Source organism: Photobacterium sp. 270122K (assembly GCF_059941365.1).
This window is the reverse complement of record NZ_JBPOEN010000015.1, coordinates 1-115,343: the sequence shown is the minus strand read 5'-3', so window position 1 is coordinate 115,343 and position 115,343 is coordinate 1. Positions and strand designations below refer to the sequence as shown.

Below are 115,343 nucleotides of genomic sequence, written 5' to 3'. Positions count from 1 at the left end.
TGTGAAAATGACGGTATTCGTGAAAGATCTTAACGATTTCGCGACCGTTAACGAGGTATATGGCGCGTTCTTTGATGAGCACAACGCCCCTTACCCTGCACGTTCTTGCGTAGAAGTGTCTCGCCTACCAAAAGACGTGAAAATCGAAATCGAAGCAATCGCGGTGCGTAAATAATCACGCGTGTTCGATCACCGCAAAGCCGCGTTTTTACACTTGGCTTCTGCATAAAAAAAGCTGCCAAGGCAGCTTTTTTTATGTCTCACATACAGAAAAAGCGTTAAGCCACAGCCATCGCCAATACTTGTGGGAACCACGCCGTAAACTGTGCAGGTTGTGCCTGCACCGCCTGTTGCAACTCGGCCTGTGGCCACCAGCGATACGCCATCACTTCTTCCGGATTCGGTACCACCGAGGCCGCCGACGCTTCTGCGATCAACACATGATCCAGCTCATGCTCCACCAAGTCATTATCCAGCTCTGCCCGATAAATAAAGTGGCCAATGTCGGTCAATGCCGTGACTCCCGCGATCCCCATTTCTTCGTCTAAGCGACGGATCCCCGCCTGCACCAGCGTTTCATTCTGACGCGGGTGCGAGCAGCACGTGTTGGTCCACAACCCGCCGCTATGGTATTTCCCCATCGCGCGCTGTTGCAGTAAATATTCCCGTCCTGCGCCGCTCTCACGGTACAGCAACACAGAAAAGGCCAGGTGCAACGCCCCATCACGGTGGGCCTGCATTTTTTCCTGCGTGCCCACGGCATGGCCGTGCGCATCCACTAAAATTACGTGTTCTTCACTCATGCCTTCTACCACTACCCAATAAAAAAAGGACATGCCATGACATGTCCTTATGGTACTTCACTCAGGCAACATCCTGGGCGGAGCGACTCAGTTTGCTGAACGGCTAGCCGCTTCGGCATTCAATGCCGCCAGCTTTTGCTCCATGATGTCGCGGCTGCGATTCGCCAGCTCACGCACATCTTCTTTGGTCATGCCGTCCGTCGAGATCGGCGGTAATACTTCCACGATCACCACACCGTTATCCCAACGATTCAGTTTAACACCTTCGGTGCTGCTGCACACGATAGGAACAACCGGCACATTTGCGCCAATGGCCGCGTGGAACGCACCGGTTTTGAACGGCAACAAACCACGGCCGCGCGAGCGGGTGCCTTCAGGGAACATCCACACTGACACATTACGTGATTTGATCTTGTCCACGACCTGACCAATGGTGCCCACCGCTTTAGTACGGTTTGCACGGTCAATCAGAATGTTACCGGTCAGCCAGTACAACTGGCCAAACAACGGCAACCACACCAAGCTTTTCTTACCGACCGTCACAGTACGCGGCATCACCGCCCCTGACACGGTAAACAAGTCAAAGTTGTTCTGGTGGTTAGCGATGTACACACTCGGCCCGACTTGATCGGCACCCGGTGCGTAACGAAATTCCAGCGTGATCCCAAAAATACGGGACATTTTGCTGAACAGACGACCAAACGTATGAACGTGTTTGGGATTACGTGGACTCAGCAGGCAATAGCCACAGCCGAACACGAACATTAAAACGGCAAAAATCGCGACAGCGATCATGCGCAAAATAAAAATCATTGACTACTCCTCGGCGTACAAGCGTTCGCTAGTATACGCACGCAGCGGGAAAATACACCCTTTATGTCGACAAATAAGACCACCTTGCTCACGCCTGTGAACATCGGTGTCATCGTCCTTCACCACCTGCATTCTTGCCCCTTGCAAGAAAGACAAAAGCCCTCTAAAACAGAGGGCTTTAACAGGGTCGAAGAAAGGCGTTATTCCACGACAGGCTCAGACGCTGAATCTAATTCCAAGCGGGTAACGCGCTGCAAACCACGCGGCAACAAGGCCCCGCGTCGGCCGCGTTCACCACGGAAGTTCTCCAAGTCTGACGGCTTGAGACCCAACTTACGCTTACCGGCATGCAGCGTAATATGGCTGCCTTGTGGCAGAACCACCAAGTAAGACAGGAACTCTTCACGAGATTTCGAACGTGCTGCCGGGATGTTGATGATCTTGTTCCCTTTCCCTTTGCCGAGCTGCGGCAAGTCTTTGATCGGGAACAGCAACATACGGCCTTCGTTGGTGATGGCAAGAATGTCATCATTATCCAAGTCGACAATGTGTTGCGGTGACATCACCGTGGCATTTTCCGGCACGGTCAGCAAAGCTTTACCGTTCTTGTTCTTGGACACCATGTCGGTGCCTTTACAGATAAAGCCGTAACCGGCATCAGAGCCCATCAACCACAACTGATCATCTTCTGACATCATCACCTGACGCATGCTGGTACCCGGCGTCAAATTCAAACGGCCAGTGATCGGCTCACCTTGGCTACGTGCCGATGGCAAACTGTGTGATTCCAGCGCATAACTGCGACCGTCCGATCCCAAGAAGATCGCCGGCTGATTACTCTTACCGCGTGCGTGGGCCAAATAATTGTCCCCCGACTTATAGCTCAAGGTCGACGGATCAACCTCGTGGCCTTTAGCATGACGGATCCAACCTTTTTCTGACAATACCACGGTGATCGCTTCAGACGGGATCAACTCGCGCTCTGTCAGGGCTTTCGCTTCTTCACGCTCCACCAATGGCGAACGGCGATCATCGCCATACTTCTCGGCATCGGCCAAAATTTCTTTCTTGATCAGGGTATTCAAGCGACGCTCTGAACCCAGTAGCTTCTCTAGCTGCTCACGCTCTTTCGCCAGTTCGTCTTGCTCACTGCGAATTTTGAACTCTTCCAGCTTCGCCAACTGACGCAGCTTGATTTCCAAAATGGCGTCAGCCTGAATCGCGCTCAGATCAAAACGTGACATCAACTCGGCTTTCGGATCGTCCTCACTGCGGATGATCTCAATCACTTCATCAATGTTCAGGTAAGCGGCCAGCAAACCTTCCAAGATGTGCAGGCGCGCCGTTACTTTATCCAAACGGTACTGCAAACGGCGGCGCACGGTGTCACGACGGAACACCAACCACTCGCTCAAGATCTCCACCAAACCCTTCACTTCCGGACGCCCATCCAGGCCCAGCATGTTCAGGTTCACGCGGAAGCTCTTTTCCAGATCCGTCGAGGCAAACAGGTGATTCATCAACTGTTCGCTATCAATGCGGTTAGAGCGTGGCACGATCACGATACGGGTCGGGTTTTCATGATCCGACTCATCACGTAAGTCTTCAACCATTGGTAGCTTTTTCGCGCGCATTTGCGCGGCAATTTGCTCCAACAATTTCGAGCCCGACACTTGATGCGGCAAGGCCGTGATCACGATGTCGCCGTTTTCTTTGTGCCATACCGCACGCATGCGGATGCTGCCACGGCCTGAACGGTACACCTTCTTAAGGTCCGATTTCGGCGTGATAATTTCCGCTTCTGTCGGGTAGTCCGGCCCTTGTACAAAACCCATCACCTCATCCAGATCCGCCTTCGGATTATCGATAAGATGCACCGCGGCATTCGCGACTTCACGGGCATTGTGTGGCGGAATATCGGTGGCCATACCCACGGCAATACCGGTCACACCATTGAGCAAAATGTGCGGCAAACGTGCCGGCATCATTTTTGGTTCTTTCATGGTGCCATCAAAGTTTTGGCCCCAATCCACGGTGCCTTGACCCAATTCGTTCAGCAACACTTCTGAAAAACGGGACAAACGCGATTCGGTATAACGCATCGCCGCGAACGATTTCGGATCATCCGGCGCACCCCAGTTACCCTGACCATCCACCAGCGGATAGCGGTAAGAGAACGGCTGCGCCATCAGTACCATGGCTTCATAACACGCCGAGTCGCCGTGTGGGTGGTATTTACCCAGCACGTCACCCACGGTACGGGCGGATTTTTTATATTTGGCTGTCGCAGACAGGCCCAGTTCCGACATGGCGTAAATAATACGGCGCTGTACGGGCTTTAAACCATCACCGATAAACGGCAAGGCACGATCCATGATCACGTACATGGAATAATTCAGATAAGCGTCTTCGGTAAACTTCCGTAGCGGAAGCTGCTCTACGCCATCCATTGAGACATCAGTCATCGTTGGGTATTCCGTTTCATCTTGCTCGGTGCAGGCCGGCTTACTGTGCCCACCTGCCCATGATTTTGATTGCGATAGACGCACATATCAGGCGGTCACGCGAGAGAGTGTAAATGCGCTCACGTGACACCCATACGGTTACATGTCCGCTTTGTCGCCTTTGCTCTGCAACCAATGACGGCGATCTTCTGCGCGTTTTTTGCCCAGTAGCATGTCCATCATTTCATTGGTCTGGCTATCGTCATCGATCGTCAACTGCACCAAACGGCGCGTGTTCGGATCCATGGTGGTTTCACGCAGCTGCAGCGGGTTCATTTCACCCAGCCCTTTGAATCGCTGTACGTTCACTTTGCCACGTTTGCCACTCAAGCGCTCCAATACCCCTTCTTTCTCGGCGTCATCCAAGGCGTAATACACCTCTTTACCCAAGTCGATACGGTACAGCGGTGGCATCGCGATATACACGTGACCCGCACGCACCAAGGCTTCAAAGTGCTTCATGAACAAGGCACACAACAAGGTCGCAATGTGCAGACCATCGGAGTCCGCATCGGCAAGGACACAGATTTTACCGTAGCGCAGGCCGCTCAAATCGTCGCTGTCAGGATCAATCCCCAACGCCACGGAAATGTCGTGCACTTCTTGTGAGGCCAGTACCTGATCGGCTGAAACTTCCCATGTGTTCAAGATCTTACCGCGCAACGGCATGATAGCTTGGAACATACGGTCACGGGCCTGCTTGGCCGAGCCGCCTGCCGAGTCCCCTTCCACCAAGAAGAGTTCGGTGCGGTTCAAATCTTGCTGCGAACAGTCCGCCAATTTACCCGGCAGTGCAGGGCCTGAGGCGATTTTCTTACGCACCACTTTTTTGCTGGCACGCAAACGGCGGTGGGCGTTAGCAATACACACTTCGGCCAACTGCTCAGCCAATTGCGGACGCTCGTTCAGCCACAAGCTGAAGGCGTCTTTCACCACACCAGACACAAACGCCGCACACTGGCGCGACGATAAACGTTCTTTGGTCTGACCGGCAAACTGCGGATCCTGCATTTTCACCGACAGCACGTACGCACACCGTTCCCAGATGTCATCGGCGGTCAATTTCACGCCGCGTGGCAACAGGTTACGGAATTCACAAAATTCACGCATCGCATCAAGCAAGCCCTGACGCAGACCGTTAACATGGGTACCGCCCTGCGCGGTCGGGATCAAGTTAACGTAACTCTCCCCCACCAACTCTCCCCCTTCTGGCAGCCACAACAGCGCCCAATCGGCCGCTTCTGTCTGACCATTGAATACACCGGTGAACGGCTCTTCCGGCAACAAGGTGTAACCTCTGACGCCTTCTAACAGGTAGTCTTTCAGGCCATCGTCGTAACACCAGGTCAGGGTTTCATTGCTGTTTTTGTCAGTAAAGACAATTTCCAGTCCCGGACACAGTACCGCTTTGGCTTTCAGGTTGCTCTTTAGGCGAGAAACGGAGAATTTCGGGCTGTCAAAGTACTTAGGATCCGGCCAAAAATGCACACTGGTGCCTTTTGCACGGCGACCACAAGTGCCAATCACTTCCAACTCGGAGACTTTATCGCCGTGTTCAAAGGCGATTTGGTAGATTTGGCCATCACGTTTTACCGTGACTTCAACACGGGTCGACAGGGCGTTCACGACCGAGATCCCTACCCCGTGCAAACCACCCGAAAACTGGTAGTTCTTGCCCGAGAATTTACCCCCGGCATGCAGTTTACACAGGATCAATTCGACCCCGGACACGCCTTCTTCTGGGTGGATATCAACCGGCATACCCCGGCCATCATCAATCACTTCAAGGGATTGGTCCGTATGGAGAATGACTTCAACTTTACGGGCATGACCAGCCAAGGCTTCATCGACACTGTTATCGATGACTTCTTGGCCAAGGTGGTTTGGCCGAACCGTGTCGGTATACATACCCGGACGGCGGCGGACTGGCTCAAGGCCATTTAGAACCTCAATGGCTCCAGCGTTATAGCTTTGCTCTGTCATAATTACGGAAAGTACGGAATGTTTTTGTCACAATAGTCAGTAACCCCCACTTGGTTGTCAAGCGAGGGTCGAGAATGCGGCTCACAGTTGTGAGTCGAGCTAGATCAAAAAAGGGCGTTAAAGCCCTAAAAAATCGATGATTTGTGCTGGATAACGGTCGAAACCGATAAAACTATGATCGCCATCAGGCTCAATATTTGACCGGCACGTCGCGTACTTCTGCACCGCTTGACGATAGTCTAAGACTTCATCCCCTTCCTGCTGTAACAGCCAGAGCTGATCAGGATTCGCGATGTGGGTCACATCAAGTTGGCGCAAAGCATCCATGTGGTGCGGGGCTAACCAGTAGCGCTCACCGGTGTATGGGTTTTCCTGCTCACCCAGGTAATCTTGCAGTAATTCATACGGCTTCACAGCCGGATTCACTAATACGGCTGGCAACTGGTAACGCGCATTCAGCCAGGTGGATAAGTATCCGCCAAGCGAACTGCCGACCAAGCCAATGCGGTATTCGCCCGCCAGTGACGTCACTAACTCATCCAGAAACGCAGCGGCATCAGCGGGATAACACGGGATCTGCGGGGCTTCAACCCGAATATCTGGTCGTGCACGTTGGCAGTAGTCGGCCATCAACGTGGCTTTCAGCGACTTCGGTGAACTGTTAAACCCATGGATATAGAGTAGCAACGGTTTCATTTAATATCCTGCAGCATCAAAATGCGGAGTGAAAGCGTGTCCTTCTAAGCGCTGCACGTGCGTCTCCAATTCCCCATTCGCCTTGAGGGTCAGTAATCGCCAACCGGGGTTTTTCTGATCCAAGGCAAAGTCATGGGAGTCGGGCTGGAACTGAATACACGTTGACGGCGTGGCTAACACGCGGACACCTTGATGGTAACGATCCAATTCTTGGTGAATGTGGCCACATAACACCGCGCGCGTCTGCGGGTGGCGCGCCACGATCTGCCAGAATGCGTCGGCATTGTGCAACTGATGCTGATCAAGCCACGTACTGCCCGCAGGCAACGGATGGTGATGGAGCAACACCACAGCATGGCGCTCAGGATAGCGAGTCAGTGCCTCATCCAGCATCGCCAGTTGACTGTCACTCAGCTCACCGTGTGGCACACCAATCACTTGGCTGTCGAGTAAGATGACCTGCCAATGGTCTCCGGCCAATACGTGATGGCACGGTTTGATTTGCGGTGACGGCAACATGGCCTGCATGCTGGGTTGGTAATCATGGTTACCCGGCAACCAGAAACACGGTTGCGACCAGCGTGCGATCCCCTCGCTAAAGCGCTGATAGGAGGCCTCGGTGTGATCTTGCGAGATGTCGCCCGTGGCAACGATAGCGTCAAACGGGCATGCACTGGCCGCGATCCCATCCAGTACGGCATGGAAACTGTCTTTTGTCGCGACGCCCAGTAAGCTACCGCCATCATTGGCAAATAAGTGGGTGTCGGTAATTTGAAGTAGCACCACGCTAGCGGGGTCCGCCTGTGGCAGCGTGTAGTTCTGCAAAACGTCAAAAACCTTGTTTATCTAAATTAACATACCGACTGTCTGCTGATCCCGTTCTTAAGACAATAGGCTAACCAATCACCCAGAAAACGATTCACTTGATGTTTTTCGTCTTTCTGATGCATACGTAAATTAGGGTAATCATACCGCGCCTTCAAGCGGGAAGTCTGCTGAGCGGAACACACTTCTGCGACCCTTGCATCATGGTACAAGCGAATCGTCATTTTTGGGATCAGGTAATCAGGAACGATCTCACCCGTCTCGCTCGTGACCAAATCCAGTGTGATCACCGTGGTATAGCGGGTCGATTCCGTCACGGTCAGGTGGTATTCCTGCTCCAAGACACAGTAAACGCAACGATCCCCCACCTGATCGCTCTTTGGCAACAAGGGGAGTAATTTCGCATAATTGGTTTCGTAGAGTCGCATGATACCAGCAAAATCAACAGAATATCGCTTATTCAATCGTTTTCCTTTGGGGTTGTCTAGGCAGGATTGGCTCCTGCTTGCAAACGTGCATAATTCAATTGCAACCATTGTAGCGCAATGATGGATGCCGCATTTTCAATTTTACCCGATTCTACCCACTGGTAGGCTTGCTCGCGAGACAGGACATGTACACGAATGTCTTCCCCTTCTTCCGCTAACCCATGAATGCCTTTGGCCGTCGTGCTATCGACCCGGCCGACAAAAATATCCAAGGTTTCTGAGCAGCCACCTGAGCTGGACAAATAACGGGTGATTTTATGCAGCTCACTGACGGTGACACCGGCTTCTTCCACCGCTTCACGGCGCACCACCTCTTCCGAGATTTCATCGGTTTCAATGATGCCCGCCACAATTTCCATCTGCCACGGTGAACACTCGGCCGCTAAGGCGCCCACACGAAATTGTTCAACCATCACCACATTGTCGGTGATCGGATCATACGGCAGCAACGCCGCAGCATGACCGCGCTCAAACAACTCGCGCGTCATCGGCTCACTCCAGCCCCCAGCAAACAAACGATGGCGAAAACGGTACTGTGCCATGGTGAAAAAGCCTTGGTACAACGGCGCTATCGACAAAACATCGACATCGTCACGGGTAAACTCTGGATGGGATACGTCTGTGTTCGCCATGATTTTCTTCTCACTCCCTGCGATATACGGGCTTCCATGCTGGAAGGACGGGTTATTTTTTCATCCCTCTTGCCAAGCAGCAATGATTTAATTCAACATTAGTGACAATTATTATGATTTTATTTAAGTCAATTTCAATGGCCGATCGAGTAGAATTCAATTAGCCGCATTAAAAAGATGTAAATTAAAGTAAAATCGTAAATTGATCAGTTTCTGGCAAGGAAACATACGTTAAACTGATTCCTTGCTCTTAATTTTTATCAGGACCAGGAAAGGCATACATGAAAAAATTGCTTCCGCTTATTGTTAGCGTTGCGCTTGGTGGCTTCAGTCACATGGCACTGGCTGATGATCTCGCCGACATCTATCAACAAGCCAAACAAAATGACCCTCAACTGTTGCGTGCCGCAGCAGATAAAGATGCGGCTTTTGAAGCCATCAATTCAAGCCGAAGTGCCTTGTTGCCACAGATCAATCTGACTGCCGGTTATAACACCTTTTTCCTTGACGGTGATAATGCACCGGATGGATTCAACGGTGGCGTTAACCTGAGCCAAACGCTCTACAACCGCACCAGTTGGATCAATCTTGATATCAGCGAAAAAAGAGCACGTCAAAGTGACGCCTCTTACGCCGCGTCTCAGCAAGGCTTGATCCTACAAGTCGCAGATGCGTACTTTGCTGTTCTGCGAGCGACCGATGATTTGGCGTTTGTACGTTCAGAAAAAGCCGCGGTAGGCCGTCAACTAGAACAAACCAAACAACGTTTTGAAGTCGGCTTGTCAGCGATCACTGACGTGCATGACGCTCAAGCCCAGTATGACAGTGTTTTGGCCGATGAAATTTTGGCAGAAAATGCGCTGACCAACAGCTACGAAGGGCTGCGTGAAATCACCGGTCAAGAGCATCGCGACCTGAGCATTCTCGACACCAACCGTTTTGCCGCGAGTGCGCCGCAAACACAAGTTGTCGATTTGATCAAAAGTGCTGAACAACAAAACCTCACCTTGCTAACGTCACGCATTTCACAAGACATTGCGCGCGATAACATCTCCGTTGCTCAGTCGGGTCACCTGCCAACCTTGTCGTTCAATGCGGGCTACAACTACGACGAAAAGCAAAATGCGGATGACGGTACCATCAATGCGGGCATCCAGTTAGACCTACCTGTCTACACCGGTGGCCGTACGACGTCAGAAGTGAAGCAAGCACAATACGCCTATGTCTCTGCAAGTGAAGGCTTGGAAGGCGAATACCGTACTGTGGTGAAAGACGTACGTGCTTTCTACAACAACATCAACGCTTCAATTGGTGCGCTACGCGCTTACCAACAATCGGTTGTCTCTGCAAAATCGGCACTGGAAGCAACAGAAGCCGGTTTTGATGTGGGCACCCGTACGATCGTTGACGTACTGGACTCGACCCGTCGTTTGTATGATGCCAACCGTCAGCTTGCCAACGCACGCTACGACTACATCATCAGTCAGCTTCAGCTAAAACAAGCGGTCGGCTCACTGAACGAGCAAGACATTCTGGATGTGAATGCCGGTTTGAAAACAACCAAAAAATAAGCATTCCGCGATGCCGAGCCCCACGCTGTGAGCCTCGGCAGCACAAACAAAAACGCCCTCATCTGTGATGAGGGCGTTTTTTTATTGGCTTTTTACATGCGCAGCACGCGGTGATTAACCGCGGCCACCACGGATCGCTTCAATGATTTCTGTCGTTGAGCAACCGTCTTCAAAATTCAGTACCAAGACCTGACCGCCTGCCGCAATCACTTCCTGACCACCGGCGATCTCTTCCGGCTTGTAGTCACCGCCTTTCACGAGAATGCTTGGTAACACTTCACTGATCAAACGCTGTGGGGTGTCTTCACCAAACGGCACCACCCAATCTACCGCGCCTAACCCCGCCAAAACCGCCATACGGCGATCTTCTGGGTTCACCGGACGGCCAGGGCCTTTCAAGGCTTGTACCGAGCGATCGGTGTTAACGGCAACAATCAGGCGATCGCCCAACTTTGCCGCTTCATTCAAGTACGCCACATGGCCAGCATGCAAAATGTCAAAGCAGCCATTGGTCATCACCACTTTTTCACCACGCGCACGGGCTGCACGCACCGCATGTTTAAGCTGGGTTTCGTTGATCACACCAAAACCGCTGTCTTGGCTACCGTGGATCGCTTCGGTCAGTTCAATGGTCGACAAGGTCGACGTCCCCAGCTTACCGACAACAACGCCTGCTGCGGCATTGGCCAGTTTACACGCATCCGACAATGACTTACCCGCCGCCAGCGAGGCCGCCAGTACTGAAATCACCGTATCACCGGCACCGGTTACGTCATACACTTCTTTGGCTTGCGTCGGCATGTGCAACGGCGTGCGATTACCTTTTTGCAGTAAAGTCATGCCTTGCTCACTGCGGGTAACCAGCAGGGCTTCAAAATCAAATTGGTCGATCAAGGCCAAGCCTTTTTCCACCAACTCGTCATCGCTGCGCACTTTACCGACCACGGCTTCAAACTCCGACAAGTTCGGTGTCAGCAGCGTGGCGCCACGGTAACGGGCAAAGTCTGCCCCTTTCGGGTCGACCATCACCGGCAAACCGTGTTCACGGGCCAACTGGATCATGGCTTGTACGTGCTCAAGTGCCCCTTTGGCGTAATCAGACAGTACCACCACCGAGGCTGACGTTAACGCCTGCGCCATGCGCGGCAAAATCGTCTCTGCCGGTACATCGTGAAAACCTTCTTCAAAGTCCAGACGGATCATCTGCTGGCCACGGCTCATCACGCGTAGCTTGGTGATCGTTGGGTAGGCCGCCAAGGTCACGAAATCACACTGCACATCCAGTGAGCTGAGTTTTTCAGTCAGCGCTTTGGCGGGCTCATCAATCCCGGTCAATCCAACAAGGCGCGCATGGCCGCCCAACGCAGCAATGTTCATCGCCACGTTTGCGGCGCCACCCGGACGTTCTTCAACCTGATCAACCTTGACCACGGGCACAGGGGCTTCGGGAGAGATACGGCCTGTTGGCCCATACCAGTAACGATCCAGCATGACGTCACCCACAACCAGCACACCGGCTTGATCGTAATCAGGAAGAGTCAGTTTCATTTTTTTCTCCGGGAATAGAATAACCTTGAAATATTAACACAAAGCCAATTTAGCATGCATCACAGCCGCGATAATTCCTTCTCCCTGCGTAACGTTACAGCTCCCTGTGGCGGCGCGGACAGTATCCGTGGCGCATAATCACGCATTAGCGGAACGAATGCTCGCTATCGGTCTTCTATGATTCGACCGATGCGTCAGCGTCGTCCACCAGCAACTGCTGCTGCCAAATCGTCTGCACGGCAGCCCGCTCTTCCACAAAGGTCTCGCTGTTCACGTAAGCAGGCAGCCCCAGCAAACTCAAGCGGTGGATTTCATCGCGCATGACACAGTAAGCCTGTTTCAATTGCATGGCTTCCTGCGGCGCCAAGATGGCGTATTCCGCCATGGTTTCAAACAACCGCATATTGTCAGACCAACGGGTCAATGCACGTTCGTTAGCGGCATGGCACAACACCAAATATTGTGCGAGAAACTCAATGTCGGTGATCCCACCTTGGTCTTGCTTCAAGCCAAACATGCGCGCCTGTTTGCCCCCTAAGTGCTCACGCATTTTATGGCGCATCGTCACCACATCATGGCGTAACCGTACCGCGTCACGGGATTGCATTAAGATCTGCTCACGCACAGCGGCAAAGCCTTGTTGCAACGCATGATCACCATAAATCATCCGTGCGCGTACCAAGGCCTGATGCTCCCACGTCCACGCTTCGGTTTCCTGATACTCCGCAAATGCCTCCATGGTGCTGACCAACAAGCCGGAAGCGCCAGATGGACGCAAGCGCACATCCACTTCATACAACACCCCAGATGCCGTGCGGGTGGAAAACAGGTGAACGATCCGCTGCGCGAGACGCAAATAGAACTGACGCCCATCGATCTCTTTCGGGCCGGTGGTGTAAACGTTATCCGGACAGTCGTGCAGGAACACCAAATCCAAATCGGATCCGTAGCCTAACTCCCACCCGCCGACCTTGCCGTAACCCAAGACGCCAAAGCCGCGCCCATCGCGCTCCAGTACATGGCTCGGCTCACCGAATTTCGCCACCATCTGCAACCACGCTTGATGCACCACGGCTTCGACAATGGCTTCCGCTAAATAGGTTAAGTGATCACTCACTTTCATCAACGGCAATACATCGGCAATGTCTGCCGCCGCAATCCGCAGCAGCTGCGTTTGCTTAAACTGACGGATCGCCTCCATCTGTTGTTCCATGTCTTCTTCGGGGATACGCGCTAAATACTCGCGCAACTCATCGCCGTAATTGGTCAACGGCGTTGGGCTGTACAGGTGCTGCGGATCCAGCAATTCATCGAGCAAAATCGGGTATTGCGACAACTGTGCGGCCACCATCGGGCTGGCCGCACACAGGCGCACCAACTGCTCTAAAGCAGACGGGTGTTCACTCAGCAACTCCAAGTAGGTGGTTCGGGTGGCAATGCGCACAATCAGTTTACTGACGCGCTCTAACACGGCCGCCGCATCTTCCCGATTCACGATCAACGCCAACACCGTCGGCATTAAACGCGCCAATACTTCACGGCCACGCGGGCCTAACGTGCGCTTAGAGAGCTCGGCTTTCATGTTCCCGAGCAACGTGACTTGCGCTTTCGCATCCGAGGCTTGCAGTTCCGTCAAAATGCTCAGCACCACGTCGGGATCTTTCACCATGTTCCACATTTCATGGTATTGCGCTGCCGCCTCGCAGTGCCCTTCGTCTTCATCGGCACCGATAATGTCGTCAAAGACCGCATGAATGGCCTGCATGTGCTGGTCGGTCGCGGCCGTCAGTGACGCCCAATCGTCGAACCCCATCGCCAACGCCAAGCGGCATTGATCCAGTGGTTTATCCGGCAGGGTTTGGGTTTGTTTGTCATCAATAGCTTGCAGCAGATTTTCGAGGCGGCGTAAAAACGCGTAGCCTTGTGCCAGTTCATCGACTTGCGCACACGGCAACAAGCTTTGCTCGCGGATCGCAGCCAAGGTTTCCAATAAGCCGCGCCCCCGAAGATCGGGGCTGCGCCCGCCACGGATCAGCTGAAACGACTGCGCAATAAACTCCACTTCACGAATGCCGCCAGCACCCAGTTTGATGTTGTTGTGTAACCCTCGGCGACGCACTTCGCTGCTGATCATGGATTTCATGCGACGCAGTGACTGAATCGCACTGAAATCAATGTAGCGACGGAACACAAACGGGCGCAGCATCTGGCGCAACTCTTGGTATTGGGTAAAGCTTTCACGCCCCATGACACGCGCTTTGATCATGGCGTAACGTTCCCAGTCCCGCCCCTGCTCTTGGTAGTAATCCTCCAGCGCGGCGTAACTCATCACTAACGGGCCACTGTCGCCGAACGGACGCAAGCGCATGTCGACTCGATAACAGAAACCGTCATAGGTTTGCTGATCCAACGCTTTGATCAGGCGTTGTCCTAACCGGGTGAAGAATTGGGCATTGGCCAAACTGCGGCGTCCCCCTTGGGTTTCACCGTTTTCAGGATAGGTAAAGATCAGGTCGATGTCGGAAGAAAAATTCAATTCACCGCCGCCCAGTTTTCCCATACCGAGGATCAGCATCGGCTGGGCTTCCCCCGCGGCATTGGTGGGCGTGCCCCACTCCTGACAACTTTGCGCATACAGCCAGTTATAGGCTTCCATGATCATGGCTTCCGCCAATTGTGACAGGTGCGCCAAGCTGGCGGTCAGCGTCGCGTGCCCGGTGAAGTCATGCCATGCAATCCACACCATTTCTCGACGGCGGAATTGGCGCAAAGCGCGGTGCAAGCCGTTTTCATCGGTCACCTCGGCCAATAGCTGTGCCAACGTCTCTCGGTACCCCGCCTGACGATCGGTGTCATCCAAATGGGCATCCAGCCAAGGCAGCAACGTGGCATCGCGGGCGATCGAAGCGGTAATAAAATCGCTGTAGCCCAGCACTTGTCGCAATGCCGTCACGCGATGGGACGGCCATTGGCGCAAATTGTCGGGCTGCGCGTCGCTTACCTTCTCCCAAGCCTTTTCCATCGCGGCACTGATCAGATCTTGCGGGGTCATAGTGTTTCCTTTTCTATCGATACAACTGTCGAGACAACAGCGGGACGTTATCGTCCCAACATAGCATATTGATTACCAAGGCGTGCGTGGAATCGCATAGCATGATGCACTGCCAGCAAGACAAAATGCAAAAGCGCGATCACTTACGCGAAAATTTGCACTTTCCCTTCCTCTGAGGGTGTAGGATAACGGTTACATTCTCCGGCTTAACCGATCGCACCTCATGATACCAACGCCTCCTGATCCTGACATTCAAGATCCCCAGACGCCCAACGATGACGCCACCCGTTACGAACTCAACCCCATGAGCCTGATGGCCTTGGTGCTGTCTTTCTTGTCGCTGGCGGTCGTCTCGACCATGATTTTTCTGCCTAAAGGGAGCGATGCCTACCTGCTGCTGTTTGGGATCGACTCCTTCATCTGCCTGCTTTTTTGGTGCCAGCTGCTGACTGACTGGGGACGCAGTCCTGCCAAAATGCAGTACCTAAAAACCCACTGGATTGATTTCATTGCGAGTATTCCGGTCATTGAGCCGTTCCGGTTTGCCCGCTTACTGCAAATTTTCCGCGTGATCCGCCTGCTGCGTTCCAGCCGCCATGTTTTGCAACAGATCCGCCAAAACCGCCGAGAAGCAACACTGGCCAGTATCTTCCTGTTATTAACGGTGCTGGTATCCGTGGGCTCGGCGATGATCCTGTTGATTGAAGGAGGAGCGGAAGGCAGCAACATTCACAGTGCCGGGGATGCGCTGTGGTGGGTGTTTGTTACTATCTCGACTGTCGGATACGGGGATCACTACCCCGTCACGGTGCTGGGTAAAGTGCTGGCGGCAGGGATTATTATTTGTGGGGTCGGGTTGTTCGGTATGGTGGCGGGGCTCGTCACCACGTTCATTTCCGATCCCGAGCAACAAAAAGAACAACTGGCTAAACAGCATGAGCAAGAATGGCAACACCTGTTGTTACGGCAAGAGCAATTACTGGCACGCTTGGAAGCCATTGAACAACGACTCGCTGACAAAGACACTGGCACTGGCACTGGCACTGGCACTGGCACTGGCAAACCGGCTGTAGACAATCAGGAACAGAAAACGTAAACCACAGGCACAAAAAAGCCCGAACGCTGAAAGCATCGGGCTTTTTACTGGCTATCTCGCGTACGCGCTAGCACACGGGATAACGAAATGGCATCACGGCCAGTACGGCGACAAATCAATCCCCATCTGGCGGGTTTGATCCATTGCGTGGATCAAGGATTCTTCTTTACGCTGCAACCATTTTTCCATCTGACGACGATCTTCATCGTCCTCTTGAAGCGGGATCAATGCACGTATCGGCTCTAACTGACGCAAGTCATCAATCCCCTGCAGGAGATCCAGCCACGGCATTCTGAATGCCTGACGCTTATCGGCGTCATACAGTTCAGCAAAGCTCAGGCCACTCATCAGATTACGCAATAGACGCGGATGCTGGTCGAGATAGTCTATACGGTTTAGCTGACGCTCGGTCGGAAACACATCTTGCAGTTCCTGCCATGAACGCGCCAACATGGTATCGGCAAACCCTTTCACCGGCTCTGCCAGACGGTGGCGGGCTTTGTCATCAAGGAACGGCTGCCAACCACGACTCAAGATCCAACGACTCAGATCCAGCAGCAAGCCACAGTAACGCGCGGACTCAATCAGCAGCAAGGTATCTTCCGGCGCAGGCAAATCGTCACGGTGCGCTTCGATCTGCTTGATGAGCGCTTTACGGCAATCGAGCTTGCGCAAGGCGTAGCCTTTTTCTGCCAGCAAATCCCCTAATCCTGCCGATTCCGCCAGCCAATCCAACTCGCCTTCCAGCCATTGCAACTCTTGACGTAACAGAGCACTGGCACGGCGCGGGATCATCCCACCGAAGGTTACAAAGGTTTGGCGCAACAAGCCAAGGGCTTGCTGGATTTGCTCCAGAGCAGCTTGTTCTTGGCGTTCAGCAAAAATTTGCTCGTGGTAATGCCAATGGCCCAACGCATGCTCAAGGGTTTTGACGAACACCGTTTCCACGCTGTCCTGATCGCCCAATGGCACGCTGCTCAACGGCTTCACCTCGTCCCCGGCGTAGTCCGCCGCCAAACGATAGCCACGTGCGGCTTTGCTCAGGTTACCCAGGCGCATCCCGCCTTCGGTACACAATTCACGCGCCAGCGTAAATAAGGCGTCCGTTTGTCCGGATTTCAGCTCCAGTTCGACTTCACAGATCGGGAAGGTCTTGCCATTGGCATTGACATCCCCCTGATCGAAAGCCAGTTCCACTTGCGAACCATCCGGCATCGCAACCAACCATTGCTGACGAACAAAATCAGTGGAGAACAGCGGATTAAGCTGCTGCTGAACCTGTGCAATATCGAATCCTTCTGGCCACGCATCGGCGGGATGAAGCATCAGATCCGGCGTGGTGCCGGTGGTTTCAGCATTGTATTCTGGGCGCTGGTGTAAGCCAGCCACCACTCGCCCTGCGGTTTTCAATGTTTGAACAAACACATCGTCGAAACGACGAATACGCAGGCCGATATCGTGCTGGCGAAGAATTTGGTCTGGGGTGTCAAAGTAGACGTTACCAAGGGCACGACGACTTTGTTGCAGAATTTTGAGTGCGGCGATCTTGCGCAATAATTGACTCGAAAATTCTGGCGAGACGAAAAACTTCAGTTCTATCTCGGTTTCCATAGTTATACCTATAAACAGTGGCAAACCAAGGATATTGGCAATTTCATTCGGGGGCAAGCACGAAATTTAAACAAATCGTTGATCGAAATTAGTTCCCCTATACTTACTTATGCGTTACCATTCGCGCCTTAATGACCATCGCTCAAGAATTCGCCAATCCGGCTCTTTCTAGGTTATTCGGCTATGCCTGTAAATACAATTATGGGGCTCTTTGCTAAATCCCCAATCAAACCGCTGCAACGCCACGTTACTCGCGTAAATGAGTGTTGCGAACTGCTTGTCCCTTTCTTCGCTGCCTGTGAGGCGGGAGATTGGAATAAGGCGTCCATTTTACGCGAACAAATCTCGCAGATTGAAAAAGATGCGGATGTACTAAAGCGTGAGATCCGTCTGAAACTTCCTCGTGGTCTGTTTATGCCAGTCGACCGCACTGACATGCTCGACCTCCTTACCCAACAAGACAAATTGGCGAACCTCGCCAAAGACATCGCCGGCCGCGTTCTGGGCCGACAGTTACAAGTCCCTTCCTCTATGTACCCTGACTTTGTGGCATACGTACAACGTTGTCTCGACGCGGCTAATCAAGCCAGTCGTGTCATCAACGAATTGGACGAGCTGCTAGAGACAGGTTTCAAAGGTCGTGAAGTCACGCTAGTGGCGGAAATGATCAACCAACTAGATGTTATCGAAGATGATACTGACAGTATGCAAATCATCCTTCGTCAACAACTAATGGCCATCGAAGACCAGCACAGTCCGGTGGATATCATGTTCCTCTACAAGATCCTCGAGTGGGTTGGCGGAATTGCCGACCAAGCGCAACGCGTGGGCTCGCGTCTTGAAATCATGCTATCGCGTTCGTAGCGAGAGAATGTAACTAAAACAAGGTTTTACAATGGAAATCCTGACTAACTATGGCACCATGATTATTTTGGTGGCGGCTTTCTTTGGTCTTTTGATGGCGATTGGTATTGGTGCGAATGACGTTGCCAATGCGATGGGTACCTCTGTCGGCTCTAAAGCGCTGACAGTTAAGCAAGCAATTATCATTGCGATGATTTTTGAATTTGCCGGTGCTTACCTTGCCGGTGGTGAAGTGACTGACACCATCCGTAAAGGCGTGATCGACATGTCTTACTTCAATGCCCAGCCTGAAGTGCTGGTGTACGGTATGATGTCTGCCCTGCTTGCAGCAGGTACATGGCTTCTTTTGGCGTCTTACATGGGCTGGCCGGTTTCGACCACACACTCCATTATTGGTGCCATTATTGGTTTCGCATGTATCTCTGTCGGCCCTGAAGCAGTGTCGTGGGGTTCAGTAAAAGGCATCGTAGGTAGCTGGTTGATCACACCGTTGATCTCTGGTCTGTTTGCTTACGGTATCTTTATCAGTGCTCAGCGTCTGATCTTCGACACGGATAACCCATTGGTTAACGCTAAGCGTTTCGTGCCTGTCTACATGTTCATTACTGCGATGGTTATCGCGTTAGTGACCATCAAGAAAGGCCTGAAGCACGTTGGTCTACACCTTTCTAACGGTGAAGCATGGGCAGCCTCTGTGGTTGTTTCTGCGATTGTGATGGCCTTTGGTTACATCTATATCAGCCGTAAGTACAAAGATGACGATGGCTCGTCAATGGACAGCAACGGCTATGCCGGTGTTGAACGAGTATTCAGCTTGTTAATGGTTGTGACAGCGTGTGCGATGGCGTTTGCTCACGGCTCTAATGACGTAGCGAATGCGATCGGTCCACTGTCTGCTGTTGTATCAACCGTACAAAACGCAGGTCAGCTTGCTGCTGAATCAGCGATTGCATGGTGGATCCTACCACTGGGTGGTATTGGTATTGTGATCGGTCTTGCGACCATGGGTCACAAAGTAATGGCCACTGTCGGTACAGGTATTACTGAACTGACACCAAGTCGTGGCTTTGCCGCGCAGCTAGCGACCGCGTCAACCGTGGTACTGGCATCAGGTACTGGCTTGCCAATTTCAACCACACAAACCCTTGTTGGTGGCGTGATCGGCGTGGCGTTTGCCCGTGGTATCGCTGCATTGAACTTGGGTGTGGTACGCAACATCGTGGCTTCTTGGGTGGTTACCCTCCCAGCAGGCGCACTACTTGCGGTCATCTTCTTCTATGCAATGCAAGCAATGTTTGGTTAATCCTCGTCAAATCTGGCTTGGGTTCAAAAGAGGGAGGCTTTGCCTCCCTCTTTTCTTGCACCTGTGCCGCAAAGTTTTTAGACTTTGTCCTCTCGAGAAAATAGGCTCTCCCAAGGAATCAAATTGTGAAGCACTTAATCCGCTTACTTATTCTGGCATGCGCTGTTGCTGCCCTGCCAGTCAACGCTGAACAAAGTCGGTATATCTCCGATGATCTGTTCACCTATATGCACAAAGGTCCAAGCACACAGTTCCGCATCATTGGCAGCGTTGACGCTGGCACGAAGGTGGTATTGTTGGAAACCAACCGTGAAACGGGCTACAGCAAAGTTCGTGATAGCCGTGGCCGTATCGGTTGGGTTAACGCGGATTACCTGTCTACGCAGATGGGCCTGAAAGAGCGTGTTCCGGCACTGGAAAAAGAACTGATGGAAGTCAAAGCCTCACTGGCTGACGCACTGCAGTCTGGCGACACCAAAACCGCCAGCCTTCAGGAGACCGTGAAGAAACGCACTGAGCAAATCACTGACTTGGAAACCAAGAACAGCGATCTGAATACGCAGCTGATGGCTTCCCAAGCCGAGATCCGCGAACTCCGCGCCAAGATCGACACACAGAAGAATGACCTGCTGATGCGCTGGTTCACTTACGGTGGCATGGTTGCCGGCGGTGGCTTGCTGTTTGGTTTGGTCTTGCCGCACCTGATCCCACGTCGTCGCAAGCGTAACAACGGCTGGGCATAAGCCTGACCACACGCATACCCTTGCAACAGACGTAAAAAAGGCAGCCTTTCTGGCTGCCTTTTTTCTATTTATATCCCGTGCTCTCTTACCAAGACGATAGCGCGGGCATTGAGATCAAAAACTTCTCAAAGGTAAATGCCACGTTACGCGGTGAGATTTTTTTCAATACCACGCCCGGAGCAATCTCATCCCCTTCATACGCTTCTTCCCCGTTCACTTTTACCCAACGGCTGTCCGGGGATGACGAGTAAATGTGGGTTTGGAAATCCAACTTAGGGATGCGGTTTTTCATCGCCATCGGCATGTCGGCCAAATCAATGGCTTGATAATCGACCTTCCCCCCGATCGGAATACCCGCCCGCTCATTTTCCAGCAACTCAGGCATGGGCTCACTGCCCTCCTCCGTGGCGGCGATCGCTGAACGCAATTGTGCGGCCAACTCTGGAGAGATGTCGGTGTAATCTAACGCTTCCAGATCCCACGTTTGAGAGGCTGGCTTGGTCGGCGGCACAAATTGCGTCGTCTCACTCGACCCAAGGCTGTCACCCCCTAACGGCTGATGTGTCGCGGCAATCACGTCAGGATCAGCTGGATGACGCGGCAGCGGTTCGGTATACAAATCCGGATAGCTCAGGCGCTCAATTCCGGCGGGGAAATACGGTTCGTCCTGAATCACTTCCACCACGGGTGTGGCGCTCGCTTCTTTGTACACTGGCGGCGTGTCGTCAGACATTGCGGCCACCGACGCAGACACCGTAGACGCAGCCGTCTCAGAAGACGCGCCACTGTACATGCTATACCCGACTAACCCAACCACAGGCAACATCACTAACAACGCCGTACGGTAGCGCTGAGCCCCCCGCTTCGCCGCGGCACGCGGGTCAGTCATCAATTCCGTCAACAGCGAAGAGGAAGCACCCGTTGCGCCGCTATTTTGCGATTCCGATTGCGCAATCGCAGATAACAATTTAGACATTAGCTTCTCTCCGCCTGCAAGGTCGGCCCAGGTAAATTCAGCGCAGAATCAATCATCATAAGGGTACGTGGGCCAGCAATGCCGTCCACAGACAAGTTCTGCTCCTGCTGGAAACGACGCAGCTTATCCAGCAGGCTTTGACCAAAGGTTTCTTGGCTTTCTGGCAGCGCGCCTAACAAGGTGCTCAGCTGGTGATCCAGCCAAATTACGCGCGGGCCCGCTTGCCCATAGCGAATGGCCGCACTGTCACCCAATGGCGGACGCCAGAGCAAGGTGTAGCGACCGTCCCAACGGGCATCAAACCACGCCGATGACACCGCAATACGTTCCCCGCTGAGTAACAGCTCCACCTCATCATCGCGCGTGGCATACACGGTCGCGTAATACTGTGCGCCGTCAGGCTCACGCAACGCCACCACCGCTGGGCGGTTGACCTGACTGAGCTGCGCCAACGTGCCTTTGCCATCGTAACAACGCAAGGCAATACGCTCACTGGAGTCACAAGTGGCCAAATTCAACGCCGGATCGTAACCCCATAACCGGTAAAGAGTCTGCATCGCATTGGCTTCAGACTGTGCTTGCAGCACGGTATAACGCCAGTTCTGCACAGGATCAAGCGGCGCTTGCACCACAATGGTCGGCTCAATGGCTGGCGTCTCAGTAACCGGATCGGGCGACAACACCGGCGTCAATGGGGACGCCTCCGTGGCAGGGGTTACGGGACGGACACTGACCGCCGTTGACGGCGTAGCCGTTGCAACCTTGTCACTCGGGCGGGTCGGCAAATCAATCCAGCCCTGCCACCAACCCACACCCAACGCGATCACGACACCCGCCGCTAAGGCCGATATCGGAAAAGCACCACGGCGTGATGCATGGGTTTTCTGCGTCGGGGCTTTGCGTGGCAGTTGCCAGCTCAGCACTTCATCACAGGCACGGGTCACAATGTGCTTGTCCAACTGGTGACGCATCGACTGGAAGCCATACAACATGGCTTTGTCACACACCAAGTTGATCAAACGCGGGATCCCCCCCGTCGCACGGGCGATCTGAAGATTCAACGCAGGGGTAAACACTTGGTGTAAACAATCCACCGCCCGTAAGCGGTAATTCACGTATTCACTGACTTCTTCTTCGTTCAGTGGCAACAGGTGATAACGCGAGGTGATCCGCTGCGCTAACTGGCGCAGGTTCTCTTGCTGCAACAGTTGCTGCAGTTCCGGCTGCCCCACCAACACCACTTTTAGCAGTTTGGTGCTGTCCGTTTCCAAATTTGTCAGCAGGCGCAATTGCTCAAGGGCGTCAGGCATCAAATGCTGCGCTTCATCCACCAACAACAGGGTTTGTTTGCCGGCTTTATGGTTGGCCAGTAAATGCTGGTAGATACCGTCGGTTAACTGCTTAATGCTGCTTTGCTCGGTATAACTGATACCCAGCTCATCACTTAAACCGGCCAGCAACTCATGCGTTGACAATGACGGGTTCAGGATCACGGCGACCTGCGTTTCTTGTGGCAATCGCGCCACAAGGCCGCGTAATACCGTGGTTTTACCGGTACCGACTTCACCGGTCAGTAACCCGAAACCACCGCCGCCACCCAGGCTCGCCAGCATATGCGTCAACGCTTCACGGTGACGCTCGCTTAAATAAAGAAAGCGCGCGCTAGGGACAATCGAAAACGGCGATTCCGAGATCCCAAAAAAATCCTTGTACATGCTGTAATTCTCGCAATGAGTCGAAGGAGATAAAAAGTAACGTTACCTTTACCGCCGCTGAATGTATAGGGGGAAGGCGGTTGCGATCACGACAATTCATATCAGGTCGCGGGATGTTAGTGATAATTGTGCAGTTTGATATAATTCTTACACAAAACTATGGCACTCCCTCAGAAAAGGTGACACGCGTGGAGAAATATTTAGTCGGCGGAGCGGTGCGGGATGCACTGCTTGGCCTACCCGTAAAAGATCAGGATTGGGTCGTGGTCGGCGCCACACCGGCAGAGATGCTGGATCAAGGGTACACCCAAGTCGGCAGTGATTTCCCCGTCTTCCTGCACCCGAAAACCAAGCAAGAATATGCCTTGGCCCGTACCGAGCGAAAATCCGGCGCAGGCTATACCGGCTTTGTTTGCTATTCCGCCCCCGACGTGACGCTAGAGCAAGACTTGCTGCGCCGGGATCTGACCATCAATGCCATCGCGCAAGCGGATGACGGCACCCTGATTGATCCGTATCACGGACAGCAGGATCTCGACCAACGTGTCTTACGCCATGTCTCTGACGCGTTTGTGGAAGATCCGCTGCGCGTCTTGCGCATTGCCCGCTTTGCCGCACGCTTCGCCCATTTGGGCTTTACCATTGCCCCCGAAACGCTGGCGTTAATGCAGGACATGGTGGTGGCCGGTGAACTGGCGGCCTTAACGCCCGAGCGCGTCTGGCAAGAATGGGAACGCTCACTGCACACGGAGAACCCGGAGATCTTCCTGACCGTGCTACGCCAATGCGGGGCGCTGGCGGTGATCATGCCGGAAATCCATGCCCTGTTTGGTGTGCCGCAACCGGAAAAATGGCACCCAGAAATTGACTGTGGGATCCACACGCTATTGGTGGCTGCGCAAGCCGCACAGCTGAGCCCGTCCCCCGTCATTCGTTTTACCGCACAGGTGCATGATCTGGGCAAAGCCCTGACCCCTGAAGCGGAATGGCCAAGCCATAAAATGCACTGCCAAACTGGGTTAGGCGCGATCCGTGAACTGTGCCAACGCTTGCGCGTGCCCAATGAATACCGCGATACGGCGTTGATGGTGTGCGCCCAGCACACCAAAATTCACACCGCCGCCGAACTGCGACCGTCAACGTTTATCAAAATTTTTGATCAGATAGATGCATGGCGTAAACCTGAGCGCGTCGAACAACTGGCGCTGTGCTGTCGGGCCGATGTCCGTGGCCGTACTGGCTTTGAAGACGCGGAATACCCGCAAGCTGACATACTGCAAGCCGCGTTTCTTGCGGCGCAAAGCGTGGCAGTCAAGCCCGTCATTGATGATGGCTTTACCGGCCCCGCAATCAAAGAAGAGCTCGGCAAGCGCCGCGCGATCGCCGTACAAGTCGCACTGGGACGTACCCGCGTGTAGTACTGGTGAGTGAGACCCGTAACAACAAAAAAGCCCAGCGATAAACGCTGTAATGCTGATCAGTTAACGAAAAAATGATCAGTTGAACGATCCTTACAGCATGTCAAAATCCGAGTGTATTCACTGCACTCGGATTTTTTTATGTTCCTCAGACAAGCACTTCATGAAGTCCACTCATTTTCAGCAACAGAACTATCAGGGTTATCAGATCTCCTGTCTCCAGACATCATTGAACAGTGCTTAAACGATACCGGCGTTGCCACAATTCGAAAACGACGCCTACCAATGGAGCTAATGGTGTGGAGTGTCGTTGGGATGTCGTTGTATCGGCATCTTTCTATGGAAAAAGTTGTTTCTCAACTCGATATTCTCTTGCCGGGTAAGAAGCCATTTGTCGCACCGAGTGCTGTCATTCAAGCTCGAAAACGGCTGGGTCATGAACCGGTTGAAGCCGTATTTAACAAGACACAACAACTTTGGCATGAGAAAACACCGCATCCAGACTGGCACGGCTTAACATTACATGCTGTAGATGGCGTAGTGTGGCGAACACCGGACACGGCTGGTAATGACGCGCATTTTGGTCGAACAGGTAACAAGACGACCATTTCGGATTACCCCCAAGTTCGTATGGTTTGCCATATGGAACTCACGAGTCACCTTCTCAATAGTGCTGCTTTTGACTCCGTATCAGTGAGTGAAGTTGACCTGACTGCTCAACTTGTTGACCAATCTCCATCCCACAGCCTTACCGTATTTGACCGAGGTTTTTATGCATTAGGATTACTTCACCGTTGGCAAAGTAGTGGTGAAGAAAAGCATTGGTTAATCCCGTTACGCAAAGGTGCACAATACACAACGATAGGCAAGCTAGGTAAAGGCCAGGAACTTGTGGAGTTGAGACTTTCCCCTCAAGCGAGAAAGAAATGGGCGGATGCACCTGAGACACTGCAAGCTCGTTTAATAACAAAAACAATTAAAGGAAAAGAGGTAAAACTGTTGACCTCAATGACTGATCCGATGCGGTATCCGGGGGCTGATATCGCTGAGCTATACAGTCACCGTTGGGAAATAGAGTTGGGTTATCGGGAAATGAAGCAATATATGCTGCAAAACAACCTAACACTGAGAAGCAAGACTCCAGAGTTAGTGACCCAAGAGCTATGGGGAATGTTATTAGCTTACAACCTATTACGGTTCATGATGTGCCAAATGGCCTACTCACTGAAATCAGTAATGCCGTACCAAATAGGTTTTAAACAAGCATCAATCTTCTTACTCAGCCAACTTCAACTCCTGCCCGCAGTAGCACCGGGTCGTATACCAGAAGTGATGAATTACATACTGGATATGGCGGAAAGCTTTGTTTTGCCCGATAGAAAAGAGCGGAGTTATCCGAGAGCAGTAAAGAAAAGGCCGAGTCGCTATGCGACTCGGCCTCTGAAGAAACGTAAGTTATCTTAACTTACATGCATTACAGCGATAAACGCTGGGCTTTTTATTTTGAACGCGTCGCTTCGCCAAGCGAAGTTATTACTGGCTGATCAAGAACGCAATCAAACCGGCGCCCAGTAGTAAGCGGTAAATCACAAACGGCAACATACCCAGGCGCGTCACCAGCTTCAGGAATACGTGAATACACGCGTATGCGCTGACAAACGACACCGAGATACCGATCGCCAACACATTCAGTTGGATCGGTGTATCACTGTTCACCAAGCCAAGACTCAGGTAGCCACCAGCCAACAAAATGATCGGAATGGACATCAGGAACGAGAAACGGGCTGCCGCTTCACGGGTAAAGCCTAAGTACAGCGCCGCTGTCATGGTCGCGCCAGAACGGGAAGTCCCCGGGATCATCGCCGCCGCCTGTGACAAGCCAATGAACACCGCACGTTTCCAATCCGCTTGGTATTCGTCATCTTTTTGCGTCGCGCGGGCATCGACCCACCACAACAACAAACCAAACACGATGGTCGTAATAGCAATCACCCACGCCGAACGCAGGTACAGCTCAATGATGTCTTTCATGAACAGGCCGAAAATACAGGCCGGAATGGTCGCGATCACGATCATCCATGCCAATTTAGATTCGGCATTGTGTTGTTTCTTGAAGATCGATCCAATCCACGCTGACAACAGTGATACCACTTCTTTACGGAAGTAGCCGATCACAGCCAACAGGGTACCGACATGCACCGCGACATCAAACACCAAGCCCTGATCGGCCCAGCCGAAAATCGCAGAGGGTAAAATTAAATGGGCAGAACTGGAAATCGGCAAAAATTCGGTCAGCCCCTGGATCAGGGCCAGGATAAAGGCTTCAAAATGACTCATACGGTTTAACTGTCCTTAAATAACAAAATCGTCCACTGGCCACAGGGCCTGTTCACGATGAAATGCCTGCCACACTTGACGCACTGTACGACCATCTTGCGGGATCACCCGCTCTGGACACAGCTCCATCAAGGGGCGCAGCACAAACGCGAATTTAAATATATCGGCACGGGGCAACTGCGGCGCAACGTCACTGACGCACTCCCCATAGAGCAGAATATCAAGATCCAAGGTGCGGCTTTGATTCTTCTGCGCAGTCGGGGAACGGCCATACTGCAACTCCAGCTGCTTGAGCGTGTGCTGCAGGTCGACCAGCGACAATGACGTGGTAATGGCCACCACCGCATTGTAGAAATTGGGGCCGTCAAAGCCGACCGGCTCAGCCTCATAGATCGTCGACACCGTGCATGCCGTCCCTAGCTGCTTGAGTTCAGCAATCGCGACGTGAACGTGGTAGTCCCGCTCGATGTTCGACCCCACGCTGATATAGGCGGTGATCACCGGTTGCCTCGTTCAATCTGCACACCCACGCCACGCGCGGCGGGAACAGCACCCGGTTTGGTCACACGAACACGGATCCAAGGCACGCCAAACTGTGTCATCACCAGCTGGGCGATCTCTTCTGCTACGCGTTCCACCAACAAAAAGCGACCACCTTCAATGTGCTGAATAATCGCGCCACTGACCGCGGCATAATCCAACGCCAAGGTCACATCATCGTGCGTTGCCGCAGGACGGTTGTCATGTGCCATTTCAACATCAAGCACGAGTTTTTGCTTGATCGTTTGTTCCCAGTCATACGCCCCAATGGTGGTGATAACTTCGAGATGTTCGATAAATACTGAATCCATGTTCAATCGCTAATTATGTTAGAGGTCGGATACCTAATTTGAGCCAAAACGCGTATTATCAGGTCGTAAACGTCGATATAGTATGACGTTGATTTAAAAGCTCATCAGGTTGCCTATGAGCCCAAGGGTTTGCACTATACCATATGCCCACAAAAGCAACATAATAGACCAAGGATAATTCGGCGATACTCTCGCCCGTAACGGGAATCCTGCATGACACCATTCGTCCTGTTAATCATCATCAGCGCCTATTTGCTGGGATCCATCTCCAGCGCCGTGCTGATCAGTCGCCTTTATGGCCTGCCTGATCCGCGCGAGTCCGGCTCCGGTAATCCCGGTGCCACCAACGTGCTACGCATTGGCGGGCGCGGCGCAGCCGCAGCGGTGCTGTTCTGTGACATTCTTAAAGGCATGTTACCGGTATGGCTGAGCTATTTGATTGGCGTGAACCCTTTCATGCTGGGCATCATCGGCATCGCGGCCTGTCTGGGCCACATCTATCCCATTTTCTTTCATTTTCGCGGTGGCAAAGGGGTCGCGACCGCACTCGGTGCCTTAGCCCCGATCGGGTGGGATCTCAGCGGCATGCTGATCGGCGCGTGGCTGCTCACTGTGCTGGTATCGGGTTATTCATCTGTCGGAGCGATCACCACCGCCTTGTTTGCCCCGCTGTTCACATGGTGGGTGAAACCGGAATACACCATGCCGGTCGCCATGCTGTCGTGCCTGCTGGTCTTTCGTCACCATGACAATTTACGTCGCCTGCTGGCTGGCGAAGAACCCAAGATCTGGCAAAAATTCGCCCGAAAAAGCGCGGCTAACGCAAACGCCCCTCACCAAAACAAAACAACCCCGCCACAGGAGTGATCCTGCGCGGGGTTGCTCATTCTGACTCACCGTACACCGAGGGCGTGGTGCGGGCAGGCATTATTCGGTGTCGTGGATAGGCTTAAGCTGATCAATCGGCCAACGTGGATGCGCTTTTACGCTCAAGTCCATGCTTTCCTGATTTTTCAAACGCTGCATACCCGCATACGCGATCATCGCCCCGTTATCCGTACAGAACTCTGTACGTGGGTAGAAGACTTCGCCTTTCAGGTTCGTCATCAGCACTTCAAGCTGCTCACGCAAGTAGGTGTTCGCACTCACGCCGCCCGCAATGACTAAGCGCTTGTAGCCCGTTTGCTTCAATGCACGCTTACATTTGATAGCCAGCGTATCCACTACTGCTTCTTGGAAAGCAAAAGCAATGTCAGCACGTGTCTGATCATCATCGCCATTCGCGCGCACTGTGTTCGCAGTAAAGGTTTTCAAGCCTGAAAAACTGAAATCTAGCCCTGGACGATCAGTCATTGGACGCGGGAACTTAAAGCGTCCCTTCGTGCCCTTTTCTGCCAATTTCGCCAAGCGAGGACCACCCGGGTAGTCAAGACCCATGAGCTTGGCCGTTTTATCAAACGCTTCGCCAGCCGCATCATCGACCGACTCACCTAAGATGGCGTACTCACCGATCCCTTTCACGTCAACCATCATGGTATGGCCGCCCGACACCAACAGCGCCACAAACGGGAACGCCGGTGGATTGTCTTCCAACATCGGGGCCAACAGGTGGCCTTCCATGTGGTGAACCGCAACAGCAGGCAGGTTCCATGCATAGGCCAGGCTACGACCAATCGTTGCGCCGACAAGCAGTGCACCGACCAATCCAGGCCCCGCCGTGTAAGCCACACCATCCAAATCCGCAGGGGTCAACCCAGCGTCTTTCAGTGCCGCTTTGATCAACGGAATCGTCTTCTTCACATGATCGCGAGAAGCCAGCTCCGGCACCACGCCACCGTAGTCGGCATGCAGCTTTACTTGACTGTAAAGTTCATGTGCCAAAAGGCCTTTCTCATCATCGAAAATAGCCACGCCTGTTTCGTCACAGGAGGTTTCGATGCCCAGTATACGCATAACAACCTCTATACTTATGGTAATTGGGGGCAATACTACCGCCCTTGACAGAAATTAACCAGTTCGGGGTTGCAGAATGCTTTACAAATGCCCCCAGATCAGATTAGAATTTCGCACCATTTTTAATCAGCTGACATTTCTATGATCGTCAGCGTTAATGAATCACTCTGAGGTGAGTATTACATGCCAGTAATCAAAGTACGTGAAAACGAACCGTTTGACGTAGCACTACGTCGTTTCAAGCGCTCTTGCGAAAAAGCAGGTATCCTTTCTGAAGTTCGTCGTCGTGAGCACTTCGAAAAGCCTACTACTGTACGTAAGCGTGCTAAAGCAGCGGCAGTTAAGCGTCACCTGAAAAAATTGGCTCGCGAAAACGCGCGTCGCGTTCGTCTGTACTAATCTAACGATTAACAGAAGGATTGCGTTATGACTCTGATCGAACGTCTTAAAGACGAACAAAAGGCAGCAATGAAGGCGAAGGATAAACCTCGTCTTGGTGCTATCCGTTTGGTTTTAGCCGCCATTAAACAGCGCGAAGTGGACGAAAAGATCACTCTTTCCGAAGACGACGTGCTGGCTGTTTTGACCAAAATGGTTAAGCAACGCCGCGATTCGATTGCTCAATATGAAGCAGCGAACCGCCAAGATCTGGCCGATGTTGAACATGCTGAAATCTGCGTATTAGAAGAATTCATGCCACAACCACTGAGTGACGACGAAGTCGTTGCCCTGTTGGATGCGGCCATTGCTTCTACTGGCGCAACCAACATGCAAGACATGGGCAAACTGATGGCTGAGCTTAAGCCTCACATTCAGGGTCGTGCCGATATGGGTAAAGTTAGCCAGCTCGTGAAAGCGAAACTCGGTTAATCCCTTACTCAGTTTCTGCAACAAGCCGTGCTCTCCGATTTCGGGATGCGCGGCTTGTTTGTATTCTCCTCTCCGCATTTTGACACTACTATCAAATCAAAGCGTTATTCCCTAAATAACCTTTTGCTTTGATGCATCTTCTCTCACCACTTTCAGGTAACACGCGCACTATGGCAGGTAAAATCCCACGTACTTTCATCGATGATCTGATTGCCAGACATGACATCGTAGATATCGTGGATGCCCGCGTGAAACTCAAAAAGAAAGGCAAGAACTTCGGTGCTTGCTGTCCGTTTCACAACGAGAAAACCCCCTCTTTTTCCGTCAGCCAAGAAAAACAGTTCTACCATTGCTTCGGCTGTGGTGCGCACGGTAACGTCCTTGATTTCGTGATGGAATTCGACCGCCTTGAATTTGTTGAGGCAATTGAAGAGCTGGCATCTCAAGTGGGGCTAGACGTCCCGAGAGAAGACGGCGGCGGCGGTGGACAACCTGTCGCTCGCAGCAAAGAAAAACTCGGCATGTACGAGATGATGGGACAGATCAGCCAATTCTACCAATCCCAACTGCGCACCCAAGAAGGCAGCGTCGCGATTGATTACCTCAAAGGCCGTGGCCTGTCCGGGGAAATCGTGCAGAAGTTCGGGATTGGCTTTGTGCCGGATCAGTGGGATCTCGTTCGCACCCGCTTTGGCCGCAACAACGAAGCGCAAGACACCCTCGTAACCGCCGGCATGTTGATCGAAAACGACAACGGCCGCCGTTACGACCGCTTCCGTGGCCGTGTCATGTTCCCTATCCACGACCGCCGTGGCCGTGTGATCGGCTTTGGTGGCCGCGTACTGGGTGATGGCACACCCAAGTACCTCAACTCACCAGAAACCCCCATCTTCCATAAAGGGCGTGAACTGTACGGCCTGTATGAAGTGCTGCAAGCCTATCGGGAACCCGAGAAGCTTCTGGTGGTCGAAGGGTATATGGATGTCGTGGCATTGGCGCAATTTGGCGTCGATTATGCAGTGGCCTCACTGGGTACCGCGACCACCAGTGATCATATCCAAACCTTGTTCCGTCAAACCGGCACCGTGGTGTGCTGTTACGACGGTGACCGCGCCGGACGTGATGCGGCATGGCGTGCTATGGAGCAGGCCCTGCCATACCTCAACGATGGCCATCAGCTCAAATTCATGTTCTTGCCCGATGGGGAAGATCCGGATACCTATATCCGCCAGTATGGCAAAGACGGCTTTGAGCAGCAGATCAACGAAGCGATGACGCTGTCGGAGTTCATGTTCAACTCGCTCGTCGCCCAAGTCGACATGAGCAGCAAAGAAGGCAAAGCGAAGCTGAAGACGCTCGCCAAGCCCCTGCTTGAGAAAGTCGCCGGTGACACGTTGCGTGAATACCTCCTCAACACACTGGGCTATAATTTAGGGCTACCGCCGGATCAAATTCGCATTGAGCTGAAGCGGGATGAAACGCAACGCCATCGAGCACCGCAGCAAGAAATTAAACGCACCCCGATGCGTGAGGTGATCGCACTGCTCATCCAGCATCCCGATTTTGTGAACAGCCTTGAATTTGACATGGCCGCATTTGAAGGGATCGAGGTTGCCGGACTAAATTTATTGATATCAATAGTTGAAAAGTGCCGCGCGAACCCCAATATCACTACAGGCCAGTTGCTAGAGAACTGGCGAGGAAGCAAGAACGAAGGCATGTTGGCCCGCTTGGCCGCCTGGGAGCTTCCCCTCAGCAAAGATGAGGACAACACTCTAGATGTATTTTTAGACGCAATGGATAAAGTGCTAGACCAGTGCGTTAAACAACAAATCGAAAAGTTGCAGGCTAAATCGAATACCGTCGGCTTATCAGTCGAAGAGAAGCGGGAATTGCAGTTACTCATACTCAACCGTCCCGGCTAGTACGTAGTCATCAATTAAGAAATTTGTTATAATTAATGGTTTGCATCTCTGCATACTACTCTCTCAATCAGACCCTAAGTTGGATATCGTCTATGGAGCAAAATCCGCAGTCACAGCTAAAGTTACTTGTCGCAAAAGGCAAGGAACAAGGCTATCTGACCTACGCCGAAGTAAATGACCACCTACCGGAAGACATCGTCGATTCCGATCAGGTGGAAGACATCATTCAGATGATCAATGACATGGGTATTAAGGTGGTAGAAACTGCCCCTGATGCCGATGATCTGATGATGACAGAAGACAATGCGGACGAAGACGCGATTGAAGCCGCGGCGCAAGCCCTTTCGAGTGTAGAAAGCGAAATTGGTCGTACTACCGATCCAGTACGCATGTACATGCGTGAAATGGGTACCGTAGAACTCCTGACCCGTGAAGGCGAAATTGATATCGCAAAACGCATTGAAGATGGTATTAACCAGGTTCAGTGTTCAGTTGCCGAATATCCAACCGCTATCGCATACCTGCTTGAGCAATTCGATAAGGTTGAAGCCGAAGAACTGCGTCTGACGGATATCATTTCAGGCTTTGTTGATCCAAACGAAGAAGAAAGCACGGCGCCAACAGCCACGCACATCGGCTCAGAGCTAAGCGAATCTGATCTTGAAGATGAAGATAAAGATCTTGAAGACGATGAAGATGAAGACGCGGAAGAAGAAGAAGATTCAGGTATCGACCCTGAACTTGCACGTGAAAAATTCACGGAACTGCGTCTAGCGTATGAAAAAATGGCACTGGCCATTGAGACTAACGGTCGTCAGAACCCAACCACTGAAGTGGCGATTGAAGAGCTTTCTGATATCTTCAAACAGTTCCGTTTGATCCCTAAGCAGTTCGATAAACTGGTTAGCTCACTGCGCGAATCAATGGACAAGGTGCGTACTAACGAACGTCTGATCATGCGCATGTGTGTCGACAACAGTAAGATGCCGAAGAAAACCTTCGTCAACCTGTTTGCGGGCAACGAATCATCAAGCGAGTGGATCGACGAAGCACTGAATTCAGGCAAGCCCTACGCAGAGCGTTTGAAAACGTACGAAGAAGATCTTCGTCGTGCTTCACTGAAACTGCGTATTCTAGAACAAGAAACCGGTCTGTCTATTGAGCGCATCAAAGACATCAGCCGTCGTATGTCTATCGGTGAAGCGAAAGCCCGCCGTGCGAAGAAAGAGATGGTAGAAGCAAACTTGCGTCTGGTTATCTCTATCGCGAAGAAATACACCAACCGTGGTCTACAGTTCTTGGATCTTATCCAGGAAGGTAACATCGGTCTGATGAAAGCGGTTGATAAGTTTGAATACCGTCGTGGTTACAAGTTCTCGACGTACGCAACATGGTGGATCCGTCAGGCTATCACGCGTTCTATCGCGGATCAGGCACGTACCATCCGTATTCCAGTACACATGATCGAAACCATCAACAAACTGAACCGTATCTCTCGTCAGATGCTTCAGGAGATGGGTCGTGAGCCACTGCCAGAAGAATTGGCAGAGCGCATGCAAATGCCGGAAGACAAGATCCGTAAAGTCCTGAAGATTGCGAAAGAGCCAATCTCAATGGAAACCCCTATCGGTGATGATGAAGATTCACACCTAGGTGACTTCATTGAAGATACCACGCTTCAGCTACCGATGGATGCCGCGACAGCAACCAACCTACGCATGGCAACCAACGACGTACTGGCTGGCCTAACGCCACGTGAAGCCAAAGTACTGCGTATGCGTTTCGGTATCGACATGAACACTGACCACACCCTAGAGGAAGTGGGTAAGCAGTTCGACGTAACGCGTGAGCGTATTCGTCAGATCGAAGCCAAAGCCCTACGTAAACTGCGTCACCCAAGCCGTTCAGACGTGCTACGCAGCTTCCTTGACGAGTAATCGCCTCGGATAAAAAAACACAAAAACGGGCCTTGCGCCCGTTTTTTTATATCCCGCCTCCATCCACCATTTTCTCCGTTATCACGTATGTCTTTTCAATGTGTTAGCCGACATGCGATCCACACCTAACTGCGGCACAACCGCCTAAAAAGCAAACGAAACAATCACTTTATTCGCTAGACAACCCGCAATCCATCCCATATAATTTCCCGCACACTGGCCCCTTAGCTCAGTGGTTAGAGCAGGCGACTCATAATCGCTTGGTCGACAGTTCAAGTCTGTCAGGGGCCACCAAATTCTTGATAAGGCGCATGGAGAAATCCACGCGCCTTTGTCATATCTGGAGGTTAGCCAGTTAACCGCCTGTCCATATCCGGTCCACGTTACCTTCCGGTAAGCTCTGGTCCATCTACTTAGCTAAAATCTTCCACGTAGTCACCACAGAAGCACATTGATGATCACTGCACCATATCGGCCAACAGAACCCATCTTCGTCTGTCTGAGCCAGTTCATTCCGCTTAACACCACTGTCGGACCACAGAAAAACTCGCCGCCTGAACCAACAAAAATATAACCAACATTCCGTTCCCTTAGGTTCAGGTTATTAATATTAAATTAATCAGATACCTATTTTACTGACGGTATGACCACCCATGATCCCAAAGCTAATGAAGCTGACAGTTCAGGGGGAAACAACATTCTTAATGACCAATTGCCATCTTAGGGCAATTGGTCTGTTTTATCGTAAAGCCGTTTAGCTAGGACCATCTCAGACTCACTCACAGGGCCAGAACCAGCGGGTGATCACTAGGAAGGTATTCATACTGCAATCGGTAATAACTCTGCCCTGACGGACTACACCGGGTCTCTGCTATGTACGTAGGGGCTGAGTCGGCTGTCTGGTATCAGATGAAATTGCACTGAAAAATGCAGGTAGAGTTAGCTAACCGGAACCGTCGACGCCGTCGGGAAATCCACTAAAAATCAGCTCAAAGACCGGAGGAGGACCGGACGAGAGAAATTGGTGCTGTGATGAAGAGAAAGTTATGTCTTGGAAGTCAGGCAGCACAAGGGCTGAGAGGTGGTTACCGGGCCAGTCTAGTGTGACCGACCCAGCGACTTAGGATTTTAAGTTGGTGGGTGGACAGGTAGATACTAGCCAATTTTATCGCTGTAGAATATGCTACTGGACTATTACTACTTCCGTGGGTTCACATATGTCTAAGCTTATAAAATTCTTTTTTGGTGGAATTCCTTACTTAATTTACGATCACATGAAATCAAGTGAGGAGAGCGATGAGGTTTCAACGAGCTCTATCATGGAAGAGGAAGCAGAGCGTATTAATGCATTAATCAATAATGCAAAGAATCAAGGGCTTAAAGAGGTTAAAATTGATATTTCTCGAAATCTACACGATGAATTATCGTTAGGGGGCACTATTCCAAATCCTTCAGGATTAGATATACAGATGAATTTAAAATCTGACAGTTCTGGGGGTGGAAAATGTCAACTTCATATTATATTTCCAGAAGTAGATGAACACATTGATAAGCTCGTAAAGCTGAAAGAGTTACATCAATGTGGCGCGTTAACTGACGAAGAATATAGCTCTGCCAAGGCTAGAGTAATAGAGCGCCTTTAATATAGTGATGATTTGCTTGTAACTACATACCTACTGAAACATCATAAAGAACAAACTCATATTAACTCTATGATATTGATAAACAAGGAGTTAATCATGTTTAAACTAACTAATCTTCAACAAATCACATCTCTACCAATCACCACGATCTTACAAGAACAACTCCTATCCATACTCACCGAACCATTCCACGATGAAGCCGAAACCCAACAGGTATGGGACGAACTGCAATGTGAACTTTGGTTCCTGACCTCACTTTACGACCTATCTGCTGACGGCGTCGACGGTACCGGGAACGACCTGCTGAAACGAGCACTTACCTATACCGAATTTGAAGACGACTTAGACTATGGATCAGTACTTACTCTGAGTATCGTGGAGGATTCAGGCAAAGGAATCTACCTTCTGATGCCTAAAACCTTGCTGGCCGAATTACGTCAACATTTCTCAATCGACAGCGAGTAAGGAGTTAGTGATGCAATCGAAAAAATTCAAGTTCAACAAACGTCAACTTGACTCACTACCGCCGACGATGACCGTAATTGGAGTCTAGCGGTTTTATGGTGATAAAAAGCAGCAAGCTAAAGTTTGCTGCTTTTTCAAAATCAAATAGTTTGTTGTAGTCAAAACCTTAAAATATTTTAGCTACATAGCCATCAATTACTCGCCCGTCGATTTTATTCCCTTTACTTTGATTACATGGCGCACAAGCAATTACTAAATTATAAGAGGCATTCGAGCCATTTTTACTTTTTGGCCAAACATGATCAACGTGAGATTCACTAAAGCGGATAGACTTGTTGCAGTAAGTGCATTTATACCAACCGCCTGCGTTTGCTTTATTATTGATTTTGTAGGTATTTCTGTAACTTTTTTTTACACCAAAGAGAGAGTCGAACATCAGCATTCCTTAATGACATTACAAGACATTGATATTAAAACAAAAGATAGTGTTTTATAATGTGATGAACTCGCTATTTGCTTAATCATCCTCCTTCGTGAAATTCAAAGTCGCTGGATCGGTCACACTAGACTGACCTCGCTATAATCCCTCAACCCTTGCACTACCTGACCACTGCAAGCATAGTTTTCCTCGAATCACAGCACCAATTTCTCCCGTCCGGTCCTCCTCCGGTCTTTGGGGTGATTTCTAGTGGTTTTCCTATAGCATCAGTCATAACATTTTGCTCGCAAAGATTGAGAGAGAAAGTCCTATCTATATAAAGGAGGGGGTGTGGCAGGATCTTCGTTCGTAAGAACAGAAAAGGCCGAAACGGTGAATAACCGTTTCGGCCTTTTTGTATGTCTATTTTCATCTCGAGAAAGCGACCTGCCACACTGCAAGCCGCTCATGCTGTCATGGCAGGATTACATTTCCTTCATGGCAGAAACCACCGAGGGATCATTAATCAGATTAAACAACAGGCTCTTGGCTGATGAGCGCTGAGCGTCAGATAAAACTTTCTGTGGGTTCTCTCGAGATTGGGTCAGAATGTTTTTGATGAATTTGCTGTTCGTACCGGAGATTTCATACACAAACCGAAGCGTGTCGAGCAACTCCCCTTGAGGCAAGCTATAAACAGCCATCTCACAACTTAAGCCATCCATGGAAAGGAAGTTATTCACGACCTCCTTGCGCTCTGCATTGAACTTCTCTTTCGCCTCATGGGCGTCAATCAACGCCTGCACTCTGTCGGCGATCGCCACTGGCACTTCCATTATTTTTGTTTGATGATTCATTACAGATTCTCCTGATCTCGCAGAGGGTTAATCACTGGGTCATTGCAGACTGCCGATACGCATTGGCGACGTTTACCCATTGTTTTCACCTCCTTATTATAGCGGTATGGTGAACGAGGTCACCAGAATAGCCCTGTTATGATACACCGCATCGCTAAGCGGGTGACACAATAACACGCCGTCGCCGCAAAACATTCTGCACGGCCCATGTACTGACTGTTCTATCAGCATTTTCCTCTACCACACATCCCTCCATGATCAGGCAGATAGCACCTCTTTAAGCTCCCCGCCCCCATTTCACGTCAAAATGTCCCCCTTTCGCCCACCTCATGCAGCAAATGGTCAACGACCGATCATGATGCTTTACTTAATTAACACAAACAAAACATTAAAGACCATTTGAGCAGGATAATTCACTACCTTAGATCAAAAAAGCCAGTTGATTATTTTTATCATGAATTTAGTTTTGGCATTTAATTTGTGATACCAACCGCAACACCCGTGGTTCGTATCGCGTATATTTAAAAACACAGAGAGAAGAGAAGGGAAACAGCATTTGGTATAAATAAAAACGTCATCAACCGTCATCAATATACATTCTTGAAATATCACTGCGTCCCTATTCAACCGATAAATAAATATCGGTGCGTATTGCTATTTTCATTTTTTCAACGCTTATTTATTTAGATAAGAAAAGTTTCTTATCTAAATAAATAGGTTAACGATGCTCTACCCTACATAAAATAGTTAACCATAATAAAAAGAGGAAAAAATGGATATTACCCTGACCAGAGCAATTACGCTCAATGATATTAAATTAGCCAAACAACGGTTAACCGGAAAAGTGTATAAAACCGGTATGCCTAAATCAAACTATTTAAGTGAACATTGCCACGGTGATGTGTATTTAAAGTTTGAAAATATGCAGCGTACTGGCTCATTTAAAATCCGGGGCGCCTTTAATAAATTAAGCGCATTAAGTGACGAAGACCGGAAAAAAGGTGTTGTCGCGTGTTCCGCCGGGAACCATGCACAAGGAGTATCTCTCTCCTGTGCCATGCTGGGTATTGATGGCAAAGTGGTGATGCCAACTTGCGCCCCGAAAGCAAAAATTGCTGCCACGGAAGGGTATTCCGCTGACGTGATCTTACATGGTGAATCATTCAATGAAACCATTGCGAAAGCCAAAGAGATCGTTGAAACAGAAGGCCGTATTTTCATCCCACCATTTGATGATGCGGAAGTCATTGCCGGCCAAGGCACCATTGGTCTTGAGATCCTTGAAGACCTGTATGATGTCGACAATGTGATAGTGCCTATCGGTGGCGGCGGCTTGATTGCCGGTATTGCTACCGCGATTAAATCCATCAATTCAAAAATCAAAATCATCGGCGTACAGTCCGAAAATGTACACGGCATGACCGCGTCTTACCGTGCCGGTGAAATCGTGAATCACCGTACACAAGGGACATTGGCGGATGGTTGCGATGTCGCGCGTCCTGGTGAATTAACGTTTGAAATAGTCAAAGACTTAGTTGACGACATTGTCTTGGTCAATGAAGACGAGCTATTAAATAGCATGGCACTTTTAATTCAACGAAATAAAGTCATTGCCGAAGGAGCCGGTGCATTATCCATTGCGGCTTTATTAAGTGGCAAATTAGATAAATACATTCAAAACAAAAAAACCGTCGCCATTATTTCAGGCGGTAATATTGATTTGTCTCGCGTTTCTCAAATCACCGGATTGGTTAGCATGTAAAAGGATGAACGACAATGAGTGTAATGGACAACGTTATTGTTAACCAGTCAGAAAAATCAGACTGGAGAAAATCAGATACAACGTGGACTTTAGGTTTATTTGGCACCGCGATTGGCGCGGGCGTTCTCTTCTTTCCTATTCGAGCGGGCTACGGTGGCCTATTCCCAATATTGATCATGGCCATGCTGGCCTTTCCTATCGCCTATTATTGTCACCGCGCATTAGCCCGATTATGTCTGTCTGGCTCCAATATTTCAGGCAATATCACTGAAACCGTTGAAGAGCATTTTGGTAAAACCGGGGGGATCGTGATCACCTTCCTCTACTTCTTTGCCATCTGCCCACTGTTGTGGATTTACGGCGTGACCATCACGAACACCTTTATGGCGTTCTGGGAGCACCAGTTACAGTTGCCAGTCCTTAACCGCGGCATCGTGGCTTTCGGCCTGCTGCTCGCCATGGGTCTGATCATCTGGCTGGGTAAAGAGCTCATGGTCAAAGTCATGAGTTGGCTGGTCTTCCCATTCATTGCGAGTTTAGTGCTGATTTCACTCTCGCTGATCCCGTACTGGAACGCCTCTGTCATTGAGCAAGCCAGTTTCAGTGATATTTCATTGATGGGCAGCGATGGGTTACTGGTCACGGTGTGGCTGGGGATTTCCATCATGGTGTTCTCTTTTAACTTCTCGCCGATTGTCTCTTCGTTCGTTGTTTCCAAACGTGAAGAGTATGAACCGACGCAAGGTAATGCATACACCGAGCAGAAATGTTCAAAAATCATTGGTCGCGCCAGCTTCCTGATGGTTGCTGTAGTGATGTTCTTTGCCTTTAGCTGCCTGTTCACGCTGTCACCTGAAAACATGGCCGAAGCCAAAGCGCAGAACCTGCCGGTCTTGTCTTACTTAGCAAACCACTTCTCTTCATTGTCCGGTTCACAGTCAAGCTTTGCGACCGTCCTTGAGTACAGTGCCTCAATCATCGCATTGGTGGCGATTTTCAAATCCTTCTTTGGCCACTACCTCGGCACCTTAGAAGGGATGAACGGGTTAATCCTGAAGTTCCGTTACCAAGGCGACGCCACCAAAGTGTCAACGGGCAAACTCAATGCCATCAGCATGGGTTTCATCATGGGGTCAACGTGGTTTGTGTCTTACTTAAATCCCAACATCCTTGATCTGATTGAAGCCATGGGTGCACCGATTATTGCGTCTTTGCTGTGTCTGTTGCCGATCTATGCCATTCGTAAAACCCCGTCTTTAGCCAAGTACCGCGGTATCGATAATATTTTTGTTGTCGTGATTGGTTTAATGACCATCTTAAACATTGTTTACAAACTGTTTTAATAAAAAAGATTAGAGATAAGCGGAGTATATAGATGATTGAATATCCGATTGTATTGGTGATTAACTGCGGTTCATCGTCCGTCAAATTTTCAGCCTTCGATGTCGAAAATTGTGATGAACTACTGTCTGGTATCGTTGATTGTGTCAACACAGACAAGGCGTGCATTTCCGTCAATGGAAGCCCTTCTGCCTTGCTGACACGTCAGGATTATGAAGGCGCACTTACCGCCATTGCATTGGAATTGAAACAACGCGATCTCATCAATAGCGTGGCCTTAATCGGCCATCGCATTGCACACGGTGGCAATGTCTTTAAACATTCCACCGTGATCACCGATGCCGTGATTGAACAGATCCGCGCTGTGTCAGCGTTAGCACCGTTACATAACTTCGCCAATTTAACGGGCGTTGAAGTGTCACAAAAGCTGTTCCCAAGCGCACAGCAAGTCGCGGTTTTTGATACCAGTTTCCACCAAACCCTCGCCCCCGAAGCCTATTTGTATGCCTTACCTTGGCACTACTATGAAGAGCACAATGTGCGTCGTTATGGCTTCCATGGTACGTCACACCGCTATGTCGCACAGGAAGCCTATACGCTGCTTAACCTGCCGCAAGCTGACAGTGGCGTAGTGATTGCTCACTTAGGCAATGGATCCTCCATCTGCGCGGTGCATAACGGGTGCAGTGTGGATACCTCCATGGGCATGACACCGCTTGAAGGGCTCATGATGGGCACCCGCTGTGGGGATGTGGATTTTGGCGCCTTGGTGTGGATAGCCAAGCAAACGAATCAATCACTCGATGATCTTGCCCGCGTGGTTAACACCGAATCCGGCTTGCTGGGCCTGTCGGGTCTTTCCTCTGACTTGCGCGAACTCGAAAAAGCCTGGCACACCGGTCATGAACGCGCGGTATTGGCCATCAATACCTTTGTTCATCGTATCGCACGCCATATCGCGGGCCATGCGGCTTCCTTATCTCGTCTTGATGGTGTGATTTTTACCGGAGGCATCGGGGAAAACTCGCAGTTGATCCGCCGTCTCGTGATCAAACACTTGCAAGTGTTTGGTATCACGCTGGATGACGAAAAAAATGCCCTGCCCGGACGTGCAGGCCAACGCATTATCTCCACCGCGAAATCGCGCGTGGCGTGTGCGGTGATCCCGACCAATGAAGAAAAAATGATTGCGCTGGATGCTATCCATCTGGGTGAGATGGCACGCGCGACAATTGACGCTTACTAAGAGAATGATTTACATGGAATTAACACACGATCTTAACGCTGCACCGTATTGCGATGCATGGGCAGGTTTTCAAGGTACTGACTGGAAACGCACTATCGATGTGCGCGCCTTTATTCAGCAGAACTACACCCCCTATGAAGGCGATGAAGCCTTTTTGGCTGATGCGACTCCGGCAACTCAGGCCTTGTGGGAAAAAGTCATGGTGGGCATTCGCCAAGAGAACGCCACCCACGCCCCTGTCGACTTTGATACCAATGTGGCCACAACCATCACTGCGCATGCGCCGGGCTACATCGACAAAACGTTAGAAACCATTGTGGGCTTACAAACAGATAAGCCACTCAAACGCGCACTGCACCCGTACGGTGGGGTCAACATGATCCGCAGTTCGTTTGACGCGTATGGGCGTGAGATGGATCCGCAGTTTGAGTATATCTTCACGGATCTGCGCAAGACCCATAACCAAGGTGTATTCGATGTGTATTCACCGGAAATCCTGCGCTGCCGAAAATCCGGCGTCCTGACAGGCTTGCCGGATGGCTATGGTCGCGGGCGTATTATCGGTGACTATCGCCGCGTCGCGCTGTACGGCATCAGCCACTTGGTGAAAGAACGTGAGGCACAGTTTGCGTCACTACAACCGGATCTGGAAGCCGGTCGCGATATTGAAGCGGTGATCCGTTTACGTGAAGAATTATCCGAACAAAAACGCGCTTTGCTGCACATTCAGGAAATGGCCGCCAATTATGGGTTTGATATTTCTCGCCCGGCCATGAACGCGCAAGAAGCGGTGCAATGGCTGTACTTTGCCTACCTCGCGGCGGTGAAATCACAAAATGGCGGCGCGATGTCACTGGGTCGGACAGCAACGTTCCTTGATATCTATATTGAGCGCGACATTCAGGCGGGCCGTTTAGATGAAACCCACGCGCAAGAGCTGATTGATCACTTCATCATGAAGATCCGTATGGTGCGTTTCTTACGTACCCCAGAGTTCGATACGCTGTTCTCGGGCGATCCAATTTGGGCGACCGAAGTGATTGGGGGAATGGGGCTGGACGGACGTACGCTGGTCACCAAAAACGCCTTCCGTTACCTGCATACGCTACACACCATGGGTCCGGCTCCAGAGCCAAACTTGACGATCTTGTGGTCAGAACATTTGCCGGTGGACTTCAAAAAATACGCTGCGCAAGTGTCGATCGTGACCTCCTCGCTGCAGTATGAAAATGATGATCTCATGCGCGTTGATTTCGACAGTGATGATTACGGCATCGCCTGTTGTGTCAGCCCAATGGTGATCGGTAAGCAGATGCAGTTCTTTGGCGCACGTGCCAACATTGCCAAAACGCTCCTGTACGCCATCAATGGCGGTGTCGACGAGAAGCTAAAAATTCAAGTCGGCCCGAAAACCGCGCCATTGATGGACGAGGTGTTAGACTACGATACGGTCATGGCAAGCCTTGATCATTTTATGGATTGGCTTGCGGTGCAATACATCAGCGCCCTGAACCTGATCCATTACATGCACGATAAATACAGTTACGAAGCCTCACTGATGGCGCTGCATGACCGCGATGTATACCGCACGATGGCCTGTGGCTTGGCCGGTTTATCCGTCGCAGCAGACTCCCTTGCGGCCATTAAGTACGCCAAAGTGAGCCCGATCCGTGATGAATCCGGCTTGGCTGTCGACTTTACTATTGACGGCGACTACCCGCAGTTTGGTAACAATGATGACCGAGTCGATACCATTGCGTGTGATCTGGTTGAGCGCTTTATGAAGAAAATTCAGGCGTTGCCAACCTACCGTAATGCGGTACCGACGCAGTCCATTTTGACCATCACCTCGAACGTAGTGTACGGACAAAAAACCGGGAATACGCCCGATGGCCGTCGTGCAGGCACCCCGTTTGCACCGGGAGCAAACCCGATGCATGGACGAGATCAAAAAGGCGCAGCAGCGTCATTAACCTCTGTCGCTAAACTGCCGTTCGCGTATGCCAAAGACGGGATTTCGTATACCTTCTCTATCGTGCCGCAGGCACTGGGTAAAGAAGAGGGCGTCCGTAAGGCGAACTTAGTGGGATTATTGGATGGGTATTTCCATCATGATGAGGCCATTGAGGGCGGCCAGCACCTGAACGTGAACGTGCTTAACCGTGACATGCTCATGGACGCCATCGAACACCCTGAAAACTACCCGAATCTGACCATTCGTGTGTCCGGTTATGCGGTGCGGTTTAATGCCTTAACGCCTGAGCAAAAACAAGATGTGGTGTCACGGACGTTCACGAACACGCTGTAAGCGCAGCTAATCGGAAAGGCAGCACCATAAAGAGAAAGGGATGAGTGAGTGATCGCTCATCCCTTTTATATTCAACGGGAAAAGACGACTTTTCCCGTTTTTTTTTCTGACGTTTTCTCACTCAGTGCTGTTATTCACAGACGACAGCCTGCCCTTTTCCCCGGCGCTTCGCGTCATACAAGGCTTCATCGGCCTTGCCAATCAGCGCATCCACGGTCCGTATCTGTGGGGTGATCGACGCCACACCAATACTGACCGTAAATTGGAGGGGCTGACCCTCAAACATCACCACCATTTCCGCAATCGCGCGACACAATCGCTCGGCGATGGGCTGCGCTTGCAACAACGGGGTATTCGGTAACACCAACACAAATTCTTCCCCACCCCAACGGCCAATCAGATCCTGCTGGCGGGTCTCACGCTGACAGCACAACGCAAACTGCTGCAACACCTTATCCCCAGCCTGATGCCCGTATTCATCATTGATCGCCTTGAAGTTATCAATATCAATCAACAAACCACTTAAAGGGGCACCTTGAGTGCATGCGGCCGTCACCTGCTGATCAAGGTGTTCCGCCAATGCTCGGCGGTTCAGCAGATTGGTTAAGCCATCAAAATTGGCCCGATATTCCAGCAATTCACGTAGCTGGTGCTGCTCGGTGATATCCATCGCTGTCACTTGCACTGCACACTCGCCATTCCAATCGACAGGGCGTGACAACAAGCTTAACCACAAGGCACTGGTATCCGCCCGGAGTCCTTTCGCTTCTGTTTTTACCACCGGCACCGTACCATTGAGCAGTGCTTGATTATCCCGCCAAGCTTGCAAATGATATTGAGTACTGATGAAAGGTAAAATAGAAGGCTGCGCCAAAAGCGCCGCTGAATCCTTAAAACCATACATATGCGCATAGGCTTGATTGCAAAACAACGGTTGAAAATCTTTATGCACCAACATGCCTTGAATCGATCCATCGACCAATTCACGATAACGTTGCTCACTGGCTAACAACTGCTGCTGAATGGCAATTTGTCGGCTTAAATCCACCACGATGATTTGCATCGCAGGCTCACCCTGCCAATCCACCACGCTGTCAACCGTTAACACGGTTAAGTGCTGACCGGCGAGATTGATGTTGTCAAAGGTGCGCACCCCCGGTTGATCTACGCCCGTCATCACCCGCTGATAGGCCTCTTTTGCGGCCTCTTGTTCTTCAGGGGCAATCAACGGCAGTAACGATGGCATCGCTAAAATGGCTTGCGCAGAGGCATACCCAAAACAGTGGGCGTAGGCATCGTTGGCATACAGGGGGGTAAAATGACGGTGGATCACGACCCCGTAGTGAGTATCGATCGCCAAACGGGCATGGGCCAAACAGTCATGAGGCATGAGGTTGAGAGACACGGTGTGACATTTTCCTATAACACGGCGACAAGCGTGCTGACTTCCCCTTTAACCGTTAGCCTAATATCCAGCAGTAAAAAGAGACATTTTGGACGCATTCGCACATTCCTTCTGGCAATATAATGCCAACATGGTCATACCACCAAGCATTATCCGCGTCCCCCGTCGATCCCTTCCACTTTGCCTTCTGATTTATTTCGGAGCTAAAAATTAATCATCCATTGATAATAAACAAAAAAAATCTGTGAAATATGTAGATAATCTCACTTTATCTTTGAGCATCCGTTAAAAATTTGCACACTCTCACAAGGTGATCAAAGACTTGAACTATGCTAGTATGCGTCGCTTGTTTGGCAGGCACATTTATGTAAGCCGAACATATTTTCGTCATCACCTTGCGATACGCTAAGTGGTGACGGCGTTCTACCAACACAATCTAGTCATAACAAGAGTCACCTTACCAAAGCAATGTCGTGCTTTGGTAAGGCACTATTTTTGTTATTTTTTGTATTATCACCGCGTTCTGTAAGGTGAAAAGATAATGGTGTGAACAGCATCACATTTGGTGGTGCCAATTGACACTATTGCCTCTGCATTTTCAGGTATAACACAGTGATTCCATTTTCCCTTGGGTAAAAGTTCGTCTGGAGAGACTTCTCAATGAAAAAGACTAAGATCGTATGTACGATTGGACCTAAAACAGAATCAGTAGAAATGCTTACTAAACTGGCTAATGCTGGTATGAACGTAATGCGTCTAAACTTCTCACACGGTGACTTCGCTGAGCACGGCCAGCGTATCAACAACGTACGTGAAGTAATGGCTAACACTGGTAAGCAACTTGCGATTCTTCTAGACACTAAAGGTCCTGAAATTCGTACAATCAAGCTTGAAGGCGGTCAAGATTTTTCTCTTGTTGCAGGTCAGGAATTCACATTCACCACTGACACATCAGTGATCGGCAACCAAGACCGCGTAGCGGTAACTTACCCTGGTTTCGCAAAAGACCTAGCAAAAGGCAACATCATCCTTGTTGATGACGGCCTGATTGAAATGGAAGTTATCGACACCACTGATGCTGAAGTGAAGTGTAAAGTACTGAACAACGGTGACCTTGGCGAGAACAAAGGTGTTAACCTTCCTGGCGTTTCTGTGAAGCTACCTGCACTGTCTGAAAAAGACAAAGCAGACCTTAAGTTCGGTTGTGAGCAAGGCGTTGACTTCGTTGCGGCTTCTTTCATTCGTAAAGCAGAAGACGTAAAAGAAATCCGTGCGCTATTAAACGCGAACGGCGGCGAAAGCATTCAGATCATCTCTAAGATTGAGAACCAGGAAGGCGTTGATAACTTCGATGCTATCCTTGAAGCGTCTGACGGCATCATGGTTGCTCGTGGTGACCTAGGTGTTGAAATCCCAGTTGAAGAAGTTATCTTCGCGCAGAAGATGATGATCGAGAAGTGTAACCGTGCACGTAAAGTGGTTATCACTGCAACACAAATGCTTGATTCTATGATCAAGAACCCACGTCCAACACGCGCAGAAGCGGGTGACGTGGCGAACGCCATCATGGATGGTACTGACGCAGTAATGCTGTCTGGTGAATCAGCGAAGGGTAAATACCCAATCGAAGCTGTGACTATCATGGCGCAAATCTGTCAGCGTACTGACACTGCACTTAAAGCTGAGCTAGGTTCTCGTCTAGACAGCCCACGTCTACGCATCACTGAAGCAGTATGTAAAGGCGCAGTAGACACCTCTGAGAAACTAAACGCACCGCTAATCGTTGTTGCTACTGAAGCTGGTAAGTCTGCGCGTTCTGTACGTAAATACTTCCCAACGGCGAACATCCTAGCGGTAACTACTAACGCTAAGACCGCAGCACAACTTGCGCTATCTAAGGGTATTACACCGGTTGTTGTTGATTCTATCGACAACACAGATTCTTTCTACGTACGCGGCAAAGAGCTAGCACTAGAAACAGGTCTGGGCGCGAAAGGCGACATCGTGGTAATGGTTTCTGGTGCTCTAGTACCATCAGGCACAACAAACACAGCATCTGTACACGTACTATAAGTCTTCGGATTCATAGAGCGTACACACGCATCACAAACGGGAGCCTTCGGCTCCCGTTTTTTTTATCTTGCTGCACCAGAACACTGCACGGCAACGTCTCTCATTCCCTTCTCTGCATAACCCCTTTTACCGCCATCACTCGCTTTTCCAGCACCATGCTCCGTCTCGCTTTCGGTATCATTCCGGCTCTCGCGCCTCCCCTGTCGGCACGGCAATAGAGGCACTTTTTTCCTAGCATAAGCAACTAGATACACAAAAAGCGTAGGGACTCACACTTCTGCATGTTGGCATTCGCCGTACTTTTTGTTCGTGGGTATACTCGCTCCCAGAATCATCCCCTAGAAGGATGATTACGAGCGCCGAACATTGACAGCAAGGAAAAGTGAATTGTGTCCAGCCCAACCCTTAGTGAGAAAGTGACGGAGATGATCCGTCAGGACATTCTCTCTGGCATTTTGAAGCCCGGTCAAAAACTGGTCGTGGCTGAATTAACCAAGCAATATCATGTAGGCGCATCCCCCATTCGAGAAGCCTTGGTGCAACTCTCATGGCGCAAGTATGTGCAGTTCGCCCCGCAAAAAGGCTGCTGGGTATCCCCGGTCTCCGTGACAGAACTCGAGGATCTTTACCAGACTAACTTAGCCCTATCGCGCCTCTTGCTCTCGCAGGCCATGCAAGCTGGCAATGAGGAGTGGGAACTCAATATTGTCACAGCCTACCACCGGTTAAACCGCCTACAGCCCGCCGATGTCGCCACCGAGTTTACTCTGTGGGAAAAATATCACCGCGACTTCCACCTTGCCTTACTGGTGGGCTGCCAATCGTCCGTGATGCTATCGCTCTATCACCAAGTGTATGAGCAAATCGGCCGCTACCGGCACATTTGGCTGAGCCACCATCGCAGCAATGACGAGCGTTATCATGATCACGGCGAGCATGAGGCCATTATGAAAGCCGTTCTCCAGCGTGACAGTGAGTTAGCGTTGGCGTTACTGGGACGGCATTCACAGCGCGCCCTTGATCATATCAAACGCTATCTATAGCACCGCTATTATCGGTTTCAACACCGCGAATAACGACACAGATGGCCTTACCAGAAGATCTCTTTGTGATGGGTATTAAGCAGCAACACGGCTAACAGGAAGTACAAGGCACTGACGTAAAAGCCAAGGCAAAACAGGCTTAATACCGTCAGCCTTGCCATCCATTTGGCATGCATTTTCGTTAACATCCCCCTTCCCCCCTCTGTGATCACGACTGCGGACATTATTAGACTTTAGTCTAAGAAAAGGCGTTTTTCCGGCAACCCACCTATTCCTAAGCGGAAGTCTCATCCATAAAAAAAGGACGCCGAAGCGTCCTTTTTTCATTATGTCGATACCAATGACTTCAGCAATTAGCGGTAACTATACTGCCCAAAACCGCTCGAGAACGTCCAGTGCTTACCGTTTGACCACGTCACCATCGGTGCCTGAGTACATTGGCCACTGTCACTCACAAACCCAGCACCATACCACTCTCCGCCTTTCGTTAAGCTACACAGTGCCGCCTGATTGTTCTCGGTTGCTGTTACTCGTTCACCAACTTGAGCGCGATTGTTCAGCGACAACCACTCAAACTGGTTCACAGCAGACAACATTGGACGCTCATCCTGTGCCTCTTTCACGGTGATATCATCACCGCCCGTACATTGGAAATCACCGTTACCCAGCACGTCTACATAGCCATGCAGCGTCTGCTCAGCACCGTTAATAATCATTGGGAAGCGGCACACATTCGGGTATTCCGTTCCCACACGCATGGTCGCTAAATGGGTACGATCCTGTGCAGATAAGGCAGTAGGATCAAACGCGTCAGTATGTGCAAACCAACCAGATGGCACCTCAGTAGCAATGGCTTGGTAACCGTACTCTTGACCAATGATCACCGGTGCTTTCAGATCTGCAACCGCTGGATTACGCGGCGTTTCTAGCACATCGAGCACACTTTCAGTGCCTTCTGTTGTCGCACAACTCACGCTGATACGCGCAGGATGATTATCGGCAGGCAAGTTAATGTGGAACTTGTTGCTCTCATTGGTATTGTAACGCGCACCGCTTAATGCAATACGATCTACCGACCCATTTTCCCCTTCAACAACTAACTCACACTGTTTTTGTGATGCCAAGTTGTATTGTTCGATCCCGCCTTGGTGTGCCGAGTATAACCAGCGTGAACCATTTTTCTGCTTAACATCTGGAATTTGGATACACTGGCGGTTAACCATAAACCCAGCGCCCTGATGCGATGTACCTGGCTTGTCAAGTGTACACAATTCCTGCTCGCCTAACTCTGGGGTTGGTGCATACGTCACGTAGCCAGACAATTCGCCTTTGATTGACAATAGTTGGTAATCATTTGGCATAGAAACCGGCACTTCACGCTCACCGTTCACCGCCCAATGCATCCCTGTCGCTATACGACATGTCCCCTCAGAGCGATCTTCATAACCGACAAAGTTAGCCGTTTGGTCATTACCATTTGTGTAACTAAATTGGCAAAGAGGTACCCACTCACCTTCTATTTTCATGGTCTGCCAAGCCGTATTGGCACGATCAGCATCACTCATATCAGCGACGGATTGCCAACCTTCTAGCTGCGGTGCAACCACGCTTGGTGCTGGCAAATCAAACAAGTTACCGTAATTGGTGTACGTCAACGGGTAGATCTGGCTCGGATTCGTTTCCGTTGGATCGTAAATACCCAGTACAGTGATCACCGGCACGCCTTGTTGTGCCGGCACAAGCGACGTTGGAGCTGACTCAACATAACGCTGCGCATCTTGATCCCATTGCACATAACCCGTAGAACTGGTGAGATCCAAGTTGTGCCCTCGGTTAAACCAATCTTGCGTGACACGCGCCGCCATCGGATGCTCAAGGGTATAGTTGCTAATCAGGCCGGTACGTGCTCCTTCACCTCCCCCCATGGCTTCACGCATGAAACGAAATTCGTTCGCAAACGGCGGCACACTTTCACCACTGTTTGCATTTTCCACGGTGATCGCAGCAGCTGACCAATGTAGGTTACCAATGAAACGCTGGTAACGCGCATCCCAACCCCAGCCCGATTCCATATCGTGAATCGACGCATCTTTAGGATGGTGACCTCGGCCATAATTGTGACCCAGTTCGTGTGACCACTCATTACCGCGGGTTGCATCCAAGGTCACAATACCGCCACCACCACTGCCGCCGTGTACCACAACTTTTGAGGTCACCACACCGGTTTCATCATCTTTTGCCAGGTAACGGCCTCGGCTGTTGTGTGCGGTAATGTGGCTAAACGGACGCGACCATTTTGCATCTCCGCCTGCGGTATCGACGATACCAAAGTTGGCATTGTTGATACCGATAGACACCAAACGCTTACCAATGTATTCACGCATATCGCCACCGTGCCAGCCTGGTTTTTCAAACTCGCTCGCCTTGGTGTAGACGGTCCCATTTGGCAACGTGACCTTCTTCAGATGCAGCGGGGTATAGTCCGCCATCACCATTTTAGAAACAGGGATTTTTTGGAAGTAATCCGTGGATAGCTGATGCATATCATTGATCATATCGTAGCGATCACGCGGCTCAACCAACATACCAATATCAATGTTCTGCATGATCAACTCAGGCGCACCACCAAAGACCAGCAGATCGTCACTCAAGGTCCCTTCACGGCCAGTATTGTCGCTAATACGCAACGATAACCCCGGCTTCATCCACTCCCAGTTCAGTGGCAAGGTCCAGGCATAATGCGAGAACATCACCTTACTGCGCCCATTGTCTGGCTGATCAGTGTCCGGCAGACCACTCGGCGGGGTCAATGGGAAGCGACCCATATTGACGCCTTCCACCTCAACCTCAACCCACATTTGGTTAATATTCAATGCCCGTGGTGTCACTAGCAATAGAGCTTCACGATCCACCACCAAGTTCGGGTGTTTGATCTCATCATTACCGTACGGTGCCACGCTAGTATGGGTCTGAGCAAACGCCAAGTTCGCGCGCAGATCCCCCGCAAGGTGGTTCTCTGCATGGCGGCTATTGTTGTAGCTCAAGCGGGCTTTTTCAGTGGTAAAGCGCGCTGACTGGGTATCACAACCCAAATCATTGCAGGCGGTCAACGTAGCGTCATATGCCGTTTCTGCTTCTAGCCCACCCACATAAAAACCTGAACTTGTGGCTTCATATATCCGTGAAATTGGCGATTCACCCGGTACTTGAGAGACCACTTCCAACGTATAACGACTTGCCGCATCTTGGTTATCCCAAACCAGCTCAGCCCCGATATCTGACACGGAACGCGTCTTAAATGCAGACAGTGCAGGCATGACTAAATCGCCACAATCCGAGGTAATCGCACGCTGGATTTTATCGCTTTCCCAGATGTAGCTGCCGTCATCATGCTGTGAACCACGCGCAGCAGGAATGTACTCCACAAAACAGCCGGTTTCGTCAGGGTTCATCACTCCGTATTCACGGTGCAGTAAATAGAAACCACCGTTGTAAGCCACGTATTCCCACTCATCCCCAATAAATGGAAAGGCTGCACTGTACATGCCTTCAGCGTCACTTAATGGAAAAAGGGGATCGTTTTCATGGTTTAAACGGTACGATTTCCCTTGGTACTGCAAGTATTTTTCGCCGTCACGCTCAATCACATTTTCAGGTTGTTGAGCCAACGCCTGCATGCGTTGTAATGTCGAAAAGGTGTTATCAGCGATGGCTGAAAAAGAGGAGACATCACCGTTTGCGGTCGCGGTAGCACTGATCAGCGCAGAGCCGATCAGCAAAGACAATAAGTTAACTTTCATGCAAAATTCTCATGCTGTGAAGCGCGGTGTCTTGGCTATTTCCTGACGGTACCGTCGGCCAATAACAAAGACTATGCCTATTAATCTCGCAAAATAGGGCCGTTACAAAGGTCTAGGCAATGAAAAGCACACGATAAAGCACAAATTTGTTACCACCGTTCCAACTTTGACCTCTCCATTAATAAACTAGATAAGCAAGCTTCATGCTTTTTAGTTATTTTCGGTATTTCTCTTTTTGCTAATTTTGCTACTTAACGCACAAAAAAATAGCCCGCGGCAAGGCCGCTGGCTATTGTATTGAATGATGCCTTAAGGGGCGATATTAATCAGTCAATGCTTACCGTCATCGAATAAGCGCATCAGAAAGAATCATTAGACTTTAAGGGCGCGCTCTCCACGCGCGACGCCAACCACTCCACTGCGCGCCACTTCAATGATCTCTGTGGCTTCGCTGACCGCCGCAATGAACGCGTCCAGTTTGTCACTCGCACCGGCCAGCTGAATGGTGTAAATCTGGCTAGTGACATCGACAATCTGACCACGGAAAATGTCAGCCGTGCGCTTCACTTCGGCACGGGCAAAACCACTGGCTTTCACTTTCACCAGCATCAATTCACGCTCAACATGCTCACCTTCCGTGACATTGCTGACCTTAAGAATATCAATCAACTTGTGCAGCTGCTTTTCGATCTGCTCGAGAGCGGCGTTATCTTCCACGTGGGTGGTGATATTCAATCGTGATAACGTCGGATCTTCCGTCGGTGCCACCGTGAGTGATTCAATGTTGTAGCCGCGCTGAGAAAACAAACCAACAACGCGTGACAATGCCCCGGGTTCATTCTCCAATAATACCGATACTATCCTGCGCATTATGTTCTCTCCGTTTTACTTAGCCACATTTCACTCATTGCACCGCCTCGGATCAGCATCGGGTACACGTGTTCCGTTTCATCTACACTGATGTCGATAAAGACCAAACGGTCTTTCAATGCGAGGGCTTTTTCAAGCTCCCCTTCCAACGCATTAGGATCAGAAATACGAACACCCACGTGGCCATACGCTTCAGCAATGGCTGCAAAATCGGGCACCGAATCCATGTAAGAATGCGAATGGCGGCCTTGATAAATCATGTCCTGCCACTGCTTTACCATGCCGAGGAAACGGTTATTAAGGTTGATAATTTTCACCGGAATGTCGTATTGCAACGCGGTGGACAGCTCCTGGATATTCATCTGAATACTGCCATCACCGGTCACACACACTACCTCGGCATCCGGCAGGGCAAACTTCACCCCCATCGCCGCGGGCAGGCCAAAGCCCATGGTGCCAAGGCCACCTGAGTTGATCCAACGGCGCGGCTTATCGAACGGGTAATACAACGCCGCAAACATCTGGTGCTGACCCACATCAGACGTCACATAGGCCTCACCATCGGTCAAGCGATGCAGCACTTCAATTACCTGCTGTGGCTTAATGCGTTCACTGGTGGTGTCGTAGTTCAGGCACTGGCGGGCACGCCACGTGGCAATCTCACTCCACCAGCTATCCAATGCCGTATTATCGTGTTCAGCACTTTGATCATCGAGTAACTTCAGCATGCAATTGAGCACGGTATCTGCCGAGCCGACAATCGGAATATCTACCGCAATGGTTTTGGAAATGGATGATGGGTCGACATCAATGTGCATGATGGTCGCGTTCGGGCAGTATTTCTCGACGTTGTTGGTGGTACGGTCATCAAAGCGCACCCCAATACCGAAGATTAAATCGGAATTATGCATCGCCATGTTAGCTTCATACGTACCGTGCATCCCCAACATACCGAGGTTATGGGAGTGAGTCCCCGGGAATGCCCCCAGACCCATCAAAGTGTTCACCACCGGAATGTTAAGTGTCTCAGCCAACTTGAGTAACTGCGGACTACAGTCGGCCATGATAGCCCCACCACCGACATACAACACCGGCTTTTTCGCCGCCAATAGCGCTTTCAAACCGCGTTTGATCTGGCCTTTGTGGCCGTTCGTCGTGGGGTTGTAAGAACGCATCGCGATCTGCTCTGGGTACTGATACGCATAGCTTTCAGCAGGGTTTAGCATGTCTTTGGGGATATCAATCACCACCGGACCCGGACGGCCACTGGCGGCAATATAGAAGGCTTTTTTGATGATTTCAGGAATGTCTTCGGGCTTTTTCACCAAGAAGCTGTGCTTTACCACCGGACGGGAGATCCCGACCATGTCACACTCTTGGAAGGCATCATTCCCGATCAGGTTACTCATCACCTGCCCGGAAAAAACGACCATTGGAATAGAGTCCATGTACGCGGTCGCGATCCCTGTGATGGCATTGGTCGCCCCAGGGCCTGACGTGACCAGCACGACACCGACCTCACCGGTCGCGCGGGCATAGCCATCAGCCATGTGCACGGCGGCTTGTTCATGCCGGACGAGGACATGCTCAATGTCACTCTTTTCATGCAGCGCGTCGTAAATATCCAGCACGGAACCACCAGGGTATCCGAAGATGTGCTTCACGCCTTGATCGATCATTGAACGTACGATCATCTCAGCGCCGGACAACATTTCCATATTTCTGCCTCCAGGTCGCGACTACCACCCTGCATAGCTAATTCATTCCACGACCAACGTTGACTCGCCGATAGCATGCCAACCTGACTGGAGAACCGGGTTGACGCTACCCAGCACAGGATAGATCAAGGCCTTCGTGGAAATACAGCAAAGCCATACTGATGCTTCACTTTCAATTAGCTATACAGGCTAATAGTACATAGTTAGGGCTTATTTTTAGCCTAATGAATGAAAACTTCTCTCGTAATCATGCTATGTGTCTACCACATGCCATAACACACCATGGCAGACTGCAACAACTGTAACGCTTTTTTATCAATCCCGTCTATCGCTCACGGGCAGTTAACACGATTCCTCTGAAATGGGTCATTGCTCACCGTATTTGTGGCTTTATCACCACTTCATCCACCATCATTCGCTACGTGTAAAGGCAAAACCAGAGGATCACACTGGTCTGATCGGATAAAAAACACCCAAGATCCTATCCCAGTCAACCCGCACGGCGGGAAAAACCCTGGGAAACAGGCATAAAAAAAGAGAGTGCCAAAGCACTCTCTTATCCGTTCAACGCGATGATTTGTTCTGGCTCAACACAAATGCTCAGCCGCGAACCTCACAGGCGCTTATCGCGCTTTCTTGTGGCTCTCTTCGTACATGCGTTCAATTTCTTGATGGTAGCGATCCTGAATCACTTTACGGCGCAATTTCTGCGTCGGAGTCAGCTCACCTTTGTCCATCGAGAACGCGCTTGGCAACAAGGTGAATTTCTTCACTTGTTCAAAACGCGCCAAATCTTTTTGCAGCTCAATCACACGCTTTTCAATCAGCTCAACGATCTGGCTGTGCTTCACCAGCTCCAAGCGGTCGTGATACTTGATGTTCAGTTCACGTGCATGCTCTTCCAGCGTGTCGAAACACGGCACGATCAACGCAGACACAAACTTACGGGTATCCGCGATCACGGCGATCTGTTCGATGAAGTGATCTTTACCGATCGCCCCTTCGATCACCTGTGGTGCGATGTATTTACCGCCCGAGGTTTTCATCAGCTCTTTGATTCGATCGGTAATGAACAAGTTGCCATTATCGTCGATATAACCGGCATCACCGGTTTTCAAAAAACCATCAGCGGTGAAGTTCTTCGCGGTTTCTTCCGGCATATTGTAATAGCCGCGCATCACCATCGGACCACGCACGAGGATCTCGTTATCGTCGCCAATTTTCACTTCTGCGCCCGGCATCGACATACCGATAGAATCCGGATTAAAGCACTTGTCATCCCAGCACGACACGGTCGCGGTGGTTTCCGTCATGCCGTAACCCAACTTCACATTAATGCCGATAGCATGGAAGAAACGGCCAATGGTCGCGTCCAGTTTCGCGCCACCACATGGCATGAATTTAATTCGTCCGCCTAATAGGGCACGCAGCTTCGACAGCACCAGCTTGTCTGCCAATGCGTAGCTCTTTTTCAGCATGAACGACGGCTCACGGCACTCTTGACGTGCCAGCGCCATACGGGCGCCCATGTTCACCGCCCACGTGAAGATCATCTTGCGATGCACCGGGGCACGGGACACTTTATCGTGTACCGCAGAATACAGCTTCTCGTACACACGCGGTACGGCAGCCATCACGTTCGGCTTCACTTCCACCAAGGCTTCTTTTAGCAGGTTGGTGTCTGACAGGTAGCAGTTGATCCCGCCACGGTGAAGCACGTAGAAAGTCCATGCGCGTTCAAACACGTGCGACAACGGCAAGAAACACAACGACACATCGCCTTCTTCCAGCGCCAGATTCTGATCATGGCCTTCTAGCTGTGACGCAATGTTGCTGTAATCCAGCATTACCCCTTTCGGTGTGCCGGTGGTGCCCGAGGTGTAGATCAGGGTCAGCAGATCGTCCATGGCAAACTGCTCAAGACGCTGTGCCAACTCCGCTTCCGCTTCCGCACTGCTCAGTGCCGCAAAGTCATTAAAGCTGATCACTAAAGGATGTTCGGTCAGGGTCACCGCATCGCTCATCACAACAATGTGTTGTAGCTGCGGACACTCTGGTGCAATCGCAATGGCGGCATCCAGTTGCGCTTGCTCACCCACAAACAGAATGCGGATCCCAGCATCATTGATGATATAGGCGGCTTGTTGTGGGGTATTGGTTGGGTAAATTGGCACGGTTACGGCTCGGTTGTAGAGCGTCGCAAAATCTGCCACGGTCCAACGCGCCATGTTGTTGGAGAAAATCCCCACCTTGTCCTGAATGTTCAGGCCATGCCCAAGCATTGCCACGGCCAGTTGGTGGATCTGCTGACCAAACTCGGTCCAGCTAATATCTTGCCACTTTCCTTCAACCTGATGACGCAATGCGACCTGTCCCCCGAGACGTTCGATCTGCGAACGAAGACGGTTGACGATATGAAATTCACGTTTAGCCATAACTACTCTGCCAATCTAGCTTACACCTGTAAGCCTATTCCGCAGGGAGTCTACCTTTGATGGAAAAAAAGGCAACTCCGGAATCTCACAATTTTATCATTATGCTGGTAAGACCAGAATTGAAACCCAGACGCCATACCGAGTGGCGTACCACGGACAATCCCTCAGTCAAATGTAAGCAAATACGACAGTGTCATTGTCGGTAATGTGAGGGCGTTTCTTTGAGTATAGCGACCTGCGTTTGCATCGGTGGCAGGACTGGCGTTCAGCGGTTTGGAGACATGCCTATCCCCTCGCTCTCGCCATCCGATGACGGCCTTTACAAGGTCATGATCGCCGAGCGGCGCGACGGTGTGGTGCTATGAATAAAATCGGCCAGCGCTTCCTGTGTCACATCGGGAAATTCCACCCGCTGCCACAAGTGACGCCACAATGTGTCATGATCATCCCATTCTCCGGCTTGTATCCATTGGGCTATCGCCATCGCGACATCGGGATAGCGTACCGGCCCCACCGATTCACTGCTCAGCCAGCGCATAAGGGCAGCCGAGTCGAGATAACTCATCGATTGGGCAAGCCCCATCATTTCCAGCGTCATTACATTGCTCTGCTGTTCGTACTGGCCTTGTAACGGCTTGAGTAACAACTTTTTCCCCAAGCTGATCGCTTCTGACGGCAGTTCAAAGCCCCCGTTCGCAATCACCCCGCCACAGTGATACATCGCCCTATGAAACCCTTGGCGATCCAACCGGCGTAAACGCACGTTGCCTTCCACGCGATCGGCAGCAACCATTGGGTGGTAACAATCAAAGAGCACCGAAGAAAACCGTGATAACCACGTCAGCACCGACGCGAGATCTTCAAACGGCAGATACACCAACATCGCGGGGGCCTCTCCCCTTACCGACAATGACGATGACGATGGCAAAGGAGGCACAATCGGCGGCAGAATTTTTTGATTAAAGTGAAACCAATGCAGCCCAAGAGCATGTTGGATTGGGGCGAAGTGGCGCGTGATCTGGGTATCGAGCCAAGACTGCCCGAGCGTGGGGACATCGTATAAGAAGGCATTTTGATGGCTCACACCAATGCTCGGTACCCGCTGGCGCTGCGCGGCCCATGCGCTGATCGGCTCAAAGTCATTGAGTACCACATCATAACCCGACACATCCAACTGACTGACATCGTGCAGAAAGTGTATCGGTCGATTGTGACGACAGGTTTTCCACGGTTTAAGTTGCCCGTGCTCAGTCACAAAGGTGAGCCCTTCCCACGCACGGTAGTCACCAAAACAGGCCATATCAAAGTACTGGCTAGGTGGGCGACCGGAAAACAGATAATCCACCGTCATCCCCTGCGCCGTAAACGCCCGTGCCATTTCTCTGGCCCGCGAAATATGCCCATTCCCCGTGCCTTGCACGCCATACAAAATCTTCATTCTGGCTCCTTAGCCTACACACTATCCCACCGCTTCAGCCCTTATCCGCTCACCAGTGCAAAACACGCCAGCCCTAACGCCGCGCCCGCCACAATGTCGGTGATGTAATGCACGCCCAGTAACACGCGGGAAAACCCGATCGCGATGGCCCACGGCCAAATGAACCACGCCGTCTCGGGATAGAACGCGGTCAGTAGCGATGCCATGACAAACGCTGCGGCCGTATGACCCGAAGGCAGGCTGTATTGATCGGACGGTTGAATAAAGCTGGGTAAGGCAGAAGGACGGGCGCGTTTCACGCTGTTTTTGAGCAGCAGGTACACGGGCAGTTCCAGTGCGAACGCCCACAGGCCAGTGGTCAGCACGGCAGGCCCGTTATCGGGATCGAGCCAGCCGATTAAGACCGCAAACACCACATACAAGTGCCCGTCACCGGTATGGGACACCGCACGGCTGATCTGGGCCACTTGCTGATTAAAACGGTGGCAGAGGCACCGCTCGGAAAAGGCATCATCCAACCGCTGGATGGGCGTCAGTAACGTCATCATCTCCCTCCTCGTTCACATCCTGTATCACTTGCCTGCCGACAGTGTTGACATGCCTCAGTCATGACGACTAAGGCAATGACATCAGCCTACGAGAAGGAGATGACACGCCAGTGACGCTTTCAGGGAGGGATCGTGACAATCACGCTCACTGGCAAGTCGCGCTCACAAACACCTCGCGATCACAAATACAACGCGCTAAACGGACAACAATTTTTCATGACGATGCACTAATTTAAAGTCTGCCAAAATCACATAAGCCGCGGGGATCATGAACAACACCAACAAGGTCGAGGTAAAGATGCCAAACACAATGGAAATCACCAACGGCTTGATCACCTGTGCTTGCAAGCTGGTTTCCAGCATCAACGGCAACAAGCCGGCAGCCGTGGTCAACGAGGTCAAAAAGACCGCGCGGAAACGCTCCCGACTGGCCATGACCACCGCTTGTTTGATGTCTTCGCCGTCATCCAAATGATGACGGATATACTGCACCAGCAGGATCGAATCATTCACCACCACCCCCGCCAGCGATACAAAGCCCATCATACTCGGCATACTCAGCGGGTGCCCCAGCAACCAATGCCCCCAGAACACCCCGATCAAGGCGAGCGGAATGGCCAGCAGCACCACGAACGGCTCTAAGTAACTGCGGAACTGAAAACTGAGGATCACAAACACGCCGAAAATTCCCAGCAAGAAACCGGTCATCATCGACTGGCCGGTTTCTGCGGTATCTTTTGCTGCACCTTCAAAATCAAACCGTAACCCCGGGTAGGTCTTGATCAACTGCGGCATCAGTACCGTACGGAACTGGCGCAATACCTCGTTGGCACTGACCACGCTCTCTTGCAAGTCCCCAAAGACACTGAGGGTCCGCAACCCGTTCACGCGCTGGATCCGAACAAAATTGCGCTGATCCGCCAACACGGCCACCGATGCCAGTGGAATTTGGCTGCCATCGGCCAAAATGATCGGAAAGCTGGCCAAGGTTTGCAGATCCGCCGCCTGTGTTTTATTGAACATCACTTCAATGTCGATGTTCTCCGGCCCAATCTGAATTTCATCCGCGGTCTGGCCAAAATACGCCGCCCGTAACTGCGAGGCGATCATCTGGCCATCCACGCCAAAGGCTTCGGCCCCGGGGCGCAAACGGATCAACACTTCGGGCTTGCCCATGCGCATGTCATCCAACACACCGGACACCCCGGCGAACGAATTAAAGAACGTCTGCGTTTCTATCGACGCGGCTTTGAGCATCTGCAAATCGTCATGCTGCATCCGCACTTCAATCGCCCGTCCACCGGGTCCCATCATCGGTTGCTTAAACACCAAGGCCACCGGCACGGCCAATACGCCCACGTCCTGCTCCCACGCCACAAGAAAGTCATCAATCAAACTTTCGCGCCGTTCGGCAGTGAGCAAATCCAACCGCACGGTCGCTACATGGGGCCCGTTTTCATCGGCATCCGCATTAAAATTGAATTGTTCGGTGATGTTTTTCACCAGCGGCACGCCCCCTTCATTGCGATCCCCCCAACTGACACTCAACCGCTCAGCGGCAGCGACCACGGTGCGCACCACCACTTCGGTTTGTTCCAACGTCGAGCCGGGTGGCAGAATGATCCGCGCTTCGGCAATATCACCGTCCAATTCCGGAAAGCCGACAAACTTCAGCCCGCCGCCAGCCAATAACGCAAAGGAGGCAAACAACAACCCAATCACGCCCCCGACAAACGCATAACGCCATGTCACGGCCCACTCGACACCGCGCACTAAACGTCCATGCCGAAAATGCTCAAAACGGGCCAGAAAACGCTGCTTCCAACGGGGCAGCGACGTGGCCTTTTTCTCTTTTTGCAGCGAGTGCGCTAAGTGATTAGGCAGGATCAAAAAGGCTTCCACCAAGCTCAGCGTCAGCACCAAAATCAACACTTGTGGCACCACCCGCAGCACCGCCCCCATCTCCCCTTGCAAAAAGATCAGGCTGCCGAAAATACAAATAGTCGTTAGATAAGACGAGACGACACCGGGCAACACCTTCTTCACCCCGTTATACACCGCGTCTTCCACCTTTTGCCCACGGTCGAGGTGTGAGGCGATGGACTCCGAGATCACAATGGCATCATCCATCATGATCCCGATCGCCATCAGCAAGCCGACCAAGGTCATGATATTGATCGACAGTGAAAACGCCGCCATCAAATACAAGCTACCGAGAAACGCGACCGGCAACCCTGCGGCGATCCAAAACGAGTAGCGGAAAGAAAAAAACAGCCACATCACCGCAAACACCAGGATCACCCCTTGCCAGCCATTTTTGACCATCATGGTCAGGCGATCCCACAGCAAAGAGGAGAGATCATTGGTCAGTGTTAGCGTCACACCGGTCGGCGCCCGTGCATTTTCCGCGTCGACAAACGCAGCCACGCGCGCTTTGATCCGCAGCGCATCATCGGCTTTGTTTTTGCTGATCTTCAACAGCGCGGACGGCGTGCCGTCAAACAGCACTTTCTGCTCATCCAACGCAAAGCGATCGGTGATCGTGGCTACCTCGCCCAAGCGGATCACCGCGCCCATGCTGTCTGCGCCAATCACCGTCTGCGCCAGGGTGTCCGGCGTGATTTTCTGCTCATCAAAGCGCAGCAAGACATTGCGGTCACGGGTTTCGATACTGCCACTGGGCAACTTGATATTCTGTCGGCTGATAATAGAAGCGATGTCATTGACGCTCAGCCCCAATTGGCGCAGCGCAATTTCATCGAGTTCAACCCGCAGTTGGTGAGCGGAAAAGCCACTGACGGTGACCAATGACACGCCGTAATCCAACTTCAAGGTACGCTTGAGTTGCTCTGCATAGGCTTTCAGGTGCGGCAGACTGGTGTCCGCTTTGATTGCCACATCGACCACGGGCTCGTTCCAATCCAACTCGCGTACTACGGGGGATTCAATCTCGGAAGGGAAATCATTGATCGCGTTGATCTGGGTCTGCACATCCACCAGCATGCGCGACACCACCTCACTGCTGGTGAGTTTTAAAATCAATGAGGCCGAACCTTCGACGGCCTCACAGCGGGTTTCGACAATATTGGCCAGCCCGTCTACGGCATCTTCCATCCGCATGCACAGGCTTTCTTCCACCTCTTGCGGCGAGGCGCCGGGGTACACCACCGAAGCGGTAATATAAGGCGGAGCAAATTCAGGAAAGGTTTCCCGTTTGATTTTGGGCAGCGACACTAAGCCAAACAACAACAGGCTCAGCATCAGCAAATTGGCGGCCGTCGGATGACGAGAGAAGTAACGGATCATGGCTGCGACTCCTGCTTCTCTTCAGCAGGCGTCTTCTCAACCAGCGCCTTATTAACAGCCGTCTTATTAACAGCCGCCTTCGCCGACGGAGGCACAGGCTGTCCATTGCGCGTAACCGCCTTCAGTGCCATGCCAGCCACCGCAGGCAGCAGATCGTTAAGCACCACCGCTTGACCATCATGCAGATCCCCCGTGATGGCGACCTGCCCTGCGCGGCGGAACAGCACCGTCACCGGCACAATGGCCAACTGCTGCTCGGCCGACATCAGGTACACCGTGTTAGCGTGCAAAGCTCGTTCTGGGATCACCCAATGGGTATTCGTTTGCCCCGTCAGGTGGGCTTCCACAAACATCCCGTTGACCAGTGGCGGTGCCGATTCCGGCGACAACTGGCGGTAATCCTGTTGCACTTCCAAGATCACCCCGACCGTGGCCTGATTCGCATTCACGGTGTCACTGATACGGGTCACACGTGCAGGCCAACGCTGCATGAAGTCACCACTGGAAAGCGCAATCGAGGCGGCAATATCGAGCTGATCCGCCCGGGGACGCCCGTCACTGTGGGCGGTGTATTGGGTTAAGCTCGACGCCAACACCTGCATATCATGCAACGCGATTTGGGCATCGATTTCGACCGCGGCAATGCCGTGTGCCAGCACCATAGTCTGTTGGTTATTGACGACCTGATCTTGTTCAATATGCACGCTGGAGATGCGCGCATCGATCGGCAAGGTGATCACCGTTTTCGCCAAGGCCCGCTTGGCTTCATCCACACGGGATTGGTTCACATCCAACTGGGCCTGCGTGACGTTTTTCTCGTTCGGCAGCACAATCAATTGGTTCTCAATATTTTGTAAGGTCTGCTGATTGGCCAACATGGTCTGCTGCTCCAAATCAACCGCCGACTGCGACGTTAGCCCTTTGCGTTTCAGCTCTTGCTTACGGGCGAGCTCTTTTTGACTGATCGCCAAGCGGCGTTTTTCAATCTTACGGGTCGACAGCAGGTTTTTCTCTTCCTGCGCCCATTGCGCAAGTTGGGCACGGCTGGCACTGACATCCGCTTGGGCCTGGGCGAGACGCAATTCATAGTCGAGCGGATCAATTTTCAACAACACGGTGCCGGCATCCATCACTCGCCCTTTTTCTAAATCAGGATGGCGATACACCACTTTTCCGGTGACTTCGGCAATGGCTTGCCATTCCACTTTCGGGGCTACCCGTCCAAAACCGGTGGCTTGCGGCGCCAAGGGCTGTTGCTGCAGGGTGATCACATCCACCGCTCGACTGCGTTCAATGGCCGCTTTACTGGCAGGGGAAGGGCGTAACACCACAGCCAGCACAAGGATCAAGACACCCAGCAGGATGGCCGGTACAACTAAGCGTTTTCGTGGTGTGAGCATGGTTATCCCTCTTCCTTGGGTTTAAGCAAACCGTGAGTCAGCAGTTTGACATTGTGTTCGGCTAATTCGGCTAAATAGGTCTCATCCATTTCAATGCCCTGCAAGTGCAACATGGCAGGCGGGATCAAAAAGGGAAAAATCATCAGGCTAATAAAACTCATCCGCGCCTTATCAGGGCAGACGCCGGGGTGTAACTGACCTTGTGCCTGTAACTGAATAAAGATGCGCTCAATCGCGGGACGCGCCGTTTCGGCAAACATTTTCTCCATGGTCTGCCGTTGCAGATCCGTCGGCTCCATCATCATGGCCCGCGCCACGAGTTTGGGCATGTCCGGATTGGGAGCCATGATCCGGTAATAGGTGCGCATCAGATCCGCAACCGACGCAAAATCCCCGTTCATCATCATGGCCTGCAACTGTTGCTGAATGGGCGCCATCGTCTCACGCAGCATGGTCTCGTACAGCCCGCCTTTATGGCCAAAGTAATAGCGGATCAACGCCACATTCACCCCTGCACGTGTCGCGATCATACGGGTCGATACCTTGCTGTAAGGCAAGCTGACAAAGAGTCGCCGAGCTTCGGTGACCAACCGTTCCCGTGCATCCGACGCCCCTGTCGGTCGCCCTGCTTTTCTCGCCATGCATTCTCCTTCGTACCGACCTTGCGCGTTGTCTTACGTGGGGCTGCGGCAATTAATTAATCATTTGTTTAATTTTAACCCTGTGCGCGAGACAAAGAACCGGATTAATTACGCACTTTTTAATCAAGTGATTAATTTCACTGTACACCACCTCCGCCCCTTCTGCTGCCGTACTATCGGCCACTGTCTCCGCGATCCGGCCTCAAAGAACTGGTCTGAGCAGCGATGAATGTTATTAACAATCAGACGAATAACCATGAAAACAAAATAAACATGCAATTAACAGTTGACGATATAGCGTTCGATTTGATATTCATTTGTTAACCAACCAGTGGTTTTTTTCAACGACACTCTTCTACAAACGTATTGACGGAAGCACACAACGATGAAAACACGTTTCTCTCTTCTCTTAAGCCTCCTCCTTATCGTGACCTAAATCGCGCGGGTAGCTTATGAGTGGGAAACACCACTAAGACTTCAAAAAAACCCGCGCAAGCTGCGCGGGTTTTTTCATATTACAAAGCCGGCGCAAGCGGATGCGGACCACGCCATGATTGGCAGGCTAACGAAAGGATGTAGCAATGAAAGATCAGGTCATAATTTTCGATACCACGCTACGCGATGGGGAGCAGGCACTGTCAGCCAGCCTGACGGTAAAAGAAAAACTGCAGATTGCTTACGCCCTTGAGCGCCTCGGGGTTGACGTGATTGAAGCCGGTTTCCCGGTGTCTTCGCCAGGGGATTTCGAATCGGTACAAACCATTGCTAAGCACATTAAAGACAGCCGCGTGTGCGCCCTGTCCCGTGCCGTTGCCAAAGACATTGATGTCGCCGCTGAATCACTGAAAGTGGCAGATGCCTTCCGTATCCATACCTTTATTTCCACCTCGACCATTCACGTGCAAGACAAGCTGCGCCGCAGCTACGACGACGTGATCGAGATGGGTGTTGCCGCCGTCAAACGCGCCCGTAACTACACTGACGATGTCGAGTTCTCGTGTGAAGATGCGGGCCGTACCCCGATCGACAACCTGTGCCGCATGGTGGAAGCTGCGATCAAGGCCGGTGCCCGCACCATTAATATTCCCGACACCGTGGGCTACACCCTGCCCAATGAATTTGGCGGCATCATCGCCCAGCTGTTTAACCGCGTACCGAATATCGACCAAGCCATTATTTCGGTCCATTGCCATGACGATCTGGGCATGTCGGTGGCCAACTCCATGGCTGCCGTTCAAGCCGGCGCCCGTCAGGTCGAAGGCACGATCAATGGTATCGGTGAGCGCGCAGGCAACTGTTCGCTGGAAGAGATCGCCATGATCATCAAAACCCGCGCCGAATTTCTTGGGGTACACACTAACCTCAAGCATGATGAAATTCACCGTACCAGCAAGATGGTCAGCCAGCTGTGCAATATGCCGATTCAGGCCAACAAAGCCATTGTCGGTGCCAATGCGTTCAGCCACTCGTCCGGCATTCATCAAGACGGCATGCTGAAGAACAAAAACACCTACGAAATCATGACACCGGCCTCTATTGGCCTGAAAAATCAGGTGCTGAACCTGACGTCACGCTCTGGCCGTGCCGCCGTGAAAAGCCACATGGACAGCCTGGGCTACACCGATAAAGAGTACGATCTGGACACCCTGTACAGCGACTTCCTGAAACTGGCGGATCGCAAAGGCCAGGTGTTTGATTACGATCTCGAAGCGCTGATGCACTTTGCCAATCTGCGTGAAGAAGACGACTTCTTTAAGCTGAATTACCTGAGCGTACAGTCCGGTACCGTCATGGCAACCACCACCATCAAGCTACAGTGTGGTGACGAAGAGAAATGTGAAGCCGCTGTCGGCAACGGCCCAGTCGATGCACTGTACCAGTGTATTTACCGCCTGACTGGCTACGACATTGTGCTGGATAAGTTCGATCTCACCGCCAAAGGCGAAGGGGAAGATGGCCTCGGTCAGGCCGACATCATTGCCAACTATAAAGGCCGCAAGTACCACGGTACCGGTCTGGCTACCGACATTGTCGAAGCCTCTGGCCAAGCCCTGCTTCACGTGATCAACAGTATTCATCGCGCCGATCAAATCGCAGAAATTAAACAGAAATCCCAAATGGAGACAGTATAACCATGGCAGGTACATATAACATCGCCGTTCTACCGGGGGACGGTATCGGTCCCGAAGTGATGCAGCAAGCCCACAAAGTGCTCGACGCGGTACAAGAAAAGTTTGGCTTTACGCTGGCGTGTCACGAGTTTGATGTCGGCGGTATTGCAATCGACAACCATGGCTGCCCGCTCCCTGCGGCGACCATGGCGGGCTGTGAAGCCTCGGATGCGATTTTGTTTGGCTCTGTCGGTGGCCCGAAGTGGGAACACCTGCCACCGAACGATCAACCGGAACGTGGGGCGCTACTGCCTTTGCGTAAGCACTTCCAACTGTTCTGTAACCTGCGTCCGGCACAGATCCACAGCGGCCTTGAAGCCTTCTCTCCGCTGCGTGCAGACATTTCTGAACGTGGCTTTGACATCGTGGTTGTGCGTGAACTGACGGGCGGCATTTACTTTGGCTTGCCAAAAGGCCGTGAAGGAGAAGGCGCCCAAGAGAAAGCCTTCGACACCGAGGTGTATCACCGTTTTGAGATCGAACGCATCGCCCGTATCGCCTTTGAATCGGCCATGCTGCGCAAGAAAAACGTCTACTCGATCGATAAAGCCAACGTCCTACAAAGCTCTATCCTGTGGCGTGAAGTGGTCGAAGCGGTCGCCAAAGACTACCCAGAAGTGACGCTAAACCACATGTACATCGACAACGCGACCATGCAGCTGATCAAAGATCCATCGCAGTTCGACGTGATGCTGTGCTCCAACATTTTCGGCGACATTATCTCTGATGAGTGCGCCATGATCACCGGATCCATGGGCATGTTGCCGTCAGCCAGTCTGAACCAAGACAAATTCGGTATGTACGAGCCAGCCGGTGGGTCTGCACCGGATATCGCGGGTAAAAACATCGCCAACCCGGTGGCACAAATTCTGTCGGCGGCACTGATGCTACGTTATAGCTTGGGTGAAGAGCCGGCGGCACGCGCCATTGAGCAGGCCGTATCACAAGCGTTGGAAGCCGGTGAGCTGACCGCGGATCTGGCCGGTGGCCATCCCGCCCTGACCACCAGCGAAATGGGTGACAAAATCGCCCAGTACGTCCGCCAAGCCTAACCGCCGCAAGGAGCAATGAGCCATGTCGAATAATAAAGCGCCCAAGACGCTGTATGAAAAAGTCTACGATGCCCATGTGGCGGTGGCAGCCGAAGGGGAAACCCCGATCCTGTACATCGACCGTCACTTGGTGCATGAAGTCACCTCACCGCAAGCCTTTGACGGGCTGCGTGAAAAAGGCCGTCCGGTCCGTCAGGTGAGCAAAACCTTTGCCACCATGGATCACAACGTCTCAACCCTGACCAAAGACATTAATGCGTCGGGCGAAATGGCACGGATCCAGATGGAAACGCTGGCCAAAAACTGTGAAGAGTTTGGCGTCACCCTGTACGATCTTAACCACCCGTATCAGGGCATTGTGCACGTGATGGGCCCTGAACTGGGGATCACCCTGCCGGGCATGACGATTGTGTGTGGGGATTCTCACACCGCCACGCACGGCGCCTTTGGCTCGCTAGCCTTTGGTATCGGCACCTCGGAAGTCGAACACGTACTGGCGACCCAAACCCTGAAACAAGCCCGCGCCAAGACCATGAAAATCGAAGTGAAAGGCAAAGTGGCTGAAGGCATTACCGCCAAAGACATCGTGCTGGCGATCATCGGTAAAACCACCGCGGCCGGCGGGACCGGTTATGTGGTGGAGTTCTGCGGTGAAGCCATCACCGATCTGTCGATGGAAGGCCGCATGACGGTGTGTAACATGGCCATTGAACTGGGTGCCAAAGCCGGACTTATCGCGCCGGATCAAACCACCTACGACTACATCCAAGGGCGCAAATTCTCCCCACAAGGCGCCGATTTTGACGCCGCCGTGGCGTACTGGAGCACCCTAAAAACTGACGAGGATGCGCAGTTTGATCATGTGGTGACACTGGATGCCAAAGACATCAAACCGCAGGTCACCTGGGGCACGAATCCGGGGCAAGTGATTGCGGTGGATCAGCCTATCCCCGCGCCAAGCGACTTCAGCGATCCGGTTGAGCAAGCCTCTGCCGTGAAAGCACTGGCTTACATGGGGCTGGAAGCAGGCAAAACCCTGGCCGATTTCCGCATTGATAAAGTGTTTATCGGTTCGTGCACCAACTCACGCATCGAAGACATGCGTGCTGCTGCTGCGATTGCCAAAGGCCGTAAAGTGGCCGCCAATGTGCAAGCTTTGGTGGTACCGGGATCGGAGCAAGTGAAAGCACAGGCTGAAAAAGAAGGGCTGGATACGATCTTTATCGAGGCCGGTTTTGAATGGCGCCTGCCGGGCTGCTCCATGTGTCTGGCGATGAACAACGATCGCTTGGGACCGCATGAGCGTTGTGCGTCCACCAGTAACCGTAACTTTGAAGGCCGTCAGGGCCGTGATGGTCGCACCCACTTGGTGAGCCCGGCCATGGCCGCTGCTGCCGCGTGTGCGGGCCACTTCGTTGATATCCGTGAACTTGAACCTGCGGCAACGCCGGCCTAACAGAAGGAACGCACAATGACAGGATTCCAACAGCATACTGGCTTGGTCGTCCCACTGGACGCCGCCAATGTCGATACCGATGCCATTATTCCCAAGCAGTTTCTGCAAAAAGTCACCCGCACCGGGTTTGGCAAACATCTGTTTCATGACTGGCGCTTCTTGGATGATGCCGGTCAGCAGCCGAACCCCGCGTTCATCATGAATGCGCCGCGCTATCAGGGTGCGAGCATTTTGCTCGCCCGTGAAAACTTTGGCTGTGGATCATCCCGTGAACACGCCCCGTGGGCATTGGCAGATTACGGTATTCAGGTCATGATCGCGCCGAGCTTTGCCGATATTTTTTACGGCAACAGCATCAATAACCAAATGGTGCCGGTACGCCTGACTGAGCAGGAAGTGGATGAACTGTTCCAGTATGTGGACGCGAACGAAGGCGCAACCATCACGGTGGATTTAGAAGCGATGACGGTCACCTCCAATGGCAAAGTATATACGTTCGAGATCGACGCCTTCCGTCGTCACTGCTTGCTTAACGGTCTGGATAACATCGGTCTGACGCTGCAACATGAAGCGAAAATCGCGGATTATGAGCGCAATATCCCCGCATTTTTAGCCTAACCTCGATTCACAAAACGCGCCTCAGCCAGATAACATCATGGGCTGCGGCGCATTTTTTATCCTCCCGAAAGCTTTTCTCTTCTTTGCCGGTCTGATGTCTTAACCCTATATAGGCTCATCAGCCCACTTTTCAAGGAGATCGCCATGCGTTTGATCTTGCTCGTCAGCTTGTTACTCATCCCCTCGCTATCGTGGGCTGCGCCCAAGGCCGACCTCTGGCCATATTGGCAGGCGACCCAAGCCAACAGTACGCAGACCGTCGATCATCAACGCTGGCAACAGTTGCTGGATCGTTACTTGGTCGTCGCGCCCTCACAAACCCGCTTTCGCTATAGTGCCGTCACCGACAACGATCAGTACGCACTGGGCCGCTACCTGCGCGATCTGGCTGCTATCGATCCGCGCCAACTCAATCGCCGTGAGCAGTTTGCCTATTGGGTGAACCTGTACAACGCGCAGACTGTGAAGCTGATCCTCGCTCATTATCCGGTGTCGTCTATCACCAAGATCGGCGGCTTTTTCAGCTTCGGTCCGTGGGATGACGACGTCGTGACCATCAACGGCAAACCACTTTCCCTCAATGATATCGAACACCGGATCTTGCGCCCTATCTGGCGTGATCCGCGTATTCACTACGCGGTCAATTGTGCCAGCCTCGGCTGTCCTGATTTGCTGCCGCGCGCCTTTACCGCCAATAACACCGACACCTTGTTAGAGCAGGCCGCCAAACGCTTCATTAACAACGACAAAGGCGTCAAGATCAACGGCGACAGCGTCCAGTTGTCCTCCATTTATGACTGGTACGGGACTGACTTCGGCACCCAACGGGAACTACAACAGCACCTCAACCGCTACCGCACCGGGACGCCTGTCACCTTACAACATGTCCGTTACGACTATGACTGGCGACTCAATGCTGCCCAATAAGTGATTGTCTTCCTTGCTGAGCACTAGCCACGCCAGCATCCCCCTATTACAATATGCTCGTTCTCATTGGGGAGCCCGAACACAAAAAAGGGCTGAGATTGCACCGCAAAACCCACTGAACCTGATCCAGTTAGCACTGGCGTAGGAATTGAGACCGAGTCATGCACTTTCTGCCCTGAGTCAGACACACTCGACTGACAGGCAGATCTCAACCCTGTGCCCTCTTATTTATCTCGTTTGCCGGATGCAAACGTAGCAGGAGCACACCGTGAAAAAAGCCCTTTCCCTTTTTGCTGTCTCATTGACGAGCGCGATCGCCACCAGCCCAGCATGGGCCGCAGAAAATGCCAACGCGAACAGCGATAACACGCTGACCGTGTACACCTACAGCTCGTTCGCCTCTGACTGGGGACCGGGACCGGCGATTGAAAAAGCCTTTGAAGCGCAGTGTGATTGCGATTTGCAATTCATCGCACTGGATGATGGGGTATCCATTTTGAACCGCGTGCGTCTGGAAGGCAAAAATTCAAAAGCCGATGTGCTATTAGGACTGGATAACAACCTGATCAGCGAAGCGAAAAAAACCGGCCTACTGGCGGAACACAATGTCGATACCCGTCAGGTGACCCTTCCGAATGGCTGGACGGACACCACGTTCGTGCCGTATGACTTTGGCTATTTTGCTTTTGTGTATGACAGCAGCAAACTGACGAACCCGCCGAAAAGCTTGGATGAACTCGTTAAACGCGATGATCTCAACATCCTGTATCAAGATCCTCGCACATCCACGCCCGGCCAAGGCTTAATGCTGTGGATGAAGTCCGTCTATGGCGATAAGGCCGCAGACGCGTGGCAACAACTGGCGAAGAAAACCGTCACCGTCACCAAGGGGTGGTCGGAAGCCTACAACATGTTCCTTAAAGGCGAAGCGGACATGGTGCTCTCTTACACCACGTCACCGGCTTATCACCTGATCGCCGAGAAAGACGCAAAATACAAAGCCGCGAATTTCAGCGAGGGGCATTACCTGCAAGTGGAAGTGGCAGCCAAGCTGAAAAGCAGTGATAACCCGGTACTGGCGGATCAATTCATGGCCTTCATCTTGACGCCGGCATTCCAAGACCAAATCCCAACGGGCAACTGGATGTATCCGGTGATCAAGCAAACGTTGCCAGCCGGCTTTGAGCAATTAACCCTGCCAAGCAAGGCGCTGGAATTTAACGCCGATGAGGTCGCGAAACAGCGCCGTAGTTGGATCCGAGAATGGCAATATGCGCTGACTCAGTAACATTTCGACTAAGCCACACACCGATAGTAGGCACTTACCTTGCACTCCCGCCACACCGTTTTATTGCCCGGCCTATTGAGCGCCGGGCTGATCATCGCCATCGTGATCAGCGCTTTAGGGGCGTTAATCGTCGAAGCGAACACACTCGATATCCTGCCGTTATGGCAGGATCCGTATTTACGCCATGTAACGGGCTTTTCGTTCACGCAAGCACTCCTGTCAACGTTACTCAGCATCGTACCCGCGATCCCCGTCGCTTATGCGCTGTCACGCCGCCAATTTCCCGGAAAGGCCCTGCTCTTGCGGGTGTTTGCCATGACGCTGGTGCTGCCGGTGCTGGTCGCGGTGTTTGGCCTGTTGGCCGTGTACGGCAATAACGGTTTACTGATGCATGGCCTACATACGTTAGGCTGGCAACCGGCTGTGTCCTTGTATGGGTTACAGGGGATTTTGCTCGCCCACGTGTTTTTGAACCTGCCGTTGGCGACGCGCCTGCTGTACCAAAGCCTGGAAAGCATTCCGCACGAACAGCATCAACTCGCGACCCATTTGGGGCTGTCCAGTTGGCAACAGTTTCGGTTTGTCGCTTGGCCGCGTTTGCGCCAGCAATTACCCCATGTGATTGGCTTGGTGTTCATGCTGTGCTTCACCAGTTTTGCCGTGATCATGGCTCTCGGCGGCGGCCCTCAAGCGACCACCATTGAACTGGCGATTTACCAAGCCTTACGGTATGACTTTGATTTAGCCGGCGGAGCCATCTTGGCGTTGTGGCAAATGGCATTGTGCGGCAGCTTAGTGCTGCTGACACAACGGTTTGCCAAACCGTTAGCCACCACACACACCTCTGCCCGACGGGCGCGCCAGCCACAGTTTGATTCATTGGCCAGTCGCTGCTGGGACGGCGTATGGATTGGCCTTGCGCTGCTGTTGGTGCTGCCGCCTCTGTTCGCGGTGGTGATCGCCGGGCTAAATCCTCACACCCTGAGTCAATTGCACGCTCCCGCGCTGTGGCACGCGGTAGGACAATCGCTGCGCATTGCCATTATCGCCGCCTTGCTGGCCGTGATCGGGGGCGTCGCGATCTTGCTCACCAGCCGCCAGTGGCGTTTACGTCGTCAACGTTGGGCGGCCGATGGCATCGAGCTGATCGGCACCATCATATTGATCACGCCGGGGCTGGTACTAAGTACCGGGATCTTCCTGTTATTGCGCCAGTTTACTGATGCGTTTTCGGTCGCATTCTGGGTAGTGGTGGCGGTGAATGCCCTGATGGCGCTGCCGTACGTGCTTAAAACCCTGAGCCAGCCTATGCTGCATATTGCCCAACAATATGATCCGCTGTGCCAAAGCTTAGGGATGCATGGCCTCACCCGCTTATGGCTGGTGGAATGGCGCGCTTTGCGGGCCCCCATGGCACAAGCTCTGGCGATCGGCTTTGTGCTCTCGCTGGGCGACTTAGGCGCCATTTCCCTGTTTGGCAGCAATGATTTCCAAACCCTGCCGCTGTATTTATTCCAGCTACTGGGCAGCTACCAAATGGACGCGGCGGCCGTCACCGCATTGATTTTATTACTATTGAGTTTGGGCTTATTCACGCTGGTGGAAAAGCTGCTCATACGGAAACCTGTATGCTAACCCTGAGCCAACTTTGTTATCGCTACCCGCGCCCTGCGCCTCACCAGCCAGAAACCGCGCTGTGCTTTGATTTGCAGGTCAATCAAGGGGACATCGTTGCCCTCATTGGCCCAAGCGGCGCCGGTAAAAGCACCCTGCTGGCATTGATCGCAGGCTTTCTGACGCCGGCCAGCGGTGAGCTGACCATCGCCGGTGAACCGATTGACCAACAACATCCCTCACAGCGCCCGCTGTCAATGCTGTTTCAAGAACACAACCTGTTTCCGCACCTGAGCGTGTACGACAACATCGCGCTGGGACGCCATCCCGGGCTGCGCTTAACCGCACAGGATAAAGCAGATGTCACCGCTGCTGCGACCCGTGTCGGGTTGGCAGACTACCTGACGCGTTTGCCGGAACAACTGTCCGGCGGCCAGCGGCAGCGTGTGGCATTGGCGCGCTGTCTGCTACGTCAGCGTCCCTTGTTGTTGCTGGATGAACCGTTTTCCGCCTTGGATCCGGCCTTGCGTAAAGAGATGCTGACGTTGGTGCAGACTTTGGCGCGCGAGCAGCAGATCACGGTGTTGATGATCACCCACAGCCCTGATGATGCACTGGCGATCAGCGATAAATGCGCCTTCATTGAGCACGGGGAAATTACGCTGTTTGGGGACACGCAAGCCATGCTGACCACGCCCGAGCATGACGGATTAAAGCGGTACTTGGGGATGAGTTAGCGAACACTACCGTTCAATCCCAGACAGACAAGGGCGATGCACTGGTGCATCGCCCTTTTTATTTATGCATTGTTAGCCACGCTGAGATTAAAGATTTTCTTCGGCAAATTCTGCCAAGCGACTTCGCACGACGCCATTGAGATAGATATTGGCACTGCCCTCGAAGTTTTTGAAACGCTCAACGATATACGTTAAGCCCGAGGTAACGGGAGAAAGGTAACTGGAATCAATTTGCGCCAAGTTGCCCGAACACACCAACTTGGTGCCTTCACCGCAACGGGTGATGATGGTTTTAATTTGCGACGCGGTAAGGTTCTGACATTCATCCAGTAAGACAAAGGCATTTTGAATCGAACGCCCACGCATAAAGTTAATCGATTTAAACTGAATGTTGGCTTTATCATAAATGTACTGCATGGAACCATTCGTGCAGACGTCATTTTTGTGTAGCGCCTCCATCGTATCGGTCACCGCCGCCAGCCAAGGCAGCATTTTTTCTTCCTCGGTACCGGGGAGATACCCGATAGATTCGGCGATTTCCGGCGTATTACGGGTCACGATGATCTTGTCGTACATGCCCTTTTCAATCACTTGTTCAAGTGCAGCCGCCATCGCCAGAATGGTTTTCCCGCAGCCCGCCGGGCCGGTCAAGATCACCAAGTCAATATTCGGATCCATCATGGCATCCATCGCCATGCCCTGATAAATATTTTTCGGGTGGATCCCCCACGCCTGACGGTGCATCAGCCGCTCATAACCGATGTCTTTCAACGTCACGGTATCGCTGTCTAACGCGTGCACCCGCGCAGCAAAATCCGCACTTTCATCAATCACGTATTGGTTGATAAACGGCGTCTCAAACAACGACAACGGCAACGTATGTAACGTCGACCGTCCGCGGTTTTCAGAATGGCACTCGCCAACCTCATCCCAGAAGCTCCCCGTGAATTGGTGGAACCCTTTGGTCAGCAACTTCACATCATCAATCAACTGATCGCTGCGGTAGTCATCCACGTGACACACACCTGCCCCTTTGGCGCGCAATCGCATATTGATGTCTTTGGTGATCAGCACCACTTCCCGTGGCGCGTAATGGGCCTGAAGATACAGTACCCCGTTAAGGATCCGGTTATCACCGGCTTTGTCGGCAAAGGCGTGCACGGTTTCCGTGATTTCATAATCCGCGAAAATCGCCACGGAACCTTCGGCTTGTGGGTTAATGGGGATCCCTTCGGCAATTTGCTCGGGGGTGGCGTCGTGGAAGATATCCTCTAACGCGCGAATCGCAACACGGGCATCACGCGACACATCGCGTTTGCTGTCTTTGATGCGATCGAGCTCCTCCAGCACGGTCATCGGAATGACCACATCGTGCTCCTTGAAGGAGTAGATGGCGAGGGGTTCATGAAGCAGAATGTTCGTGTCTAGAACAAAGACTTTCCTTTCAGCGTCATCCATAAGGACCTCCTTGGTAACGAAGTAACGGGGTTGCCCACCGCTGTGTTGCTGACCGAAGCCGGCATAGGGTTGTTACTATTAAAGACCGGAGACAATGAACTAAATGTGACACACCCAGTTTGTAATTTTCTTGCTACTTTGACCGTGACCTTGCTCACGGCATGCAGTAACATATCCTCCCTTTTTTACCGGTGCGAATTCTGGCTTACACTTATATACCAACGACAACAGCCGACACCGGCTGCGCTCAACTTATCGTACGGTATCTCTTTGAGTGTAGATCAAATATGTGGGCGTACCGGCTTCGCATTCTCCTTAATTTCAAATAATTAGAAGGTTTTAACCACTATGCCATTTGCTTTGGGTCAACGTTGGATCAGTGATACTGAAAGTGATCTCGGTTTGGGGACAGTCATGGCTGTCGATGCCAGAACCGTGACACTCATGTTCTCCGCCTGTGATGAGAACCGTCTCTACGCTCGTAATGATGCGCCCGTGACCCGTGTAATGTTCAATGTCGGTGATGTGGTTGAAAGCCATGAAGGCTGGTCACTCAAAGTAGAACGCGTCGATGAAACGGGTGGCGTTTTCACCTATATCGGTACCCGTACTGACACAGAAGAAGAAGACGTGGTGCTGCGTGAAATTTTCCTCAGCCACCAAATCCGTTTTAACAAACCGCAAGACAAACTGTTCGCCGGTCAAATCGACCGTATGGATCGCTTTGCCCTGCGCTACCGTGCGTTGAAGAACCAGTACGAACAACACAAGAGCCCACAACGTGGCCTGTGTGGCATGCGTGCTGGCCTGATCCCGCATCAACTTTACATCGCCCATGAAGTAGGTCGTCGTTATGCACCGCGCGTACTGCTGGCTGATGAAGTGGGTCTGGGTAAAACCATCGAAGCAGGTATGATCATCCACCAGCAAGTGCTGGCAGGCCGTGCCGAGCGTATCCTGATCGTGGTACCGGAAACCTTGCAACACCAGTGGCTGGTCGAAATGATGCGTCGTTTCAACCTGCACTTCTCGATCTTCGATGAAGAACGTTGCGTGGAAAGCTTTGCTGATGCAGCTAACCCTTTTGATACGGCTCAGTATGTGCTGTGTTCGCTGGACTTCCTACGCAAAAGCCGTCGCCGCTTTGAACAAGCCTTGGATGCCGATTGGGATTTGATGGTGGTCGATGAAGCACACCACCTTGAGTGGAGCGAAGACAAGCCAAGCCGTCAGTACCAAGTGGTTGAAGCCTTGGCAGAGAAAACGCCGGGCGTGTTGCTGTTAACCGCGACACCTGAGCAATTGGGCCATGAAAGCCACTTTGCCCGTCTTCGTCTGCTCGATCCGGATCGCTTCTACGACTACGAAACCTTTGTCGAAGAAGAGCGTCAGTATGCGCCAGTCGCCGATGCGGTATCCCGCTTGCTGTCGGGCGAAACGCTGGACAACGACGCCAAGAACACCTTGGTCGAACTGCTGCCTGAGCAAGACATCGAGCCGATGCTGCGTATTATCGAAGCGAACGATGTCGACACCGAGCAACAGGAAACCGTTCGCCGTGAGCTGATCGATAACCTGATGGATCGTCACGGTACCGGCCGCGTGCTGTTCCGTAACACCCGTGCCGCGATCAAAGGCTTCCCACAACGTCACCTGAACATGTACCCGCTGCCGTTGCCGACGCAATACCAGACGGCCATGCGCGTGGCTGGCATGATGGGCGGCAAGATGAGCGACGAACAAAAAGCCGTGAAGCTGCTGTACCCTGAAGACATCTTCCAGGAGTTTGAAGGCGAATCCGCAACGTGGTGGCACTTTGATCCGCGCGTGAACTGGTTGCTGGATATGCTCAAAGCCAACCGTCAGGAAAAAGTGTTGGTGATCTGTGCGCGTGCACAAACCGCATTGATCTTGGAACAAGCTCTGCGTGAACGTGAAGGGATCCGTGCCACCGTGTTCCACGAAGGCATGTCGATCATCGAGCGTGATAAAGCCGCGGCGTACTTCGCTCAAGAAGAAGCCGGCGCACAAGTGCTGTTGTGTTCTGAGATTGGTTCTGAAGGCCGTAACTTCCAGTTCGCCAACCAGTTGGTGATGTTCGATCTACCGAACAACCCGGATCTGCTGGAACAGCGTATTGGTCGTCTGGACCGTATCGGTCAGAAACGTGATATCGAAATTCACGTACCGCACCTTGAAGGTACCTCACAAGCCCTATTGGCGCGCTGGTACAACGAAGGCCTGAACGCCTTTGAAGAAACCTGTCCAACCGGCCGTGCGATTTACGATGCGTTCTGCGACACCTTGATCAGCCTGCTGGCCAGCGACAAACCCAATGAAGACGCGCTAAACAGCCTGAACGAAGACAGTGCTGCGATGCACCAAGCACTGAAAGCCAAGCTGGAGCAAGGCCGTGACCGTCTATTGGAAATTCACTCCAACGGTGGCGACAAAGCCCAATCCTTGGTTGAGCTGATCAGCAGCAAAGATGGCGACACCAACTTGGTGACCTTTGCCCTAGGCTTGTTTGACACCATCGGTTTGAACCAAGATGACAAAGGCGAGAACGCCATTGTCGTGACCCCGTCTGAACACATGATGGTAGCAAGCTACCCGGGTCTGCCGTATGACGGTTGCACCATTACGTTTGATCGTAATACCGCGCTATCACGCGAAGATCTGCACTTCATCAGCTGGGAACACCCAATGATTCAGGGCGGCATTGATCTGCTACTGAGCGAAGGCGTGGGCACCACCGCCGTGTCGTTGTTGAAGAACAAGGCATTGCCGGTCGGCACCCTGTTGCTGGAATTGATCTACGTGGTCGATGCACAGGCACCGAAGCAATCCGGCATTGGCCGCTTCCTGCCAGCGACACCGATCCGCGTGCTGCTGGATGGCAAAGGCAACAACCTGTCGAACAATGTTGAGTTTGAAGGCTTCAACCGTCAGTTGAGCCCGGTGAACCGTCACCTTGGCAGCAAGTTGGTCAACTCGGTACAAAAAGACATTCACACCCTGATCGCCTTTGCGGAACAAGCGGTGGAGAAAGAGTTGGGTGGCGTACGTGAAGCCGCGCAAGCCGAGATGGAAACCACGCTGCGTGCCGAGTTGGATCGCCTACTGGCACTGAAAGCGGTGAACCCAAACATCCGTGATGATGAGGTGGAATTGCTGGAAACCCAGATCGCGGATCTGACGGGCTACATTGCCAAAGCTCAAATCCAATTGGATTCACTGCGTTTGATTGTGGTTAGCCACGGCTAAACCACCCCGCTGTGACACAGCTAAGCACTCAGTGACACCGCCAAGCGCTGACTGAAACCGCTAAGCCGCCGATTTTCGGCGGCTTTTTTTATGGTTTTTTATGGTTTTTTTCATGGCTTCTTTGCGTATTTCTGAGCTCTCATGACCTCTCTCATTTTGCCTTCACGTTCCTCTGCCGTCCGTCACTGACACGGTATCCTCCTGCCGGATAATGCCATGCGGGGGAAACATTGGGAGGGAATAACAAGTGTGCTATCATCGCCGCCCTTCACTCCCTGATGGTCACACGCGCGATGAGAAAATTACCTGAACTTGATTACAATCCCCCTAAAGATCCGTGGCTAAATGTCCTCTATTTGGACGACGATATTATCGCGGTCAACAAGCCGTCAGGGCTGTTGTCTAACCCAGGACGCGATCCGGCGTTTCATGACAGCGTGTTCGCCCGCGTACTGCGCGATTACCCGGAATCACAAATCATCCACCGTTTGGACATGGCGACCTCTGGTCTGATCGTCTTGGCGCTGAACAAAGACGCCGAACGTGCACTTAAAGCCCAGTTCCGCGATCGCCTGACGGAAAAAGTGTATTACGCCCGCGTATGGGGAGCGATGGCGCAAGACACCGGCACCATCGATCTGCCGCTTATCTGTGACTGGCCCAACCGTCCGATGCAGAAAGTCTGCTATGACGACGGCAAACCTTCCGTGACCCACTATCAAGTCATGGAACGTGGCGACAACACCAGCTTGGTGCGTTTACGTCCGATCACCGGCCGCTCTCACCAGTTGCGCGTACACTTGCTGGCACTGGAGCACCCGATCCTGGGTGACGGCTTCTATGCCCACGACGATGCACTCGCCATGGCCACACGCCTGCAGCTGCACGCGGCCGAGTTAAGTTTCTTCCACCCACGTACTGGCGAGCCGATGCACCTGTTCGCCCCGTGTGAATTTTATTCGCAAGCGTCTGAAAAGACCTTGCCGGATCACCATTCCAAGGGCTGATCCTTGATGGCTGAGGGTGGATTCGTGTCTACTGATGTACACACATTCTCAACCTCAGCCCACAATCTATGGAACACATCGTCTTTCTGGACAGGGATACCATCCCCGCCCATATCACACTGCCCACACCGGCTTTTCCCCATCACTGGCTCGCCTATCCGACCACTGCGCCTCAAGATGTGATTGAACGCTTAGTGCACGCCACCATCGCCATCACCAATAAAGTAGTGCTCAATCGCGACATTCTCAGCCAGTTGCCACAGCTGAAAATGATCGCCATTGCCGCCACAGGCACCAACAATGTCGACCTCGACTATTGCCGCCAGCAAGGCATTATCGTCAGTAACATTCGCGACTACGCCGGCGACTCGGTGCCGGAACACGCACTGGCGATGCTGTTTGCTTTGCGCCGTAATCTGCTCGGCTACCACCGTGATATTCAGGCAGGTATCTGGCAGGACAAAGGCCAGTTTTGCTTTTTCACTCACCCGATTGGGGATGTACGCGGCAGTACCTTAGGGATCATTGGCAGCGGTAGCCTTGGACAAGCGATGGCGACACTTGGCCGTGCCGTCGGCATGACCGTCATTTTTGCCGAACGCAAAGGAGCGACGACCTGCCGTGATGGGTATGTCCCCTTTGAAACCGTATTAGCCACCGCCGATGCGATCAGCCTGCATTGCCCGCTCACACCAGAGACAACCCACTTGCTCAGCCACGACGAGTTTGCCCGCATGAAAGCAAACGCCATTGTGATCAACACCGGCCGTGGTGGCTTGGTGGATGAGCAGGCACTGGTGGACGCCCTGCTCGCCGGACAGATCGGTGGCGCTGGCGTCGACGTCTTTACGCAAGAGCCCACCCCCAGCGATAATCCCTTGATCGCCCACAGCCATTTGCCCAATCTGTTACTGACGCCCCATGTCGCTTGGGGTTCGGAGTCTGCGATTCAGACGCTGGCCAATCAGCTCATCGCGAACCTCAATGCGTTCGCACAAGGACAACCGCAACACGCGGTATAACAGGCATAAAAAAAGCGAGAGTCAGACTCTCGCTTTTTTTGATCTCGCGTTGCTTTTTCATCACCGCTTATCCGGCGATGCCCGTCGAGGGTGCGCGGAGGTTATTTCACCCCTTTCTCTTTGCGGATCAAATCATACGCCGCTTGCAGCTCTTGGGTTTTCTGCTTAGCCAGCTCCATCATTTCGGGCGGTAACCCTTTGGCGGCCAATTTATCCGGATGGTGCTCATTCATTTGCTTACGGTACGCACGTTTCAACTCTTGTGCCGTCGCGTCTTCCGTCACGCCCAGCACATTATACGCATCCGCCAGCTGATCGCGGGTCGGCGCTTGACGGAAGCCGCCCTGCTGCTGGTACTGCTGGTGGAAGCCCCCTTGCTGGAAGCGGAACGCGGCTTCTTGCATACGCAGACGCTGCTCCAACTGCTGCTCAGAAAAGCCCAACGTACGCGCGATAACATGCAATAACTGGCGCTCGCTCGGGTGCAAACTGCCATCGGCAAAAGCAGCTTGGATCTGCAATTCTAAGAAAAATTGCAGCAAATCACTGCGGCCCGCCGTGGTCTGGCGAACGCGTGACAGCTCCTCTTCCAGTGGAAAATCTTCCTCTTTGCCGTCACGAAACGCGTCTTGCGCTTGGCGGCGCGATTCGCCCTGTAACCCCATTCGGTCCATAATAGCACTAGCCACTCGAATTTCATCCGAGGTCACTCGCCCTTTGGCTTTGGCCACATGCCCCATCACAGCAAACGCCGCATGGAAAAAAGCCGCCTGACGATCCGCCTGATTGCCGCCACTCGTTGAGAAGGCACCAAATTGGCCACGGCCATAAATATTTGCGCGCATCTTATCGAACTTATAGCCCAAAAAGAGACCTAACAACAGACCAAACGGCCCGCCAAGGAGGAAACCAAAAAATGCCCCCAGAATTTTGCCCCAAACCTGCATTCGCTACTCTCTGGTAATTTGCTAAATTTAGAAATATTTCTACCGCGTGTAACCCGATTCCATGACGCCAAAAGATGCCGTCGGGTTGAATTTGCATTATGATAGCTGGCATTTATCGGGAATGCTTGCGAAAACCCGAGCCGCGATAACAAATGCACGAAAACTTTTTTTACAGGAACGTTTAGTTAAATGTCATCAACCTCCCGCAGTCTATTAGCCACCATGATAAGTCTGGCACTCTTCGGCCCAGCCATGGCGTATGCAACTCCGGCCTCCCATGATGAAATCAGTGGCGATCCTGCGATCAGTGATGACACTGACGAGCTGGCCACGATCCGCGGGGTATGTATTGCCCCGAAAGACAGGCCTGCCGATCCCAATAATGAACCCGTGACCGTGACCGCCGATCACGCGGAAGCGCTGAACGAGAAAAAACTGACCTATTCCGGTGATGTCGTTGTACGTCAGGGAAACCGCACGGTCGCCGCTGACACAGCCACACTCCATCAACCGGAAAATATCGTGACCGCCGAAGGCAACGTGTATTTCAGTGATGGCAGCATGGAGGTGTATTCTGATCGTGTCCAGAGCAATCTGGATACTGAAGATGCCGAGATGGAAAACGCGGTCTATAACATGACCTGCGAAGCCGGACGCGGTGAAGCCGAGCGCATTGTAAAAAATGGCATTGCGTACTATCGCTTAAAAAACGGCACCTACACCACCTGCCCGCCGGGTGACCGCAGCTGGCAGTTCTCTGCCACCAGCATTGAGCGTGAAGCCGATTCCCCGTTTGCCGATCTCTACAACGCCCGCTTTGAAGTGGCGGATGTGCCTGTGCTGTACATGCCATACCTGCGTGTCCCTGTGGGTAAAGAGCGTTTGACCGGTTTCCTTTATCCGTCGATCAGCTATGGCTCACGTGATGGTTTTGAACTCGAGACGCCGTTCTACTGGAACATCGCCCCGAACTACGACATGACCATCACGCCAAAATACATGACCAACCGTGGCTTGCAGCTTAATTCCAAATTCCGTTACTTAACCGAATTCGGTCAAGGCCATCTGGAAGGCGAATACTTAGCCAACGATCAGAAAGCGACCGATGGCGACCCGCGTTGGGGCTTTAACTGGTCACACCATGGCGTGTATGACGCCCACTGGTTGTTTGAAATTGATTACAGCAAGGTGAGCGACCCGACGTATTTCTCGGACATTGATTCTGGCATTGGTGAGCGTGAAGACAACAACCTGCTGCAAACCGCCGAAGTGTCTTACCGTGATACGCACTGGGATTCCACCCTGCGTGTACGTAACTTCCAGCCGCTAACACTGGGCGTGTCGTCCAACTACCGCCTGATGCCGCAGTTGGATTTGAACTATTACCATGATGATCTGCCGTACGGCTTGGATTTCCATCTGTACAGTCAGGCCAGCCGGTTTGAAAACGACAATCCAGAGAAACCGTCAGCGGATCGTGTTCATCTTGAGCCGACGTTAACCCTGCCGTATGCCACGCCGTGGTGGTCAGTCACGTCAGAAGCCAAGCTGATGTATACCTATTACAATCAGGAATTTGATCCGAACAGCCAAGAGTTGCAGGACAAAAACTTGGATCTGGAAAGCAGTGTTTCGCGTACCGTGCCAAGTATCCGTATTCACAGCGGCTTGTACCTAGAGCGTGATACCTTGCTGTGGGGCGATGCGTACACCCAAAGTCTGGAACCACAGATCCAGTACCTGTACGTCAAAGATGTGGATCAAAAACATATCTATGACGCCTACGACACCACCCTGATGCAGACCGACTATTACGGCCTGTTCCGCGATCAGCGTTATTCCAGTGTCGACCGTATTGCGGCAGCCAACCAATTTACGGTGGGGGCAACAACCCGTTACTTCGACAGTAACTTTGTGGAACGTTTCAACGTATCGGCAGGCCAGATTTTCTACCTCAACGAGGCCGGACGTAATCTGCAAGACGGTAATGAAGCGAGCCCGAACTACTCGGCCACCGCGTTTGAGTCTGACTTCAACTACGATGACTGGCTCTTCTTCCACGGTAGCCTGCAATACGACGCGAGTAAAAAAGATCTCCAGTTCGTGAACGGTGCCGTGGAATACCGTGAGAATGCGGTCTTCAGCCAGTTGAACTACCGCTACATCTCTAAAGAATATTTGCTGGAGAATATTCAGGATGAAAACCAGCTCAACCAATACACCGAAGACGGGATCTCACAACTGGGCTTTTCGACCGGCTTCCCGATCACGGATGGGGTAACGCTGCGCGGTGATTACTACCACGATTTAACCGAGAACCAAATGCTGGAAGGCCAGATCACGCTGAACTACCGCAGCGCCTGTTGGATGATCAGCTTAGGCTATAACGAATACCTCAAAACGCGATCTAACGTCGCCAGCAGTCCTGCCGAATATGAGCAGAACTTCAGTATCTCGTTCAGCTTGCTTGGCCTTGCCGGTGTCGCACCGATTGGCTCCACCAGCGACGGCAATGCCATCGGGTATGGTCGCCCGTTCTACCTTAACAACTGATTGTGCCGGAGGGGTCACCCTCCCGCCTTTTGCTGATACGCGCCCTGCGCACTATGGAAACGAAGAATGAAAAATTGGAAGTCTAGCTTACTCGGTCTTGCCCTACTGGGCCTTTCCGCCGGCACCGTGGCCGCTCCACAGGAATTGGATCGCGTGGTCACGATCGTTAACGACAGCGTGATCCTCAAAAGCGATGTCGATGCCATGATCAAAACCGTCCGCATGAATGCGGCCAGCGATCAGAGCAAACCATTGCCGCCGGATAACATCCTGTCACAACAAGTGATGGATCAGTTGATCATGGAAACCCTGCAGCTACAGCAAGCGAAGCAGTTTGGGATCCGTGTTGACGACACCCGTTTGGATCAGGCTATCGCGCAAATCGCCAAAGAACGCAAAATGACGATCGGCCAATTGCAACAGATGTTGACCCGTTACGGCATCAGCTACCCAATGTTCCGCGAGCAAATTCGCCGCGATATTACCGCCAGCGAAGCCCGTACCATCCAAGTGCGTCGCCGCATCAACATTCTGCCGCAAGAAGTCGAGACACTGGCAAGCCAGATGAGCCAGCAAGAACAGCAAGGCGTGCGCTATAACATCAGCCACATCCAGCTACGCTTAGAAGACGGTGCGACGGCACAGGAACGTGAAGCCGTCGCAGATGAAGCCAACACCTTGGTGAAAGAACTGCAAGACGGTGCGGATTTCGCAAACTTGGCGTACAGCTATTCTAAAGGCCCGAAAGCGCTGCAAGGCGGCGAATGGGGTTGGCTGCGCAAAGAAGAAATGCCGACCATTTTTGCTGACCAAATTAGCTCACAAGGAAAAGGCGCCATCATTGGTCCTTTCCGCAGCGGCGTCGGCTACCACATCCTTAAGGTCAATAACGTCGAAGGCCTCGAAACCGTGTCTGTCACGGAAGTAAACGCGCGCCATATTTTGGTGAAAACGTCGGTGATCTTAAGTGACGACGCAGCGAAAAAAGAGCTGGAAGCCGCGCGCCAAGACATCTTGTCAGGTAAGCGCACCTTCGCGGATGTTGCCCAAAGTTTGAGTGCTGACCCGGGTTCTGCCGTCAATGGCGGACAGCTAGGCTGGCAAACACCGGATTTATACGTACCGGAATTTAAAAACAAGGTCGAAACCTTACCCACTGGCGTGATCAGCGAACCGTTCAAAACCGTGCATGGCTGGCACATTGTCGAAGTGACCGGTCGCCGTGATGTGGACCGTACCGATGCGGCGGTGAAGAACCGTGCGTACCGTATTCTGTTCAACCGTAAGTTTAACGAAGAAGCCCAAGCCTGGTTGCAAGAGCTGCGTGCCGGGGCCTTTATCGAGCAACCGGAAGCCACCCATGACCAAGGTTAAACGACTCGCCATTACCCCGGGCGAACCCGCGGGGATCGGGCCAGATCTGGTGTTAGCACTCGCGCAACAGGACTGGCCGCACCAATTGGTCATTTGTGCTAACGCTCAGCTTATGGTAGAACGTGCAGCCCAATTGGGTTTGCCGATCACGGTAAGCGCCTATGATCCGACACAACCGGCACAACCGCACGCAGCGGGCACACTGGTTGTAGCCGATCATGCGCTGGCGACAGCGGTCATCGCTGGCCAATTGGATGAACACAATGGTCAGTACGTTCTGGACACCCTCCGCCATGCCGCCGAGGGCTGTTTATCCGGCGAATTCGCCGCGGTCGTGACCGGTCCCGTCCATAAGGGCGTGATCAACCGCGCAGGGGTACCTTTCAGTGGCCATACCGAGTTCTTCGCGCAACAATCTGACACCGCACAAGTGGTGATGATGTTGGCCACCGAAGGACTACGCGTGGCACTGGTGACGACGCACATCCCTTTAGCGGCCGTCTCTGAGGCCATCACGGCAGAGCGACTTCAGCAGGTTATTCGTATCCTGCATGCCGATTTAATTCAAAAATTTGGCATCGCCCAACCGAAAATTTATGTGTGCGGACTGAACCCGCACGCGGGAGAAGATGGCTGCTTGGGAACCGAAGAGATCGATGTGATCAGCCCGGCCCTTGCAGAACTTCGCCAGCAAGAAGGAATGGCATTAATCGGCCCTTTACCGGCTGATACCATTTTTCAGGAAAAATACCTGGCAGACGCCGATACGGTACTGGCCATGTATCACGATCAAGGGTTACCAGTGCTAAAATTCAAAGGCTTTGGTAAATCAGTCAACATTACGTTGGGCCTGCCCTTCATCAGAACTTCAGTAGATCATGGTACCGCACTGGAACTTGCCGGTACCGGACAGGCGGACACCGGTAGCCTTTGGACAGCGCTATCGCACGCCCTTGAATTGGTAGAAAAACAAACATGAGCAGCGATCAAGTCCACCTAGGCCACCGCGCGCGTAAGCGCTTTGGTCAGAACTTTTTGAACGACCCATACATTATTGACGGTATTGTTTCATCCATTAACCCGCGTCCAGGCCAGAACCTGGTAGAAATCGGTCCGGGTCTGGGTGCGATCACTGAGCCTGTGGGCAAGCTGGTCGACAAGTTCACCGTGATCGAACTTGACCGTGACTTGGCAGAACGTCTGCGTAATCACCCTGATCTAAGCAGCAAACTAACGATTCATGAAGGCGATGCCATGCGCTTCGACTTCACGCAGCTGATCAAAGAAAACAACAAGCTGCGTATTTTCGGTAACTTGCCGTACAACATTTCAACGCCATTGATGTTCCACCTTTTTAGCTTCCATGAGCATATTGAAGATATGCACTTCATGTTGCAAAAAGAAGTGGTTAACCGTTTGGCTGCGGGCCCAGGCAGCAAAGCGTACGGTCGCCTAACGGTGATGGCGCAATACTATTCGCGCGTGATGCCGGTATTGGAAGTGCCGCCAGAGTCCTTCGTTCCTGCACCGAAAGTCGACTCTGCGGTTGTTCGTATTACGCCATATGAAGTGCTACCGCACCCATGTACTAACCTTAAGTGGCTAGACCGTGTTTGTCGCGAAGGCTTCAACCAGCGCCGTAAAACCATCCGCAACTGCTACAAAGCACTGCTGACGGAAGAGCAACTGATTGACTTAGGGGTTAACCCGACACTGCGTCCGGAAAACCTCACGCTTGAGCAATTCGTTGCGATGGCAAACTGGCTGGATGCCAACCACAGCAACTAAGCGCTTGCTGTAGCAACACCGTTGACACACCCGGGTATCAGGGCAACCTGATACCCTCGTCAGAAAGGAATCACACTATGACAGCAAATGTGACGCCAACGATCAAATGCCGAGTGGTCACCCATTATGTGGAAGATCAGTCCGAGCCCGACCAACAACGCTACGTCTTCTCCTACACCATCACCATTGCCAACCTCGGGCAAGGCGCTGCCACGCTCCTCAGTCGTCGCTGGCTGATCACCGATGCCAATGGCAAAAAGTTGGTGATTGAAGGCGAAGGTGTTGTCGGTGAGCAACCGACCATTGCCGCTAACGATGAATATACCTATACCAGTGGCACGATTATCGAAACACCGCTCGGTGTCATGCAAGGCCACTACATCATGACCAATGAAGCGGGGATGGAATTCCACGCCGAAGTGGAACCCTTTCGCCTTGCTGTTCCCAATATTCTCCATTAAGGATGCTTATGTCGACCTATCTTGTCGGTGACATTCAGGGTTGTCTGGCTGATTTACAGCATTTATTGACCGAGGCTCAGTTTGATCCCACGACTGACACGCTGTGGCTCACCGGTGACTTAGTGGCGCGCGGCCCGCAGTCGCTTGAGACTCTCCGCTTTGTCAAAAACCTTGGCGAACGCGCGACCACCGTACTGGGTAACCACGATTTACACCTGCTGGCGGTCGCCAACGGCATCGCCAGAAACAAACCCAAAGATAAACTGCAGCCAATTTTGGACGCGCCGGATTGTGCGGCGTTGATGCATTGGTTGCGCCACCAACCGTTACTGGCGGTGCACCCCGAGCATGATTTTGTCATGACCCATGCTGGCCTGCCGCCACAATGGGACTTGGATCAGGCACAGCAATACGCCCGCGAAGTGGAAACCATTCTGCAAGGGGATCAGTACTTGTGGTTGCTGGAAAACATGTATGGCAATGGCCCCGATCAATGGGATCCGTCACTGTCAGGCATTGAACGTTACCGATTTATCATCAATGCCTTCACCCGCATGCGCTTTTGTTACCCCGATGGCCGTCTCGACATGGACTGCAAACTGGCCCCTACGCACAGCGGTGAAACCGGATTAGTGCCATGGTTCGCCCTAGAACGCCCTCATATCGACAAGAAGATGATATTTGGTCACTGGGCTGCCCTTGAGGGCTATGAGGATGACAACGTCATAGGATTGGATACAGGCTGCGTATGGGGTAATAGTATGACCCTGTTACGCTGGGAAGACGGCGCGCGGTTTGAGCATGCCTGCCCCGTACACGCCAGCTGATCCCTACCGTGCTTGCTTGCTTGCTTGCTTGCTTGCTTGCTGCAGAAAAAAGAAAAAGGCTTGCCCATAGGCAAGCCTTTTACATGGAAAGTCGTACGAAACGAATCACCGTCTAGGCATTCCGTTCGAGGATCACAAAGCGCATGTCATGGGCGTTCTTTTCATCTGCCGCATACGTTTCACTGTACACTTCCTGCCAATCACGCCCCCAATCAGGGAAGCAAGTATCGCCGTCGACTGCCCAGTCAATGAACGTCAGGTACAAACGATCCGCTTCTGGCAAACACGCCGTGTAAATCGATCCCCCGCCGATGATCATCAGCTCGTCCACGGCACCAGCAGCCTCTTTCGCGGCTTCAATATCGGCAACGACAGTGATCCCATCAGCTTGGTAAGCCGCATTACGGCTGATCACGATATTGTGGCGGCCAGGCAACGGGCGACCAATTGATTCATAGGTTTTACGTCCCATCACCACCGGTTTACCCAGAGTAACCTGCTTGAACCAGGCAAAGTCCGCCGGCAAATGCCACGGCATCGCATTGTCTTTACCAATCACTCGCTCATGGGCCATCGCGGCCACCATACTGATTTTCATCTGCTCTTCCCTCTCTCTAATCTGCCCGCAGTTATACCACAGGACGACGGCGGTAGAACAACAAACCGGGCATGGCTAAGCCGATGGCCAGTGACGCAATGATAAACACGGCCTTGAGCATATTGTCCATCAGCATTGCCCACAATGCAGGGGTAAAGCCGCTGTGATTGATCTCAACTAAGGCGATCATGGCTTTAAACGCAAATACCCCCGGCACCATCGGGATCATCGCCGCCACGGTGAACACTTTCGGGTGGGCAAGAAAACGGTGCGACCAATGCACGCCGATCATCCCCACTAAAGTCGCAGCCCCCAGTGTCGCCCACTCAATCGAGACGCCCCAGTGCATGAGCGCAAACCGGAAGCCGTGCCCTAACGCCCCGCCAATGGCGCAATACTTTAACGCCTTCGGTGGCACATTGAACACCAACGCAAACCCGACAGCCGGGATCATGGCAAAGAACATGTCGTGAAGCAGAGCCAGCAAAAAGGTGATAGAAAACATTATAACCACCCCCACACACCCAACACGTTCATCGCCGCAATAATCCCCATACTGGTGGATAACGTCAGTAACGACGCCATCGTCCAACGGGCGATCCCCATATTCACGTAACCTTTTACCATGTCAGAAATGGCATTGATGAGTGGAAAGCCCGGCACCAACATCAGCACCGATGACGCCATGGCGATAAAGGGCGTTTCCCCGATCTGATAGACCTCGCCAAAACCAGAAATCAGGGTAGTGACAAACGCGGTGATACCAAAATTCAATAAGGGATTAAAATGGCAATGTGCGATCTCTTGGCGCACGAACATGCCAATCGCAGAAGCAAAAAAGGTCAATACAAACACCGGCCAATCGCCGCCAGCCAAACGGCTGAAAGAGGCGCAGGACAAGCCTATCATGACGATCACCAAATAGCGGTTGTATCGCCAAGGCTGGATCTTCTCAAGACGCTGATGCACACCGTCGATATCGAGCATCCCCCGCTCAGCCAAAATGCACACCCGCTGGATCTCGGTCACCACCTGCATGTTGATCCCGCGATCCTGACATTGGCGCGTGGTGGTGATACAGCGATCACGGCTCAAGGTTGTCAGTACCATCGAACTGGCTGACAGTGACACTTCCACACTGTCGACGCCTAAGGCAAGCCCTAACCGCCTTGCGACATCCATCACTAAGGCGCTTTCCGCCCCGTGCTGCAACAAACGTTGCCCTGCTAGCACAGATAACCGTGAAACTTCCCGTTGCATGGGTTCTGATAAGGGTGCTGTTTCCACCTGCATTGCCACTCCTGTTAAATGCTATGATCCCGTCGACGGTGAATTATCATACAAAATAACGAGAGTGGGTTTGATTAGACACAAAAAAAGCCGCGCTAATGGCGGCTTTTCATCATGGACTGACCTTCATCAGGTCAACAGCAGACTTACGGCTTGTAGATGATCTCTACGTCGTAATCGTCTTCGTTCCAGTCGTCCCAGTCATCGTCATCATCATCTGATTCTTGGGCTTTCTTCAGCTGTTCAGCGTGGTAATCATCCCACTTAAAGTCCACTTTCTCGACTTTATTCTCTTCGGCTTCGTACTTAACCTTCGGCATCGAATCAATCGCGCCCATCAGATCAAACGTCAGCTCTTTCGTGCCTTCACGGTTCAACGCAGAGATGCTGTAGTACTTGTCTTCCCACGCAAGGGCTTCAAGCACTTCGGTGATCTTCTCTTGCGCTTCTTCTTCAGAAAGCAGATCCGCTTTATTGAAGACGATCCAACGTGGCTTGCTACCCAGCTTGTCACTGTACTGCTCAAGCTCGTTGATGATCGTAAAGGCATTTTCTACCGGATCTGAACCATCAGCTGGCAGCAAATCGATCATGTGCAATAGCACACGACAACGCTCAAGGTGCTTCAAGAAGCGAATACCCAAGCCCGCACCGTCAGCAGCGCCTTCGATCAAGCCCGGAATGTCAGCGACAACGAAACAACGATCCGCATCGACACGTACCACACCCAAGCTTGGTACAAGCGTGGTAAATGGATAGTCAGCCACTTTAGGCTTCGCCGCAGAGACAGAGCGAATGAACGTTGATTTACCGGCATTCGGTAGACCTAGCATACCCACATCAGCCAGCAACAACAGCTCAAGACGAAGGTGACGTACCTCGCCCTTACTGCCCATTGACTTTTGACGAGGCGCACGGTTTACCGACGATTTGAAACGGGTGTTACCCAAGCCATGGAAACCGCCTTTAGCGACCATGATTTTCATGCCGTGCTCAGTCAGATCGGCAATCACTTCGCCGGTATCTTCATCAATCGCACGCGTACCCACAGGGACCGTCAACACGTTGTCAGCACCGCGTTTGCCGGTACAGTTACCACCGCGACCATTTTCACCACGCTCTGCTGCGTGGAAACGCTCGAAGCGGTAGTCGATCAAGGTGTTAAAGTTTTCATCGGCCAGTAGGTAAACATCACCACCATCGCCGCCATCACCACCGTCAGGGCCCCCTCTCGGGACGTACTTTTCAGTACGGAAACTGACTGTACCGTTACCACCGTCACCGGCGTCAACGCGGATTACCGCCTCATCAATAAACTTCATTTTTTTCTCCGCACTGTGGCGTTAAAACTTTTCATCTGGCGGCCTACACCACCAAAATACTATTAACCTATTGTACAACCAAACGTCGCGCTTATCTGGCCTTTCCTGCAAGAACCCCGTTCAGGGAGCCTGCAAGCATCACTGCTTACGCAGGAAGCGGTGGCCCGTTGCACTGAACATCGCGCTACCAACCACGACCATTGCGCCCATGTAACCAAGGCTATTTAAAGCCACCGACGCCACATGTGCTGGCCAAATCAGGCTCGCAATATCCACAAACACAATCGTGAACAGGGGTGTTAACGTAATCACCGCACTCACTTTTGAGGCTTGCCAACGTGCCATGGCTTCAGCAAACGCGCCATATCCCACCAAGGTGTTGATACAGCAGAAGAGCAGCATGCCCACTTGGCGAGGATCCATCAACTGGATCTGACTCGGTGTCGCCAGCGGTGTTAGCATCACTGCGCAGATCACATAGATCATCAGCAGGATCTGCGGGGAACTGTAGCGCTTAAGCATCGCTTTTTGCGCGAGGGCATAGATCACCCATACCACCGCCGCTAAAACGGCCAACAATACCCCTGTTGTGTAGCCATTCAGGCTGGTAAATAACTCCGCCAGGCGTTCGTTAAAGAACAACAGCAAGCCGGATAATAACCCCACAACGCCGATCTTCTGATGCCGTCCAAGCGTTTCTTTAAAGCAGACAACACTGGCGAGCAACAACATGACAGGTGCGAGCTGGATAATGACTTGTACGACAGGAGGATTCAAATATTCAAGTGCGCTGTTAAACAGGACAAAGTTACCGGCAAGGCCGATACTGCCCAGCAGCATAATACCGCCCCCAGACACGCCTAACGCGCTCACAGCAGGAAGTTGGCGGCGATAGCTCAACCAGAGGCCAAGCCCTAACGAGGCCGCGACAAAACGGTACCAGACGATGGTAAAGGGATCCATCACTTCTACCGCTTGCTTCATCGCAATCGGTAGTGCTCCCCAGAAAACCGCAGTCAGCAATGCCAGCGCCATCCCCATGAAGGGATTCTGTTGTGGCATAGTGCCTCCAATAACAAAAAGCCCCGCCAATTGGCAGGGCTTTTATCATTTATGTCGAGACTGAATTACTCAGCTTCGATAGAAATGAATTTACGGTTCTTAGGACCTTTCACTTCAAACTTAACTTTACCGTCAGTTAGAGCGAATAGAGTGTGGTCTTTACCGCAACCTACGTTAGTACCAGCGTGGAACTTAGTACCACGTTGACGAACGATGATGTTACCTGCAAGTACAGATTCACCACCGAAACGCTTAACACCTAGGCGTTTAGCTTCTGAATCGCGACCGTTACGAGTAGAACCGCCAGCTTTTTTATGTGCCATCTTTAAATTCTCCTGTTATTAAGCGCTGATGCCAGTAATTTTGACTTCAGTGAACCACTGACGGTGGCCCGCTTGCTTACGAGAGTGCTTACGACGACGGAACTTAACGATTTTTACTTTATCGCCACGACCGTGAGTAACTACTTCAGCAGTTACTTTACCGCCAGCTACGAAAGGTGCGCCTACAGTTACTTCTTCGCCATTAGCTACTAGAAGTACTGAGTCGAATTCAATGCTAGCGCCAGTTTCAGCGTCTAGTTTTTCTAAACGAAGGGTCTGGCCTTCGCTTACACGGTGTTGTTTACCACCACTTTGGAAAACAGCGTACATGTCTTACTCCGCTTGTCCGCATAGGCCATTTGCCACGTAAATTTTGGGCAATGGGTATGCGCTTAATCTTGTCATCAATAGGGCGCGAATGTTACGTGAAAACGGAGCTTCTGGCAAGCGATTGTGCAAAGAAAATTGGTGAAAAGGTGCTCAGGAATAAAACTCACTGATTTAAACGCAATCGAGGTTATGAAGATTGCGCGCTTTTAGTGTAATATTCGATAATTAATTTTAGCTACTGATTAACAAATCAAGGCGATGACATCCTGCTTCCGACAAGGCTTAAGCCTTGTGTGCTCTGCACTTAGGTCGTACGGTGACACATTCACTCACGAATGGCCTCTCGTTTGATGATCAGTCAGCTCGCTCAAAATTCCGCCGAATTACCGGCGCACTATTTTTGCTGGATGTACAATGGATTTCAAAGCTATCCAAGCGCTCACTGCCAGTGATATGGCAGACGTTGACGCGAAGATACTGGCGCAGCTGAACTCAGATGTCGCCCTCATCAATCAACTCGGTTTCTACATTGTCAGCGGTGGAGGCAAACGCCTACGTCCAATGCTGGCCGTTTTGGCGGCGCGTGCGCTGGGCTATGATGGCGATAAACACACCACGGCGGCCGCTTTTATCGAATTTACTCATACAGCAACGCTGCTACACGATGATGTTGTGGATGAATCCGATATGCGTCGTGGTAAAGCCACGGCCAATGCCATGTTTGGCAATGCTGCCAGCGTTCTGGTGGGCGATTATATCTACACCCGCTCTTTCCAAATGATGACGAGCCTACGATCTTTAAGGATCCTCGATATCATGAGTGAAGCGGTGAATGTGATCGCAGAAGGGGAAGTGCAGCAATTAATGAACTGCAATGATCCTAATACGACCGAAGATAACTACATGCAGGTGATCTATTCAAAGACAGCGCGCCTGTTTGAAGCCGCAACACAGATCGCCGCGATCCTTGTCGATGCGCCTCAAGAGGTCGAAACCGCACTGCAAGACTACGGCCGTTATTTAGGTACCGCCTTCCAGTTGATCGACGATGTCTTGGATTACACCGCTGACGGCGACGAGATGGGTAAAAATGTGGGTGATGATCTCGCCGAAGGTAAACCAACCCTGCCACTGCTACACGCCATGGTGCACGGTAATGCCGAACAACAGGCCATGATCCGTGAAGCGATTGAACAGGGTGACGGCCTTGATAAGCTTGCGCCTATCCTCGCCTGCATGCACGACGTAGGCTCATTGGCTTACACCCAGCAACGCGCTGAAGAAGAAGCCGAGAAGGCCATTGCAAGCCTTGTTTGTTTGCCTGAGAGCGATTACAAGACCGCATTGATTGCCCTTGCGCACTTGGCCGTGCATCGTAACAAGTAAACCGGTACGCGATACCCTCCGGAATACTCCGACGGTCATCCCCTGCTCCGCCTGAGCCTGCGTTTATCCGCAGGCTTTTTTGATCTTTCTCACCCCGTTATACGTTCCCTCCCATAGCGAAAACCACGCTACGCTATATAAAGAGACACAAAACGATCATTAGGATCATGACAGGAGGTGATCATGCAAGCAAAAGATCTCAAGCCGGGAATGTGGGTGGAACATCAACAAGGGATCGCGGAAGTGGTCGAGGTGGATCACGATCATAATACGGCGATCATTGAAAAGCGTCATGATCATCGTCGCGTCAATATTTGCTGTGATGATCTTGTCGACCAACCCCAACTTCATACTGGCTGCGATAGCTATTACTAGCCATGCAGCTATGTATCATACGACACAAAAAAAGCGGCCACTTAGAGTGGCCGCTTTTCTCTCTTTATTTATCGTTCACTTACTTTGCAGCAAACTCTTCGCCTTTCACGATATCATCGTGCAAAGTCTCTAGCATGCCTTCCAGTGCTGCTTGCTCAAACGCGCTAAGCGGACCGTAATCCATCACTTCCTCAACCCCTTCTTTACCCAATAGGATAGGCTGAGCGAAGAAACGTGCATGTTTGCCGTCACCTTCAACATACGCACACTCAACAAGACCGGTTTCGCCTTGCAGTGCACGTACAAGCGAGAGACCAAAGCGACATGCCGCCTGACCCATAGACAGTGTCGCCGAACCGCCACCCGCCTTCGCTTCTACCACTTCCGTACCCGCATTCTGGATACGTGGTGTCAGAGCTTCAATTTCTTCTTGTGTAAATTCCACGCCTTTTACTTGCGATAGCAATGGCAGGATAGTTACGCCTGAGTGACCACCAATAACAGGTACGCTCACTTGGCCTGGATCCAAATCTTTCAGCTCTGCGACGAACGTTTCAGAACGGATCACATCCAGTGTAGTGACACCAAACAGCTTACGCTTGTCATACACACCGGCTTTCTTCAATACGTCAGCCGCAATAGCAACGGTGGTGTTCACTGGGTTCGTGATAATACCCACACAGGCTTTTGGACATACAACGGCAATTTTTTCTGCCAGGGCTTTGACAATCCCAGCGTTCACGTTAAAGAGATCCGCGCGATCCATACCAGGCTTACGCGCCACACCCGCAGAGATCAAAACAACATCCGCCCCTTCTAAGGCAGGCGTTGGATCTTCACCGGCATAACCTTTGATCGAAACAGGGGTTGGGATATGGCTAAGATCAGCCGCTACACCCGGTGTTACTGGGGCAATATCATACAGCGCCAGATCAGAACCAGCAGGGAGACGGTTTTTCAGCAATAATGCCAACGCCTGCCCAATACCACCAGCCGCACCAATTACAGCAACTTTCATGTTCGTTCTCCTTTACGATAGAAGTATATAATTTTCAGACCTAATCATATGAAATCACTATTAATTTAAATTAATGATTTCGTATTGCGGGTAAATCAAACGTTATAGGAAGCCACTGCCAAATACAATCATATGCCGCACGCTTTGCGATATTACGCATGACTATGAATTAAATGTGCTACATCCGTATAACATTTCTTTCTATAAACTTGACCAATAGGCATTTTGCGACTTGCATAAAAGATCATATTTATGCATTTAAGCACGGGATTTGGGTGACACATGCACCAGTTTATTGGAACACCGTTTGCTTGCAGCCCAAAGGTTTGCCAGAATACCCCCCTCGTCCCTGTACATGAAATTTACTTATGCGAAGTTCAGATAAACAAGAGCGCTTAGTCAAAGCGTTCAAAGCCATTCTAAAAGAAGAAAAATTCAGCTCTCAAGGCGAAATCGTCGATGCGCTGAAGGCCCAGGGGTTCGATAACATCAACCAATCAAAAGTCTCGCGTATGCTGACGAAATTCGGCGCTGTGCGTACCCGCAACGCTAAAATGGAGATGGTGTACTGCCTGCCTGTGGAGCTCGGTGTCCCGACCACCAGCAGCCCACTGAAAGAGTTGGTGATGGAAATCGGTTATAACAGCGCATTGGTTGTGATCCACACCGGTCCAGGTGCCGCACAAGTGATTGCACGCCTATTGGATTCTTTGGGTAAAGCTGAAGGGATCTTGGGCGTGGTTGCGGGTGATGACACCATTTTCATCACACCAACGAACAGCATTTCGACCGAAGATCTGTTCGACTCGGTATGTGAATTATTTGACTACAGTAAATAATTATTTACTCGTGCATTAATGCCAGACAGCCCTTTCCCGCCTCAGCGCTGACTGTCTGGTATTAGTGAGAGATTGATCACAATCAAACAATCTTTTCCCTCTCGCCGCCATAACAACCAAACCGCTGATTTAAAAGCATAAACACTGCATGTCGCATACGTTCCAATAAATCCCCTCTCGTCTCTCTCGCCCTCTTGTCGTTAACAAACTTTTAAACTTCTCTCTTATTTTTGGTATCATCTTATTCGCTGAAATGTGTACTACCTTGGTAGATAAGCCTTTTTCATCGCCGCTATTGCTCTACACAAACAGTACATGCGATAGCGATAAGCACGATAAAAACGCAAGGCTCTGGGAATAACAACAATCAGGAAGGGACCACTATGGCACTAAAGCAATTGATGACAGCCAGCGCACTCGCCGCCGCAATGATGACGGCCGGCATGGCTAACGCGCAGAATTTTATCACCATTGGCACCGGTTCGGTCACTGGGGTCTATTACCCAACAGGCGGCGCCATCTGTAAGCTCGTCAATAAAGACCGCAAAACCCATAACGTGCGCTGTTCGGTGGAATCAACCGGTGGCTCTATCTATAACGTCAATACCATGCGTGCCGGTGAACTCGACTTCGGTATCGTACAGTCTGACTGGCAGTACCACGGCTATAACGGCACCAGTAAGTTTGAAAAACAGGGGCCGTACAAAGACATGCGCGCGGTATTCTCATTACATACCGAACCGTTCAACATCATCGCCCGTGCCGATTCCGGCATTAACAGTGTGGCTGATCTTAAAGGCAAACGCGTAAACATCGGCAACCCAGGCTCTGGCGATCGCGCCACCATGGGCGTGGTGATGGATGCCATGGGCTGGACCAACAAAGACTTCAAACTGACCTCTGAGCTGAAAGGTTCTGAGCGTTCACAAGCCTTGTGTGATAACAAAATTGACGCCTTTGTTTACGTAGTGGGCCACCCGAATGGATCCATCAAAGAGGCAACAACCTCGTGTGATGCCAAACTGATCCCGGCGACGGGTACGGCGATTGATAAGATCGTGGCAGATAACCCGTACTACGCCAAAAGCACCGTTCCGGGCGGCATGTACAAAGGCACCACCGATGACGTAAATAGCTTTGGTGTGGCGGCCACACTGGTTTCTTCAACCAATGTGCCGGATGACGTGGTGTATGCGTTAGTGAAGGGCGTTTTTGAGAATTTTGATACCTTCAAACGCCTTCATCCTGCATTTGCCAACTTGAAGCCGGAAGACATGGTGAAAGACGGTCTGTCTATCCCACTTCACCCGGGTGCCGTGAAATATTACAAGGAAGCCGGTTACCTCAAGTAAGGCCGACGCTCCTCATTTCGCACTGTCGCATGCGCCCACACGTGGCGCATGCTGTTTTTCCTACCCGCAACCACGCTCACTCCCTCGCCCATCAAAGAAGGATAATGCATGACGAAGACAACTTCCTCGTCGACAGACGTGCAGGATATGGTGGCACAGGCCGATACAGGGGCAAGGAGCCCACACGGATTGGCTGGTCGTATTCTCTGGATAGTGCCCCTCTGCTGGTCATTGTTTCAACTCTGGTATGCCTCGCCATTACCGTTTATTTTTAATTTCGCGGTGCTCAATGACACTGAAGCCCGCTCTATTCACTTAGCGTTTGCGGTCTTTCTCGCGTTTACTGCCTATCCGGCACTGAAACGGTCACCACGCGATCGCATCCCTGTCCTTGATTGGATCCTCGCGTTTGCCGGCAGCTTTTCTGCCGCTTATCTCTATGTATTTTATACCGAATTGGCGGATCGCTCGGGCGCCCCTACTCAACTCGATATTATTGTCGCCATCGCGGGCATGGTACTGTTGCTCGAAGCCACCCGTCGGGCGTTAGGCCCACCGTTAATGGTCGTGGCTGTCGTCTTTTTGCTCTACACCTTCGGCGGCCCGCATATGCCGGACGTCATCGCCCACAAAGGCGCAAGCTTAAACAAAGCCATGTCACACCTGTGGCTCACCACCGAAGGCGTCTTTGGTATTGCCGTAGGGGTATCGACCTCGTTTGTCTTTTTGTTCGTCTTATTTGGCGCCATGCTGGAACGCGCTGGCGCTGGGGCTTACTTCATCAAAGTGGCCTTTTCACTGCTGGGCCACATGCGAGGCGGCCCCGCCAAAGCGGCCGTCGTGGCATCCGGGTTATCAGGGCTAGTCTCAGGCTCATCGATTGCCAACGTGGTCACCACCGGCACCTTTACCATTCCTCTGATGAAAAAAGTCGGCTTTCCCGGCACCAAAGCCGGTGCTGTCGAAGTGGCCGCCTCGACAAACGGCCAGCTCACGCCACCGATCATGGGCGCAGCCGCTTTCTTGATGGTCGAATATGTCGGGATCTCGTATGTCGAGGTGATCAAAGCCGCCTTACTGCCCGCATTAATCTCTTATATCGCCCTGATTTATATCGTGCATTTGGAAGCCTGCAAAGCCGGCATGCAAGGGCTTAAACGCCGTTACACGCCGACGCTGGCGCAAAACCTGCTCTCTTTTGCCACCACCTTGGTCGGGCTTGTCGTGCTCAGTGCCCTCATTTACTACGGTGTGGGCTGGACCAAAGACGCCTTCGGCGCGGCAGCGACTCCCATGATCGCCGCGGTGATTTTAGTCGCTTACGTGATCTTGGTGAAGATCTCCGCCAACTACCAAGATCATACTTTGGAAGATCCCAACGCTGACATCACCACCGTGCCAGACCCCGGTCCTACCATCAAATCCGGTCTGTATTTCTTGCTACCGATTGTGGTGCTGGTGTGGTGTTTGACGGTCGAACGCTTCTCACCAGGACTGTCTGCTTTCTGGGCCACCGTGTTCATGATCTTCATTCTGCTGACTCAGCGCCCGCTAATGGCCTACTTTAATCAGGAAATGCCACTGTGGCAGGCAACAAAAGTCGGCATGGTTGATCTGCTGGAAAGTTTAGTGACTGGCGCGCGCAATATGATCGGCATCGGTGTGGCCACCGCCGCCGCGGGGATTGTGGTCGGCGTCGTCACCTTAACCGGAATTGGTTTGGTGATGACCGAGTTTGTCGAGTTCATCTCCGGCGGTAATATTCTGCTGATGCTACTGTTTACAGCATTGATCAGTCTGATCCTCGGCATGGGATTACCGACCACGGCGAACTATATCGTGGTCTCTACCCTGATGGCACCTGTTATCGTCACACTGGGGGCACAACACGGTTTGATCATTCCGCTAATCGCCGTCCACTTGTTTGTGTTCTATTTCGGGATCCTCGCCGATGATACCCCGCCAGTGGGGTTAGCCGCCTTTGCGGCCGCCGCCATCGCCAAAAGCGATCCGATCCGAACCGGTATTCAGGGCTTCACGTATGATATCCGGACCGCAATTTTGCCGTTCATGTTCATTTTCAATACGCAATTATTGATGATGAATATCGACTCATGGTGGCACCTCGCGCTCACCGTGATATCAGCCGTGATCGCCATGTTGACGTTTTCCGCCGCCACACAAGGGTGGTGGTTTACCAAAACCAAATGGTGGGAAGTACTCGCGCTCTTGCTGATCACCTTTACCTTGTTTAGACCGGGCTTCTGGTGGGATAAAGTCTACCCGCCACAGCATGATATGCCGGGGGCGCTGATCAGTGATGCTGCCGATAAACTCAACATTGGTCAACCGTTGGCGTTACTCGTGCGCGGGGAAAACTTAGAAGGCAACATGGTCAGCAAACATGTGCGCTTACCGTTCGACGAAACCGCGATCACCCCAGAAGATCGTATCGCTTCCACAGGGCTGATGTTGCGCCAAGAAGGCGAGAAAATGCTGGTCGATATGGTGGCATTTGATAGCCCAGCCGAACAGGCAGGGATCGACTTTGATTGGGAGATCACCACCGTCAGCCTCCCGGCTGTACGTCCCATGAAAGAATGGGTCTTTGTACCGACCTTGTTGATATTGACTGCGCTGGGTTGGAATCAACGTCGACGTGCTCACCAAGCCGGTCACCTCTGACGACAGGGGCATTCCCCTCACATCAATCGTCAAAGCCCTTTCTCGCAAAAGGGCTTTTTTATTCGCCCTCACTCTTCACACGCCACTTTCGCCGTCGTCTCTCAGTAAACGCAGAAACAAGCACTATCCACGCAAGCGATATACACTATACGTAGCCTCTTCTCTCCCAAGGAGTGCCAATCGTTATGTATAAACAACTGTTAGTGCCTGTTGATCTTAATGAACCGGGGTTTACCAAAAAAGCCATGCAAATGGCCGTCTGGCAAGCAAAACAAAGCCATGCCACGATCCATTTGCTGACCGTCCTGCCCGGGGTTCACCTTGCCATGGTCTCAAGTTACTTCCCTAAAGATGCCGCCCGACAAATACTGCAAGAGACGCAGCAACAACTCAGGACCTTTGCTGACACGCACATCCCCCCAGAAATCGTTCACCACCAATGTGTCTGCGAAGGGAAAATCTGGACCACGATTGTCGAGCATGCCGTACGCATTGGAGCAGATCTCATCATCATGCCCAGCCATCAACGATCCACATTCGATCATCTTCTATTGGGCTCTGTGACCGGCAAAGTCATCGAAAACTCCCCCATCAATGTACTGATCATCAAGCCCCCCGTTGAGGCTGATAGCGACGACAATGACGATGACGGCACTCCTGAAGGCTGACGCATACCGCGTATCACGCACACAAAAAAGCCCGCTATGCGGGCTTTTTTTCGATTCGACGAGAAGATCACTGACGGTGATCGTAACCCCAACGCGGTACAAGTCCCTGCGAGACACCAAGGTGATCCAATATTCTGGCCACCATGAAATCCACCAAATCCTCAATCGACTGCGGTTGGTGATAAAAACCTGGGGCAGCCGGCATGATGGTCACGCCCATCTTAGAAAGTTTCAGCATGTTTTCTAGGTGCAACGTCGAGAACGGGGTTTCTCTGACCACCAGCAACAATTGCCCGCGTTCTTTCATCACCACATCAGCAGCGCGTTCCAGCAGGTTATCGGACATACCGTGTGCCACCGACGCTAATGTGCCCGCGGAACACGGACACACCACCATCTGCTTCGGCGCGGCCGAGCCTGAGGCAACCGGCGAGAACCAGTCCTCTTTACCACAAACAATCAGCTGTCCACGATCACAGCCTAAATGGGCGATCAATGCCTGTTGCGCCGCTTCTGGGCCAGACGGTAACTTCAAACCGTGCTCTGTCGCCAATACCACACGGGCCGCCGACGAGATCAACAGGTACACCTGATAGTCAGCGGCGAGCAAGCACTCGAGTAAACGCAACCCATAAGGCGCACCAGAGGCCCCTGTCCAAGCTAGCGTAATACGCTTATCCGTTCCGGCTGGGTGTTGTTCACTCACTGACCGTCTCCAAAGCTGTCAGCAACTTGTTGTGAATGCCGCCAAAGCCGCCGTTGCTCATCACCAAAATGTTATCGCCCGGCTGTGCGGTGGCGACAATTTTGGCCACCAGCGCATCCAAATCTGCATCCGTGTAGGCCGGTTGAGTGCACTGCTGCGCAATGTCATCCACCGACCATGGGATCGTATCCGGTTGATAAATGAAAACTTCATCGGCGGCGGCCAATGCAGGGGCTAAGTCCGCCTTATGGACACCCAACTTCATGGTATTAGAACGAGGCTCTAACACCGCCAAAATACGCGAGGTACCCACTTTGGCACGCAAGCCGCCCAGTGTCAGTTCAACCGCCGTCGGATGGTGAGCAAAATCGTCATACACCCGCACACCATTCGACTCGCCCTTCAACTCAAGACGGCGTTTGGTATTAATGAACGTCGCCAACGCTTCACAGGCCAGATCCGGTGTGACGCCCACATGACGCGCTGCCGCAATAGCCATCAACGCATTGTGGACGTTGTGATCGCCAATCAGCGCCCAATCGACCGTACCGACAACGTTGCCATCAAGCGATACCGTAAACTGGCTGCCCGCCTCATCGTGTTTACTTGCCTGCCAATGGCCGTCATCACCAATAAATTCCAGTTCACTCCAACACCCCATGGCCAGCGTTTGATCAATCGCAGGGACACCTTGAGGGGCGAAGATGCGACCATTCCCCGGAACCGTACGCACTAAGTGGTGGAACTGACGTTGAATAGCGGTGAGATCATCAAAAATATCCGCGTGATCAAATTCCAAATTATTCATGATCAGCGTGCGTGGGTGGTAATGGACAAACTTTGAACGCTTATCAAAAAAAGCACTGTCATATTCATCGGCTTCGACCACAAAGAACATGCTTTCGCCTAAGCGCGCCGAGACACCGAAGTTACCTAACACGCCCCCGACCAGGAAACCCGGCTGATAACCGCAATCTTCAAGGATCCACGCCAGCATACTGGCTGTAGTCGTCTTACCGTGCGTCCCCGCCACCGCTAATACCCAGCGATCATGCAGCAAAAATTCCTGCAGCCATTGCGGGCCAGAGGTGTAACGCAAGTTATGATTAAGCACATACTCCACACAAGGATTACCGCGACTCATGGCATTCCCGATCACGACAAGATCCGGCGCAGGATCTAACTGCGACGGATCATATCCTTGAATAATTTCAATACCTTGAGATTCAAGCAAGGTGCTCATTGGCGGGTATACATTGGCATCACAGCCCGTCACTTTATGGCCAAGTTGACGTGCCAGAACCGCCGCGCCGCCCATAAATGTGCCGCAAATACCTAGAATATGGATATGCATAACAATCGGCTCACTCAGTAATAATTTGATGATTTCACGCTTCTGCGTTACTTCGTTACCATAAAAAAGATCTTTATATACAATTCTTTATATACAAATAGGCGATACGCTGTAAAGACGCGCCGATCCCACTTGGGTACACAAATTGTCAATACATAACATTGTACCTGAGTTATTCACTCTTATGACAACAGGATGCAAGGATTGTATATGTCCGAGATGAAAACCCTTGGCGAATTTATTGTCGAAAAACAGAATGACTTCCCCCATGCCAGCGGTGAATTATCGTCGCTTCTTGGCTCACTCAAGCTGGCGGCGAAAATCGTCAACCGCGAGATCAACAAAGCCGGTTTGGTTGATATTACTGGCGCGGTCGGCGGGGAAAATATTCAAGGCGAAGAACAACAGAAACTGGATGTCTACGCCAACGATAAATTCAAAGCCGCCCTCGAAGCCCGTGACCAAGTGTGCGGGGTCGCCAGTGAAGAAGAAGATGAAGCCGTCACCTTCAACAAAGAACTCAACCGCAATGCCAAATACGTGGTACTGATGGATCCGTTGGATGGGTCCTCCAACATTGATGTCAATGTCTCTGTCGGTACCATTTTCTCCATCTTCCGCCGTGTATCCCCCGTCGGCACGCCACCGACACAAGAAGACTTCCTCCAACCGGGCCACCGACAGGTCGCAGCGGGCTACATCATTTATGGCTCATCCACCATGCTGGTCTACACCACAGGGAATGGCGTGCATGGCTTTACATACGATCCGTCGTTAGGGGTGTTCTGCCTGTCCCATGAAGGAATGACGATCCCACCAACCGGTTCGATTTACTCCATTAACGAAGGCAACTACATTCGCTTTCCGCTTGGGGTAAAAAAATACATCAAGTATTGCCAAGAAAACGTACCGGAAGAAGGGCGCCCTTACACATCACGCTACATTGGTTCACTCGTGGCCGATTTCCATCGCAACTTGCTCAAAGGCGGGATATATCTGTACCCAAGTACCGCGACACACCCCAACGGCAAACTACGCCTGCTGTATGAATGCAACCCAATGGCGTTTTTGATTGAGCAAGCCGGCGGAGAAGCCTCTGACGGGCAGCAACGCATCATGGAAATCAACCCAACAGAATTACACCAACGTGTGCCTTTCTTTGTCGGCTCCCCCACCATGGTGCGTCAAGTAGAAGCCTTTTTAGCCGAATTTCCCGAAGACTAAAACAGGCTAATATTACCCCGCCGATGATGGATCATCTTGCGGGGGATTAGACAAAGAATTAACGATGTTGGTATTATGTTTCAAACTCACCCACATTTCGTTAATCACAACAAAAGGAAGAGATCATGAGCCTGAATCAGGTACCTGCAGGAAAGGACATCCCAGAAGATATCTATGTCATCATTGAGATCCCCGCCAACGCGGATCCGATCAAATATGAAGTCGACAAAGATAGCGGTGCGGTGTTTGTTGATCGCTTTATGTCGACCCCGATGTTTTACCCTTGCAACTACGGCTATGTGAACCACACCCTGTCGCTCGATGGCGATCCGGTCGACGTACTGGTACCAACACCGTATCCATTAGTACCCGGTGCCGTGATCCGCTGTCGTCCGGTTGGTGTGCTCAAGATGAGTGATGAATCAGGGGAAGATGCCAAAGTCGTGGCAGTGCCGCACTCGAAACTGACAAAAGAATACGATCATGTTCAAGATGTCGATGATCTTCCCGCACTACTGAAAGCACAAATTACCCATTTCTTTGAGCGCTATAAAGAACTTGAAGCCGGTAAATGGGTTAAAGTGGAAGGCTGGGGAGATGCAGCTGCCGCGAAACAAGAAATTATAGATTCGTTTAAGCGCGCCCAAGAAAAGTAAATAAGATGTGGCTCCCTGCTCGCCGCTTGGGAGCCTTTCAATGAGGATTACACCATGCAACGCCTTGTTACTGCCGCCCTGTTTTCTGTCAGTCTGTTTTCAGGCGTCGTATTGGCGGATGTGGTTTCACCCACGCACTTTTGGCAATACCATCACAAGTTACAGGCAGAAAAACCCTTGTTGGTGGATGTTCGCTCCCACCAAGAATTTATTGCAGGCCATCTGCCCAATGCGATCAATATCCCTCATGATAAGATCGCACAATTAGCCACCCTTGCCCCCGATAAAGCCCAGCCTATTTTCCTGTATTGCCGTTCAGGGCATCGCGCGGGATTGGCGGAACACGTTTTAAAACAACAAGGCTACACCCGTATTTATAACGGGGAAAGTTACCAAACCCTGCTGAAGAGCCAACCTAAATAACGCCTTCTACGCTTTTCCTTGCCGATGCGCACGTTGACACCAATCGCCCCCCTCAATCAATGGTGCGCCAACCAATGACGCTTTATACAGATAAATCCACGCCTCCCCCCACGGGGTCATCACCGGCACACGATCATATTCATCGGGATACGCTTCCAATATATCCAGTGCCACTAAGTGCTCAGAGGTAATGGCATACACTTCACCGTATAGCTCGGTCCCTGTCGCATCTTCAACGGCAGCAGGATAGTCCCCTAAATCAAACAACCGATAACCTGCAGGTAAACAACACGCGCCTTTCCACTGCGCGCCCGTTAATACCTGTGCGTTACTCTCTCCTGCGCGTAACGTGCCATACGCAAAAATTAGCATGTTTATCTCCTTATCATTCCTTGTCAGCCGATATCCATCATCCACAATCACTCGCGACGCTATCGTGGTCAATAAAAAAGGGCACGCAGAAACCATGATCTGCGTGCCCTCTTAACTCTTAGAATGAGCGCTAAACCGACATAGAGGTTTAGCCCGCTAAGCTAAGATCAGTTGAACTCAAATTGATAGAGCAAGTCGACGGCACTGTCGAGACCTGACACAACCTCAACATACAAGCCTTTCATCAGGCGGTATCGCACCGTAAATTCCCCTATCGATTCAAAGATCCCCACACCATATTTCACCTGTAAACCCGGTGCAATATAGCCACTGATCGTGACCTGTGAATCAGACCCTGACCCCGCCGTATCTAACGCCAGATCTTGCACACCAAAGGCTTCACCAACACTCCCCACCAGCTGACCACTTTGCGCTAAGCCCATACTGATCAAGGCGGTCGTCATGGCATCACTGCTGTCACCCGACTCACTGTCGAGATCTTTACCGCGCAAAATATACGACAGGGCATTTTGCTGCGGCATCGCGGGATCAGAGAAAATATCAACTTTAGGCTTATCAGCGGGCCCCGTCACACGGATACCAGCAATGACATCGTCTTCGATATTGTCAGGATCGCGGATCGCTTCAATCGACAAATACGGCTGATCTGCCGGGCCGTTAAACAAGATCTGCCCTTTCCGGATCACCAACTCTTGCGCAAACGATCGGTAGGTACCATTACGCAGATTAATCTCACCGTATACCAATGGGCCTTTCTTGTTCTGACGAACGTTCACTTCTCCCACCAAGCCAGCATTCAGGCCAAAGGCCGACAACTTCACATCATCGCCTATCTTCACCAATACGTTGGTTTTCAAGGTAAATGGGATCGGTTTCTCTGCTGCGACCGGTTGCAATTGATTGTTCAACAGGATTTCATCTTTCGACACAGCCACTGCCGATTCTGGCAATTGGTCGACCGTGATCCGTCCCCAGGGGATCGCAACGCTCCCCGTCACTTCCGCCAACTGTGGGGTTGCTTTAATGGTCAAATCCGGGCTCACTTTCACCGCGAGCATAGGCGGGACACTGACTTCCAATTCCCGTCCGTTGACGCGTAGCTGGGTCTTCCATGCTTTCAAGTCTTGCCAATCACCGTTACCAGTGAGGTTCAACTTGCCGTCAGGCGTGATCACTTCACCGTTCAATTTGGCTTTATAACCACTGAACGTCGCAATAATATCCGCTTTTTCGACATCCAACGGCACCGTGCGACCAATCGCTTTCACCTTGGTGACTTTCACCAAGCCTTCCACCGCGGGGTGCATCACAGGGCCGGATAAGTTGAGGTTAGCATCCACTTGCCCCGAAAAGGTGTGGTAATCCATCAACAACGGTTTGAGGAAGTCGAGCATGAAACGGTCTAGCTTCAGGTTCGCGGCTAACTGCTTATCCCCCGTCAGTTGTGTGACCGTTGCACGACCACTCAAGTCACCGTTATTGCGTACCGCTACCAACCAGTCGGCATTCAGTACGTCCTGTTTCATTTCGGCATTCAGGATAACGCTGTCCCATCCCACTTGCAGCGGCTCTGCCTCTGTTGAGGTTTCCTGCGTCAATGACCCCGCAGGCATACGGACATTGGCTTTCACGTAAGGAGCAGATTGCGGTGCCCATGTTGCTTCAGCTGTCGCACCCACCTCCCCTTTAAGGGTGATGTGCTCCGGCAGATACTTGGCAATCAAACCGTAATCAAAATGGTTGATGGCCACATTCGCATGCCCGCTAGTGCCCGCTTCCAGATCCTTGGTTAAACACAAAGAAGCTTTACCTTGCTGCCAACAATGGGCAGCAACCGACGCTAGCTGCGTCTTAAATTGATAACCCAACGCGGTAGGGCGATTTAATCGCCAAGGGCCAATATCGGTCCGGAACTCTCCCGACGTTAATGCGCCTTTCCAGCCGATATCACGGTTAAGTGCACCGGTTAAACGCAACATCGTACTGACAGGTTCGGCATCCACATCCAACGTTAAACTGTGCTGTTGCTCGGTGCCTTTAAATACCATGGCTAAGTTTTTTAAGCTTACCGTGTCGTATTTACCGCCTGCCGCATTCAACTGAATATCAGCATGGATCTGTGGCAACGGATGAACAATACCTTTCAGGCTCAGTTGATCCAGCGTGGCAAGATCTTCCCATCCCATCGCTCGTCCCACCAAATCAATGGCCAGATCCGGCTCGGCCATTTTGCCACTGATCGCCACCTTACCTGCAACCTGACCACGTAAGCCCGGCACCGATTTACTTAAATCAGGCGCTTGGATCTCTGCCGTCATGTCCCAGGTATTGGTGAGCTTGCCTTGCGCTGTCAGGCCATTCGGTCCATGTTGCAAAGATAGACCGTCAGTAGCCAGAGCCAACTTACCTTTGCCGGATTTATCACTGGCGGTCAGTTGTCCTTTCAATGCCAAGGCTTGATCCATCACCGTACCATCGACCATTAATTGCGGAAGCTCGACATACCAGCCGCCTTTGCGGGTCAATCCCCCAGAGGTGGTTAATTGGCCACTGAGATCCCCTTGTACCTCTTTCCACTCCAATCCTGGCTGAATGTGTTCAAACGCCAATTGACCTTGCCAATTGACTAAGTCTTTCCAGTTGGCTCGGGCGTTACCGGTGATTTTTCCGCCCAACGTATCCAAGGCCAATTGGGTTAATTCAACATGCGATAAGCTGCCTTTGCCTGTGAGTGCAGCCCCAACGGGTGGCATCGGCTGCCCGTCAATTTGACTCTTGAGGTCAAAACGGAACGCAGATAAATCCCCTTTCGCTTTCAAACGGGTTTTATCAAGCGTAAAGTCCGCTTTTGTTGCAATCGGCCACTGCAAGTGCTGACTGTTCAAAGCCAAATCGAACGGTAACTCGGGATCCAACGGCGACAATTTTCCAGACAACGCGGCATCTAGCGTTCCCTTTAACGTAGCATCCAAGACCAGATCCGCTACACTGCCTGACGCATCCAGCGCTAAGTGGTGGCCTTGCAATGGGGCTAACGCGATATCGGCGTTGGCTGCCAATGACAACGGATAATCGCCGGTTAACGTCACGGTGGCATTTGCATCCAGCTTCCCTTGCGGCACATCCAGCACAAGGCTTTTCACCATCACATCACTGTCGCGGGCAGTGGCCACGACATCCAGCAGTTTCACCGTTTGCGGCGTTTCACCGGATAACGTGAAATCTTTCACCGTCAATTGCTCAACATTCACCGCAAGCGGTAACGTCACAACGGGCAAGGTGATTGGCTGCGCTGTGGCAGCGTCTTTCTTCTCGGCTGGCTTCTTAGTAGTCGCGGTAGCGGGAGCCTCATCGCTAGGGGCTAACGCCAAGGTAATGGTTTCCCATACCGTCGGTTTCAGCGTCAGCGTATCTCCCGACATCGCCGCTGCGGTTGAGAAGTGCTGCCATGCAACCTGATTGCCTAATATATCAAGCTGAATATCATTAAGCGTCAAACGATCAACGCTGATTGGGATAGGTAAATTGATCGTCGCCATCGGCGTGTCATCGGTGGGGGCTGGCTCAGTCGATGGCGGTAAATCTGGCATCGAAAATTGTACCCCCTCGAGTGCCAATTCCGACACACACACGGCGGGCGTCAGGAGACAATGATCATCGAGCACCAAAGACAGGCGCTTAGCATCAAGATCCACTAAAGCGTCATGATAACGTACATCTTGCAAAGCAAAACCGGTCAGTAAGCTCCCTTGGCTTTTCCCGACCGAGAGCGCAGGCAGTATTTTCTCCGCCCCCCACAGTGCCACTTTGACCCCAGCTGGGGTATACAACAACGCGGCAATCACCATGACCAACACCAGAAGCAGGGCTAATAGCGCAAGTGAGAGTCTTTTTACCCAAATCATATCTCTGGCCCTAAAATGAAGTGAATCTGGAACTTATCGGTTTCTTTTTCTAAGCCCCATGCAAAATCAAGGCGAATAGGCCCAACGGGGGAAGCCCAACGTACCCCAACACCGGCACCCGCCAGCCATTCAGGAGTATCGTTCCACGCAGCACCGTAATCATAAAACACCGCGCCCCACCAATCCCCGTATACCCGGTATTGGTATTCCAAGGTCGAGGTCGCCATGTATTTACCCCCCAGCAATTTTCCTTCACTGTCTCGAGGGGCCACCGATTGGTAGCTGTAACCACGTAAGCTATTATCACCACCGACAAAGAAACGCATAGACGGTGGAATGTCTTCCAGATTATCCGCAAACACCGCGCCAGCATCAACTCTCGCCAAGCCACGATGATTCTCACCGAGACTGCGGATCCATGCAGAACGTCCTCGCAGGCGAGCCAATCGCGTATCAGAGCCTAAAGCGGGATCGGAGTATTCAATGGAGATCAGCTGCTTATCCCCCCACGTTGGCATCGCACCACCGCGTAATCGGGTTTTATCATAACTGATCCCCGGAATGATCATTGAGAGCACGCCAGTTTCAGAACTCCCTTGCTTGTAGTCTTCATATAACCAGCGAACAGAAGCTATCCGTTTCCAACCCGACTCTAAGCGCCAGTGACGTTCTAAGCCGATGTTGTATTCGGTACTGATTGTGTCGTGGTTATCGACATAGCGGATCCCACCGATAACCTGATAGTAATCGTTAAGTACATCATCAAGAGGGATTTTGTAAGCGGCCTCAATCTTAGGCTGTACCTTGGAGATTTCAGTCTTCACACTCAGGCTGTGGCCTTTACTGTTTAACCACGGTTTACGCCAGTTCAATTTCAAACGCATCCCGACATCCGTCGAGTAACCAATACCAGTTTCTACCTGATTTTTCACTTGTGGCGTCACTACCACATCAATCGGAATACTGCCGTCTTTAAGCTTGGTCGAGTCCCCCCCCACAAAGATGGAGGAGAACCAACCGACATTCGACAAACGTTGATTAAACTCGCCCAGCGAGGAGACTAGATACGGGTCGCCTTCTTCATAAGGCACCAATGATGAGAGGCGGTCGAGCTCGATCTGGCTGCCTTCAAATAGGGTTTTCCCGAAATTATAACGCTGTCCAGAGGCATAGGTGATCGTAATGAAAGCCTCATTACGACTCGGCGCCACTTCCATTTTACTCTCGGCCATTTCAGCATCAAAGTAGCCTTTACGCAGCGCTAAGCTACTGAGTGACGATTTCAGTGCTTCATATTTACCGTGATTTAACGTCTTTCCTAACCCAAGCCCGCTACTATGCACCAACTCAATAAAGTCAGGATCGTCTTTGGCCATCCCTGTTAACGTGATGGCGCTTTGTACTATGATGGTTTTCGGGCCAGGGTCGACCTTCACGGTTAAACGGTGATTTTTACCGTCAGCTTTATCGCTAAAGGTCAGTGTCGGGTTATAACGTCCCAACGCTTTCAAAGCGTCACGAATTTCTTTCTCAAGTTGCTCTTGAAAACGTAGAGACGTGTTGTAATCTCGCTTGGGGATCGCAGAAACATACGCTTCAACATTGTCCTCCAGGCTTCCTTTTAATCCTGTAATTTTCAGTGTGGTTTTCGCCATTGCGGGAACAGCAACTGACAACACTAAAGCGGCGATGGTCGACCGCAATAAGACTTTCTTCATGGACTGTGTTCTTCACCAATAGCGCATCATTATTATTTATTTCAGCATGGTTAATTCTGACAAAGCGCCGCCTTAACTGCCAACCTTTTACGGGAAAAAACAAGGAAGTTGAATCTCCTTCAGGTTTCCTCTACCTTGGGAAAACATGACACAGCAAAAAGGACGTCACCATGTCATCGAAAAAATCAATATTACCGAATGCCAATCAAGCACTCATCGGTAGAGCTACCCCTATCATTCCTGACGAAGTGCATGCCGTAAATAGTACGGTCTTAAACGATCGCATTCCGGCAGGCATGGAGGTATTGACTGTTGGTATGGGCTGTTTCTGGGGTGCTGAACGGTTATTTTGGCAACAACTTGGCGTATACAGTACTGCAGTCGGCTACAGTGGAGGCTTTACCCCAAACCCAACCTATCAGGAAGTCTGCACAGGCTTAACCGGGCATACTGAAGTGGTAAGGATCATTTTTGATCCCAATCAGATTGAACTGGATACATTGCTCACTCTCTTTTGGGAGAGTCATGATCCGACACAGGGCATGCAACAAGGCAATGATGTGGGCACGCAATATCGCTCCGCCATTTTTATCCATTCACCAGAGCAGCATCAACAAGCGATCACCAGTCAGCAACGTTACCAAACGGTTCTCACCAAGCCAATCACCACAGAGGTTGTTCCTGCGGGCACCTTTTACTTTGCAGAAACCTATCACCAACAGTATCTGGCCAAAAATCCACAGGGGTATTGTGGCCTTGGTGGCACGGGCGTTTGCATGCCACCAAAATAGCTATATCCATTCCACAGCAAGGTGCTGAATTTCTTTATTTACTTCAGAGAGAACATTCAGTGCCTTTTTACTCTGTCGCTTCGGTGGTAATAATCGGCCACGATCAAACTCAAAGGCACCAACGCCGGTAATAAACACCCGACCACGGAAGTAACTTTTCACATAACGGGCAACTTGGTTCGGTCGATACTGTTTAAAGATCCTCAGCATTATCATCTCCCTCTGACCTTCTATGGTTTTATAGACCGGAAAAGCCGTTATTGGTTGCACACAGACTGCGACTTTTCATCACGCCGGTCCAAATAGTCTGATCGAATCATCAGCGAGGCTGATCACGCTAAAATCAAAGCAAACTTTACACCAAAACTACACGCAGTTACCAAATATGGCTCTTCACCGTCATCACAAGCAATAAAATGCCATACTGGTAAAACCAGTCTCGCAGGGCTTATCGAGGATAATATTGATAAATAAAAATGATTAAAACATGGAAAAAACAATGAATAAGAAACTTGTTGTCGCTTTACTGAGCACCCTTTTACCAAGCACTGTTTTTGCGCATAGCCTCACTATCGGAGAACCATTACCACACGTTACAATTACAGATAAAGGCGAAATTACCTTAGACAAAGAAGCGATAGCCTACCAACCGTGGGACAGCGCTTCTCTGGTCGGAAAAACGCGTGTCATCCAAGCCATTGCCGGTCGCAGTGCCGCTAAAGCGATGAATGCAGAGTTGATGGCAGCCATTACAGCCGCACAATTCCCTGCAGAGCTGTACCAAACAACGACAATCATCAATCAAGATGATGCCATTTGGGGTACCGGCAGCTTTGTAAAGTCATCAGCTGAAGAGAGTAAGCGGGAATTTTCTTGGTCTGCGATGGTGCTTGATGCAAATGGCGTTGCACAATCGAAATGGCAATTAGCAAAAGAAAATTCAGCCATCATCATTTTAGATAAAGCAGGTAAAGTGCTCTTTGTTCAAGAAGGGAAATTGAATCCAGAAGCCATCCAACAAGCACTTACTACAGTGAAAACTCACTTATAAGGTAAGCGCGCAATTAAGCAGTGAGGCCTTATTCGGCCTCACCTAACTCAACATTCCACGGCAATAAATCGGTAAT

95 protein-coding genes, 1 tRNA gene and 1 riboswitch (1 of these 97 running past the window's edge) are annotated in these 115,343 nt (G+C 51.7%); of the genes, 50 read left to right on the top strand and 46 right to left on the bottom strand.

All coding sequences use genetic code 11. The features are described 5' to 3' along the window. On the top strand, positions 1 to 175 hold the final stretch of the coding sequence (locus ACSF8W_RS21925) for a Rid family detoxifying hydrolase (protein ID WP_428476970.1). Its footprint begins 212 nt before the window's first position; 175 of the gene's 387 nt are visible here — the last part of the coding sequence; the start codon falls outside the window, past its left edge; it ends in the stop codon at positions 173 to 175. Between the two features lie 103 nt (positions 176 to 278). Here the strand turns inward: ACSF8W_RS21925 and idi are convergent, their stop codons facing one another. From idi to nudF, 8 genes are all read right to left on the bottom strand, one after another. Continuing rightward, a complete protein-coding gene (gene idi / locus ACSF8W_RS21920) occupies positions 279 to 803 on the bottom strand; it encodes an isopentenyl-diphosphate Delta-isomerase (protein WP_500849245.1) in 525 nt (174 codons plus the stop codon). 87 nt (positions 804 to 890) lie between these two features. After that, the gene (locus tag ACSF8W_RS21915; RefSeq protein ID WP_500849229.1) at positions 891 to 1,616 is read right to left on the bottom strand and encodes a 1-acylglycerol-3-phosphate O-acyltransferase; all 726 of its coding nucleotides are present in this window, start codon (positions 1,614 to 1,616) and stop codon (positions 891 to 893) included. A 200-nt stretch (positions 1,617 to 1,816) separates the two neighbouring features. After that, on the bottom strand, positions 1,817 to 4,081 hold the full coding sequence (gene parC, locus ACSF8W_RS21910; RefSeq protein WP_500849228.1) for a DNA topoisomerase IV subunit A: 2,265 nt from the start codon (positions 4,079 to 4,081) through the stop codon (positions 1,817 to 1,819). Positions 4,082 to 4,219: 138 nt separating this feature from the next. After that, complete coding sequence (parE, locus tag ACSF8W_RS21905) at positions 4,220 to 6,103, bottom strand: DNA topoisomerase IV subunit B (protein WP_500849227.1); 1,884 nt, start codon at positions 6,101 to 6,103, stop codon at positions 4,220 to 4,222. Positions 6,104 to 6,220: 117 nt separating this feature from the next. Then, the gene (gene yqiA, locus ACSF8W_RS21900) at positions 6,221 to 6,799 is read right to left on the bottom strand and encodes an esterase YqiA (protein ID WP_500849226.1); all 579 of its coding nucleotides are present in this window, start codon (positions 6,797 to 6,799) and stop codon (positions 6,221 to 6,223) included. Continuing rightward, entirely contained in the window at positions 6,800 to 7,624 is an 825-nt protein-coding gene (gene cpdA / locus ACSF8W_RS21895) for a 3',5'-cyclic-AMP phosphodiesterase (RefSeq protein WP_500849225.1), read from the bottom strand. It abuts the gene before it with no gap. 26 nt (positions 7,625 to 7,650) lie between these two features. Then, on the bottom strand, positions 7,651 to 8,088 hold the full coding sequence (locus ACSF8W_RS21890) for a DUF1249 family protein (protein ID WP_500849224.1): 438 nt from the start codon (positions 8,086 to 8,088) through the stop codon (positions 7,651 to 7,653). A 20-nt stretch (positions 8,089 to 8,108) separates the two neighbouring features. Beyond that, positions 8,109 to 8,744, bottom strand: coding sequence for an ADP-ribose diphosphatase (nudF, locus tag ACSF8W_RS21885; protein WP_500849223.1), 636 nt, complete (start codon positions 8,742 to 8,744; stop codon positions 8,109 to 8,111). A gap of 281 nt (positions 8,745 to 9,025) precedes the next feature. Between nudF and tolC the strand changes: the two genes are divergently transcribed. Continuing rightward, a complete protein-coding gene (tolC, locus tag ACSF8W_RS21880; RefSeq protein WP_500849222.1) occupies positions 9,026 to 10,315 on the top strand; it encodes an outer membrane channel protein TolC in 1,290 nt (429 codons plus the stop codon). 114 nt (positions 10,316 to 10,429) lie between these two features. On the opposite strand, the gene hldE is transcribed toward tolC, so the two are convergent. Then, entirely contained in the window at positions 10,430 to 11,863 is a 1,434-nt protein-coding gene (gene hldE / locus ACSF8W_RS21875) for a bifunctional D-glycero-beta-D-manno-heptose-7-phosphate kinase/D-glycero-beta-D-manno-heptose 1-phosphate adenylyltransferase HldE (protein WP_500849221.1), read from the bottom strand. Between the two features lie 175 nt (positions 11,864 to 12,038). Beyond that, positions 12,039 to 14,915 carry a bifunctional [glutamate--ammonia ligase]-adenylyl-L-tyrosine phosphorylase/[glutamate--ammonia-ligase] adenylyltransferase gene (glnE, locus tag ACSF8W_RS21870; RefSeq protein WP_500849220.1) on the bottom strand — a complete coding sequence of 959 codons (2,877 nt, stop codon included), beginning with the start codon at positions 14,913 to 14,915 and terminating at the stop codon, positions 12,039 to 12,041. Positions 14,916 to 15,138: 223 nt separating this feature from the next. On the opposite strand from glnE, the gene ACSF8W_RS21865 reads away from it, so the two are divergent. After that, positions 15,139 to 16,011, top strand: a complete 873-nt coding sequence (locus tag ACSF8W_RS21865) for a potassium channel family protein (protein ID WP_500849219.1) — start codon at positions 15,139 to 15,141, stop codon at positions 16,009 to 16,011. Between the two features lie 93 nt (positions 16,012 to 16,104). Here ACSF8W_RS21865 and ACSF8W_RS21860 read toward each other — a convergent pair whose 3' ends face one another. Further along, positions 16,105 to 17,622: a CYTH and CHAD domain-containing protein gene (locus ACSF8W_RS21860; RefSeq protein ID WP_500849218.1), complete on the bottom strand. Its 1,518-nt coding sequence runs from the start codon at positions 17,620 to 17,622 to the stop codon at positions 16,105 to 16,107. 183 nt (positions 17,623 to 17,805) lie between these two features. Here ACSF8W_RS21860 and ACSF8W_RS21855 point away from each other — a divergent pair, with 183 nt between their 5' ends. From ACSF8W_RS21855 to ACSF8W_RS21845, 3 genes are all read left to right on the top strand, one after another. Further along, positions 17,806 to 18,486, top strand: a complete 681-nt coding sequence (locus ACSF8W_RS21855; protein WP_428476983.1) for a TIGR00153 family protein — start codon at positions 17,806 to 17,808, stop codon at positions 18,484 to 18,486. A 31-nt stretch (positions 18,487 to 18,517) separates the two neighbouring features. Continuing rightward, complete coding sequence (locus ACSF8W_RS21850) at positions 18,518 to 19,789, top strand: inorganic phosphate transporter (RefSeq protein ID WP_500849217.1); 1,272 nt, start codon at positions 18,518 to 18,520, stop codon at positions 19,787 to 19,789. Between the two features lie 125 nt (positions 19,790 to 19,914). Next, positions 19,915 to 20,532, top strand: a complete 618-nt coding sequence (locus ACSF8W_RS21845; protein ID WP_500849216.1) for a TIGR04211 family SH3 domain-containing protein — start codon at positions 19,915 to 19,917, stop codon at positions 20,530 to 20,532. A gap of 85 nt (positions 20,533 to 20,617) precedes the next feature. Here the strand turns inward: ACSF8W_RS21845 and ACSF8W_RS21840 are convergent, their stop codons facing one another. Further along, positions 20,618 to 21,508, bottom strand: a complete 891-nt coding sequence (locus ACSF8W_RS21840; RefSeq protein WP_500849215.1) for a general secretion pathway protein GspB — start codon at positions 21,506 to 21,508, stop codon at positions 20,618 to 20,620. Further along, on the bottom strand, positions 21,508 to 23,223 hold the full coding sequence (locus tag ACSF8W_RS21835; RefSeq protein ID WP_500849214.1) for an ExeA family protein: 1,716 nt from the start codon (positions 23,221 to 23,223) through the stop codon (positions 21,508 to 21,510). The genes ACSF8W_RS21840 and ACSF8W_RS21835 overlap by 1 nt, the downstream gene beginning before the upstream one ends. 188 nt (positions 23,224 to 23,411) lie before the next feature. On the opposite strand from ACSF8W_RS21835, the gene ACSF8W_RS21830 reads away from it, so the two are divergent. Beyond that, the gene (locus ACSF8W_RS21830; RefSeq protein WP_500849213.1) at positions 23,412 to 24,641 is read left to right on the top strand and encodes a multifunctional CCA addition/repair protein; all 1,230 of its coding nucleotides are present in this window, start codon (positions 23,412 to 23,414) and stop codon (positions 24,639 to 24,641) included. A 141-nt stretch (positions 24,642 to 24,782) separates the two neighbouring features. Then, positions 24,783 to 26,105: an IS4 family transposase gene (locus ACSF8W_RS21825; protein ID WP_500847844.1), complete on the top strand. Its 1,323-nt coding sequence runs from the start codon at positions 24,783 to 24,785 to the stop codon at positions 26,103 to 26,105. A gap of 69 nt (positions 26,106 to 26,174) precedes the next feature. On the opposite strand, the gene ACSF8W_RS21820 is transcribed toward ACSF8W_RS21825, so the two are convergent. Genes ACSF8W_RS21820 through folB form a run of 3 tightly spaced genes read right to left on the bottom strand, consistent with a single transcriptional unit; the run spans position 26,175 to position 27,829 of the window. Then, positions 26,175 to 26,978 (bottom strand): undecaprenyl-diphosphate phosphatase, encoded by an 804-nt coding sequence (locus ACSF8W_RS21820; protein ID WP_500849212.1) that lies wholly within the window; start codon positions 26,976 to 26,978, stop codon positions 26,175 to 26,177. A 15-nt stretch (positions 26,979 to 26,993) separates the two neighbouring features. After that, positions 26,994 to 27,479, bottom strand: a complete 486-nt coding sequence (gene folK, locus ACSF8W_RS21815) for a 2-amino-4-hydroxy-6-hydroxymethyldihydropteridine diphosphokinase (protein WP_500849211.1) — start codon at positions 27,477 to 27,479, stop codon at positions 26,994 to 26,996. Next, positions 27,476 to 27,829: a dihydroneopterin aldolase gene (gene folB, locus ACSF8W_RS21810; protein WP_500849210.1), complete on the bottom strand. Its 354-nt coding sequence runs from the start codon at positions 27,827 to 27,829 to the stop codon at positions 27,476 to 27,478. Before folB ends, folK begins: the two co-directional genes overlap by 4 nt. Positions 27,830 to 28,042: 213 nt before the next feature. Here folB and plsY point away from each other — a divergent pair, with 213 nt between their 5' ends. Beyond that, positions 28,043 to 28,696: a glycerol-3-phosphate 1-O-acyltransferase PlsY gene (gene plsY / locus ACSF8W_RS21805; protein ID WP_500849209.1), complete on the top strand. Its 654-nt coding sequence runs from the start codon at positions 28,043 to 28,045 to the stop codon at positions 28,694 to 28,696. A gap of 60 nt (positions 28,697 to 28,756) precedes the next feature. On the opposite strand, the gene tsaD is transcribed toward plsY, so the two are convergent. Further along, on the bottom strand, positions 28,757 to 29,782 hold the full coding sequence (gene tsaD / locus ACSF8W_RS21800; protein WP_500849208.1) for a tRNA (adenosine(37)-N6)-threonylcarbamoyltransferase complex transferase subunit TsaD: 1,026 nt from the start codon (positions 29,780 to 29,782) through the stop codon (positions 28,757 to 28,759). 183 nt (positions 29,783 to 29,965) lie between these two features. On the opposite strand from tsaD, the gene rpsU reads away from it, so the two are divergent. From rpsU to ACSF8W_RS21765, 7 genes are all read left to right on the top strand, one after another. Beyond that, the gene (gene rpsU / locus ACSF8W_RS21795) at positions 29,966 to 30,181 is read left to right on the top strand and encodes a 30S ribosomal protein S21 (RefSeq protein WP_005301411.1); all 216 of its coding nucleotides are present in this window, start codon (positions 29,966 to 29,968) and stop codon (positions 30,179 to 30,181) included. A gap of 27 nt (positions 30,182 to 30,208) precedes the next feature. Continuing rightward, entirely contained in the window at positions 30,209 to 30,652 is a 444-nt protein-coding gene (locus ACSF8W_RS21790) for a GatB/YqeY domain-containing protein (RefSeq protein WP_500849207.1), read from the top strand. 170 nt (positions 30,653 to 30,822) lie between these two features. Then, a complete protein-coding gene (dnaG, locus tag ACSF8W_RS21785) occupies positions 30,823 to 32,577 on the top strand; it encodes a DNA primase (protein WP_500849206.1) in 1,755 nt (584 codons plus the stop codon). A gap of 92 nt (positions 32,578 to 32,669) precedes the next feature. Continuing rightward, on the top strand, positions 32,670 to 34,514 hold the full coding sequence (rpoD, locus tag ACSF8W_RS21780) for an RNA polymerase sigma factor RpoD (RefSeq protein ID WP_500849205.1): 1,845 nt from the start codon (positions 32,670 to 32,672) through the stop codon (positions 34,512 to 34,514). Between the two features lie 218 nt (positions 34,515 to 34,732). Then, positions 34,733 to 34,808 (top strand) — tRNA-Ile (locus ACSF8W_RS21775). A 923-nt stretch (positions 34,809 to 35,731) separates the two neighbouring features. After that, a complete protein-coding gene (locus ACSF8W_RS21770; RefSeq protein WP_500849204.1) occupies positions 35,732 to 36,157 on the top strand; it encodes an SHOCT domain-containing protein in 426 nt (141 codons plus the stop codon). A 96-nt stretch (positions 36,158 to 36,253) separates the two neighbouring features. Then, complete coding sequence (locus tag ACSF8W_RS21765) at positions 36,254 to 36,622, top strand: hypothetical protein (protein ID WP_500849203.1); 369 nt, start codon at positions 36,254 to 36,256, stop codon at positions 36,620 to 36,622. Between the two features lie 166 nt (positions 36,623 to 36,788). On the opposite strand, the gene ACSF8W_RS21760 is transcribed toward ACSF8W_RS21765, so the two are convergent. Then, complete coding sequence (locus tag ACSF8W_RS21760) at positions 36,789 to 37,058, bottom strand: HNH endonuclease (protein WP_500849202.1); 270 nt, start codon at positions 37,056 to 37,058, stop codon at positions 36,789 to 36,791. A 467-nt stretch (positions 37,059 to 37,525) separates the two neighbouring features. Next, positions 37,526 to 37,897 (bottom strand): hypothetical protein, encoded by a 372-nt coding sequence (locus ACSF8W_RS21755; protein WP_500849201.1) that lies wholly within the window; start codon positions 37,895 to 37,897, stop codon positions 37,526 to 37,528. A gap of 772 nt (positions 37,898 to 38,669) precedes the next feature. Between ACSF8W_RS21755 and tdcB the strand changes: the two genes are divergently transcribed. The 4 genes from tdcB to pflB are packed head-to-tail and all read left to right on the top strand — an operon-like array spanning position 38,670 to position 44,554. After that, the gene (tdcB, locus tag ACSF8W_RS21750; RefSeq protein WP_500849200.1) at positions 38,670 to 39,659 is read left to right on the top strand and encodes a bifunctional threonine ammonia-lyase/L-serine ammonia-lyase TdcB; all 990 of its coding nucleotides are present in this window, start codon (positions 38,670 to 38,672) and stop codon (positions 39,657 to 39,659) included. A gap of 14 nt (positions 39,660 to 39,673) precedes the next feature. After that, complete coding sequence (gene tdcC / locus ACSF8W_RS21745; protein ID WP_500849199.1) at positions 39,674 to 41,002, top strand: threonine/serine transporter TdcC; 1,329 nt, start codon at positions 39,674 to 39,676, stop codon at positions 41,000 to 41,002. A 32-nt stretch (positions 41,003 to 41,034) separates the two neighbouring features. Next, the gene (tdcD, locus tag ACSF8W_RS21740) at positions 41,035 to 42,246 is read left to right on the top strand and encodes a propionate kinase (protein ID WP_500849198.1); all 1,212 of its coding nucleotides are present in this window, start codon (positions 41,035 to 41,037) and stop codon (positions 42,244 to 42,246) included. Between the two features lie 13 nt (positions 42,247 to 42,259). Continuing rightward, entirely contained in the window at positions 42,260 to 44,554 is a 2,295-nt protein-coding gene (gene pflB / locus ACSF8W_RS21735; protein ID WP_500849197.1) for a formate C-acetyltransferase, read from the top strand. Between the two features lie 130 nt (positions 44,555 to 44,684). Here pflB and ACSF8W_RS21730 read toward each other — a convergent pair whose 3' ends face one another. After that, complete coding sequence (locus tag ACSF8W_RS21730) at positions 44,685 to 45,959, bottom strand: sensor domain-containing diguanylate cyclase (RefSeq protein ID WP_500849196.1); 1,275 nt, start codon at positions 45,957 to 45,959, stop codon at positions 44,685 to 44,687. A 660-nt stretch (positions 45,960 to 46,619) separates the two neighbouring features. Here ACSF8W_RS21730 and pykF point away from each other — a divergent pair. Both pykF and ACSF8W_RS21720 read left to right on the top strand, forming a co-directional pair. Further along, the gene (gene pykF / locus ACSF8W_RS21725) at positions 46,620 to 48,032 is read left to right on the top strand and encodes a pyruvate kinase PykF (protein WP_500849195.1); all 1,413 of its coding nucleotides are present in this window, start codon (positions 46,620 to 46,622) and stop codon (positions 48,030 to 48,032) included. 389 nt (positions 48,033 to 48,421) lie between these two features. Further along, positions 48,422 to 49,075 (top strand): GntR family transcriptional regulator, encoded by a 654-nt coding sequence (locus ACSF8W_RS21720; RefSeq protein ID WP_500849194.1) that lies wholly within the window; start codon positions 48,422 to 48,424, stop codon positions 49,073 to 49,075. A 47-nt stretch (positions 49,076 to 49,122) separates the two neighbouring features. Here the strand turns inward: ACSF8W_RS21720 and ACSF8W_RS21715 are convergent, their stop codons facing one another. The 10 genes from ACSF8W_RS21715 to ACSF8W_RS21670 form a co-directional block, all read right to left on the bottom strand. Then, a complete protein-coding gene (locus tag ACSF8W_RS21715) occupies positions 49,123 to 49,263 on the bottom strand; it encodes a hypothetical protein (protein WP_500849193.1) in 141 nt (46 codons plus the stop codon). Between the two features lie 165 nt (positions 49,264 to 49,428). Next, positions 49,429 to 52,875 (bottom strand): M66 family metalloprotease, encoded by a 3,447-nt coding sequence (locus ACSF8W_RS21710; protein WP_500849192.1) that lies wholly within the window; start codon positions 52,873 to 52,875, stop codon positions 49,429 to 49,431. Positions 52,876 to 53,247: 372 nt separating this feature from the next. Continuing rightward, on the bottom strand, positions 53,248 to 53,745 hold the full coding sequence (ilvN, locus tag ACSF8W_RS21705; protein ID WP_500849191.1) for an acetolactate synthase small subunit: 498 nt from the start codon (positions 53,743 to 53,745) through the stop codon (positions 53,248 to 53,250). Next, the gene (locus tag ACSF8W_RS21700; protein ID WP_500849190.1) at positions 53,745 to 55,463 is read right to left on the bottom strand and encodes an acetolactate synthase 3 large subunit; all 1,719 of its coding nucleotides are present in this window, start codon (positions 55,461 to 55,463) and stop codon (positions 53,745 to 53,747) included. Before ACSF8W_RS21700 ends, ilvN begins: the two co-directional genes overlap by 1 nt. 623 nt (positions 55,464 to 56,086) lie before the next feature. Beyond that, the gene (locus ACSF8W_RS21695; protein WP_500849189.1) at positions 56,087 to 57,898 is read right to left on the bottom strand and encodes an AMP-dependent synthetase/ligase; all 1,812 of its coding nucleotides are present in this window, start codon (positions 57,896 to 57,898) and stop codon (positions 56,087 to 56,089) included. A gap of 319 nt (positions 57,899 to 58,217) precedes the next feature. Then, the gene (locus tag ACSF8W_RS21690) at positions 58,218 to 59,336 is read right to left on the bottom strand and encodes an MJ1255/VC2487 family glycosyltransferase (protein ID WP_500849188.1); all 1,119 of its coding nucleotides are present in this window, start codon (positions 59,334 to 59,336) and stop codon (positions 58,218 to 58,220) included. 41 nt (positions 59,337 to 59,377) lie between these two features. After that, positions 59,378 to 59,881 carry a phosphatase PAP2 family protein gene (locus ACSF8W_RS21685; protein ID WP_500849244.1) on the bottom strand — a complete coding sequence of 168 codons (504 nt, stop codon included), beginning with the start codon at positions 59,879 to 59,881 and terminating at the stop codon, positions 59,378 to 59,380. Between the two features lie 198 nt (positions 59,882 to 60,079). Then, positions 60,080 to 63,190: an efflux RND transporter permease subunit gene (locus ACSF8W_RS21680; RefSeq protein WP_500849187.1), complete on the bottom strand. Its 3,111-nt coding sequence runs from the start codon at positions 63,188 to 63,190 to the stop codon at positions 60,080 to 60,082. Continuing rightward, entirely contained in the window at positions 63,187 to 64,590 is a 1,404-nt protein-coding gene (locus ACSF8W_RS21675; protein WP_500849186.1) for an efflux RND transporter periplasmic adaptor subunit, read from the bottom strand. Before ACSF8W_RS21675 ends, ACSF8W_RS21680 begins: the two co-directional genes overlap by 4 nt. A 2-nt stretch (positions 64,591 to 64,592) precedes the next feature. Further along, positions 64,593 to 65,231: a TetR/AcrR family transcriptional regulator gene (locus ACSF8W_RS21670; protein ID WP_500849185.1), complete on the bottom strand. Its 639-nt coding sequence runs from the start codon at positions 65,229 to 65,231 to the stop codon at positions 64,593 to 64,595. A gap of 581 nt (positions 65,232 to 65,812) precedes the next feature. Here ACSF8W_RS21670 and leuA point away from each other — a divergent pair. From leuA to thiQ, 8 genes are all read left to right on the top strand, one after another. Further along, positions 65,813 to 67,363, top strand: a complete 1,551-nt coding sequence (gene leuA / locus ACSF8W_RS21665; RefSeq protein WP_500849184.1) for a 2-isopropylmalate synthase — start codon at positions 65,813 to 65,815, stop codon at positions 67,361 to 67,363. Between the two features lie 2 nt (positions 67,364 to 67,365). Then, complete coding sequence (leuB, locus tag ACSF8W_RS21660; RefSeq protein ID WP_500849183.1) at positions 67,366 to 68,454, top strand: 3-isopropylmalate dehydrogenase; 1,089 nt, start codon at positions 67,366 to 67,368, stop codon at positions 68,452 to 68,454. Positions 68,455 to 68,476: 22 nt separating this feature from the next. After that, on the top strand, positions 68,477 to 69,910 hold the full coding sequence (gene leuC, locus ACSF8W_RS21655; RefSeq protein ID WP_500849182.1) for a 3-isopropylmalate dehydratase large subunit: 1,434 nt from the start codon (positions 68,477 to 68,479) through the stop codon (positions 69,908 to 69,910). A 15-nt stretch (positions 69,911 to 69,925) separates the two neighbouring features. Continuing rightward, positions 69,926 to 70,528, top strand: a complete 603-nt coding sequence (gene leuD, locus ACSF8W_RS21650) for a 3-isopropylmalate dehydratase small subunit (protein WP_428477017.1) — start codon at positions 69,926 to 69,928, stop codon at positions 70,526 to 70,528. Between the two features lie 144 nt (positions 70,529 to 70,672). Next, positions 70,673 to 71,455: a DUF547 domain-containing protein gene (locus ACSF8W_RS21645; protein WP_500849181.1), complete on the top strand. Its 783-nt coding sequence runs from the start codon at positions 70,673 to 70,675 to the stop codon at positions 71,453 to 71,455. A 57-nt stretch (positions 71,456 to 71,512) separates the two neighbouring features. Next, a riboswitch (TPP riboswitch) is annotated at positions 71,513 to 71,620 on the top strand. A gap of 103 nt (positions 71,621 to 71,723) precedes the next feature. Then, positions 71,724 to 72,743: a thiamine ABC transporter substrate binding subunit gene (gene thiB / locus ACSF8W_RS21640; protein WP_500849180.1), complete on the top strand. Its 1,020-nt coding sequence runs from the start codon at positions 71,724 to 71,726 to the stop codon at positions 72,741 to 72,743. 39 nt (positions 72,744 to 72,782) lie between these two features. Next, positions 72,783 to 74,378 (top strand): thiamine/thiamine pyrophosphate ABC transporter permease ThiP, encoded by a 1,596-nt coding sequence (gene thiP, locus ACSF8W_RS21635; RefSeq protein ID WP_500849179.1) that lies wholly within the window; start codon positions 72,783 to 72,785, stop codon positions 74,376 to 74,378. Further along, the gene (gene thiQ / locus ACSF8W_RS21630) at positions 74,372 to 75,094 is read left to right on the top strand and encodes a thiamine ABC transporter ATP-binding protein (protein WP_500849178.1); all 723 of its coding nucleotides are present in this window, start codon (positions 74,372 to 74,374) and stop codon (positions 75,092 to 75,094) included. Before thiP ends, thiQ begins: the two co-directional genes overlap by 7 nt. 87 nt (positions 75,095 to 75,181) lie before the next feature. On the opposite strand, the gene ACSF8W_RS21625 is transcribed toward thiQ, so the two are convergent. Beyond that, positions 75,182 to 76,552 carry a PhoH family protein gene (locus ACSF8W_RS21625; protein WP_500849177.1) on the bottom strand — a complete coding sequence of 457 codons (1,371 nt, stop codon included), beginning with the start codon at positions 76,550 to 76,552 and terminating at the stop codon, positions 75,182 to 75,184. A 348-nt stretch (positions 76,553 to 76,900) separates the two neighbouring features. Between ACSF8W_RS21625 and rapA the strand changes: the two genes are divergently transcribed. The 3 genes from rapA to ACSF8W_RS21610 all read left to right on the top strand — a co-directional run bounded on the left by rapA (position 76,901) and on the right by ACSF8W_RS21610 (position 81,848). Continuing rightward, positions 76,901 to 79,819: an RNA polymerase-associated protein RapA gene (gene rapA, locus ACSF8W_RS21620; protein ID WP_500849176.1), complete on the top strand. Its 2,919-nt coding sequence runs from the start codon at positions 76,901 to 76,903 to the stop codon at positions 79,817 to 79,819. 293 nt (positions 79,820 to 80,112) lie between these two features. Further along, entirely contained in the window at positions 80,113 to 80,826 is a 714-nt protein-coding gene (rluA, locus tag ACSF8W_RS21615) for a bifunctional tRNA pseudouridine(32) synthase/23S rRNA pseudouridine(746) synthase RluA (protein WP_500849175.1), read from the top strand. Positions 80,827 to 80,894: 68 nt separating this feature from the next. Further along, positions 80,895 to 81,848: a D-2-hydroxyacid dehydrogenase gene (locus ACSF8W_RS21610; protein WP_500849174.1), complete on the top strand. Its 954-nt coding sequence runs from the start codon at positions 80,895 to 80,897 to the stop codon at positions 81,846 to 81,848. Positions 81,849 to 81,949: 101 nt separating this feature from the next. On the opposite strand, the gene djlA is transcribed toward ACSF8W_RS21610, so the two are convergent. Continuing rightward, positions 81,950 to 82,795, bottom strand: coding sequence for a co-chaperone DjlA (djlA, locus tag ACSF8W_RS21605; RefSeq protein ID WP_500849173.1), 846 nt, complete (start codon positions 82,793 to 82,795; stop codon positions 81,950 to 81,952). A 189-nt stretch (positions 82,796 to 82,984) separates the two neighbouring features. Here djlA and lptD point away from each other — a divergent pair, with 189 nt between their 5' ends. The 6 genes from lptD to ACSF8W_RS21575 all read left to right on the top strand — a co-directional run bounded on the left by lptD (position 82,985) and on the right by ACSF8W_RS21575 (position 89,798). Beyond that, positions 82,985 to 85,348 (top strand): LPS assembly protein LptD, encoded by a 2,364-nt coding sequence (gene lptD, locus ACSF8W_RS21600; RefSeq protein ID WP_500849172.1) that lies wholly within the window; start codon positions 82,985 to 82,987, stop codon positions 85,346 to 85,348. Between the two features lie 66 nt (positions 85,349 to 85,414). Beyond that, positions 85,415 to 86,722: a peptidylprolyl isomerase SurA gene (gene surA / locus ACSF8W_RS21595; protein WP_500849171.1), complete on the top strand. Its 1,308-nt coding sequence runs from the start codon at positions 85,415 to 85,417 to the stop codon at positions 86,720 to 86,722. Further along, a complete protein-coding gene (pdxA, locus tag ACSF8W_RS21590; RefSeq protein WP_500849170.1) occupies positions 86,709 to 87,701 on the top strand; it encodes a 4-hydroxythreonine-4-phosphate dehydrogenase PdxA in 993 nt (330 codons plus the stop codon). Before surA ends, pdxA begins: the two co-directional genes overlap by 14 nt. Further along, entirely contained in the window at positions 87,698 to 88,510 is an 813-nt protein-coding gene (rsmA, locus tag ACSF8W_RS21585; protein ID WP_500849169.1) for a 16S rRNA (adenine(1518)-N(6)/adenine(1519)-N(6))-dimethyltransferase RsmA, read from the top strand. The genes pdxA and rsmA overlap by 4 nt, the downstream gene beginning before the upstream one ends. A 77-nt stretch (positions 88,511 to 88,587) precedes the next feature. Beyond that, entirely contained in the window at positions 88,588 to 88,971 is a 384-nt protein-coding gene (gene apaG, locus ACSF8W_RS21580; RefSeq protein WP_500849168.1) for a Co2+/Mg2+ efflux facilitator ApaG/CorD, read from the top strand. A gap of 8 nt (positions 88,972 to 88,979) precedes the next feature. Continuing rightward, positions 88,980 to 89,798, top strand: a complete 819-nt coding sequence (locus ACSF8W_RS21575) for a symmetrical bis(5'-nucleosyl)-tetraphosphatase (RefSeq protein WP_500849167.1) — start codon at positions 88,980 to 88,982, stop codon at positions 89,796 to 89,798. Between the two features lie 112 nt (positions 89,799 to 89,910). On the opposite strand, the gene folA is transcribed toward ACSF8W_RS21575, so the two are convergent. The 7 genes from folA to rplU form a co-directional block, all read right to left on the bottom strand. Then, positions 89,911 to 90,396: a type 3 dihydrofolate reductase gene (gene folA, locus ACSF8W_RS21570; protein WP_500849166.1), complete on the bottom strand. Its 486-nt coding sequence runs from the start codon at positions 90,394 to 90,396 to the stop codon at positions 89,911 to 89,913. 31 nt (positions 90,397 to 90,427) lie between these two features. Further along, complete coding sequence (locus ACSF8W_RS21565) at positions 90,428 to 90,901, bottom strand: threonine/serine exporter family protein (RefSeq protein WP_500849165.1); 474 nt, start codon at positions 90,899 to 90,901, stop codon at positions 90,428 to 90,430. Further along, positions 90,901 to 91,689 (bottom strand): threonine/serine exporter family protein, encoded by a 789-nt coding sequence (locus tag ACSF8W_RS21560; RefSeq protein WP_428477034.1) that lies wholly within the window; start codon positions 91,687 to 91,689, stop codon positions 90,901 to 90,903. Before ACSF8W_RS21560 ends, ACSF8W_RS21565 begins: the two co-directional genes overlap by 1 nt. A gap of 143 nt (positions 91,690 to 91,832) precedes the next feature. Then, the gene (gene cgtA / locus ACSF8W_RS21555) at positions 91,833 to 93,008 is read right to left on the bottom strand and encodes an Obg family GTPase CgtA (RefSeq protein WP_500849164.1); all 1,176 of its coding nucleotides are present in this window, start codon (positions 93,006 to 93,008) and stop codon (positions 91,833 to 91,835) included. Between the two features lie 138 nt (positions 93,009 to 93,146). Beyond that, positions 93,147 to 94,070 (bottom strand): DMT family transporter, encoded by a 924-nt coding sequence (locus ACSF8W_RS21550; protein WP_500849163.1) that lies wholly within the window; start codon positions 94,068 to 94,070, stop codon positions 93,147 to 93,149. A 65-nt stretch (positions 94,071 to 94,135) separates the two neighbouring features. Next, a complete protein-coding gene (gene rpmA / locus ACSF8W_RS21545; RefSeq protein WP_428477037.1) occupies positions 94,136 to 94,393 on the bottom strand; it encodes a 50S ribosomal protein L27 in 258 nt (85 codons plus the stop codon). Between the two features lie 18 nt (positions 94,394 to 94,411). Continuing rightward, a complete protein-coding gene (gene rplU / locus ACSF8W_RS21540; RefSeq protein WP_039456406.1) occupies positions 94,412 to 94,723 on the bottom strand; it encodes a 50S ribosomal protein L21 in 312 nt (103 codons plus the stop codon). Between the two features lie 414 nt (positions 94,724 to 95,137). On the opposite strand from rplU, the gene ispB reads away from it, so the two are divergent. After that, positions 95,138 to 96,109: an octaprenyl diphosphate synthase gene (gene ispB, locus ACSF8W_RS21535; RefSeq protein ID WP_500849162.1), complete on the top strand. Its 972-nt coding sequence runs from the start codon at positions 95,138 to 95,140 to the stop codon at positions 96,107 to 96,109. Positions 96,110 to 96,292: 183 nt separating this feature from the next. Further along, the gene (locus ACSF8W_RS21530; RefSeq protein ID WP_500849161.1) at positions 96,293 to 96,484 is read left to right on the top strand and encodes a hypothetical protein; all 192 of its coding nucleotides are present in this window, start codon (positions 96,293 to 96,295) and stop codon (positions 96,482 to 96,484) included. Between the two features lie 79 nt (positions 96,485 to 96,563). On the opposite strand, the gene mdh is transcribed toward ACSF8W_RS21530, so the two are convergent. Continuing rightward, positions 96,564 to 97,502 carry a malate dehydrogenase gene (gene mdh, locus ACSF8W_RS21525; RefSeq protein WP_500849160.1) on the bottom strand — a complete coding sequence of 313 codons (939 nt, stop codon included), beginning with the start codon at positions 97,500 to 97,502 and terminating at the stop codon, positions 96,564 to 96,566. A gap of 368 nt (positions 97,503 to 97,870) precedes the next feature. Between mdh and argR the strand changes: the two genes are divergently transcribed. From argR to ACSF8W_RS21505, 4 genes are all read left to right on the top strand, one after another. After that, positions 97,871 to 98,341 (top strand): transcriptional regulator ArgR, encoded by a 471-nt coding sequence (argR, locus tag ACSF8W_RS21520; protein ID WP_500849159.1) that lies wholly within the window; start codon positions 97,871 to 97,873, stop codon positions 98,339 to 98,341. Positions 98,342 to 98,724: 383 nt separating this feature from the next. Then, positions 98,725 to 99,693, top strand: coding sequence for a TAXI family TRAP transporter solute-binding subunit (locus ACSF8W_RS21515; RefSeq protein WP_500849158.1), 969 nt, complete (start codon positions 98,725 to 98,727; stop codon positions 99,691 to 99,693). 108 nt (positions 99,694 to 99,801) lie between these two features. Further along, positions 99,802 to 102,378: a TRAP transporter permease gene (locus ACSF8W_RS21510; RefSeq protein WP_500849157.1), complete on the top strand. Its 2,577-nt coding sequence runs from the start codon at positions 99,802 to 99,804 to the stop codon at positions 102,376 to 102,378. A 185-nt stretch (positions 102,379 to 102,563) separates the two neighbouring features. Then, complete coding sequence (locus ACSF8W_RS21505) at positions 102,564 to 103,046, top strand: universal stress protein (protein ID WP_500849156.1); 483 nt, start codon at positions 102,564 to 102,566, stop codon at positions 103,044 to 103,046. 67 nt (positions 103,047 to 103,113) lie between these two features. Here the strand turns inward: ACSF8W_RS21505 and ACSF8W_RS21500 are convergent, their stop codons facing one another. After that, positions 103,114 to 103,752 (bottom strand): flavin prenyltransferase UbiX, encoded by a 639-nt coding sequence (locus ACSF8W_RS21500; protein ID WP_500849155.1) that lies wholly within the window; start codon positions 103,750 to 103,752, stop codon positions 103,114 to 103,116. Next, the gene (gene mpl / locus ACSF8W_RS21495) at positions 103,745 to 105,106 is read right to left on the bottom strand and encodes a UDP-N-acetylmuramate:L-alanyl-gamma-D-glutamyl-meso-diaminopimelate ligase (protein ID WP_500849154.1); all 1,362 of its coding nucleotides are present in this window, start codon (positions 105,104 to 105,106) and stop codon (positions 103,745 to 103,747) included. Before mpl ends, ACSF8W_RS21500 begins: the two co-directional genes overlap by 8 nt. 210 nt (positions 105,107 to 105,316) lie before the next feature. On the opposite strand from mpl, the gene fbp reads away from it, so the two are divergent. The 3 genes from fbp to ACSF8W_RS21480 all read left to right on the top strand — a co-directional run bounded on the left by fbp (position 105,317) and on the right by ACSF8W_RS21480 (position 107,409). Continuing rightward, complete coding sequence (fbp, locus tag ACSF8W_RS21490) at positions 105,317 to 106,330, top strand: class 1 fructose-bisphosphatase (protein ID WP_500849153.1); 1,014 nt, start codon at positions 105,317 to 105,319, stop codon at positions 106,328 to 106,330. Positions 106,331 to 106,455: 125 nt separating this feature from the next. Beyond that, positions 106,456 to 106,986 (top strand): inorganic diphosphatase, encoded by a 531-nt coding sequence (gene ppa, locus ACSF8W_RS21485; RefSeq protein WP_500849152.1) that lies wholly within the window; start codon positions 106,456 to 106,458, stop codon positions 106,984 to 106,986. 54 nt (positions 106,987 to 107,040) lie between these two features. After that, positions 107,041 to 107,409, top strand: a complete 369-nt coding sequence (locus ACSF8W_RS21480; protein WP_500849151.1) for a rhodanese-like domain-containing protein — start codon at positions 107,041 to 107,043, stop codon at positions 107,407 to 107,409. A gap of 6 nt (positions 107,410 to 107,415) precedes the next feature. Here the strand turns inward: ACSF8W_RS21480 and ACSF8W_RS21475 are convergent, their stop codons facing one another. From ACSF8W_RS21475 to tamA, 3 genes are all read right to left on the bottom strand, one after another. After that, positions 107,416 to 107,781, bottom strand: a complete 366-nt coding sequence (locus ACSF8W_RS21475; protein WP_500849150.1) for a gamma-glutamylcyclotransferase family protein — start codon at positions 107,779 to 107,781, stop codon at positions 107,416 to 107,418. A gap of 167 nt (positions 107,782 to 107,948) precedes the next feature. Continuing rightward, entirely contained in the window at positions 107,949 to 111,707 is a 3,759-nt protein-coding gene (tamB, locus tag ACSF8W_RS21470) for an autotransporter assembly complex protein TamB (protein WP_500849149.1), read from the bottom strand. Next, positions 111,704 to 113,425 carry an autotransporter assembly complex protein TamA gene (tamA, locus tag ACSF8W_RS21465; protein ID WP_500849148.1) on the bottom strand — a complete coding sequence of 574 codons (1,722 nt, stop codon included), beginning with the start codon at positions 113,423 to 113,425 and terminating at the stop codon, positions 111,704 to 111,706. Before tamA ends, tamB begins: the two co-directional genes overlap by 4 nt. Before the next feature lie 170 nt (positions 113,426 to 113,595). Between tamA and msrA the strand changes: the two genes are divergently transcribed. Then, complete coding sequence (gene msrA / locus ACSF8W_RS21460) at positions 113,596 to 114,216, top strand: peptide-methionine (S)-S-oxide reductase MsrA (RefSeq protein WP_500849147.1); 621 nt, start codon at positions 113,596 to 113,598, stop codon at positions 114,214 to 114,216. Here msrA and ACSF8W_RS21455 read toward each other — a convergent pair whose 3' ends face one another. Continuing rightward, a complete protein-coding gene (locus ACSF8W_RS21455; RefSeq protein ID WP_500849146.1) occupies positions 114,217 to 114,426 on the bottom strand; it encodes a DUF1107 domain-containing protein in 210 nt (69 codons plus the stop codon). A gap of 289 nt (positions 114,427 to 114,715) precedes the next feature. On the opposite strand from ACSF8W_RS21455, the gene ACSF8W_RS21450 reads away from it, so the two are divergent. After that, a complete protein-coding gene (locus tag ACSF8W_RS21450; RefSeq protein WP_500849145.1) occupies positions 114,716 to 115,267 on the top strand; it encodes a YtfJ family protein in 552 nt (183 codons plus the stop codon). Positions 115,268 to 115,343 lie beyond the last annotated feature (76 nt).

Bases quoted from the DNA above. Each gene is read 5' to 3' on its own strand.
- ispB (WP_500849162.1), top strand. From the start codon at position 95,138: ATGGATTTCAAAGCTATCCAAGCGCTCACTGCCAGTGATATGGCAGAC.
- ACSF8W_RS21850 (WP_500849217.1), top strand. From the start codon at position 18,518: ATGGAAATCCTGACTAACTATGGCACCATGATTATTTTGGTGGCGGCT.
- pdxA (WP_500849170.1), top strand. From the start codon at position 86,709: ATGACCAAGGTTAAACGACTCGCCATTACCCCGGGCGAACCCGCGGGG.
- ACSF8W_RS21560 (WP_428477034.1), bottom strand. From the start codon at position 91,689: ATGCAGGTGGAAACAGCACCCTTATCAGAACCCATGCAACGGGAAGTT.
- tamB (WP_500849149.1), bottom strand. From the start codon at position 111,707: ATGATTTGGGTAAAAAGACTCTCACTTGCGCTATTAGCCCTGCTTCTG.
- ACSF8W_RS21530 (WP_500849161.1), top strand. From the start codon at position 96,293: ATGCAAGCAAAAGATCTCAAGCCGGGAATGTGGGTGGAACATCAACAA.
- tdcB (WP_500849200.1), top strand. From the start codon at position 38,670: ATGGATATTACCCTGACCAGAGCAATTACGCTCAATGATATTAAATTA.
- parE (WP_500849227.1), bottom strand. From the start codon at position 6,103: ATGACAGAGCAAAGCTATAACGCTGGAGCCATTGAGGTTCTAAATGGC.
- hldE (WP_500849221.1), bottom strand. From the start codon at position 11,863: ATGAAACTGACTCTTCCTGATTACGATCAAGCCGGTGTGCTGGTTGTG.
- ACSF8W_RS21575 (WP_500849167.1), top strand. From the start codon at position 88,980: ATGTCGACCTATCTTGTCGGTGACATTCAGGGTTGTCTGGCTGATTTA.
- mdh (WP_500849160.1), bottom strand. From the start codon at position 97,502: ATGAAAGTTGCTGTAATTGGTGCGGCTGGTGGTATTGGGCAGGCGTTG.
- ACSF8W_RS21510 (WP_500849157.1), top strand. From the start codon at position 99,802: ATGACGAAGACAACTTCCTCGTCGACAGACGTGCAGGATATGGTGGCA.
- leuD (WP_428477017.1), top strand. From the start codon at position 69,926: ATGACAGGATTCCAACAGCATACTGGCTTGGTCGTCCCACTGGACGCC.
- ACSF8W_RS21550 (WP_500849163.1), bottom strand. From the start codon at position 94,070: ATGCCACAACAGAATCCCTTCATGGGGATGGCGCTGGCATTGCTGACT.
- ACSF8W_RS21565 (WP_500849165.1), bottom strand. From the start codon at position 90,901: ATGTTTTCTATCACCTTTTTGCTGGCTCTGCTTCACGACATGTTCTTT.
- plsY (WP_500849209.1), top strand. From the start codon at position 28,043: ATGACACCATTCGTCCTGTTAATCATCATCAGCGCCTATTTGCTGGGA.
- ACSF8W_RS21855 (WP_428476983.1), top strand. From the start codon at position 17,806: ATGCCTGTAAATACAATTATGGGGCTCTTTGCTAAATCCCCAATCAAA.
- tdcC (WP_500849199.1), top strand. From the start codon at position 39,674: ATGAGTGTAATGGACAACGTTATTGTTAACCAGTCAGAAAAATCAGAC.
- rpmA (WP_428477037.1), bottom strand. From the start codon at position 94,393: ATGGCACATAAAAAAGCTGGCGGTTCTACTCGTAACGGTCGCGATTCA.
- ACSF8W_RS21505 (WP_500849156.1), top strand. From the start codon at position 102,564: ATGTATAAACAACTGTTAGTGCCTGTTGATCTTAATGAACCGGGGTTT.
- apaG (WP_500849168.1), top strand. From the start codon at position 88,588: ATGACAGCAAATGTGACGCCAACGATCAAATGCCGAGTGGTCACCCAT.
- idi (WP_500849245.1), bottom strand. From the start codon at position 803: ATGAGTGAAGAACACGTAATTTTAGTGGATGCGCACGGCCATGCCGTG.
- ACSF8W_RS21825 (WP_500847844.1), top strand. From the start codon at position 24,783: ATGTTCCTCAGACAAGCACTTCATGAAGTCCACTCATTTTCAGCAACA.
- mpl (WP_500849154.1), bottom strand. From the start codon at position 105,106: ATGCATATCCATATTCTAGGTATTTGCGGCACATTTATGGGCGGCGCG.
- ACSF8W_RS21695 (WP_500849189.1), bottom strand. From the start codon at position 57,898: ATGGCTAAACGTGAATTTCATATCGTCAACCGTCTTCGTTCGCAGATC.
- ACSF8W_RS21760 (WP_500849202.1), bottom strand. From the start codon at position 37,058: ATGTTCGACTCTCTCTTTGGTGTAAAAAAAAGTTACAGAAATACCTAC.
- nudF (WP_500849223.1), bottom strand. From the start codon at position 8,744: ATGGCGAACACAGACGTATCCCATCCAGAGTTTACCCGTGACGATGTC.
- yqiA (WP_500849226.1), bottom strand. From the start codon at position 6,799: ATGAAACCGTTGCTACTCTATATCCATGGGTTTAACAGTTCACCGAAG.
- ACSF8W_RS21840 (WP_500849215.1), bottom strand. From the start codon at position 21,508: ATGTCTAAATTGTTATCTGCGATTGCGCAATCGGAATCGCAAAATAGC.
- ppa (WP_500849152.1), top strand. From the start codon at position 106,456: ATGAGCCTGAATCAGGTACCTGCAGGAAAGGACATCCCAGAAGATATC.
- ilvN (WP_500849191.1), bottom strand. From the start codon at position 53,745: ATGCGCAGGATAGTATCGGTATTATTGGAGAATGAACCCGGGGCATTG.
- rapA (WP_500849176.1), top strand. From the start codon at position 76,901: ATGCCATTTGCTTTGGGTCAACGTTGGATCAGTGATACTGAAAGTGAT.
- ACSF8W_RS21610 (WP_500849174.1), top strand. From the start codon at position 80,895: ATGGAACACATCGTCTTTCTGGACAGGGATACCATCCCCGCCCATATC.
- tdcD (WP_500849198.1), top strand. From the start codon at position 41,035: ATGATTGAATATCCGATTGTATTGGTGATTAACTGCGGTTCATCGTCC.
- argR (WP_500849159.1), top strand. From the start codon at position 97,871: ATGCGAAGTTCAGATAAACAAGAGCGCTTAGTCAAAGCGTTCAAAGCC.
- rplU (WP_039456406.1), bottom strand. From the start codon at position 94,723: ATGTACGCTGTTTTCCAAAGTGGTGGTAAACAACACCGTGTAAGCGAA.
- ACSF8W_RS21915 (WP_500849229.1), bottom strand. From the start codon at position 1,616: ATGATTTTTATTTTGCGCATGATCGCTGTCGCGATTTTTGCCGTTTTA.
- ACSF8W_RS21675 (WP_500849186.1), bottom strand. From the start codon at position 64,590: ATGCTCACACCACGAAAACGCTTAGTTGTACCGGCCATCCTGCTGGGT.
- rpsU (WP_005301411.1), top strand. From the start codon at position 29,966: ATGCCAGTAATCAAAGTACGTGAAAACGAACCGTTTGACGTAGCACTA.
- ACSF8W_RS21480 (WP_500849151.1), top strand. From the start codon at position 107,041: ATGCAACGCCTTGTTACTGCCGCCCTGTTTTCTGTCAGTCTGTTTTCA.
- ACSF8W_RS21680 (WP_500849187.1), bottom strand. From the start codon at position 63,190: ATGATCCGTTACTTCTCTCGTCATCCGACGGCCGCCAATTTGCTGATG.
- ACSF8W_RS21770 (WP_500849204.1), top strand. From the start codon at position 35,732: ATGTCTAAGCTTATAAAATTCTTTTTTGGTGGAATTCCTTACTTAATT.
- folB (WP_500849210.1), bottom strand. From the start codon at position 27,829: ATGGATTCAGTATTTATCGAACATCTCGAAGTTATCACCACCATTGGG.
- ACSF8W_RS21790 (WP_500849207.1), top strand. From the start codon at position 30,209: ATGACTCTGATCGAACGTCTTAAAGACGAACAAAAGGCAGCAATGAAG.
- ACSF8W_RS21710 (WP_500849192.1), bottom strand. From the start codon at position 52,875: ATGAAAGTTAACTTATTGTCTTTGCTGATCGGCTCTGCGCTGATCAGT.
- msrA (WP_500849147.1), top strand. From the start codon at position 113,596: ATGTCATCGAAAAAATCAATATTACCGAATGCCAATCAAGCACTCATC.
- tamA (WP_500849148.1), bottom strand. From the start codon at position 113,425: ATGAAGAAAGTCTTATTGCGGTCGACCATCGCCGCTTTAGTGTTGTCA.
- dnaG (WP_500849206.1), top strand. From the start codon at position 30,823: ATGGCAGGTAAAATCCCACGTACTTTCATCGATGATCTGATTGCCAGA.
- tsaD (WP_500849208.1), bottom strand. From the start codon at position 29,782: ATGCGTATACTGGGCATCGAAACCTCCTGTGACGAAACAGGCGTGGCT.
- pykF (WP_500849195.1), top strand. From the start codon at position 46,620: ATGAAAAAGACTAAGATCGTATGTACGATTGGACCTAAAACAGAATCA.
- ACSF8W_RS21475 (WP_500849150.1), bottom strand. From the start codon at position 107,781: ATGCTAATTTTTGCGTATGGCACGTTACGCGCAGGAGAGAGTAACGCA.
- ACSF8W_RS21690 (WP_500849188.1), bottom strand. From the start codon at position 59,336: ATGAAGATTTTGTATGGCGTGCAAGGCACGGGGAATGGGCATATTTCG.
- ACSF8W_RS21515 (WP_500849158.1), top strand. From the start codon at position 98,725: ATGGCACTAAAGCAATTGATGACAGCCAGCGCACTCGCCGCCGCAATG.
- ACSF8W_RS21715 (WP_500849193.1), bottom strand. From the start codon at position 49,263: ATGTTAACGAAAATGCATGCCAAATGGATGGCAAGGCTGACGGTATTA.
- thiQ (WP_500849178.1), top strand. From the start codon at position 74,372: ATGCTAACCCTGAGCCAACTTTGTTATCGCTACCCGCGCCCTGCGCCT.
- djlA (WP_500849173.1), bottom strand. From the start codon at position 82,795: ATGCAGGTTTGGGGCAAAATTCTGGGGGCATTTTTTGGTTTCCTCCTT.
- ACSF8W_RS21765 (WP_500849203.1), top strand. From the start codon at position 36,254: ATGTTTAAACTAACTAATCTTCAACAAATCACATCTCTACCAATCACC.
- ACSF8W_RS21625 (WP_500849177.1), bottom strand. From the start codon at position 76,552: ATGGATGACGCTGAAAGGAAAGTCTTTGTTCTAGACACGAACATTCTG.
- ACSF8W_RS21670 (WP_500849185.1), bottom strand. From the start codon at position 65,231: ATGGCGAGAAAAGCAGGGCGACCGACAGGGGCGTCGGATGCACGGGAA.
- parC (WP_500849228.1), bottom strand. From the start codon at position 4,081: ATGACTGATGTCTCAATGGATGGCGTAGAGCAGCTTCCGCTACGGAAG.
- lptD (WP_500849172.1), top strand. From the start codon at position 82,985: ATGTCATCAACCTCCCGCAGTCTATTAGCCACCATGATAAGTCTGGCA.
- ACSF8W_RS21820 (WP_500849212.1), bottom strand. From the start codon at position 26,978: ATGAGTCATTTTGAAGCCTTTATCCTGGCCCTGATCCAGGGGCTGACC.
- leuA (WP_500849184.1), top strand. From the start codon at position 65,813: ATGAAAGATCAGGTCATAATTTTCGATACCACGCTACGCGATGGGGAG.
- glnE (WP_500849220.1), bottom strand. From the start codon at position 14,915: ATGACCCCGCAAGATCTGATCAGTGCCGCGATGGAAAAGGCTTGGGAG.
- ACSF8W_RS21450 (WP_500849145.1), top strand. From the start codon at position 114,716: ATGAATAAGAAACTTGTTGTCGCTTTACTGAGCACCCTTTTACCAAGC.
- ACSF8W_RS21835 (WP_500849214.1), bottom strand. From the start codon at position 23,223: ATGTACAAGGATTTTTTTGGGATCTCGGAATCGCCGTTTTCGATTGTC.
- surA (WP_500849171.1), top strand. From the start codon at position 85,415: ATGAAAAATTGGAAGTCTAGCTTACTCGGTCTTGCCCTACTGGGCCTT.
- ACSF8W_RS21755 (WP_500849201.1), bottom strand. From the start codon at position 37,897: ATGAATCATCAAACAAAAATAATGGAAGTGCCAGTGGCGATCGCCGAC.
- tolC (WP_500849222.1), top strand. From the start codon at position 9,026: ATGAAAAAATTGCTTCCGCTTATTGTTAGCGTTGCGCTTGGTGGCTTC.
- pflB (WP_500849197.1), top strand. From the start codon at position 42,260: ATGGAATTAACACACGATCTTAACGCTGCACCGTATTGCGATGCATGG.
- leuC (WP_500849182.1), top strand. From the start codon at position 68,477: ATGTCGAATAATAAAGCGCCCAAGACGCTGTATGAAAAAGTCTACGAT.
- rsmA (WP_500849169.1), top strand. From the start codon at position 87,698: ATGAGCAGCGATCAAGTCCACCTAGGCCACCGCGCGCGTAAGCGCTTT.
- ACSF8W_RS21860 (WP_500849218.1), bottom strand. From the start codon at position 17,622: ATGGAAACCGAGATAGAACTGAAGTTTTTCGTCTCGCCAGAATTTTCG.
- ACSF8W_RS21645 (WP_500849181.1), top strand. From the start codon at position 70,673: ATGCGTTTGATCTTGCTCGTCAGCTTGTTACTCATCCCCTCGCTATCG.
- fbp (WP_500849153.1), top strand. From the start codon at position 105,317: ATGTCCGAGATGAAAACCCTTGGCGAATTTATTGTCGAAAAACAGAAT.
- folA (WP_500849166.1), bottom strand. From the start codon at position 90,396: ATGAAAATCAGTATGGTGGCCGCGATGGCCCATGAGCGAGTGATTGGT.
- ACSF8W_RS21865 (WP_500849219.1), top strand. From the start codon at position 15,139: ATGATACCAACGCCTCCTGATCCTGACATTCAAGATCCCCAGACGCCC.
- rluA (WP_500849175.1), top strand. From the start codon at position 80,113: ATGAGAAAATTACCTGAACTTGATTACAATCCCCCTAAAGATCCGTGG.
- leuB (WP_500849183.1), top strand. From the start codon at position 67,366: ATGGCAGGTACATATAACATCGCCGTTCTACCGGGGGACGGTATCGGT.
- rpoD (WP_500849205.1), top strand. From the start codon at position 32,670: ATGGAGCAAAATCCGCAGTCACAGCTAAAGTTACTTGTCGCAAAAGGC.
- cgtA (WP_500849164.1), bottom strand. From the start codon at position 93,008: ATGAAGTTTATTGATGAGGCGGTAATCCGCGTTGACGCCGGTGACGGT.
- ACSF8W_RS21685 (WP_500849244.1), bottom strand. From the start codon at position 59,881: ATGACGTTACTGACGCCCATCCAGCGGTTGGATGATGCCTTTTCCGAG.
- ACSF8W_RS21455 (WP_500849146.1), bottom strand. From the start codon at position 114,426: ATGCTGAGGATCTTTAAACAGTATCGACCGAACCAAGTTGCCCGTTAT.
- ACSF8W_RS21700 (WP_500849190.1), bottom strand. From the start codon at position 55,463: ATGGAAATGTTGTCCGGCGCTGAGATGATCGTACGTTCAATGATCGAT.